This is a genomic window from Parasphingorhabdus sp., assembly GCF_036964565.1.
Classification (GTDB): Bacteria; Pseudomonadota; Alphaproteobacteria; order Sphingomonadales; family Sphingomonadaceae; genus Parasphingorhabdus.
In genome coordinates this window covers 114,928-218,405 of sequence record NZ_JBALTN010000007.1, presented here as the reverse complement: position 1 = coordinate 218,405, position 103,478 = coordinate 114,928, and the positions used below count along the sequence as shown (strand labels likewise).

Sequence of the window (103,478 nt, the reverse complement as noted above, 5' to 3'; positions counted from 1 at the left end):
ATGAAGGATGCCATAGATTCATACTTTCACCGGTTTGGGAATCCCGAAAGTGAGTCAGCCTCAGCGCAGCTTGGTATTAGGCGGCGTTGGATGAGGGTGTTCTGCGCTTCGAAGCGCAGAACACCCTCATCCAGCTACGACTAGGCAGCAAGCTGCCAAGTCTTCGCGTCCTTCTCCCTCACGGGAGAAGGAATGCTGAACGGGGTGTCTCCAGAAAGACGACGGGTGGTCGGTCGCCAACCGGCACCCCTTCCCCGGCTTATTCCGCTTTCGCTTTCGCTTTCGCTTTTGCCGGAGCCTTCTTGGCGGCCGGCTTCTTTGCCGCAGGTTTCTTCTTCGCAGCCGGCTTTTTCTTGGCCGGTGCCTTCTTCTTCGGTGCCGCTTTCTTCGCCCGCTTCTTAGCGGGACCCTTGGCGGCGCGATCGTCGATCAGCTGCGCCGCTTCTTCGAGCGTGAGCTGGTCCTTGTCGACGGTTTTCGGCAGCGAAGCGTTGGTCGTGCCGTCGGTGACATAGGGGCCAAAGCGACCATCCATCAGCTTGATCTCGGCCTCGGTGCGGGGGTGCGCGCCCATGATCTTGAGCGGCTCCATCTTGCCGCGCCCGCGACCGCCACTTTTCGCTGCATCGGCAAGCTTGGCAACGGCGGCGTTCATGCCGATTTCGAAAACTTCCTGGGTGTTTTCGAGGCTGGCCGATTTGCCATTGTGGCTCAGATAGGGGCCATAGCGGCCAATTTGCGCCATTACCGGTTCGCCGGATTCCGGGTGGATTCCCACTTCACGGGGCAGGGACAGGAGCTTGACCGCCCATTCCAGTCCGAAATCTTCCGCCGGAATATCCTTGGGAATCGACGAGCGCTTGGCTTCCTTGCCCTCGCCCTTTTCGACATAAGGTCCGAAACGGCCGACCTTCCTGGTGATTTTTTCGTCGCTGTCCGGATCGACACCGAGTTCCTGCGGGCCTTCGTCCTCGTCGGCATTGGCACCGCCGCCCTGCGCGAAGCGCCGGGTGAACTTGCATTCCGGATAGTTGGAACAGGCGACGAAGGCGCCGAAGCGACCGCCGCGCAGGGCCAGCTTGCCTTCGTTGCAACGCGGGCAAAGCCGGGGATCGCTGCCGTCTTCCTTTTCGGGAAACAGATAGGGCTCGAGAAATATGTCGAGCTCCGCGGTCACTTCAGACGGCAGCTTTTCCATCACTTCCACGGTCTTCGGTTTGAAGTCGTGCCAGAAGGCCTCCAGAATTGCCTGCCATTGCGCGCGTCCACCGCTGACTTCGTCCAGCTCATCCTCGAGCCCGGCTGTATAGTCATAGGCGACATAGCGGTCGAAGAAGCGCTCGAGAAAGCCGGTCAGGAGGCGCCCGCTCTCTTCTGCAAAGAAGCGGTTCTTCTCGATCCGGACATAGGCCCGATCCTTGAGCGTCTTGATGATCGAGGCGTAGGTCGATGGGCGGCCGATGCCCAGTTCTTCCATCTTCTTGACCAGGCTGGCTTCGCTGTAGCGCGGTGGTGGCTGGGTGAAATGCTGGATGGCATCGACGGCCTTCTTGGCCGGGCTGTCGCCCTTGGACATGGCCGGCAGCAAGCCGCCGTCATCGTCCTTGTCGTCATCGCGGCCTTCCTCGTAGAGCGCCAGAAACCCAGCGAACTTCACAACCTGGCCATTGGCACGCAGACCCGTCTTTCCAGTCCCGTCGAGCATCTCCACCGTGGTGCGTTCGAGCCTGGCGGACGCCATCTGGCTGGCCATGGCCCGCTTCAGGATGAGATCGTAGAGCTTGGCATGGTCGCCGCTGCCGACGCTGGTCTTGGTGAAGCTGGTCGGCCGGATCGCTTCATGCGCTTCCTGGGCATTCTTGGCCTTGGTCTTGTAGATGCGCGGGCTGTCCGGAACATAGCTGGCGTCATAGCGGTCAGCGATCGCCTTGCGCGCCGCCGAGATGGCACTGCCGTCCATCTGCACGCCGTCGGTCCGCATATAGGTGATCGCGCCGTCTTCGTAGAGCTGCTGGGCGATGCGCATGGTGTGGCTGGCGGAATAGCCAAGCTTGCGCGCCGCTTCCTGTTGCAGGGTCGAGGTGGTGAAGGGCGGCGGCGGGTTGCGGGTCAGCGGTTTGGTCTCGACCGTCTCGATCGTGAACAGTCCATTCTCGACCGCTGTCTTCGCCAGCATAGCCTGGCTCTCGTCCGCCAGATCCATCTTGCCAAGCTTGTTGCCGTCATGGATGGTCAGCCGCGCCTCGAAGGCCTGACCGGCCTGCTCCATCTGGGCCGTGACCGACCAATATTCCTGCGGCCGGAACGCCTCGATTTCGCGTTCTCGCTCGACGATCAGCCGCAGCGAGACCGATTGCACCCGGCCTGCCGACTTGGCCCCCGGCAGCTTGCGCCAGAGCACGGGCGACAGGGTGAATCCGACCAGATAGTCGAGCGCGCGGCGCGCCCGATAGGCGTCGATCAGATCCTCATCCAGCTCCCGCGGGTGCGCCATCGCGGCCGTCACCGCTTCCTTGGTGATGGCGTTGAACGTGACCCGGTCCACCTTTTCCGGCAGCGCCTTCTTGGCGCGCAGCACTTCCAGCACGTGCCAGCTGATCGCCTCCCCTTCGCGGTCAGGGTCGGTCGCGAGAATCAGGCGCGTGGCCTTCTTGGATTCGTCGGTGATCGCCTTGAGCTGCTTGGTCTTGTCGCCGTAATTCTGCCAGGTCATGGCGAAACCGTCGTCCGGATCTACCGATCCATCCTTTGGCGGCAGGTCGCGAATATGGCCGTAGGAGGCCAGCACCTTGAAATCCGATCCCAGATATTTTTCAATGGTTTTGGCCTTGGCGGGCGACTCGACGATAACTAGCTGCATAAGTTCCGATTTTCATGTTTCTCACGTATGTGCGCGAGGCTGTGACAGGGATTGCCCTCAGGTCAAGGCCCTGAATGAATATTTTTGTCAATGGCGATCGCAAATCGGCGAGGCCCGATCCGCTCATCCGTACAGGCTGACCCGCGCGCCGGCATGACGGTTCAGCCGTCCGGCGAGTTCCAGTTCGAGCAACGCAGATGCACGGCCGAAGGCGTCTGTCCGGACTGCCGGACCAGCTCATCGACCGAAACCGGCGCCATGCCCAGCAAGTCGATGACCGCCGCGCGCTCCGGTTCCTCCCCGTCCCGGATTTCGCCAATCCGGCTATCATCCTCCTCGTCAGCCAGTTCCGAACGCCCTCTTCCCGCTTCCACACGATCATCGAAAGGGCGGATCAATTCCAGAATATCGTCTGCCGACTGGATCAGGTTGGCGCCATCCCGGATCAGCATGTTGCATCCTCTTGATCGCGGATCGAGCGGCGATCCGGGAACGGCCATCACCTGTCGGCCGGCCTCCGCCGCGAGCCGCGCCGTGATCAGCGAGCCCGATCGGGGCGCCGCCTCGACCACGACCGTGCCACAGGCCATGCCGGCAATGATCCGGTTGCGGTAGGGAAAGTGCCGGGCGCGCGGTTCGGTGCCGGGGGGTTGCTCGGCCAGCAGCAAACCGGACGCCGCGATCTCTCGCTGGAGCAGTTCATTTTCCGGCGGATAGAAGATATCCAGGCCGCCTGCAATGACCGCGAGCGTTGCCGTGGGCAGTGCGCCGCGGTGCGCTGCCGTATCGATTCCCCTGGCCAGTCCGGACACAACCGCGACACCAGCGTCGGCCAGCTCACCGGAAAGGCGGTGCGCGAAGCGGCAGGCTGCCGCAGAGGCGTTGCGGGCACCGACCATCGCAACCGCCGGGCGAGCCAGCATATCCAGACGACCGAGCCACAGAAGGACCGGCGGCGGGTTTGAAATTTCGGCCAGCAGCGCGGGATAGGCGGGGTCGCCGAGAAACAGCAGCCCGGCACCGAGTCTTTCGATGGCGCGCAGTTCGGCGCTGATCCGGTCGGCCGCGGCAATCCGGGGCGGGCGACCGCCGCCGCGTGCCGCAAGCTCGGGAATGGCCGCCAGCGCGCGCGCCGCCGTGCCATATCTGCGGATCAGTTGGCGATAGCTAATCGGACCGATATTCTCGGACCGGACGAGCCGGAGCCGATCAAAATCCGCCTGGCTTACCCCATTGCCGTCAGGCCTTTTTCGTCGACCCGACTTTCGGTTCTTCGCCCGCGATCAGCCGTTCGATATTCGAGCGGTGTTTCCACAAGACCAGCAGCGCGAGACCGATGAACATCGGCATCATGGCATATTCCCCCAGAACGAACGCGGCGATCGGTACCGATACGGCAGCGAGCATGCCTCCGACCGAGGAATAGCGCCAAAGGGCCAGCGCACCAAGCCATGTGACCGCAAATATCAATCCTGCCACGGGGATCAGTGCAGCAACAACGCCCATCAGCGTCGCCACGCCCTTGCCGCCCTGGAACCGCAGCCAGACCGGATAGATATGGCCGAGAAACGCCCCCAGACCGGCCAGCACGCCGAGGCCCGGCGATATCTGCAGCGCGATGACGACCGCGGCATAGCCCTTGGCGAAGTCGAGCAGCAAGGTCAGCGCCGCAAGGCCCTTGTTGCCGGTGCGCAGGACATTGGTGGCGCCGATATTGCCCGACCCGATCTGGCGCAGGTCGCCGCCGCCGGACATGCGGGTCAGCAGCAGTCCGAACGGGACCGAACCCAGCAAATAGCCGCACAACAACGCCAGTATCGGTTCAACCCACATAGACTGCACAAAAATTACCCCTTGTTTCGCATGCGCTATATTTCCCGCTGGCAATGAGCAAGCATCTCGTTTCAAAAACCGGCCAAGGGCAAACGCCTGTCAGACGAACCGAAGCGGTTGCCGTTGCCATGCACTTCTCGCTATGGGCAGGACATGAGCGAAACCACGACCGGCGCATGCCCTCCCCTGCTGTTCTTCGATACCGGTGTCGGCGGCCTGTCGGTCCTTGCCGAAACGATCAAGCTGCTGCCGAACGCACCGATCGTCTACGCCGCGGACTATGCCGGCCTGCCCTATGGCATGAAGTCCGAGGCAGAGCTGTCGGCGCGGATACCGGCGCTGCTTGGCCGGCTGGTCGAGCGCTACCGGCCGCAGCTGGCGACGATCGCCTGCAACACCGCCTCGACCATTGCCCTCGACCATGTCCGTTCGGCGCTCGACATCCCGGTGGTCGGCACCGTGCCGGCGATCAAGCCGGCCGGCCAGACGAGCCGGACGGGGGTGATCGGCCTGCTCGGCACACGCGCGACGATCCGGCAGCCCTATGTCGACCGGCTGGCCGCAGACTTTGCCGCCGACAAGATCCTGCTGCGCCATGCGGCGCCGGAACTGGTCTATGCGGCGGAAGCCAAGCTGCGCGGCGAGCCGGTCGATACCGGCACCATCGCGGCGGCGCTGGCGGGTCTGCTCGACCAGCCGGACGGCGACCGGATGGACACGGTCATTCTTGCCTGCACCCATTTCCCGCTGCTACGCGCGGAGCTGGCCGTCGCGGCGCCCCGCCCCATCGACTTCATCGACGGCGCCGAGGGCATCGCCCGCCGGGTGGCCTATCTCACCCGCGACAGCGCCTGGCCGGCGACGAAGCCGGACGGAATCTTCGTGACCACGGGCGACGTGTCGGCCGCCGCCGCCTATCGCCCGGCCTTCAAAAAATTCGGCATTCGGCGGTTCGAAAAGCTATAGCCCCTTGATGTCCCAGCTTATTGCGAGCGGTTCTCGCTGGAAATAGTGGGAAAAGGCCGCTAAGGGGCTTGCCAAGAAGACCGCAAGAACAGATTTGACGCAGGATTTGGTGACATAGTGGACTACGACAAGATTTTTTCTCAGGCGATTGACCGGCTGCATGCAGAAGGCCGTTACCGGGTCTTTATCGATATTTTGCGCAACAAGGGCGCTTTTCCCAATGCCCGCTGCTTCGCGCACCACAACGGCCCGCAACCGGTCACCGTCTGGTGCTCCAACGACTATCTGGCGATGGGCCAGCATCCCGACGTCATTGCCGCGATGGAAGAGGCGCTGCACGACGTTGGCGCCGGTTCCGGCGGCACCCGCAATATCGGCGGCAACACCCATTATCATATCCAGCTCGAACGCGAGCTGGCCGACTGGCACGGCAAGTCCGGCGCGCTGCTGTTCACCTCCGGCTATGTGTCGAACGAGGCGACGCTGTCGACGCTGACCAAGATCCTGCCGGGCTGCATCATCTTTTCCGACGAGCTCAACCACGCTTCGATGATCGCCGGGATCAAGAACAGCGGCTGCGAGAAGCGCGTGTTCCGGCACAATGATCTCGAGCATCTCGAGGAATTACTGGCCGCCGAGGATCCGGAAGTGCCGAAGCTGATCGCGTTCGAAAGCATCTACTCGATGGACGGCGATGTCGCGCAAATCCATGACATCTGCGATCTGGCCGACAAATATAATGCCCTGACCTATTGCGACGAGGTCCACGCGGTCGGCATGTACGGCAAGCGCGGCGGCGGCATTTCGGAACGCGACGACGCGGCCCACCGGCTGACCATCGTCGAAGGCACGCTGGCCAAGGCGGTCGGCGTCATGGGCGGCTATATCGCGGCCGACCAGAAGATCGTCGACGTCATCCGCTCCTATGCGCCCGGTTTCATTTTCACGACCAGCCTGTCGCCCGTCCTGGTCGCCGGCGCGCTGGCCAGCATCCGCCATCTCAAGCAGTCGACCGCCGAGCGGGACGGGCAGCAGGCGGCGGCGCAGACGCTCAAGGACCTGTTTGCCAATGCCGGATTGCCGGTCATGGACTCATCGACCCATATCGTGCCGCTGCAGGTCGGGGATCCGATCAAGGCCAAGAAAATCAGCGACATCCTGCTCGCCGAATATGGCGTCTACGTGCAGCCGATCAACTATCCCACCGTGCCTCGCGGCACCGAGCGGCTGCGCTTCACGCCCGGCCCGGCCCATAGCGAAGAAATGATGGTCGACCTGACCAAGGCGCTGGTCGAAATCTGGAGCCGGATGGACATGGAACTGGCGATCGCGGCCTGATTTCTGGGGTAACTCCAGTCCAGGCCCGTGCGGCTTCCGGCCAATTGCGCTTTTAACCAGAACATTGCCTGACAGGCGTTCGGGTATCTCCGGCGTCTGCAAACGCCATCTGTCGTACCGGGCTTTGGACTCGCGCGAAGGCGCGAAGGCGCAAAGAATTGTTCCTTTTTCCGGCCTTAGCGGCTTCGCGGCTTCGCGTGATTCCAGTTCATGTTGCTTCGCAAGATCGCAGGCGGGTGGTTTGGCTGGCCCGACGGGCCAGTTTTCCGCCAGCGGGTGCAGGCGCAAGGGCGGGAGATGGGCCCCTGCTTTCGCAGGGGGACAAATTCTCAAAGTCGAAGTGGGAAAAGGGCAATCAGTCGCTAGCCGCCTGCGATGATGCTCGCGAACAGCTTATTGTCGACATTGCCCCCGGACAGGGTGATGGCGGTGCGATCGGTCAGGGGCAGCTTGCCGGAGAGGATCGCAGCCAGCGCCACCGCTCCGCCCGGTTCCAGGAGCAGATGCAGTTTCGCGAACGCAACCCGCATCGCGTGGTGCACTTCTTCCCGTGTCACGGACAGGCCGGTGGCATCGCGGGCCTTGAGAATGTCAAAGGTAATCGGGGCGACGCGCATAGTTTGCAACGCGTCGCATTCGGTGGCGGGCGGATTGTCGCCGACCGGGACGATCGACCCGGCCGCGAGCGAGCGGGCCATGTCATCCCAGCCTTCCGGTTCGACCACGACGATCCGGGCATCGGGATTGGCCAGCGCGGAGCCGGAGGCGAGACCGCCACCGCCGCAGCAGATGACCAGCTGGTCGGGCTCGGCACCGGTCAGCGCCTGCATCTGCTGGCGGATTTCCAGGCCGCAGCTGCCCTGCCCCTCGACAATCCACGGATCATCGAAACTCGGGACCACCACGGCGCCCGTCTTTGCCGCGAGATCGGCGGCCAGCTGTTCGCGCGAACCGCCCATCCGGTCGTAGGTGACGACTTCGGCACCCAGCGCGCGCGTGTTGTCGAGCTTGGCCCTGGGAGCGTCCTCCGGCATCACAATGATCGCCGGGATACCCAGACGCCGTGCCGCCCAGGCGACGCCCTGTGCGTGATTGCCGCTGGAAAAAGCGACGACGCCGCGCGGTCGCTGGTCGTCGGTGAGGTCGGTCAGTCGGTGCCAGCCCCCGCGAATCTTGAAGGCGCCAATCGGCTGCAGGCATTCTGCCTTGCACCAGATCGTCCGGCCATCAAACTCCATCGGCAACAGGGGTGTGGGGGGCAGGATGGCTGCTATTTTCTCTGCCGCGCGCTCGACTCCGGCCAAACCGGGTTGACGTTTCGGGTCCATCAGGTGTTGCTCTGTCATGGTGTCTCCCTATATGCGGTATTCTCGTTTCTCCAGCATTTAGAGTGAAAAACATGAGCAAGATATTGGTAATCGGCGCAGGCGGCGTCAGTTCGGTGGCGGTGCACAAGATGGCGCAGCTGATCGCGGCAGGAAATGGCACGTTCGGCGAGATTCTGCTGGCCAGCCGGACGCTGTCGAAATGCGATGCGATCGCCGAATCGGTCAAGCAGCGCACCGGCGTTGCCATCACGACAGCACAGATCGATGCCGATGACGTGCCGGCGCTGACGGCGCTGATCGAGCGGGAGAAGCCCGATCTGGTGGTCAATCTGGCGCTGCCCTATCAGGATCTGCCGATCATGGATGCCTGCCTGGCGACCGGGACCGACTATCTGGACACCGCCAATTACGAACCGCGCGACGAGGCGAAGTTCGAATATAAGTGGCAGTGGGACTATCACGACCGTTTCAAGGATGCGGGAATCATGGCGCTGCTCGGCTCCGGCTTTGACCCCGGCGTGACCAGCGTCTTTACCTGCTGGCTGAAGAAGCATCATTTCGACCGGATCGACACGCTCGACATTCTCGACTGCAACGGCGGCGATCACGGGCAGCATTTTGCGACCAATTTCAATCCCGAGATCAATATCCGGGAAGTGACCGCCAATTCGCGGCACTGGGAAAAGGGCGAGTGGGTCGAAGGCCCGCCGCTGACCCAGAAGCAGGAGTTTGATTTCGAGGCGGTCGGCCCGAAGAACATGTACCTGATGTATCACGAGGAAATCGAATCCCTCAAAACGCATCTGCCGGAAATCCAGCGGATTCGATTCTGGATGACCTTTGGCGATGCCTATCTGACCCATCTGGCGGTGCTGCAGAATGTCGGCATGACCCGGATCGACCCGGTGATGTACGAAGGCCGCGAGATCATTCCGCTGCAGTTCCTGAAAGCGGTGCTGCCTGAACCGGCCAGCCTCGGCGAGACGACCAAGGGCAACACCAATATCGGGGTCATCGCGACCGGCGTGAAGGACGGCGTGGAGAAGACGCTGTACGTCAAGAATATCTGCAGCCACGAAGCGGCCTATGAGGAAACCGGCAACCAAGGGGTCAGCTATACCACCGGCGTGCCGGCGATGATCGGCGCGGCGATGATGCTGTCCGGCCAGTGGCAGGGCAAGGGCGTGTTCAACATGGAGGAATTTGATCCCGACCCGTTCATGGAGATGCTGAACCAGCATGGCCTGCCATGGACGCTGGAAGAACTGGAAGCTCACCTGGCCTTCTGAAATGGAGACCAAGGCTGGCGATCCCGGCGCGTTTGCGCATTTTGACCTGAGCCGGGTGCCATCGCCCGCCTTTGTCGTCGACGAGGTTGCGGTGCGCCGCAATCTCGAAATACTGGCAGACATCAAGACGCGGTCTGGAGCCAAAATATTGCTGGCGCTGAAAGCCTTTTCGATGTGGTCGCTGGCGCCGCTGATCGACAAATATCTGGATGGCTATTGTGCGTCCGGCCTGTGGGAGGCACGGCTAGCCAAGCAATGCTTCACGGGACCGATCAGCAGCTATTCGCCGGCCTACAAGTCTGACGACCTGCGCGAGCTGTCCGCGATTTCGGAACATATCACCTTCAACAATCCGGCGCAGCTGGCGCGGTGGATCGGCGATGCCGACATGAAATCCGCGCTAGCGACCTGCGATCTCGGGCTGCGGATCAACCCGGAAATCGCGCTGGGCGAGACAGCAAAATATGATCCGAGCCAGCCGCACAGCCGTCTCGGCTATCCGGTTAGCCAGTTGCAGCCGGAAGATTTCCGGCATCTGTCGGGCGTCCATTTCCACAACCTCTGCGAACAGGGTTTCGATGCGCTGGCGCAGACCTGGGGCAAGATCGAGCCGGTGCTGGCTCCGCATTTTGAGACATTGAAATGGATCAATCTCGGCGGCGGCCACCACATCACGCGGGATGATTATGACCGCGATGCGCTGGTCGGTTTCCTGAAGGAACTGAAGGCCCGGACCGGCTGTGACATCTATCTGGAACCGGGCGAAGCCGTGGCGCTCGATGCCGGCATCCTAGTGGGCGAGATTCTGGATGTGTTCGACAACGGCATGCCGATTGGCATTACCGATATCTCGGCGACCTGTCATATGCCCGACGTGATCGAGGCGCCCTACCGTCCGGCCATGCTCCACGAAGGCAGCGAAGGTCCGGTGATACGACTGGGCGGCCCGAGCTGCCTGGCGGGGGATATTATCGGCGACTATATCCTGCCCGAGGAGCCTCATGCCGGGCAGCGCATCGCCTTTCTTGACCAGGCGCATTATTCGATGGTCAAGACCAACACGTTCAACGGCGTGCCGCTGCCCGCGATCTGGTTGTGGAACAGCGAAAGCGACACGCTGAGTTGCGTCCGGTCGTTCGACTGGACCGCATTCCGCGACCGGCTCAGCTAAAATTTTTTGGTTTGTTCAGCATTTAACAAGCATCGGGTCTTTACAGACCGGATCAGTGGCAATATAGCCGCGCCTTGCTGCCCCATGGTCGCTTGCGTTTCCGCAAGGCAGCTCAATCGATCTTAGCCTATAAGGGGGTCCCTTGAGTTGCACATCTACCATGAAGCCGAGGAGCTTACCAACGCTCTAAGCCCGGATATTCCAGTCCTGTTGAATCGTCCGCATGCCGCCCGTCGTGCTGCGCGCTATTTCATCGACCAGTTTCCCGGCAAAGCCCTGTATGCGGTAAAGGCGAATCCATCGCCGGCATTGCTGCAGCTGCTTTGGGAAGAAGGCATCACCCATTTTGACGTGGCTTCGATCGACGAAGTCCGCCAGGTGCGCGCGGCCCTGCCCGAGGCGACGCTTTGCTATATGAACCCGGTCAAGCAGCTGGCGTCGATCCGCGAGGCCTATCGCGACCATGGCGTGCGGATTTTCTCGCTCGACAGCATCGAGGAACTGGAAAAGATCGAGCTCGGCACCGAACTGGCCGAGGACCTGACCCTGTGCGTGCGCATCCGGGTGGCATCGGAATTTGCCGAAATCAGCCTGGCCGCGAAATTCGGCATCGATGTCGATGAATCGGCGGAACTGCTGCAGCGCGCCCGGCAGCGGGCCGACAGTCTCGGTATCTGCTTCCATGTCGGCAGCCAAGCGATGACGCCGCTCGCCTATGTGCATGCGCTGGAACGCGTCCGCGCGGCGATTGTCGCCGCATCGGTGACCGTGGACATCGTCAATGTCGGCGGTGGTTTTCCGTCCATCTATCCCGACCTGGAACCGGTGTCGCTCAACCATTATTTCACCGCCATCGACCGTACGTTCGAGGACTTGCCGGTCAGCTATTCCGCCGAACTGTGGTGCGAGCCGGGCCGGGCCCTGTCCGCCGAATATAGCTCGCTGGTGGTCAAGGTCGAACGGCGGCGGGGAACCGAGCTCTATATCAACGACGGCGCCTATGGCACCTTGTTCGATGCCGCCCATATCGGCTGGCGCTTTCCCGTCCGGCTGATCGGTGCCGATCCGGAGGATGCCACGACCAGCGGTTTCAGCTTCTACGGCCCGACCTGCGACGACATGGATTTCATGGCGGGACCGTTCAACCTGCCCGACACGATCAAGGCCGGCGATTATATCGAGATCGGCATGATCGGCGCCTATGGATCGGCGATGCGGACCAAGTTCAACGGCTATGGCAGCAGCGAAGAATATGATGTCACCGACGAACCGATGGCGAGCCTCTATGTCGGCGACAATCTCGACCGTTCGGACCGCGACAATGTGGTGTCCTTTCCGCGCATCTGAGTCGGCAACTAGGTTGCAATTGACAATCGGATTCAACTGACGCAATTTCTTCCCGACTTTGGGGGGATGGAAATCATGGAGATTGCAATTTTGGCGCCGGCGTCCGTGCTGGTGATCTGGTCACTGATCATGCTGTTCTGGATGGCGGGGACACGGCTTCCTGCTGCCAAGAAGCTGGGTATCGATGTGGGCGAGAAGCCCGGCGGTCGTGGTCCCGACATCGATCCGCGGCTGCCCGACAAGGTGGCGTGGAAGTCGCACAATTACACCCATCTGATGGAGCAGCCGACGCTGTTCTACGCGACGGTGATGATCCTGGCGATCGCTGGCGCCGGCCACGGCATGAATCTCTACCTGGCCTGGGGCTATGTGATCATCCGGATCATTCACAGCATCTGGCAGGCGACCGTCAATCTGGTCAATGTCCGCTTCCTGCTGTTCCTCGCCTCGACCATCTGCCTGCTGGTCATGGCGGTCAACGCGCTGTGGGTTACGCTGCTCTAGAAAAATAACATAAGGGAGGGAATATCATGGAAACGAGCCTGTTGCTGCAGCCGATGGTTGCGCTGATAATGTGGACGATGCTGATCTGGCTGTGGATGTATGTCACGCGCATTCCGGCGATGAACAAGGCGAAGATCGACACCGCCAATCTGGTCGGCGGCAAGGGCGGGGACCTGGACGACCTGCTGCCGCCGGAAACCCAGTGGAAGGCGCATAATTACAACCATCTGCTGGCCGAGCCGACCCTGTTCTATGCGGTCTGCGTGGTGCTGATCCTGGCCGGGCAGGACCATGGTCTCAACCTGACCATCGCCTGGGCCTATGTCGGCCTGCGCGTGCTGCACAGCCTGGTCCAGGTCACGATCAACCGGGTGATCATCCGCTTCGCGCTGTTCGCCTTGTCGAGCCTGTGCATCATCGCTCTCGCCATCCACGCGGCGATTGCCGTCTTTCACTAGTCGCGGCTGAAGCTGGAGACGATCTCGACATGGGTTGACCACAGGAACTGGCCGATCGGCCAGACCTGGCGGAGCCTGTAGCCGGCGTCGCACAGCTGCTTGGCATCGCGGGCGAAGCTGGCGGGATTGCAGCTGATATAGCAGATTTTCGCGACTTCGGACTGGGCCAGCTGGAGGATCTGTTCGCGGGCACCGGCGCGCGGCGGGTCGAGGATGACGGCGTCGAAGCGGTTCAGTTCCTCGGCGCTGAGCGGGCGTCGGAACAGGTCGCGATGCTCGCAGAAAATCTGGCGGGTGGAGTGGTTGGCGGCCATTTTGAGCGCGCCAATGGCATCGCGCGCGCCTTCCGCGGCGTAGACTTTCTGGTCATCGGCGAGAGCGAGCGTGAAGGTGCCGAGCCCGGCGAACAGGTCGGCGACGATCCGGGCATCGCCGACCGCGTCGCGCATCGCCGACACCAGCACCTGCTGGCCCTCGCGGGTCGGCTGGAGAAAGCCGCTGTGGGGAAAGGCGACCGCGGCGGCGCCGAGCGTGACGGTAACCGGCTCCGGTTCCCACTGGGTTTCCGGGCCATAGCCGCCGTCGACCGACAGGCGCGCCAGCCCGTGGGTCTTGGCGAAGGCGGACAGGGCCTCGCGCTGTTCGAGGCCTTCGGGCTCGTAATTGCTGATCAGCAGGTCGATGCCCTGGTCGACCAGCGTCATCTCGATATTCATGTCATGCTTGCGCCGGGCGGCGGATTTGAGAAAGGCCCGCAGCGGTGCGAGCAGGGCGAACAGCTCGGGTACCATGATCTCGCATTGCCTGAGATCGACGATCCGGTGGCTGCCGGCGCTGCTGAAGCCGAGCTTGAACTGGTCGCCGAGACGGGCGGCGCGCAGGCTGGCGCGGATCCGCGATTTCGGTTGCGCAACCCAGGGCGCGTGCAGTTGCTCCGCCTCGAGCCCCTGGCCTTCGAGCGCATAGGCCACCCGTTCGGTCAGGAAGCGGGCATAGCTTTCGCCATCGAGATGCTGCAGGCTGCAGCCGCCGCAGGTGCGGAAATGCTGGCACGGCGCGTCGACATGATGCGGGCCGCGGATCAGGCCGCCGTCGTCGCTGAGCCGGTCGAGCGGCGCGGAAAAGGCAACATGGCGGCCGTCGGCGGTGACGCCGTCGCCCTTGGCGGCGACGCGCAGGATCAGGTCGGGGTCGGGGGTCGCGGTCATAGACATTCCTGCAGGGTGGCGGGGAGCTGGTCGACCAGCATTTCCGGCGTGAAGGCGGGGCCGGCCAGCGTCGCTGCACGGCTGTGCAGCCACTGGCCTTCGCAGGCTGCCTTATAGCCACCGGCCCCCGTTGCCAAGCGGCTTGCGATGATTCCGGCGAGCACGTCGCCGGTGCCGGCGGTGGACAGCCAGGGGCAGGATGTCGCGGATATCGAGCATGGGCCGTCGGGGCTGGCGATCACCGTGTCGGGGCCCTTGAGCAGGATCGTGCTGGCGGACCGGACCGCGAGGGCGCGGCTGTCGTCGATCCGGTGCTGCAGGCCTTCGCGGACCAGCCCGGCAAATTCGCCGGCATGGGGCGTGGCGACGGTTGCGGCCGAGCGCTCCCGGACCCGATCGCCATAGCGCGATCCCGCGAGGGTCAGCGCGTCGGCGTCGATCACCAGCGGCGCATCGGCGGCCAGAGCGCCGTCGAGCAGCGCCCTCGACCGGTCATCGCGGCCGAGTCCCGGGCCGATGACGATGGCGGAGATTCGCTTGCCGGACAGCTTGCTTTGCAGTTCGGCCGGGTCGCTGACCGTTTCGACCACGATGCTGGGATGCGGCGCGGCGAAGCCGGGGGCAGCGACGATCTTGACATAGCCCGCACCGGATTTCTGGGCGGCCATGGCGGTGAGCCGGGCGGCGCCGTGCATGGCGCCGGCGACCACCGCGACCAGCCCGCGGCTATATTTGTGGTCCTGAGCGGTCGGACCGGACAGTCGTGGCCGAGGCAGGATCCGCAGGTCGCTGTCCGCGGTGATGCCGATATCGATGCCGACCAGACTGCCCATCTTCGAGCGGGCGGGTTCGATAAAGTGGGACGGCTTGAAGGCACCGAGCGCGATCGTGGCGTCATATTGGCCGATGTCGTTGAGCAGGGTGCCGTGATCGGATTCGACGCCGCTCGGCAGATCGATCGCCACCCGCCGTCTGGCGCCGGCGAACAGGCGGCAGAACGGGCCGAACCAGTCGTCGCCGACGGCGCGGGTGAGGCCGGTGCCGAACAGGCAGTCGATGAATTGTGGAGCCGGTCGGGCGTCTTTCAGAGCGACCGTCGAGCCGGACCACAGGGATCGGGCATGGCGGGCAGCCTCGGTCTGCGGTTCCAGCGGTGCCGCGACCGTGACGTCGACGCCTTTTTCCCGCAGCCATTGCGCGATCACATAGCCGTCGCCGCCGTTGTTGCCGGGACCGCAGACTATCAGGGTCGGCATGTCTGCGGCGATGCGCCAGATCATCTGCGCGGCCCCCTGCCCGGCCCGGCGCATCAGTTCTTCGACCGAGGTTCCGGCGGCGATAACGGACCGTTCCGCCTGCTGCATCTCAGCGGCGGTCAAGATGTTGCCGTGATTGAGCAAGCTCGCCTCTAGTTTCCGCTTTGCGCCGGATCATCGTCCGCAGCGGCGGCCCCGGCGGACTTCGGCGCGCTCTTGACCTGCGCCGGCAGCAGATAACGGTCGGGGCCGACCGTGACCAGGATCTTGCCGTCCTCGACGAGCGCAATATTCGCCTGGTCAAATCCGTCGGCGGCTTCCAGCCCGCGGCCATCGGTGAGCACGTTGAAGCGCCGAAATCCGCCGTCGGGATGCCGGATGATCATGGTCACTCCGCCCTCTCCGCTCAACCGCTCGGTCAAGCAGTCGCGGCCGAAATCGCTGGCACCGTCGATGGCGCATTCGATCTTTCCGTCGTCGCCGGCCTTTTCCGCGGCCCGTTCTTCCGCCTCGGCCAGTACGGCATTGTCGGGCCGGTTTTCGCAGGCAGTCAATGCCAGCGTCAGAGCGACAATGTTAAATATCCGCATAGACATTTTTTTCTGCCTTCGCTCCCGGGTGGGTCACAGCGCCCTGATAGGCGGGACCGACATTCTGGGCATAGCGCCACAGCGCGCCCGATCCATAATCGGTTTCGCGGCGGACGAACTTCTTGCGGCGCTCTGCCAATATGGCCTCGTCGACCTCCAGATCGATGATCCCGGCAACGGCATCGATATTGATCAGGTCGCCGTCCTCTATCAGACCGATCGGGCCACCGTCGGCAGCTTCGGGACCGACATGGCCGATGCAAAATCCGCGGGTACCGCCGGAGAATCGGCCATCGGTGATCAAGGCGACCTTTTCGCCCATGCCCTGGCCGTAAAGCGCAGCCGTGGTGGCCAGCATTTCGCGCATGCCGGGACCGCCCTTTGGCCCCTCGTTGCGAATGACGATCACTGCGCCTTCCTTGATCTGGCGCTGTTGGACAGCGGCATAGGCGTCTTCCTCGCATTCGAAGACCTGGGCCGGGCCGTGGAACTGCAGCCGCGCCATGCCGGCAACCTTGACGATCGCGCCCTCCGGTGCCAGCGAGCCGCGCAGGCCGACCACGCCGCCGGTCGGGGTTATCGCGTTCTGGACATCATAGATCACCTTCTGGTCGGGGTTCCAGGTGATTTCCTCGATATTCTCGCCGAGCGTCTTGCCGGTCACGGTGATGCAGTCGCCCTTGATCAGGCCGTTGTCCATCATCGTCTTCATCAGCATGTAGACGCCGCCCGCCGCGTGCATGTCCTTGGCGACATATTTACCGCCCGGCTTCAGGTCCGCCAGATAGGGCGTGGTCTTGAAGATTTCGGCGACGTCGAACAGGTCGAAGTCGATACCGGCCTCGCTGGCCATCGCCGGCAGGTGCAGCGCGGCATTGGTCGATCCGCCGGTGGCGGCGACGACGCGCGCGGCGTTGATGAAGGCATCCTTCGTGCAGATATCGCGCGGCCGCAAATTGAGCTCGATCAGGTTCATGATCTGGCGGCCCGCCGCCCGCGCCATGTCGTCGCGGGTTTCATAGGGAGCCGGCGCCATGTTGCTGTTCGGCAGCGACAGGCCGATCGCCTCGGCGACGCAGGCCATGGTGTTGGCGGTAAACTGGCCGCCGCAGGCGCCGTGGCCGGGACAGGCGACCTTTTCCAGCTCGATCAGTTCCTGCAACGGACAATTGCCGGCGCTGTGCTGGCCAACCGCTTCGAACACGTCGACCACGGTCACGTCCTGGTCGTGGAACCGGCCGGGAAGGATCGACCCGCCGTAGACGAAGATAGACGGCACGTTGAGCCGCAGCATCGCCATCATCATGCCGGGCAGACTCTTGTCGCAGCCGGCATAGCCGATGACCGCGTCATAGCAGTGGCCGCGAACGCTGAGCTCGACGCTGTCGGCGATGACTTCGCGAGAGACCAGCGAAGCCTTCATGCCCTGGTGGCCCATGGCGATGCCATCGGTGACGGTGATGGTGTTGAAGCGGCGGGGGGTACCTCCGGCCTCGATCACGCCTTCACGGGCGATATCCGCCTGACCGTCGAGCAGGGTGTTGCAGGGCGCGCTGTCGTTGCCGGCAGAAGCAATACCGACGAAGGGCTTCGCGATATCCTCTTCGGTCATTCCCATGGCATAATAATAGCTGCGCTGCGGTGCGCGCTCGGGTCCGACGCTGACGTGGCGGCTTGGCAGACGGGCTTTATCGAATCTGTTGGTCATTCTGGCTTCCAATATGGTATTTTCGGACCGTCCCTTCCAAAACTCCGCCGGTTAAGCAAGGGCCGTTCTTATTTTATCGCAAGTACGCAATAAAATATCAGCGAAACGGCGCTGGCCGTCCGGTTCCATGATCAGGTCCTGGCGCAATTCCGCACCGAAATAGGGCTGCCCGACGGGTTCGCAGTGCTGGTCCATGGTCGCGTTCAGCTGCTTGCCGGAATAGGGCAGCTGGTCGCCGACATTCAGCATCCCTTCCTTGTCGAGAAACTGCAGTGCCAGACGGGAAGCGGTCTCATATTCGTTGTACAAAATGCCCATATCCCACGGCCGGACAAGGCGGGGATTGCTGCGAAGGGCGGGCGTGAAGCTGTGGAGGGAGAGCACCAATGCCGGCTTGAGATCGGCGATCAGCGAGTCGATCCGGTCATGATAGGGCCAGAAGAAGCGGCCCATCCGCGCTTCGCGCTGCTCTTCGGTGAGCCGATTGCCGGGAATCTCCACCCCGTCGCTGCGCTCTGGAATCGCGGACGGTTCATCGGCAAAGCGGTTGAGGTCGACGACCAGCCGCGACGCCGAAGCGAGAATTGCGAGATAGCCGCTGCTCTCGGTCATCAGGCGCGCTATCGGGGCGGTGCCTGGATCAAAGGCAATATGATCATTCAGAAATTGCGGCGATATTCCCAGGTCAATATCATCCGGCACATGATTGGAGGCATGGTCCGCGACGATCAGCACGCCGCCTTCGGAGGGAACGCCGCATATTTCAAAAGCCTCGGTCATCGGAACCGTCCTCTCATCGTCCAGATTTCGCCCATCGCCGAACGGCAATGCTGCTCCGCCCGTTCGGCCGCGTCCATCGAGTCAAACACCGCAAAGCAGGTCGCGCCCGACCCGGACATGCGGCCGATCAACGGCTGACATTCTTCGAGCAGGGCCAGCACATCTGTCAATATCGGAACCAGCGTGACCGCCGGTTGCTGGAGATCGTTCCTGCCGCTTTGCGCCGCCGGCAGGATGTCGCCCTGTGCCAGCGGACCGCGGTCGATGCCATCCCAAGCCGCGAATATTGCTGCGGTCGACACCGGCACCAGCGGGTTGACCAGCAGGACGGTGCAATCGCGCAGGTCATCGCCGGTTATCATCGTCAGATCCTGGCCAATGCCGGTGCCCCGGCAGGTGTGACTGACGAGACAGGCGGGAACATCCGCACCGAGCGGCGCCGCGATTTCGGCGAGCGCGTCGGACGACAGGTCGAGTCCCCAGAACCGGTTCAGCAGTCGCAGGGTTGCCGCAGCGTCGGCCGATCCGCCACCGATGCCCGAGGCCACCGGGAGGCGCTTGTCGAGACGGAGGCGTGCGCCCCGCTTGCCATCCGCCAGCGCGGCGAGCCGGTCGGCTGCCCGCAGGACAAGATTGTCGGTCGCGCTCAGTCCTTCGGCGAAGGGCCCCTCGATCTCGAGACCGATCCCCTCCCCCGGCGCCACCGATAGCCGGTCGCCCTGATCCAGAAAGGCGAAGATCGTCTCGATCTCGTGATAGCCGTCCGGCAGGCGGTTGCGGACGTGAAGCGCCAGATTTACCTTTGCATAGGCGGTTTCGCTGTCCATACCGCCCCTTACCGGATCAGGCATCAGGGCGAGACGAGATCGGGACGCAGGCCCAAGTCTATCTTGCTGGAGAGCCGCTGCTCATCCTCCTCCGGGGCAAACAGCCGGGCGGATTTCCACGCATAGCGGGCTTCATACTGCCGGCCCACGGTCCAGTAGGCATCGCCGAGATGCTCGTTGATCGTCGGATCCTGTGGCTCGCCTTCGCGCGCATCTTCGAGATAGGACACGGCCCGTTCGGGCTGACCGGTGACATAATAGGCCCAACCGAGCGAATCGGTGATCGCCGGAGAGGTCGAGCGCAGCGCGTGCGCCCGCTGGATCGCGGCGACCGCTTCGTCCTGATTTTCGCGCCGTTCGAGCTGCGCATAGCCGAGATAGTTGAGGATGGTCGGCGAATCGGGAAGCAGCTGGTTGGCCTTTTGCAGCGACTGCAAGCCGTCCGGCCAGATGCCTGCCTGTTCCTGCGCCCCGCCGAGGGCCAGCCAGTAATTTGCCATGAGGGCATCCGAGCGGCCGAGACTGTCCGCCAGCGCGATCGCGGATTCGAAGGCGGCTGCGGCTGCCCTGTTGTCGCCCTGTGCCTGCAGGGCCTGGCCCTTCATGACATGAAGTTCGGGCAGATCGGGCGTGGTCGCCAGGGTCCGCTCGATACGGGCGATCGCCTGGTCATGTTCGCCCGCTGCCACGAGACTGGAAATCTGCGAGCTCAAGCCGACCAGGAAATAGGGACTTTCCTGCGGGATCCGTGAGAATTCGGCTTCCGCAAGCCGGTGATTTTCGGCCACCGCGTAGACCCGGCCGAGGGTCAGATGGGCATAGTCGGAGGAACCGGAAACCCGCATGCCGGCCACGGCCATGACCTGTGACAGGAACTCGGCGCGCTGGACCGCCATGTCCGAGGACAGCCGCTGAAAGAGAAACGCCAGTCCGAGGGCGGGCGTGACCTTTTCGGCAACGCCATTTTTCTGCCCCGCCACGATCTTCTGCAACAGGACCTGTTCGGGTCCGGTGGCCCGCATTTTCAGCAGGTCCATCGCCGTTGCCGAGTCGTTCTGCGCCCAGAAATGGCGCACGGCCATCATCCGCACCGGTGCCATGCGGGGCTCGTTTCGCTCGACAATCGCAGCCAGCAGATCCCGAGCCGCGCTTTCACGCCGCGTCGCCAGCCGGTTCAGGACGAGTTGTTCCTCGAGATAATATCGCGCGGTATCGTCAGCCTGTGCCTGCGCCAGCGCGGCTGTCGCATTGCCACCCCGCGCGGTGTCCAGCCAGGCGTCCAGGAAGGGAGCCATGAAGGCGAAATTACCCAGCTTGCGCACCTGGCCGACGGCGAGGTCGGCACCGTTCCAGTCGCGCTGGAGAAAGGCATCGGCGTAGACAATCAGCGGCATTTCGGGGTTGATGCCGCCGTTCGCCTGCATCGCCCGAACCGCCCTCACAGCGAGGTCGAAATCCCCGACCTCGATCGCGTTTGCATAGGCCTTGCCGGCCAGCAGCGCATTGTCAGGCTGCTCCTTCAGGCTTTCGCCATAAAGCGACGCCGCGGCCTGCCGTTCGTTCGACGATTCCGCCAGCCGCGCCTCGACGAACCGGTTCAGCGATGCGCTGCTGTCTCCGCGGCTGGCCAGCGCCGACGCGGTCGGCGAGGCAGCCAGCAGAAGGCCGCAGATTGCGAGGCTACATGTTCGGATAATTGGGACCTCCGCCTCCTTCGGGAACGACCCAGTTGATGTTCTGGGACGGGTCCTTGATATCACAGGTCTTGCAGTGCACGCAATTCTGCGCGTTGATCTGGAATTTCGGCTTGCCGTTCTCGTCCTCGATAAACTCGTAGACGCCGGCTGGACAATAGCGAGCCGAGGGCCCGGCAAAGACGGGCAGATTGACGTCGACAGGGATCGACGGATCCTTGAGCTGCAAGTGAACCGGCTGGTCTTCCTCGTGATTGGTGTTGGACAGGAACACCGAGGACAGGCGGTCGAAGGTAATCACGCCATCCGGCTTGGGATAGACGATCTTCTCGCAATGCTCGGCGCGCTTCAGGCGCGACCAGTCGGGGTGAAGCTTCATCGTGAACGGCAATTTTATCTTGAGATGTTCTGCCCACATGTAGATGCCCGAGAGGATTGTTCCCAGGAAATCGCCATATTTCTCGACCGCCGGCAGGACGTTGCGGACCACCCGCAGTTCCTCGCGGACCCAGCTGTTCTCGTAGGCGGTGCCATAGGCGGCGAGCTCGTCGCTCGAGCGGTCGGCGACGATTGCCTCATAGGCGGCTTCGGCAGCCATCATCCCGGTCTTCATCGCGGTGTGCGTACCCTTGATCCGCGGCACATTGACGAAACCGGCGGAACAGCCGATCAGCGCGCCGCCCGGGAAATAGAGCTTCGGAACGGCCTGGAAGCCGCCATCGTTGATTGCGCGGGCGCCGTAGGAGACGCGCTTGCCGCCCTCCAGAATCTTGCGGATTTCCGGATGCAGCTTCCAGCGCTGCATTTCCTCGAACGGCGAGAGATAGGGATTTTCATAGTTGAGCCAGGTGACGAAGCCGAGCGCGACCTGATTGTCGGCCTGGTGATAGAGAAAGCCGCCGCCGTTGGCACCTTCGCTCAGCGGCCAGCCCTGGGTGTGGATGACCCGGCCCGGCTCGTGCTTGGCCGGTTCGATATCCCACAGTTCCTTGACACCGAGGCCATAGATCTGCGGCTCGCTGTCGGCATCGAGCGCGAACTGGTTTTTCAGGATCTTGGTCAGATTGCCGCGGGCGCCTTCGGCGAAGAACGTATATTTGGCGTGCAGTTCCAGGCCCGGCTGGTAATCCGGCTTGTGGCTGCCGTCGCGGGCGACGCCCATGTCGCCGGTCGCCACGCCCTTGACCGAACCGTCTTCATTGTAGAGGATCTCGGCAGCGGCAAAGCCCGGGAAGATTTCCACGCCCATATTCTCGGCGCGCTCGGCCAGCCAGCGGCACAGGTTGCCGAGCGACCCCGTATAGGTGCCCTTGTTGTGCATGAACGAGGGGGTCATGAAATGGGGAAGGGAGAATTTCTTCTTCTTCGTCAGCACCCAGTGATGGTTTTCGGTCACCGGTGTCTGGGCCAGCGGACAATCCTCGTCGCGCCAGGCCGGGACGAGCTCGTCCAGCGCCCGGGGGTCGATGACCGCGCCGGACAGGATGTGCGCGCCGACTTCGGAGCCCTTTTCCAGGATGCAGACCGAGAGATCCTTGCCGGCTTCGTCGGCCAGCTGCTTGAACCTTATCGCTGCGCTGAGGCCGGCGGGACCACCACCGACTATCACCAGATCATAAGGCATTGACTCTCGTTCACTCATGTCGCTTTTCCTACAATTCTTGCTTTTATCACTCTGTACATTCGGTCTGTCGTAAACCGCAACCCGCTGGGCAGAAACCTGCTTTCCCGCCAATTGACCTATTCGTCAACTCATGACTCTATGCATAAATGAATTTTATCCCCTCACCAACGGCTAATCCTTCCGCGGAATCGATGATCCAGAGCCTGCAGGACTGGTGGTCGCTAGCCGGCGTCGATCGCGACTATTCCGATCTTCCCTCGGCCTTGCTGGCGACGGAAGCAGCCGCGCCAGCGCCAGTGGCCGAAGCCGCCTTGGCCGTTACGGAACGCGCGCCGGAACCGGCGGAACCGGAACAGCGGGCCGAGATCCTGCCCCGTGCCCATGCCGATTTTGTCGCGTGGCTGGCCGGCAGTCCCGACCTCGCCGAGGCCGACTGGTCGCGGCAGCGGGTGTTGCCCGAGGGCGTGCTGGAACCGGAAGTCATGGTCGTTTCGGCGATGCCCGAAAAAACCGGACATGGTGCCGCCGCGCTGTTCAGCCCGCCGCATCGGGCGCTGCTCGACCGGATGCTGGCGGCTATCGGATGCGATTCGCAAAATTCCTACCTGGCGACCATCGCCGTTGCGCCGTCGATCACCGGACGGATCGACGATCATCTCTGGATGCCTCTGAAAACCAGGCTTTTGCATCATGTCGGACTGGTCCGGCCGAAACGAATAATCTGCTTCGGGGACACCATGGCGAAGATATTGTTCGGCGAGGACCTGCTCTCCGCCCGCAAGAATAAACTGTTTGTTAACCATGGCTCGTCCACAACGGAGGCTATCGTAACATTCCATCCGCGGACCCTGCTGGAACGCCCCCTGTTCAAGGCCGAAGCGTGGAAGGATTTGCAAATGCTGACAAGGATTGATGCCCCGTGAAACTGAAATTTGCACTCGCCGTCTCGCTGCTCTCGCTCGCCGGATCGCCGGCATTGGCCGACGACGGAGCGGTGCTCTTCAATAGCGCGTCGATCGCCAAGGATATCCCCTCGCAGCTGAAGCGGCAGCAGTCGGACCATTATCGCGCCCTGTTCTCGGCGATGAGTACCAACCAGTGGGATACCGCGAAAAACCTGCTGGACACCGCTCCCAATGGCCCGTTGCGATCGATCGCCCAGGCGGAATATTTTCTGGCCGCCAACAGCCCGCGGGCCGAACTCGGTCCCTTGCTGACGCTGGTCAACGAAGCCCCCCAGATCCCGCAGGCGGCGCAACTGGGCCGCCTGGCCGAGAAACGCGGCGCCCAGCTGCTGCCATCGCTGCCGCAGCGGCGGAACCTGTCCTGGGTGCCCGGCTCGCCGATCCGTTCCAAGCCCAAGGATGTCGATTCGGACAGCGCCGCCAGCAGCATCCGCGGTCAGGTCATCGATTTCATCAAGAATGACAATCCGCAGGGCGCCGAACAGCTGCTCAATGCGAGCGCGATGCAGATGACCGCCGAGGGCCGGACGGAACTCGAGCAGCGGATCGCATGGTCCTATTATATCGAAAATGATGACGCTTCCGCCCTGCGGCTGGCACAAAAGGCGCAAAATGGCGCTGGTGAATGGGTTGGCCATGCCGACTGGGTCGCAGGGCTGGCTGCCTGGCGGCTGAACGATTGCCGGTCGGCCAGCAGTTCCTTCGGGAAGGTCGGACGATCCGCCTCCAACGTCGACCTGAAGGCCGCCGGCCTCTACTGGAGCGCCCGCTCCGATCTCAAATGCGGCTATCCGGAACATGTCCAGGGCAAATTGCAGGCAGCAGCGCGGCTGGACGACAGCTTCTACGGTATGCTTTCCGCCCAGACTCTCGGCATGGCTTCGGCCACGCCGGAAGCAGCCGGAAGCTTTCAGAAATCGGACTGGCACGCGCTGGAACGGCACGAGAACGTGCGGGCCGCGATCGCGCTCGTTGAAATCGGCGAGGAGCGACTGGCGGACGAGGTGCTTCGGCACCAGGCCACGATTGGCGAGGACAATGATCACCCTGCCCTGATCAAGCTGGCACGCGAACTGGATCTGCCACGCACCCAGCTGTGGCTGGCGCACAATGCGCCGCGGGGCATGAAGCCCGACGCCCAGGCCGGTTTTCCGGCACCCAAATGGACGCCCGATGGCGGATGGCGGGTGGATCCCGCCCTGATCTACGCCCACACGTTGCAGGAATCCGCATTCCGGAGCCAAGTGGTAAGCCCGGCCAATGCGATCGGCCTTATGCAGGTTCGGCCCGGCACTGCCGGCGATATCGCACGCGCCAATGGGCTGACCTTCAACGAAGCCGACCTCTATCGCCCGTCGACCAATCTGGAATATGGCCAGTCCTATCTGGAATATCTTGGAAAATCGTCGATCACCGAAGGCAAGCTGCCCAAGATCGCAGCGGCCTACAACGCCGGCCCTGGCGCGGTACAGCGCTGGAACAGCGAGATACGGGACAATGATGACCCGCTGCTGTTCATGGAGAGCATTCCCTATGTCGAGACCCGCGGCTATGTCTCGATCATCCTGCGTAATTACTGGATGTACGAGAAGCAAGCCGGGATACAGTCCGCAACAGCCCGGGCCCTGTCACAAAACCACTGGCCGAAATTCCCGGGGCATCCTGACAAGCGCAAGACGCAGTTCACAGCCCGCTGAATCGAAGACATCGGACACGAAAAAGCCGGACGGTGCTTGGTGCACCGCCCGGCTTTTCAATGCCTGAATGATTCGAGTCTAGTAGCGATAGTGGTCCGGCTTGAACGGGCCTTCCTTCGGCACGCCGATATAGTCCGCCTGTTCCTGGCTCAGCTTGTCCAGGGTCACGCCCAGTTTCGCCAGATGCAGTTCCGCGACTTTCTCGTCGAGATGCTTTGGCAGGACATAGACGTCGTTTTCATATTGCTCGGGACGCAGCCACAGTTCGATCTGCGCCAGCACCTGGTTGGTGAAGCTGGCCGACATCACGAAGCTCGGATGGCCGGTTGCGCAGCCGAGGTTGACCAGACGGCCCTGGGCCAGGATGATCAGCTTCTTGCCGTCGGGGAATTTCACTTCATCGACCTGCGGCTTGATTTCGGTCCACTGCATGTTCTTGAGACCGCTGATCTGGATCTCGCTGTCGAAGTGGCCGATGTTGCAGACAATCGCCCGGTCCTTCATCGCCCGCATGTGATCGACGGTGATCACGTCCTTGTTGCCGGTCGTGGTCACAAAAATATCGCCCCGCTTGGTGCCTTCGTCCATGGTTACGACTTCAAAGCCTTCCATCGCCGCCTGCAGCGCGCAGATCGGATCGATTTCGGTGACCAGGACGCGAGCGCCGCCGTTGCGCAGCGACTGCGCCGAACCCTTGCCGACATCGCCAAAACCGGCGACGACAGCGACCTTGCCGGCGAGCATCACGTCGGTGGCGCGACGGATGGCGTCGACCAGCGATTCCTTGCAGCCATAGAGGTTGTCGAACTTGGACTTGGTGACGCTGTCGTTGACGTTGATCGCCGGGAAAGGCAGCTTGCCGATCTTGGCCAGTTCATAAAGACGGTGCACGCCGGTGGTGGTTTCTTCGGAAACGCCCTTGATGGCTTTGACCGTCCTGGTCAGATAGCCGGGACGTTCCTTGAGAAAGCGGGTCAGGGTTGCGACGAACACTTCCTCTTCCTCGTTTTCCGGTTTGAACAATTCTTCGCCGGCTTCCACCCGCGCGCCCCAGAGCGCGAACATCGTGGCATCGCCGCCGTCGTCGAGGATCAGGTTGCAGGTTTCATCCGTGCCCCAGTCGAAGATGCGTTCGACATAGGACCAGTATTCTTCCAGGGTTTCGCCCTTGATGGCGAAAACCGGGGTGCCGCCAGCGGCGATCGCGGCTGCGGCATGGTCCTGGGTCGAGAAAATATTGCAGGAAGCCCAGCGGATTTCGGCACCCAGTTCGATCAGGGTTTCGATCAGCACGGCAGTCTGGATGGTCATGTGCAGCGAACCGGTGATGCGGGCACCCTTCAACGGCTGCTCCTTGCCGAATTCTTCCCGGAGCGCCATCAGGCCCGGCATTTCGGTTTCGGCGATTTCAATTTCCCTGCGGCCGTAGTCGGCGAGTGAAATGTCCTTGATTACATAATCCTGGGTTGCGGTGTCCGCTGCGGTTGCCACGTCTGATCTCCTTGAAAAACGAAATGCCGCACGAGCGATCCGGTGCGGCAGCATTGCTTTTCAATAGCGGCTTGCGGCTCGGGAAGCAAATATAAAGATGTCTTTATATTTGATATAATGTGAGCCAGTGGGCCAACAGGCCGAAACAATCATAAGGTCAGGCGCTGCCAAATCCGCTGGACAGCTTGTTCGGGTCGATGCCCTGCGCTTCCCAGGCCATCTGCCATTTGTCGCCCGAACGGGTTTCGTACAGCCATTCCGGATATCCTTCGGCGATCGACCAGCCATTCTGGGTCAGCTCTCCTTCCAGTTGCCCGTTCCCCCAGCCCGCGTAGCCGAGCGCAATGATCCACCGCGCCGGCCCGCGGCCCCTGGCAATCGCCATCAGCATTTCAATCGAGCTGCTCAGGCCCCAGCGGTCGCCGACCTGGAGCGTGTCGAGCATGTTGATGTCGAGGCTGTGCAGGATGAAACCGCGCTGCGTTTCCATCGGGCCGCCGAGGAATATGCCGCAATCGGGCGCTTCGCCGGGCTCGATGTCAAACTGCCGGAGGATGTCATGAAATCCGATCCCATCGACCGTCTCGCCGATATTGATACCGAGCGCACCGTTCTCGTCGTGCGAACAGATCGCCACCACGGATCGTGCAAAGCGGGGATCGGCCATTCCCGGCGTGGCCAGCAGGAACTGGCCGGAGAAGTAGATGCTGTCATTCATCGCGCTCAGCATAGCGGCGCAAAGATTAATAGCCCATGGCAAAATTTGCCAGCATCGCGGTTGCCCATTTTGCCAGCTTGCAATTTCATGCGCCCGTCACCACTATCAGTGACAGAGGCAATTGTTCACCGCCCACTCAAATCCAGGAGCATAACATGATCAACAAAGGCGACAAGATTCCCGAAGTGAAGCTGGTCAAGGCGACCGCGGACGGACCGCAGCAAATCAGTTCCGGCGAGTATTTCGCCGGCAAGAAGGTGGCGCTGTTTTCGGTTCCCGGCGCGTTCACCCCGACCTGTTCCGCGAAGCACCTGCCCGGCTATGTCGAGAAGGCCGCCGAGCTGAAGGCCAAGGGCGTCGACGAGATCGCCTGCACCGCGGTCAATGACGCCTTCGTGATGGGCGCCTGGAACGACGCGGCCGGCTCCAAAGACGTCACCATGCTGGCAGACGGCAACGGCGACTTCGCCGAAGCGGTCGGCCTGACCATGGACGGTTCCGGCTTTGGCCTCGGCAAGCGCGGCCAGCGTTTCTCGATGATCGTCAACGACGGTGTCGTGGAAGAGCTGAATGTCGAAGCGCCGGGCGACTTCAAGGTCAGCGCAGCCGAGTATATGCTCGACCAGCTTTAATTCCATCGGTTTAGCAAAAGCCGGCAGGAACCATCGTTTCTGCCGGCTTTTTCGTGCCTACCACCCGCAGGATTTGCCCTTATTCTCTTCCTTCAGCCAGTCCATCAGCGGGGCGAAATAGGAGATCATGGCGGAGCCGTCCATTTCGCGCTTGCCGGTGAAGGCTTCCAGCGCGTCCGGCCAGGGCTTTGAAGCGCCCAGTTCGAGCATCGCGTTCAGCTTTGCGCCGACCTTCTCGTTGCCGTAGAAGGAGCAGCGGTGCAGCGGGCCCTTCCAGCCGGCGGCGTCGCAGGCGGCCTTGTAGAACTGGAACTGCAGGATGCGGGCGAGGAAATAGCGCGAATAAGGCGTGTTGCCCGGGATATGATATTTGGCGCCCGGATCGAAGGCATCGGCGGGCCGCTCGACCGGCGGGGTGATGCCCTGATATTCCAGCTTCAGGTCATGCCACGCGGAGGTGTAATCGTCCGGCTGGATGGTGCCGGCAAAGACGCCCCAGCGCCACTTGTCGACCAGCAGGCCGAACGGCAGGAACGCAACCTTGTCCATCGCCTGGCGCAGCAGCAGGCCGATATCCTTGTCGGCGCTGGGCACCTTTGCCGGATCGAGCAGGCCGACCTGAACCAGATATTCCGGGGTGATCGACAGCGCCACCGCGTCGCCGATGGCCTCGTGGAAGCCGTCATTGGCACCGTCGAGATGCAGATAGCTCTGCTTGTTATAGGCGCGCTGGTAGTAATTGTGGCCGAGCTCGTGATGGATGGTGGTGAAGTCGTCGCCATTGACCTTGATGCACATCTTGATACGGATGTCGTCCTTGTTGTCGATGTCCCAGGCGCTGGCGTGGCAGACCACTTCGCGGTCCGCCGGCTTGGTGAACAGCGAGCGTTCGTAGAAGGTTTCCGGCAGCGGCTCGAAACCGAGCGAGGAGAAGAAGCCCTCGCCCGCCTTGACCATCTTCATCGCGTCATAATCCTTGGCGACGAGCAGTTCGGTGGTGTCGAAGCCGATATCGCCGGCGCCTTCCGGCGCGACGATCTCGTAGATATTGCCCCATTCCTGGGCCCACATGTTGCCGAGCAGGTCGGCACGGATCGGGCCGGTTTCGGGTTGCACGGCATCGCCATATTTCTCGTTGAGCTTGTCGCGGGTGTAGCAGTGCAGCTGGTCATAGAGCGGCTTGACCTGCGCCCACAGCTTGTCGGTCAGCTTGGCAAAATCGTCGGCCGGCATGTCATAGCCGGACCGCCACATCGCGCCGACATCGGCAAAGCCGAGTTCGCGCGCGCCTTCGTTGGCGATCTCGACCATGCGCGCATAATCATCCTTCATCGGCGCGCCGACATTGGTATGCCAGCTGGCCCACATTTCCTTGAGCTCGTCGGGATTGCGGTTGGTGCCCATTTCGGCCTCGATGTCCGAGCCGTTGATCGGCTTGCCGTTGAGCGTGCCCTTGCCCTTGCCATAGGCAGAATTGAGCTTGGTCGCGATCTCGTTGAGTTCGGTCGCAGCGCCCTCGGTGGTTGGCGCCGGCAACACGATGCCGCCGCGCAGCTTGTCGAGCTTGCGTTTGGTCACCGGATCAAGGCCGGGCACGTCGTTGAACCGGGCCGCCTCGATCGCCGCGTTCACCGCCATGGTCGTGCCTTCCGCGCCGGCCTTGGCCGCCAGAGCGTCGGTATCGTCGGTGATATAGGTGGAGTTGATCCAGTAGATGCGGGACGCATCGACCGAATAGTCGAACATCTTCTTTTCGGTTTCCTCGATGAATTTCTTTGCGTCCGCCGCGGTGGGCGTGGCGGCGCTGGCCTGGCTGTCCCCGGCGGTGTCCTGCGCCTGGGCGGGCATGGCGAGCGACATCGTGGCGATGGCGAGTACGGAAGCGGCAATTTTCATCTGGTGATCCTCAATCCTGTTGTCTTTGGTTGAATTTGAAACTTTCTTGCGCGAGCGTCAAGCACGGCGTTCCGACCGGCGCCAGATCAACGCGACGAGCATGGCAAGCGTTCCCACGATCCAGGCGACGATCTTGACCGGCCGGGCCACGGCCGCAGTCCCGGCCAATATGTCGCTGCCCTGATATTGCAGCAGCTGGACCAGCTGGCTGACGGTTTCGACATAGTCGGTCAGGCCGAACAGGAAATAGCTGAGGACGCAGAGCAGCCCGAGCTTCTTGAGGTTCGGCGATCGGGCCTGCTGCCAGAGCAGGCGGCCGCCGATGATGCCGCCGGACATGTAGAGAGTGATGAAGACGAGATCGATGATCATGGCCCAGCGGGCGGTGCCGAGCAGGCCGGCTTCGGCCCAGCTGTTCTGGATGGCATTGACACGCGCGGCGGTGGCCGCGTCCTGGTGGTCGAGTATCGCATTGGGCGCGACTGCGGTTTCCAGCGCCCCGCCGGACAGCACGAGATAGAGAAACAGCGCCAGTCCGCCACCCCAGAAAATCCAGAAATTCCGCCAATTGTAGAGACTCGGCATATCGGCTCCTATTCCGCCAGGAAGCGTATCATTTCCCGGCCCAGTTCCGGCTTGGTCACGCTGCTCATATGGGTGCCGGGGATCGCGACATGCTGCCCGTTCGGCAGCAGGTCCGCCAGTTCTTCCGGCGAACCATTGTCGCGATCCTCGCTGCCGCACAGGACCAGCGTCTCCGTGGCTATGCGCCCGACGTCGTCCGGAGTCATGTCGGAAAATGTCCCGAGCAGCAGCCGCGCCGCCACCGGATCGATATTCTGGCTCTTCATGAACTGGATCGCCAGCCAGTGGGGATCGCCGCGTTTGGCGCTGTCACGGCTGTCGATCGCCGCGAAGAAGAAGTCGCGGCGGCGGGCCCAGCCCGACAGGCCCTGCAGGCCCATGCCGGCGAGGATCGCCTTGCCCGGCGTGGTGCCGGTTGCCAGCATTTTCGCCGTGGTCCGGGCGCCGAGCGAGAAACCGCCGAGGTCAAAATCGGTCAGTTGCAGCTCTGCGATCAGCGCCTCGATATCCCGCACCAGCACGTCGTGCGGATAGGCGTCCGGCTCATGCGGCGCGTCGCTTTCGCCGTGCGCGCGCAGGTCGGGCATGATCACCCGGAAGCCGGCTTCGGCGAGCGCGGCGGCATGGCCGAATTTTATCCAGTTGGTGTCGGCGTTGGAAAACAGGCCGTGCAGCAGGATCAGCGGCCGGCCCTCCCCGATCTCGTGGATCCGCAGCGATACGCCGTCAAAGGAGGAAAAATTCCAGTTTTTTGTGGTCATCAGCGCTTTCCAAATTGCAGGTTCGTGATCGGCAGGGTCGGACATCAGATACCGCCCACAGCATTTCCGACTGGGCCGGAAGCAGAGGGAGGGCATCCATCAAGGGTCAGGGGCCAGAATTTCAATCCATCCTTCCGGGCTGTCGGGCTGGGTATCCAGGGCGACGACATCGTCGGGAATGACAATCCACGGTTGCTTGCTGGACAGCCAGAAATGCGCCTGCGGTATCATGTCCTTGCTGCCATCCAACGTCCCGGTGCGCAGCACGATGACACCGGGCCGGACATTGTTCGATGCGTAGATCCGGCACTTGCAGGCGGTGCAGCCGATCAGAGTGCTGGTGGCCCCGCTGGGTTGCACGAAAGAGCCCTCGTCAAGGTCGCCGGAGATCGTCAGGTCATCTTCCATGACCGCCATATGGCTGCTGAAGGCGCTGCCGGTACGCCGCTGGCAATCGGTGCAATGGCAGGCATAGGGCTTCATACGAAAACCCGGTCTCAGCGTATAGCGAACCGCGCCGCACAGGCAGCCTCCGGAAAGCGTTTCGGTCATGTAGTGAGGGGGCCGGAGAGCGTTTGAAAGTTGACACAATTGCCAGGAAAAGCCGCGAATATTCCGGTGAAGCGAGCCGTGGCGTCGACCAATGCCATGCTCAATGGAGTTCCTGCCGACCGTTTCATCGCGTGCAGAATAGGCTTTGACATCGATGTAGGAAAGGCTTTTCTGAGGCTCAGCGCTCGGCCAGGCCCTTCTGCTTCATCCGCCAGACCGCGAGGTCAATGCGGTCCTGTCCGAAAAACGGTTCGCCATCGAAGACCAGCGTGGGCACGCCCCAGTGGCCGGAAGCTTCCAGCGCCTTCTGGTTGTCCGCGATCTCGGCGTCGAGATCCGACGCGTCGGACTGCGCCTCTGCCCTGAGCTCAGCGAGATTGAGTCCGGCACGCACGGCGGCGCTGGCGAGATGGTCGCCCTCGTTCCAGCCCGCGGTGCCGCCCCAGATCAGCTGCGAGACCTCGTTGGCGAATTCCAGCCCCCTGCCCCGCCGCGATGCCGCCTGGCCCATGCGGGTCAGCTCGAAAATATGGGGCTGTTCTTCGGCGATCTTGCGGGTGGCGATGTCCTGGACAATCGGATCGGGATTGGGCGGCGCCATCGGTATGCCCATATATTGCGCGACGCGGAACATGTCGCGGAACGTGTAGCCGAGCCAGTTGGGATGGTTTTTCTCAAAGAAATCCGGTTCCCGGATCGCCAGCGGATAGACGAAGCGCTGGTTGATCTGGAGATCATATTTCTCGGTCAGCGCCACATAGCGGCGGGTCGCCAGATAGCTGTAGGGCGAGCGGAAGGACCAGTAGACGTCTGCGTGCAATGTCATCGGGATATCGTAACCGCGATTGCAATCTTCGCAAGCACATAGTGATTGAGATTAGTAAGCATTGCTATTATATCTCGGCTTATGAGTGAAACCATCGGCTTTCTTGTCCACGATACCGCCCGTCTTTTCCGGCGCGAACTCAACGAGCGGATGCGCCACAGCGGCGTGACCGCGCTGCAATGGCGGCTGCTTGCCTATCTCGCCAGAAACGAGGGGACCAACCAGGTCAAGCTTGCGGAATTTCTCGAGGTCGAGCCGATCACGCTTTCCCGGATGATCGACCGGCTCGCCGAATCCGGCATGCTCAGCCGCCGCCGCGATCCCGATGACCGCCGCGCCTGGCGCCTCTATCTGGAAGCAAAGTCCCTACCCCTGATCGACGAGCTGCGCGCCGCAGCGACCCAGCTTGCCGAAACCGCCCAGGAGGGCCTGAGCACGGCGGAGCGAGCGCAACTGGCGGAGCTGGTGGAGCGCATGCGGCAGAATTTGTCGCGCAAGCCATCGGATATTGCACAATCGGAACAGGCGGCCTGATGGATATGCTGAAATCGGACAATATGGCAGAACACCACGACAGCACGCCCGCTGGCGAGGAAGAGGATAGCCCGGTTATCGAGGAGCGCTCCTCACCCCCGCCCAAACGCCGGTGGCTACGCTGGATCGTCATGGCCATCGTGCCTCTCGCGCTGATCGCGACCGGGGGATATTTCTGGCTGACCAGCGGCCAGACCGTTTCCACCGACAACGCCTATCTGCAGCAGGACCGGGTGGCGGTGGCCGCGGAAGTCGGCGGCCGGATCATCGCGGTCAACGTCGGCAGCAACGACATCGTCAAGCAGGGCGATATCCTGTTCCGGATTGATCCCGCGCCGTTCGAAATTGCCCTCGCCCAGGCCAATGCCGCGATTGCCGGCGCGGAAGTGCAGGTCCAGGCGCTGCGCACCACCGCAGCCGGCAGCAGCGTCGATATTTCGGCAGCCCGCGAAGATATCGGTTTTGCCGAAGCCAAGTTCGCTCGCCAGCGGGCGCTGATGCAGCGCGGCTTTACCACCAAGGCCGATTTCGAGGCCGCCGAGCATGCCGTCGTGCAGGCCCGCGAGAAATTGCGGCAGGCACAGGCAGATGCAGCGGAAGCGCAGAGCTTTGCCGCCAACGGCCGCTCGATGCCCGGGGAGAACCCCGCGATTGCCTCGGCAAGGGTCCAGCGGGAACAGGCGCAGCTCAACCTGTCGCGCACGGTCGTCCGGGCCCCGTCGTCGGGACGCGTGGCGCAGGCGGACCGCCTGCAGACGGGCCAGATGATGGTCAGCGGCCTTCCGGCGCTCACCATCGTCAAGGACAGCAAGAGCTGGGTGGAGGCAAATTTCAAGGAAACCGACCTTGCGGAAATGGCCGTCGGCCAGCGCGCCGAAATCACCTTTGACGCCTATCCGGATCTCAGGCTGAAGGGCCATGTCGAAAGCATCGGTGCCGGCACCGGCAGCGAATTTTCGGTGCTGCCGGCGCAAAACGCGACCGGCAACTGGGTCAAGGTAACCCAGCGGGTTCCGGTGCGCATCGCGATCGACGACAAATCGCCGCGGCCGCTGATCGCCGGCCTGTCGACCGAAGTCACCGTCGATATCCGCTCCAAGGGCAGATAGGTGGCGACCGCCGCGGCCGCTGCCGGCGCCACGCCGGAAATCCAGATCACGCCGCTGAACCGGGCGCTGCTGACCGTGGCGGTGATGGGCGCTTCGGTGATCCAGATCCTCGATTCGACCATTGCCAATGTCGCGCTGCCGCACATGCAAACCAGCCTAGGCGCATCGCTGGACAGCGTGACCTGGGTGCTGACCAGCTATATCATCGCCTCGGCGATCGCGATGCCGATCACCGGCTGGCTGGCCGACCGGATCGGCGGACGCCAGCTGTTCCTGATGTCGGTCAGCGGCTTCGTGCTGGCCTCGATGCTCTGCGGATTGGCGACAAGCCTCGAGGAGATGGTCGTCTTTCGGGTATTGCAGGGGATCAGCGGGGCGTTCATCGCGCCGCTGGCGCAAACCGTGATGCTCGACATCAACCCGCCCGAGCGGCATGCCCGGGCCATGGCGATATGGGGCATGGGGATCATGGTCGGGCCGATCATGGGACCGATCATCGGGGGCTGGCTGACCGAAAGCTACAGCTGGCGCTGGTGCTTCTATGTCAATGTGCCGATCGGGATCGCGACGATTTCCGCGCTCTGGGCGTTGCTGCCGCACAAGCCGGTGTTCCGGCGAAAATTCGATCATCTGGGATTCTGGGCGCTGGCCGTCGGCCTCGGCAGCCTGCAGCTGATGCTCGATCGCGGCACCCAGCTGGACTGGTTCGACAGCTGGGAAATCCGGATCGAGGCGGCGATTTCGATTGCCGCCTTCTGGGTGTTCGCGGTCCAGATGGCGACATCGAAGGCAGCGCTGTTTGCCAGAGAGATGCTGACCAACCGGAGTTTTGCGACCAGCCTGTTCTTCATGATCGTGATCGGCATCGTGATGTTCGCCAATATGGCACTGCTGCCGCCGATGATGCAGAATCTCTACGGCTATCCGGTGATCGACACCGGCCTGCTGCTGGCGCCGCGCGGCGTCGGCGTCCTGCTCAGCATGGCGGTTGCGGGACGGCTGGTCGGCAAGGTCGACGCCCGGATCCTGGTCGGGACCGGCTTCCTGATCGCCGCCTATTCGATGTGGCAAATGAGCCAGTGGTCGATGGAGATGAGCTGGCACCCGTTCGTGGTCAGCGGCCTGGTCCAGGGACTCGGCATGGGGCTGGTGTTCATACCTCTCAACACGCTGGCGTTCGCCTCGCTGCCGGCGCATCTGCGGACCGACGGATCGAGCCTGCTCAACCTGTTCCGCAGCATCGGCGCCTCGGTCGGCATCGCCGTCGCCTCCGCGCTGCTCGGCCGGAACATCCAGACAAGCCACAGCGACCTCGCCTCCCACATCACCAACTCGACGATCAACAATATCGACGCCAGCACCGCCGACCGCTTTCAGGGACTGGGCGACCAGGCGCTGATGTTCGCCGATGCGATGATCGACAGGCAGGCGGCGATGATCGCCTATCTTGACGATTTCTGGGCGATGATGTGGATCACGCTGGCGGTGATCCCGCTGGTGGTGCTGTTGCAGAAGCCGAGGCCCGGCGCGCAGGCCGGGCCACTGATGGAATGATCAGCCCTTCTTGAGATGCTTGCGGCCGAGCAATTCGGCAATCTGCACCGCGTTGAGCGCCGCGCCCTTGCGGAGATTGTCGCTGACGCACCAGATGTTCAGGCCGTTTTCCACGGTCGGGTCCTCGCGGACGCGGCTGATGAAGGTGGCACCGTCGCCGACGCATTCGACCGGGGTGACGTAGCCCTCGTCCTCGCGCTTGTCGACCAGCATGATGCCGGGGGCGTCGCGCAGGATCTTCTGGGCATCCTCGGCGGACAGTTCGTTCTCGAACTCGATATTGATCGATTCGCTGTGGCCGACGAACACCGGCACGCGGACGCAGGTCGCGGTGACCTTGATCTTGGGGTCGAGGATCTTCTTGGTTTCGACGACCATTTTCCATTCTTCCTTGGTCGAGCCGTCGTCGAGGAACACGTCGATATGCGGGATCACGTTGAACGCGATCTGCTTGGTGAAGACGTGGTTTTCCTTGGGGTCGCCGACGAAGATGGCGCGCGACTGCTCGAACAGTTCGTCCATGCCGCCCTTGCCGGCGCCGGAGACCGACTGGTAGGTCGAGACGACGACGCGCTTGATCGTCGCGGCATCGTGCAGCGGCTTGAGCGCAACGACCATCTGCGCGGTCGAGCAATTCGGGTTGGCGATGATATTGCGCTTCTTGTAGCCGTCGATCGCTTCCGGGTTCACTTCCGGCACGATCAGGGGCACATCGGGGTCCATGCGGTAGAGCGAGCTATTGTCGATGACGACGCAGCCGGCAGCAGCGGCCTTGGGGGCATATTCCCTGGTGGCGGCAGAACCGGCGGCAAACAGCGCGATGTCCCAGCCGGAAAAGTCGAAATGCTCGATATTCTGCACCTTGAGCATCTTGCCGGTATCGCCAATCTCGACTTCGCTGCCCTGCGAGCGGGACGAGGCTACGGCGGCGAGCTCGTCATAGGGAAATTCGCGCTCGACCAAGACATTGAGCATTTCGCGCCCGACATTGCCGGTGGCGCCGACTACTGCAACTTTGTAACCCATGTAACTTTTCCTGTGGCTGATAGTAAAACAGCCGGTTTTCCTGTGGGGAGAACCGGCTGCGTGAAACTGTTATGAAGCGTTTTTTACTTTGCTTCGGTGCCCTTCGCTGGCTGGTTCAAGCGGCGTTCCGCAATACGGGCCCGTTTACCGGTGCGGCCGCGCAGATAGTAGAGCTTCGCACGACGCACGATACCGCGGCGAACCACGGTAATGCTTTCGATATTCGGGGAGTAGAGCGGGAATACGCGCTCAACGCCTTCGCCGAACGACATTTTGCGGACGGTGAAATTGGAGCCCATGCCGCGATTGGTGCGCGCGATGCACACGCCTTCGAAATTCTGGGTACGGACGCGTTCGCCTTCAACGACGCGAACGCCGACGCGCAGCGTGTCGCCAGCGCGAAATGCGGGTATTTCCTTGGAAGCGATGAATGCGTCGACCGCTTCTTTTTCGAGTGTCTGAATCAGGTTCATGACCTATTCCTTATCTTTATCTTTTTCCTGCGCACCAGAGGGCGACTGATCCGGAGCATCCCTGTGACGCTCCCATAAATCCGGCCGCCTTAGCCGTGTATCTTCCTCTGCCCTTTGTTTCCGCCAAGCAGCTATTTTCGCATGATCCCCCGATCGCAAGACTTCAGGGATGATGCGCCCTTCCCATATCTGAGGTCGGGTATATTGCGGATATTCCAGAATTACGTTCTCGAAACTCTCGTCATCTCCGCTAGAAGACGCGCCCATTACCCCGGGCAGCAGCCGAATGCAAGCGTCTAAAAGCACCAGAGCGCCCATTTCTCCGCCGGACAGGATATAGTCGCCGATCGACACTTCTTCTATGGCGCGGGCATCGAACAGGCGCTCGTCAAATCCCTCGAACCGGCCACAGATTATGGTGACACCGGGACCGGATGCGATTTGGCGGACGCGCGCCTGGGTGAGCGGTTTGCCACGCGGGGTCATGGCGAGAATCGGTGTGACTGACGCGCCGGCAGCCGTTCGTGCTGAGCTTGTCGAAGCACCGGTGGCGTGCGCAAGCTGCCCTTCGACAGGCTCAGGGCGAACGGTGCTAGAGGCCGCTAGCCCTGAGCTTGTCGAAGGGCGCTTCTCGTCGGAGAAGCGTGGTTCGACAGGCTCACCACCAACGGCAAGCCGCTCCGCCATCCGCTCCACCGCATGGTCCACCGCTGCCGCCATGACATCGGCGCGCAGCACCATGCCGGCGCCGCCGCCAGCCGGCGTGTCGTCGACGCTGCGATGCTTGTCGGTGGTGAAATCGCGCGGGTTGATGGTGTCGCAGGACCATTTCCCCTCGGCCAGCGCCCTGCCCGCCAGCGATGTGCCGAGCGGTCCGGGGAACATTTCCGGGTAGAGGGTGAGAATTTGAGCGGTGAAGGTCATTTTTTCCAGTTCGTATATTTGAGAACGAGCAAGCTTGTCGGAATGCCAAACAAGGCACCTGTAAAAGGCCCCAGGATAGCGAGCACAACAATCGGGATGATCGTTTCCGGGTAAAAGCCTCCGCCAGATATGGCCTCGAAGCCCAATACAAAGGTCACCAGTAACCAGAGCCCCAGCGGGGCAACCATGCTGGACCAGAGAATATGCTTTCGCCGGTCCCAGTCGGGTCTCAACGTCTGGAACAAGAAATTTGCACCCAATGTTCCGAAGAGCATCAATATTCCAACGCCAATAATCGATTCGAGCAGGCCCATCATTCCGGCATTTCCCGTTCACAAAGGAATTTCAACAATACTCTTGTTCAAGCGCAAAGACAGTGACAAGTCCCAATATCAAGCTGGAAAAAGAATAGGATCGCAGCGATCAAATAGTTGCTTGCACGAGCCGCGGTTGCAACTTCTCGAGTAAATCCGACGAGATTCGAGCGGCGAAGGTCATTTCTTCCTGCGCCAGTTGATCCACAAGATCGCTGTGGTCATGCCGACAAAGAAGCTGCCGAACAGACCGACGGCCGCGCCGACCGACATCAGCATGATCGCGTCCCGGCCACAGGCCTGAACATCCGGGCAGTTGGCGGATTGCAGCCACCAGAGATTGAACAGCCAGTAGAGAAGGAAGAGCCCGGGCACCGGCAGGCTGGCCCAGAAGGGCAGCCAGGCCAGATTTACCTCGGGTTTGAGCCGCTTTGCGATTTCCAGGATCGCTATGGTGACACCGGCGATCAAGCAAATGGCGACGATCAGGATCATTGCGGCTCTACAAAATCGGCCAGCACGATCGCCGGATCATTCCGCATGTCGATCGCCTTGACCGGGACCATGAATTTCTTGCCATTGGCGCGCTCGATCTCGATCACGTCGCCGGCGCCGAATTCGTAGATGGCGAAGATTGTGCCCAGTTCCTCACCGGCGTCCGAGACACAGCGCAGGCCGATGATGTCGATATGGTAGAATTCGTCCTCTTCCAGCTCCGGCAGGGCGGAGCGCGGGACGGTCAGTTCGGTGCCGCGGGCGGCTTCGGCGCCGTTGCGGTCGGTGATTTCTGCGATGCGGGCGATCGCGCCCATCTTGTGGGGCTTGACCGATTTCAGGGTCAGCTTGCCCCCGCTGAAACTCTTGTGCTGCGCCAGGCTGTCGAGACTGTCGCAGAACAGCTTGAGCCGGACTTCCCCGGTCACCCCGTGCGCGCCAATGATGACGGCAAGGGGGACGGGTTTGTCCGGATCAATCGTGTCCAAGGATTAGCCCTCGGCCTTTTCTTCGGCTGGAGCGTCTTCGGCCTTGGCTTCTTCAGCAGCCGGTGCTTCTTCGGCAGCGGCTTCAGGGGCGGCTTCCTCGGCAGCAGGCGTTTCTTCTGCAGGCGTTTCTGCAGCAGCTTCTTCAGCTGGCGCTTCTTCGGCCGGAGCGGCTGCGGCTTCCTTGGCGGCTTCTTCAGCAGCCGCGGCCTTTTCGGCTTTCTCTTCCAGACGTTCGGTGGCCTTTTCGCCAGGCTTGCCCTTGTTCGGGTTGTTGCGCGCTTCGCGCTTCAGCAGGCCGGCGGCGTCCAGGAAACGGGCAACGCGGTCGGATGGCTTGGCACCATTTTCGAGCCAGTGCTTGGCACGCTCGGCATCGAGGACAACGCGCTTTTCGTCATCCTTGGCGAGCAGCGGGTTGTAGCTGCCGATGCGCTCAATGAACTTGCCGTCGCGCGGGGCGCGGACGTCGGCCACGACGATCTTGTAATAAGGGCGTTTCTTGGAACCGCCGCGGGACATTCTGATTGCTACTGCCATTGTAATAAACCTTTCTAAAAAATACGAAAATTCAAATTGTTGCTATTTCTTCTTGTTCAATAAATTTGCCAGGTCGGGCGGCAGGCCGCCGGGAGACATGTCGGGGAGGCCGGGCATGCCGGCCATGCCGCCGCCCTGCCCGCCCATGCCGGCACCGGCGGCTCCGCCACCGCCGCCAAACATCGACATCAATCCCTTGATTCCGCCCATCTTCCGGATGCGCTTCATCGCCTTGGCCATTTCCTGGTGCATCTTGAGCAGCTTGTTGACGTCCTGCACCGTCGTGCCGGAGCCGATTGCCACCCGCCGCTTGCGCTTGGCGTTCAGCAGACCGGGCCGCACCCGCTCTTCCTTGGTCATCGAACCGATGATCGCATCCATGCGTCCGAGAATCTTTTCGTCCATCGCGCCGCCGGCCATCGCCGCCTTGGCCTTCTTCATGCCCGGCATCATCGACGCCAGCGCGCCGAGGCCGCCCATCTGGGTCATCTGCCGCAGCTGGGCGCGCAGATCGTTGAGATCGAACTGGCCCTTGAGCATTTTTTCGGCGAGCGCTTCGGATTCTTCCTTGTCGACGACCTGCGCGGCCTTTTCGACCAGGCTGACGACATCGCCCATGCCGAGGATCCGGCCAGCAACGCGTTCCGGGTGAAATTCTTCCAGCGCGTCAATCTTCTCGCCGACGCCGACAAACTTGATCGGCTTGCCGGTGACCGCGCGCATCGACAAAGCCGCACCGCCGCGGGCATCGCCATCCATCCGGGTCAGGACGACGCCGGTAAGGTCAACCTGGTCGGAGAAATTCTGCGCGACATTGACTGCGTCCTGGCCGGTGAGCGCATCGACCACCAGCAGGATTTCCTGTGGTTTCGAGATCTCGGCAACCGCCTTCATCTCGTCCATCAGCTGCTGGTCGACGTGGAGCCGGCCAGCCGTATCGAGCATCAGGACATCGAAGCCCTGGAGCCTGGCCGCCTGCAAAGCGCGGCGGGCGATTTCGGCCGGCTGCTGGCCTGCCACAATCGGCAGGGTAGCGGCGCTGATCTGCTCGCCGAGCACCGCGAGCTGTTCCTGAGCGGCCGGTCGATTGACATCGAGCGAGGCCATCATGACCTTCTTGTTGTCCTTGTCCTTCAGCCGCTTGGCAATTTTCGCCGTCGTGGTGGTTTTACCAGAACCCTGAAGACCGACCATCATGATGATGGCGGGCGGGGCGACGGACAGTTCCAGCGCACTGACGTCCGAACCGAGCATCTCGGCGAGACCGTCGTTGACGATCTTGACCACCTGCTGGCCGGGTGTGACCGATTTCAGGACCGACTGGCCAACGGCCTTCTCGGTGACCTTTTCGACGAAATCCTTGACCACCGGCAGCGCGACATCGGCTTCGAGCAGGGCGATCCGCACTTCGCGCATGGCGCCGCGCACATCTTCTTCCCGCAGCGCGCCACGGCCGCGCAGCTTGTCGAAAACTCCGCCCAGGCGGTCGCTCAACTTATCAAACATGATCCCGCCTTTCCTTCTCAACCGCCATTTTCATGGCCAAACGCAAAAAGCGCCGGTGGGCGAAACCTCGCTGACCGGCGTGTGAGTTTTTCAAACTCTAAACTGATGGGGCAATGATCGCATCGCCTTCGTAGCCGCGCTATTAGTGCAGATTGCAGCAGACCGCAAGCAGGGAATTATTTGCGACATGAACGGTTGTTAACCTGAAATTGAGAAGTCTTCGCCAAAAGCCGCACCATAACAGTGGGAAAATGACTATGGCCCTTCCAATGGCCGACCAACAGCTCCGATCGAGGAAGCAGGGGTATAAAATCTCTGTGGGTCGGGACGTCCTGACCGGTGCCATCGTCATTCTTGCGATAATCCTGTTTGCCGGTACCGGCGGGACCATATTGTCCGACGCGATCAATTCGCTTACCGGCCAGGCAAGGGCCGGCGACAATATGCTGGTGTCGGCGTTCCTGCTCAACATCGCCCTGATCCTGTTTGGCTGGCGCCGCTACAAGGACCTGACCAAGGAAGTCGAAGAACGGGCGGCGGCAGAAGAACGTGCCCATTCTCTGGCCGTGACCGATCCGCTGACCGGACTGCTCAATCGCCGGACCATCGGCGAGCGCACGGCCGAGATGATCAGCATCGCCCAGCGCAAGCACAAGAGCATCACCTTCCTGATGCTGGATCTCGACAATTTTAAGAATATCAACGACGCCCACGGGCACAGCGCCGGCGATGCCGTGCTGCAGCAGGTGGCCTCCAGAATCGCCAATGTCCTTCCGCCGCAGAACCTGCTGGCGCGGCTCGGCGGCGACGAGTTTGCCTGCGCGTTCATCTTTGATCCGGAACATCCCAAGATGGTCGAACGGATTGCCGACGACCTGATCCAGGCGATTTCTGCCCCGATTGTCGAGGATGGCCTCCACCTGGTGGTGACCACGTCGATCGGCATGTCGCGCTACGACACGGAATCGGAGGGCGTCGACATTTTGATGCGCCGCGCCGACATTGCCATGTACTGCTCGAAAAAGCAGGGGCGGAACCGCCATTGCTGGTTCGACACCAACATGGAGCAGGAGCTGCAGACCCGGACGGTGATGGAAACGGGCATGCGAACGGGCATACCAAATGGCGAGTTCGTCCCCTATTTCGAGCAGCAGATTGATCTGGCGACCGGCAAGCTGACCGGCTTTGAGATGCTGGCGCGATGGGAATCCCCGTCGCAGGGACTGATCTCGCCGGAAATATTCATCCCGATCGCCGAAGATACCGGCATGATCGGCGACTTGTCGATGAGCATCATGCGACAGGCTCTGCACGCTGCCAAGCACTGGGATCCGTCCCTGACCATTTCGGTCAACATCTCGCCGGTCCAGCTGCTCGATCCGTGGCTGGCGCAGAAGATCGTGAAGCTGCTCGTCGAGAGCGGATTTCCCCCGAACCGGCTGGAAATCGAAATAACCGAAAGCTCGCTGTTCGAGAATCTCAGCCTCGCGCAGTCGATCGTCGGCAGCCTGAAAAACCAGGGCATCAAGATCGCGCTGGATGATTTCGGCACCGGCTACGGTTCCCTTGCCCATCTGCGCGCCCTGCCCTTCGACCGGATCAAGATCGACCGCAGCTTCGTATCGTCCCTGATCCGCAATCCGGAGAGCAAGGCGATCGTCAAGGCGATTCACGGCCTGGGCAGCAGCCTCGGCATGCCGATCACGGCAGAGGGGATCGAGGACAGGGAAACCGAGAGCGAACTGCGCGCGATCGGATGCGCCAAGGGCCAGGGCTGGTATTACGGCCGGCCTCTGACCATAGACGAGACGCGCAAGGCCCTCGCCGAACGGAACCTGCTTGCAGCCGGGCCGGCTGAAAAGGAAGTGGTGGCCCATCCTGCGCCGCCTTTCGAGGACGAAAACCCGCTACAGCAAACCGCCTGAAGCCGGTTGCCGGTGGTGAACAACGCCGAATTGCTGGACTCGCGGGGATGGCATCCCTAAATCGCCTGTCATGACGACAGGACGCTTTCACAAAATGCACGGATTGGGCAATGATTTTGTCATCATTGACGCGCGCGAGCAGCCGATCGAGCTGTCCACGGCGGGGGCAGCGGCGATTGCCGACCGGCACGCGGGCATCGGCTGCGACCAGCTGATCATCCTCCGGTCGTCGAGCGAGGCCGACGTGAGAATGCAGATATTCAACGCCGATGGCGGCGAAGTCGAAGCCTGCGGCAATGCGGCGCGGTGCGTGGCCAGACTGCTTGGCGACGAAACCCGGATCGAGACGGCGGGCGGCATCATCACCGGCCAGGCCACCGAAGAAGGTGCGATTGTCGACATGGGCGTGCCCCGCTTCGACTGGCAATCCATCCCCCTCGCCTATGCCATGGACAGCATGAACATGCCGGTCGGGTGGGAAGACCTGCAGAACCCGGCCGCGGTCAATGTCGGCAATCCGCACGTGATTTTCTTCGTCGGGGACAGCACCAGCGTCGAACTGGATCGCCTCGGCCCGATGATCGAGGTCGATCCGCTGTTTCCCGAAAAGGTGAACGTCAATGTCGCCGACATCGCCGAGGGCGCGATCAACCTCAGGGTGTGGGAACGGGGCGTGGGGCTGACCCGGGCCTGCGGCACCGGCGCCTGCGCCACCGCCGTCGCCGCGATCAGGCGCGGGCTGGTGAGCAGTCCGGTCCAGGTAAACCTGCCCGGCGGAACGCTCGTCATCCGCTGGAAGGAAGGCGGCACGATCCACATGCAGGGCCCGACGACCTATGTGTTTGCGGGCGAAGCGGACTGGGCCCAGTTTCCATGAGCGCACCGGAAATGATCAGCATGGGCTGCCGGCTCAATATCGCGGAAAGCGAGAATCTACGCCAGAATCTGGCCGCGAACCAGATCGATGGCGCCAATCTGATCATCGTCAACAGCTGCGCGGTGACCAACGAGGCGGTGCGCCAGACCCGGCAGGCGATCCGGCGGGCCAAGAAAGCCCATCCGGACAAGAATATCATCGTCACCGGCTGCGCCGCGCAGGTCGATCCCGCGATGTTTGCAGACATGCCGGAGACCAGCGCGGTGGTGGGCAATTTCGACAAATATGAAGCGGCGAACTTCAAGCTGGGCGCGCAGAGCAACCGCCCGGATATCCGGGTGTCCGACATCATGCGGGTGACCGAAACCGCTCCGCATATGGTCAGCGCCTTTGCCGAACGGGCGCGCGCCTTTGTCGAGATCCAGAATGGCTGCGACCATCGCTGCACCTTCTGCATCATCCCCTATGGCCGCGGCAACAGCCGCTCGGTCCCGGCGGGCGTGGTCGTTGACCAAGTGCGGGCGCTGGTCGACAAGGGCTTTCAGGAAGTCGTGCTGACCGGCGTCGACGTCACCAGCTACGGCCCCGACCTGCCCGGAGAACCGACGCTGGGCCTGCTGATCGAGCGGATCCTGCACCATGTTCCCGGCCTGCGGAGGCTGCGGCTGTCGTCGCTCGACGGAATCGAGATTGACGAGCGGATGGCCGAGCTGCTGACCGGCGAACAGCGGGTCATGCCACATGTGCATCTGTCGCTGCAGTCGGGCGACAACATGATCCTCAAGCGGATGAAGCGGCGGCACAACCGCGAGCAGGCGATTGCGCTGGTCGAACGGCTGAAATCCCGCCGCCCGGACATCGCGATCGGCGCCGACATTATCGCCGGCTTTCCGACCGAGGACGAGGCGATGTTTGCCAACAGCCTGGCGGTTATCGAGCAATGCGACATCGTCCATGGCCATATTTTCCCCTATTCGCCGAAACGCGGCACGCCGGCGGCAAACATGCCTCAGGTCGACGGGCAAGTGATCCGGGAAAGGGCGAGAATATTGCGAACCGCCATCGAGCGTCGCGCGGCAAGCTGGCGGAAATCGCTGATCGGGTCGAAGCAGAATATGCTGGTGGAACTGTCGGGAAATGGCGGCTATTCGGAAAATTTTGCCCGCATAAGGCTGGATCGGTCCAGCGCGGCGGGCCAGATCGTGCCGGTTGAAATCACCGGTGTCGACGACCAGCAACTGACGGGCAAGGTGGCAGCGTGACGGAAAAGAACAGTTGGAAGGATCGCCTTTTTGGCGGCTTCAGCAAGACATCATCGCGGCTGACCGAGAATCTTGCCGGCCTGGTCACCAAGGCCAGGCTGGACGAGGCAACGCTCGACGATATCGAGGATGCGCTGATCATGTCGGACCTCGGTCCGGCGACGGCGGCGGCGATACGCGAAAAGCTGGCGGTCGAGCGGTTTGAAAAAGGGCTCGACGAGCAGGCGCTCAAGGAGATCATCCGGCGGGAAATTGCCGCGATCCTGGAACCGGTGGCGATACCGCTGGAGATCGATGCCTTTCCCCGTCCGCAGGTGATCCTGGTGATCGGCGTCAACGGCTCGGGCAAGACCACCACCATTGCCAAGCTGGCGCATCTGTTCCTCGAACAGGATTATGGCGTCATGCTGGCCGCCGGCGACACGTTCCGCGCCGCCGCCATCGGCCAGCTCAAGATCTGGGCCGAGCGGCTTGGCGTGCCGATCATCAGCGGTCCACAGGGCGGCGACAGCGCCAGCATCGTCTACGAAGGCGTCAAGCAGGCGACGGCGACCGGCATCGACGTGTTAATCGTCGATACAGCCGGGCGGCTGCAGAACCGGTCCGAACTGATGGACGAACTGGACAAGATCCGGCGGGTGCTGGGCCGGCTCAATCCGGCGGCGCCGCATAATGTGGTGCTGGTGCTGGATGCGACGACCGGGCAAAATGCGCTGTCCCAGATCGAAGTGTTCCGCGATGTGGCCAAGGTCACGGGCCTGATCATGACCAAGCTCGATGGCACCGCACGCGGCGGCGTGCTGGTCGCAGCAGCAAAGCAGTTTGGATTGCCGATCCACGCCATCGGCATCGGCGAAACCGTCGAAGACCTGAAACCGTTCGAGGCCGAAGATCTGGCCGCAGCCATAGCCGGGATAGAAAAATGACCGAAGCAACCGCCATCGAAGAAATACCAAAGGACCATCGCGGGCTGAGCTTCGCGCTCGACTTCGGTCCACTGCTGATCTTCTTTCTCGTGTATAAGTTCGGCGCGCCAGAGGGCAGCCCGATAACGGCCGCCATCTATGGCACGATCGCCTTCATGATCGCGATCGTCGTCGCGATGATCGTTTCGAAGTGGAAGCTGGGCAAGATTTCACCGATGATGTGGATGTCGGCGGTGCTGATCCTGGGCTTTGGCGCGCTGACCATCTATTTCAACGATCCGCGCTTCATCCAGCACAAGCCGACGATCATCTATGCCGGCTTCGCGGTGATATTGTTTGGCGGCCTGATCATGGGCAAGGCGATGCTGAAAAGCCTGCTGCAGGCGGCCTTCGAGGGACTGAACGACACGGGTTGGCTGAAACTGTCGCGCAACTGGGGGATATTTTTTGCCGCCATGGCCGCGCTCAACGAGCTGATGGTGGCGACGCTGAGTTTCGACTGGTGGCTGACGATCAAGGTCTGGGGCGTGCCCGCGGTCTCATTCCTGTTCGCGATGGCCAATATCCCGATGCTGATGAAGCACGGCTTTTCGGTCGAAGAAAAGCCGCGCCCTGAAGGTCAGGACGCGGCCTAAACGCTTTAGCTGATTTCGATTCAGCCCTGGTCGGCGCGGCTGACACCGTCGCCGTCAAGGTTCAGCGCGACAAAGTCCCAGTCGATCGCATTGTCGAGCAGCGCGGAAACATAGTCCGGGCGCGCGTTCTGATAATCCAGATAATAGGCATGTTCCCAGACATCGAGGGTGAACAAGGGCTTCACATTGTCGGCCACGGGCGTGTCCGCATCATGATAGGAGGTGATCTTCAGCTTGTCGCCGTCCAGCACCAGCCAGGCCCAGCCACTCGCAAAATGGCCCACGGCCTCGTCCTTGAACTTCGACTTGAATTCGTCGATCGAACCGAAGCTGCTTTCCAGACGGTCCTTGAGTTCGCCGGAAATTTCCTTTTTCTCGGGAGACAGGCAGAGCCAGTAGAAGCTGTGATTCCAGACCTGTGCTGCATTGTTGAACAGGCCGCCATCGGCTGCCTCGATGATTTCCGAAAGCTTCTTGCCCTCGTGCTCGGTGCCCTTGATCGCGTCATTGGTCTTGGTCACATAGGCGTTGTGATGCTTGCCATGGTGATAGTTGAAGGTTTCCTCGGAGATCAGGTCGCCGAAAGCGGTTTTTTCATAGGGGAGCGGGGGAAGTTCGAAAGCCATGTGAAATTTTCTCCATTGATTTGAGATATGTAGCGTCAACGCACCAGAGCGCAAAAAGATGCAAAAAGCATCGCCGCACGGGCAGGATAGCAGAGCCGCATCCATTTTTCCGTGACATCTTGCGGCTGCAGGCATAACGATATGGTTTTGTTATACAATAATTCTCTGGGGGGGAAATAAAATGGCGAAATTTTTCGGAAATCTGAATGCCGTGATGCTGGTCAGCCTGGTGCTGGCCATCGCGTTGATGCTCGGGCTGCACCCGGGCGAGGTGACCGCCAATTCGGTGATGCGCTGGGCGCATCTGTTCTTCGGGGTGCTGTGGATCGGCCTGCTCTATTATCTGAACTTCGTTCAGGTGCCGCTGATGCCGACCATTCCGGACGAGCTGAAACCGGCGGTGGGCAAGCATATTGCACCCAAGGTATTGTTCTATTTCCGCTGGGCGGCGCTGTTCACGGTGATCACCGGACTGCTGGTCGCCTATCTATCCGGCTATGTCCACCAGGCGATGGTGCTGCAGGGCCCATACCGGATGATCGGTGTCGGCATGTGGATCGCGATCGTCATGGCGGCGAACGTCTGGTTCATCATCTGGCCGAACCAGAAAAAGGTCCTCGGCATTGTTGAAGCCACCGCGGACCAGAAGGCCGCGGCGGGCAAGACGGCGATGATGGCATCGCGCACCAATGTGCTGCTGTCGCTGCCGATGTTCTACACCATGGTCAGCTTCAACGGCGGATAAGATTGGAAGCATTGGACGCTTGAAGGGGGGCCTCGCGGGGCCCCCTTTTTCATGATCCCAGCAGGTCGTGCCGCTTCAGCGAATGGCGCAGCTGGTCATAGGTCAGGTTCAGCGCCTTGGCGGTTTGCCGCTGGTTGTAGCGCGACCGGGCGAGCGCGGCTTCCAGTATTTTTTTCTCGAAGGCCTCGACCGCCGACTTCATGTCATCGCAGTCGAACATCGCATCGTTCGCCGCCGGCTCGGCAGCGCGGGGTGCAGCCTGGTCGGCGGATCGTTCGTCCGGCTCCGCTTCCACCCTGCCCGGCTTCTCGCGCGGCTTCCAGGGCGACTCAAACGGGTCGAACACGACATGGTCGACGGACCGGCTGTGATCATTCCACTGGTAGACGGCGCGTTCGATCACGTTCCGCAGCTCCCGGACATTGCCCGGCCAGTCGTGGCGAGCGAGCGCCTCGGATGCCAGACGTCCGAAACCGGGCCATGACGGCCACTCCAGCTCGGCGGCCATCCGGCGACCGAAATAGTCGGCCAACACCGGGATATCGCCTTCCCGCACGCGAAGTGGCGGCAGGGTGACGACTTCAAACGACAAACGATCGAGCAGGTCGGCACGAAACCTGTTCTCAGCCGCCATTTTCGGGAGATCGGCATTGGTCGCGGCGACGATCCTTACATCCACCCGCTGCGGCCGCGAGGAGCCGATCCGTGTGATCTCGCCATATTCCACGGCCCTGAGAAGCCGTTCCTGGGCGCCGACGGACAGCGTACCCAGTTCATCGAGAAACAGCGTCCCGCCGTCCGCTTCCTCGAAGCGCCCGACCCGCGCCTTGGTGGCACCGGTAAAGGCGCCGGCTTCGTGCCCGAACAGCTCCGCCTCGATCAGCGTTTCCGGCATCGCCGCACAATTGAGGGTGATGAAGGGTCCGTCCCACCGCAGGCTCAGCCGGTGCAGGCGCTCCGCGATCAGTTCCTTGCCGGTGCCGCGCTCGCCGACGACCAGCACCGGCCGGTCCAGCGGCGCCGCCCGGCTGGCCTTTTCCACCGCGTCGAGAAAGGCCCCCGATTCGCCGACAAATTGCGTTTCCCGTTCCATGGCCAAGATATAGTGTCAATTCCCATTAAATGGCAATTAATACCATATTCATCGGCCCGAAAAACTTTAAATATCGTTTTATGTCAATGTGTTACGAGAGTTGGCACGGGTTCTGCAATATTGACTTCATACACGATTTAGACGCACTTCTGGAGGAAACCATGCCCGCACTGAATAAAATGAGCCGCACCGACATATCCGCCATCATCTCGGTCATGCTGTTCAGCGTTACCATCCTGATCAGCGCTGTCGGTCCCGCCCATGCGGAAGGCCCGATGGCCAGCAACCAGAACGATTCCCCCGCTGTCAGCTTCGTTAACGCAGGTTATCGGGCATGACAGACAAAATGGCCGGGACCCCTTCTTTTCCCCTTGCCGAAGTCAGGTCCCGGCCACCTTTTGAAATTCAACAGGTTGATGTAGAAGGAAACTGGAGCGACGGCTCGAACAAGTTCCGACACAACCGCAGACGCAACCGGAGTATGTACATGGCAGGTATTTTTTCAAGAACGCGCGACATCATCGCCGCCAACGTTACCGACATGCTGGACAAGGCCGAAGACCCGTCCAAGATGATCCGGATGATCATCCTCGAGATGGAGGAAACCCTGGTCGAAGTCCGCGCCTCTGCCGCCCGCACGATTGCGGACCAGAAGGAAATGCGCCGGCATATCGACAAGCTCGATCATCTGACCGAGGACTGGGGCGAAAAGGCCCAGCTCGCGCTGTCAAAGGATCGCGAAGATCTTGCCAAGGCGGCGCTGGTCGAAAAGCGCAAGGCCGCCGACATGGCGGACCAGCTGAAGGCGGAAATCCAGGTGCTCGACGATGCGCTTCGCTCGTCGGAGGGTGATATCGCCAAGTTGCAGAAAAAGCTGCAGGAAGCCCGCTCGCGCCAGAGCAGTCTGGTGAACCGGCTGGAAAGCGCCGAGAACCGGGTCAAGCTGCGCGAGATGTACAATGGCGACAAGGTCCAGGATGCGTTCTCGCGGTTCGAATATCTCGAACGCCAGGTCGATTTTGCCGAGGGCCGTGCCGATGCACTGAGCATGGGCAGCGAACCGCAGAGCCTGGAACACCAGATCGCGGCGCTGGAATCCAGCGACAAGGTCGACGAGGAACTGGAAGCCATGAAGGCGGCCATGAAAAAAGGTGACGCATAATGCAGGAAGAACTCATCATCATCCCCATCGTCATGGGCACCCTGTTCATCGGGCTGCCGTGGCTGATCTTCCACTATGTCACGAAATGGAAGACCGCTGCCACGATCACCAATGAAGACGAGAATCTGCTCGAGGAATTGCACCATATGGCGCGCCGCCTGGATGACCGGATGGAAACCATCGAACGGATCATGGCTGCCGACAATCCCGACTGGCGGCAATCCGCGCTGCCGCGGCAATCGACCGATCCTGTCCCCACGCTCGACAATTTCGACGAGCTGCTGAAGAAAGAAAGGCATCCATCATGAGCTCCTCACGCACCAAATTCTATCTCGACAAGAAGCGGGCCAAATGGAGCGGCGTGTGCGCCGGGATCGCCGACTATACCGGGATCAATGTTGCCTGGGTCAGACTCGCAGCGATCATCGCGACCGTCACTTTCGCCTTCCCCTGGACACTGATCGCCTACTGGATCGCAGCCAAGATTTCCGAACCGAAACCGATGGGCATGTATCTGAGCGATCCGGAAGACACGAAATTCTGGCAGGGCGTCAGACAGTCGCCGCGCCGCACCACCCGCGACATCAAGTCGCGGTTCCGGGAAATCGACCGCAAGCTGGCCGACATGGAACTATATTACACGAGCAAGAACACCGCGCTGTCGAACGAGATCGAGAATCTGCGCTAAGCGCCTGAACAGGGAGAATAGACATGGACTGGGGAAGCCCGCAATTTGTCCTGGCAATCATCGCCATCAGTTACGGAGCGTGGATCGTCAACAACTGGATCCGAGCCAAGCATGGCTACGAGCTCGAAGACGAATGGGGCGGAAAGTCGGGAAAATCCGGCAAGAACAGCCCGGACGAGCAGCGCAAGATCGAACTGCTGTCGAACGAGAATGCCCAGCTGGTCGGAAAGATCGACCGGTTGCAGGAGCGGCTCCAGGTGCTGGAGCGGATCGCCACCGACCCGGCCAAGCGCACCGCCGATGAAATCGAAGCGCTGAGGGAGCAGAACTGATGGACGCGATCCTAGCCAACCCTGGCATCCTTTGGCCACTCGGATTCGCCTGCGCTGCCATCACCGTCGGATGGGTCGCAACGACCTGGATGCGGATCAAGCATGGCTATCCCCTGGAAAACCAGTGGGGCAAGGCAGTCTACCCGAAAAATGACCGTGAAGCCGTGGAGCGGGTCAAATTGCTGACCAATGAAAATGCCGAGCTGCGCGCCGAGCTGGGCTCGGTGAAAGACCGGCTCGCCAATGTCGAACGGATCGTCACCGATGACAGCCACCGGTTGACCCAGGAAATCGAGCAGCTGCGCGACAAGCGAGCCAACTGAGGGAGACGACCGTGCCCATTGAATATATTGCCCTGATGATCCCCTTCGCCGGAATCGGCATTGCCTTCTTCGCGATCTGGACCAGCCATCAGCAGAAGATGATGGACAAGCAGGCCGCGATATCCGCGGAAAAGGCCGCACAATATGCGGTCGGCAACAGCGAGCTGGAACAGCGGGTACGGGTGCTGGAGCGGATCGTCACCGACAAGGGCTTTGATGTTTCGAGACAGATTGAAGAGCTGCGGAACGAGCCAAATATAAAGGAACTGAACTGATGGATATGAGCTGGCTTGCCCTGGTAATTCCCCTTGCCCCCTTCGCGATTGGCGGCCTCTGGATCTGGACCCGCCACCAATCGCGGATGATCGACAAGCAAAGAGAATTGATGCTGCTTGGCGACCGGGGCCCGGAAGGCAGCGATAGCCGCCAGATGCGCGAAGAGATGAAATATCTGAAAGAGCGGGTCGCGATACTGGAACAGATCACCACGGATGGTCACAGCACGCGCCAACTCGAGAGCGAAATCGAACAATTGCGGAACCGCTGACCGGGTTCAGCACAGACTGCAGGGAGTATTTGAGATGAATCCTTTTGAAATGGTTGTTGCGATCATCATCGTGGTGACAATCGGAAAAGTTCTGAGCACCCGATACCGCGCGCAACACGGAATTCTCGAAGACAAGCATGGCAATGAGATCGGTGCACAGCATCCCGAGGCAAGCCGTCTTCAGGAAGAGGTCAAATATCTCAAGGAGCGCGTGGCGGTGCTCGAGAAAATCGCCACCGACGATCGCGGATCCCGCGAGTTGCAAAACGAGATCGAGAAATTGCGCGACCGCTAGCCCGGTCCGGAACATAGAAGGACAAGCATGATGCAAGAACCTGCCTTTTATCTGATCACTGCGGCCTTTTCCCTTATTGGCCTGACGGTTGTGGCGCTGGTTGGCCTGCGCGGATGGCGCGACTGGCTGGCGCTGAAGGCGCGCGAACTGGACCAGCGGCGCGAGGACAACCCGCCGACCGCGACATCGCGGATCGAGGTCGCCGACCTCAAGGAGCGGATCCGCAAGCTGGAAGCGATCGCGGCGGGAGTGGAGCTTTAGCGGGCTGGCACAGGCGCCGTTCGTGCTGAGCTTGTCGAAGCCCCGGGCTGAACGCGCGCCGCCTGCCCTTCGACAGGCTCAGGGCGAACGGGTTGAAAGAGCGCGTGCCTCCTGCCGTTGACCTGCGGTCGCCTTCGGCTCGACAAGCTCAGGGCGAACGGATAACAGGACGCGTCCCGCCTGCGGTCTCCCTCGGCTCAAAGGTTCAGGGCGAACGGGTGGCTTAAAAATGGGTGACGTTGCCGATCTCCCCTGCTAACCGCCCTGCCCATGAGCAAAATTGACGATCTGATCGAAGAATATGAATTTCTGGAAGCCGACGACCGCTACCGGCTGCTGATTGATCTGGGCAAGGAACTGGATCCGATGCCGGACGCGCTGAAGACCGATGCGACGCTGGTCCGGGGCTGTTCGGCCTCGGTCTGGGTCTATCCGACCCAGCTGGACGACGGGCGGCTGCATTTCCTGGCCGACAGCAATGCCGCGATCACCAAGGGCATTATCGCGCTGGTGCTGGAAACGGTGCAGGACCAGGCGGCGGAGCAGATCAGGAAAACCGATATTGCCGCCGTACTGGAACCGTTTGATCTGAAAAACCAGCTGAGTTCAAACCGGACACAGGGTATCCCGAACATGATTGCGCTGATCCAGCACACAGCGGAACGCCTGCAGTAATCGCAGTGCCCCTGCGCAAGCAGGGGCCCATCTCCTGATATCCGGGCGCGAAGCATTGTGGAGATTGGAAGCAGACCGTCGGTCGGCGCGCTTTTCGAAATAAGGTGATCGTCGCTATGGCGGGAAATGGGTTCCTGCCTGCGCAGGAACACAGGGTCAGACCGGCTTCCAGACCCGCCGTTCTTCGGCGATGCGCAGGACATCGAAGGCCGCCTGCGCGGTCTGGAATTTCTTCGCGGCCTCGGCGTCGCCGGGATTGACGTCGGGGTGATATTCCTTGGCCATGGAGCGCCAGGCCTTTTTCACCGCTTCGAACTCGACATCGGGCGTCAGGTCGAAGACATCCAGCGCCGTCATCTCGTCGCGCGAGCGGCTGCCGTCGCCGGAGCCCATCCAGCTGTAGTGCGCCGCTTCCTGATAGGCATTGGCATCGCGCTGCTCGTCGGCTTCGCGCTTTTTGCGCTCTTCCTTGTCGAGGCCCTCGAAATAGTCCCAGCCGCGGTTATATTCGGCGGCGTGGGTCTGGCAGAAATACCAGCGCTCGGGGCTGTTCGGGGATTTCGGTGCGGGGCAGTTGCCCGCTTCGTCGCAGCCGTGGCGGTCGCATATCTTGACCTGCTGCGTTTCGCGCGAACTTTCATAGCTTCCCCAGCGGGGAAAGCCCCAGTTGTCGGATCGTTTGGCTTTGGGCATGCGAGGGACTCTATCAAAAAGCGGAACGAACTACCAGCCTCTTCGGATTGCTAGTTGCGGGACAATATGCTGGCGGTCTCACGGACAAGGTCGGGACGCAGGTCCAGCTCGGGCTGGCTGCTGGCGAGCGTGGCCCAGTAGCGCGCCTCGCTCGGCGATTTCGGAATGCCCTGCCCGCGATCATGCAGCTGCGCCCATATTGCCCGGGCACCGGCATAGCCGCCCCTCGCCGCGAGCGAGCAATCCTTGGCCACCTTGTCCGCCTGACCGAGCTGATATTGCAGCTCGCAGATCCAGTTATTGCCCTCGACATTGCCGCCATCCGCCAGCTCCCGCAGCTTCCGCATCGATTGCTCGATCTGGTCGCCGTAGATGCCGAGTGCGTAGGTGGCATAGGGATGGCTGCGGTCCGATGCAGCCGCAAAAAGCTCCAGCGCCCGCCGCTTGTCGGTGAGACCGAATTTCCCCTCCCACAGCGCGAATCCCAGATGGGACTGCGCCTTGGCATATCCCTGTGCGGCGGCGAGCAGATAGAGTTCCAGCGTGCGGCTGGCCGCACCGGGCTCGTTTTCCTGGAGATACCAGGCCAGTTCGGTCTGGCCCGCCGGATGCCCCTGTGCCGCCGACTTTTCCAGCCATTGCCGGGCCTGCCTGGGGTCCTTGCGAACCCCGACACCGAGATGATACATATAGCCGAGGAAGGATTGGGCGAGCGGGTCCCCTGCCGACGCCAGCCGGTTCAGGCCAGCGACGCCGAGATCGCCAAGAACTTCGCCGACCAATATGGTTTCATCCTCGATCGCGAGCCGGTCCATGGGAATATCGATCGGCGGAAGTGCTGCCGGGTTCGAACCGGCAGGTGACGGGTCGGACCCGGAGGGCGCATCCACTGGCGGGTTGAGATAGAAATCCTCGAACCAGCTGCCGTAGTGGAAAGGCTGCTGCGGCCCCAGATTCAGTTCCCGGGTGTTGCTGTACACGTCGCGCGAGACGACCTTGAAATAATCGGACAGCTCGAGGCCGGGAATGGCGAGCTTTTCCGCGATTGCCTGGGCAAAGGGGCTGGTCTTGGAATCCTCCGGGGCGGCGTCGAGCGCGGGCTTGCCCTTGGCGGTGGAATAGAAGACCGCGCCTTGCGTCATTTCCAGCAATCCCATCGGAGAAACCCCACCTTCCGGATCGTCGCTGCTGAAGTCCTTCAGCCGCACGATCGGGTCGGGTGTGCGGCAGGCATCCATGAAGAACAGGTTGAACTTCTTCGCCCTGGAAGCTGCTTCGAGCATTTTCTCCAGCGGCAGGAACACCGAGTCGAGCTCGTCCCTGGACGCAAAAGCCGGTGCATTGACCGGCACCATGAAATTGCGGCCGTTATATTCGAAGCCGTGCCCGGCATAATAGACAACCGCGCTGTCCGCCTTGGCGGCCTTGGCGGCGAACAGCGCCATGGCGCTGTTCAGTTCGGCGATGTCGGCATCGCGCACGTCGAGAATTTCGAAGCCCGCGTTTGCGAAGGCCTGGCAGACATGGTCGATGTCATTGACCGCGTTGGCCAGGGCCGGCCAATCGAGATTGTCATAGGCGCCGATGCCGATCAGCAGCGCCACGCCGCGGTCTCCCTGCGGCGCCACGCAGCTTGCCCTGGCGGGATGATCAACGCCGAACAGGCAGAGGAGCGCGAGGCAGCCTAGCAGAAATTTTTTCATGCCGCCGTTTTACCACCGATAGCGGGTGGTTCACGGGCCAAATCCAGAATGCCAGAGGGTCTGTAAGCCGGGTTCTGTCCACCCGCCTGCGCATGAAGCTTCGGCGGGATAGCCAGCCATTCATCTGGGCCATGCATTGCTGCGTGGCTCTAGCAACCAACCCGGGCTGCAGGCCGAAAAAGCCATGTGCCGCCCCTATTTGGTTTTGCTCCAGGTGGGGTTTACCGTGCCAGGCCTGTTGCCAGCCCCGCGGTGCGCTCTTACCGCACCCTTTCAATGTCACGTGGCCGAAGCCGTCGCGACCTGCTTTCTGTTGCACTTTCCCTAGGGTTGCCCCCGCCGGCCATTAACCGGCACCTTTTAATCGTGGAGCCCGGACTTTCCTCGACATAAATGCCGCGGCTGGCCGACCCTCTGGTCCGCCCTATTTAGTGATTCCACGCTCCCTGTCCAACATTAAAGACAGCAACAGCGAGCGGCACTCGCCATCGATCACGCCATCGATCACTTTCGGGCGGAAGCGCCGCTGAAAGGCGACGACGGCAGCGGTCTGGTCGGAGATGTCATAGCCGAAGCGTTCCAGCGCCAGCATGAAGCCGCCGTCGGTCCACGGCGGGTCGCCGAGCTTCAGCGGCGGCTTCTTCAGCGCGATGCCGTGCCGCGCGAGCCGTTCCCAGTCGAACAGCTCGCCCGGGTCCTGCTTGCGGGCCGGTGCCAGGTCGCTGTGTCCGATGACATTGGAGGGCGGGATATTGTGCCGCTGGACGATATCGTGGGCGAGCCGGGTGACCGCGTCCATCTGCTCCTCCGGAAAGGGCACATAGCCCCATTCATGGCCGGGATTGACGATCTCGATGCCGATGCTGGCGCTGTTGACGTCGGTGATCCCGCGCCAGTAGCCGCGACCGGCGTGCCAGGCGCGCTTGTCCTCCTCGACCATCTGGACGACCTGCCCGTCCTCGGTGACGACATAATGGGCGGAGACCTTGGCCTCGGGATTGGCCAGCCAGTTGATCGCCGAGGCCGCATCCTTCATTCCGGTATAATGCATCACCAGAATGCTGACCGGAAGGCTGCGTTCGTCAAAATTGGGGGACGGGGTCCAGATCGCATCCATGAAAGTCACCCTTTTCGAATTCAGGCAGTGGCAATAGCACCCAAAAGCAATTCTGTCCCCGATGCTGGCGAAATCCTGAGATCTCCGCCGTCGCGCAGCGCCAGTTCGCGGGTCATCCAGGCCGCCGCCGTGCGGGCACTGAGGTCCGACTGGGCGATGGTGCCGTCGAGCGCGGCGCGAATGCCGTCATCCAGAGCGATTTTGGCGCCTTCCGCGCGGATGACGACTTCGATCCCGAGCTCGCCCTGCTCCGCACCGACGTCCAGCCTGCCGCCCCGGACCAGCGCTTCCTTTGCAATCAAGGCTAGGTTGAGCAGAATCTTGATGGCCTTTTTTGGCAAGGCCTCTGCCTGCACCGCCCAGCCCAGGGTGATCTTGCCCGAATCGCCGATCAGCGCCTCGATCAGCTGGCGGGCTTCTGCCGGATCGACATTGTCGCCAAAGCCGCCAGCGGCACCAAAGGCGAGGCGGAAATATTTCAGCTTGTCCGCAGACACCCGGGCGCTGTCGGCCAGCAGGTCCATGCAGCGGTCGCGCATGACCGGGTCGGTTTCGCCTTCGAGCAGTTCGAGTCCGTTATTGAGCGCGCCCACCGGGCTGAGCAGATCGTGGCATATTTTCGAGCACAGCAGGGATGCCAGGTCAACTTCACTATTCGCCATAAATCGCGCCTCAAACATTGGTTCCTATTGCGCGGCTGTTTGGCCGTTTGCGCCAAAGCAATCAAGCGGGATCGCGTCAAAACGGCCATAAATTTCGCCATCGGGAACCGCCTGCCAGGCGGCGGCGTCCTGTCCGTTGATGATCAGCCAGAGCCGGCCATCGGGTGCCGCGCTTTCGGCATCGGTGATCGAGGGGCGCACCGTTCCGGATGGATGCGAGTGATAATAGCCGAGCACGGCATCGCCGCCATTGCGCTCCCCTCGCTCCGCATCGATCAGCGCCCGGGGGTCAATCTCGAAATGCCGGCCTGGGTCAGCGGCAACATTCCGGGTCGGGCGGCGGGCGCTGACCCGGCCGTCGCGACCGAAGAGAATGCCGCATATTTCCTGCTGTGCGGCGACCCGCGCCAGCTGCTGCAGGTCCGCCAACATCGCGCTTGATATAACAAGTTGCATGGCCCACACCTACGCGATGAACGCAGGGCAATCCACCATATCCGGCATATTACCGGGATCCGAAAAGAAACAGCGCCTCGATGCCGCCTTGACGGAGGCGGTCGACGGGCTGTCGCGCGAGCGGGTCAAATCCCTGATATCCGGGGGGAATCTGTTAATCGAGGGAATGGTCTTCACCGACGCATCGGCCAAGAAAATGGCCGGCAAGGCGTTTACGCTGACCGTCCCGGAACCGGTCACCGGACCCGCGGTGGCGCAGGATATTCCGCTCGACGTCGTGTTCGAAGACACCCACCTGATCGTAATCAACAAGCCGGCCGGGCTGGTGGTCCACCCGGCGGCCGGCCACCCGGACGGCACGCTGGTCAACGCACTGCTGCATCATTGCCGCGGCGAATTGTCGGGTATTGGCGGGGTGACCCGCCCGGGCATCGTGCACCGGATCGATAAGGACACGTCCGGACTGATGGTGGCAGCCAAGACCGATGCCGCGCACCAGGGCTTGAGCGCGCTGTTTGCCAAGCATGATATCGAGCGGCGCTACATGGCGATCGTCAACGGCAGGCCCAATCCGGCTTCGGCGACGATCGAGGGCAGCATCGGACGGAGCAATGTCGACCGCAAGAAGATGGCGGTCGTCGGCGACGACCGGGGCAAGGCGGCGATGACCCATTATACGGTCAAGGAAATGCTCGACGGTGCCGCGCTGGTAGAATGTACGCTGGAAACCGGGCGCACCCACCAGGTGCGCGTCCACATGACCCATATCGGCCACAGCCTGATCGGCGACCCGCTCTATGGCACTCGTCGAAAATCATTGCTTTCCCGGCGAAAAGATATTCGATTTGGACGCCAGGCGCTGCATGCTGCTAGTCTTGGATTTGTTCACCCCATAACCGACGAAAAATTGACGTTTTCTATCGATTTTCCCGACGATATGCAGGAACTATTCATGCAGTTGCGGATATAAGTAACACACCTTATATTCGCTTTTGACCAAAGGGTGCTTGATGAGGCCCGGCGGCACAACATTAGAAGGAACGAAAATGGCTAATGGTAGCAATGTTCCGGCAAAAATCCCTGCCCTAGGGGGGGACGCGAGCCTGAACCGGTATCTCTCGGAAGTTCGTAAATTTCCGCTTCTGACTCCCGAACAAGAATATATGCTGGCGAAACGCTATTCCGAACACAAGGATCAGGAAGCGGCGGCCCAGCTGGTCACGTCACACCTGCGTCTCGTCGCCAAAATCGCGATGGGCTTCCGCGGCTATGGCCTCCCCGTTTCCGACCTGATTTCCGAAGGCAATGTCGGACTGATGCAGGGCGTGAAGAAATTTGAACCCGATCGCGGTTTCCGCCTGGCCACTTATGCAATGTGGTGGATTCGCGCATCGATCCAGGAATATGTCCTGCGCAGCTGGAGCCTCGTCAAGATGGGGACGACCGCCGCGCAGAAGAAACTGTTCTTCAACCTGCGCCGGATGAAGAACAATCTCGACGCCTTCGAGGATGGCGATCTGTCGCCCGAAGACGTGCAGAAAATTTCCACCGACCTCGGCGTGGCCGAGCACGAAGTCGTCAACATGAACCGCCGGATGTCGATGGGCGGCGATGCTTCGCTGAACGTCTCGCTCTCCTCGGAAGACGGCGACAGCGGCCAGTGGCAGGATATTTTGGAAGACGACGGTCCGCTGCATGACGAAGCCATTGCCAGCGCCCAGGAAGCCGATGTCCGCCACGAGATGCTGGCGGAGGCGATGGGCTCGCTGAACGAACGCGAGCAGCATATTCTCGCGGAGCGGCGACTGTCGGAAGATCCCAAGACGCTCGAGGACCTGAGCAAGGTCTATGACGTCAGCCGCGAGCGCATTCGCCAGATCGAGGTCCGGGCGTTCGAGAAGCTGCAAAAGGCGATGCTGCGGATCGCCGGCGAAAAGCACCTGCTTGCAGCCGGCTAGGCCTATATGATCCCGGCGACCGCCGGGCTGACACATCGATCAAAACGCCCCGAAACAGGATTTGTCTTCGGGGCGTTTTGCATTTAGGCTGCTGCAATGCGGGCAATCAGGTTCCTCTTCAAACTGCTGGTCTATTTCGTTCTGGTCACGGTCGCGTGGGTCGGACTCTACGCACTGGTGCCGCCGCCGGTGACCGCGACGATGCTGCTGGACGAGAACGGCATCACCAAGGAATGGACCAGCTTCAGCGACATTTCCCCCAATATGGTGCGCGCGGTGATCGCCGCCGAGGACGGGAAATTCTGCAGCCACAACGGTTTCGATACCGAAGCGATCCAGAAGGCGATGGAGCGCAACGCGCAGGGCGGCCGGATCCGCGGCGGATCGACGATTTCCCAGCAAGTCGCGAAAAATGCCTTTCTGTGGCAGGATGGCGGCTTTTTCCGCAAGGGGCTGGAAGCCTATTTCACCTTCCTGATCGAGACGATCTGGAGCAAGAAGCGGATCATGGAGGTCTATCTCAATATCGCCGAGACCGGCATCGGCACCTATGGCGTACAGGCGGGGGCGCAGCGCTATTATAACAAGGATGCCAGGGACCTCGCCGGCATCGAGGCGGCGCGCATTGCTGCTGCCCTGCCCCTGCCCAAAAAACGCGCGGTCAATGGCGCCAGCGGATTCACGAGGCGCTATGGCAACACGATTGCGGCGCGGATCAACGTGGTGCGCAACGAGAAGCTGGACGGGTGTATTTACAAATGAAATGTTTGTACTCTGAAACCGGTGCAAATGGTTTCGCTGCGTTCGACGCAAACTGTCGCCAATACCGCTTAGTGTCAAAATAAGGACATCGCCGAAGCAATGGCAATCGAAGGAGCAATACTTCTAGCAACGGCTTTTGGCTTCATCGTGGCTATTTTGATATCGAATGCCAAACTTGGCTGTGCATCTTTGCTCATAGTTCCAGTGGCCATGATCTTCCAAATCTCCCGATGGCAGGACCAGAACCCGGAAGCCATTCGGTCTACTAGCGGATTGGATTTTCTGTTCGTACCATTCTGGCCGATAATCGCCGCGTTATGTGGTTTCGCGGTTGGCCTGATTTTGCGGAAACAAAATGATGAAAGTTAAGCAGAACACTCGTGACGGCAGGAGCCTCTCTCGTGAAAGTCCTTTAGGACGGCAATATCAGAAAGCATACGGACAAGCCAAAAGAACCAATTTGGCCTTATCTCGGTGAATTGATATGAGGAGATGGGCCCCGGCCTTCGCCGGGGCACAAGCAGCTAGGCTGCGTCTTCCTTTTTCGGCTTGCTGCTCTTGGCGATCACCTTGACCGGATCCTTGGTGCCGGCGACGACATCCTTGTCGATCACGATTTCATCGACGCCTTCGAGATCGGGCAGGTCGAACATGGTATCGAGCAGGATATTCTCGACGATGGAACGAAGGCCGCGGGCGCCGGTTTTCCGCTCGATCGCCTTTTTGGCGACCGCGACCAGCGCGTCATCGGTGAAGGTCAGGCCCACGTCTTCCAGTTCGAACAGCTTGCGATATTGCTTGATCAGGGCGTTTTTCGGTTCCTGGAGAATCGTCACCAGCGCGTCGATGTCGAGATCCTCGAGCGTCGCGATGACCGGCAGACGGCCGACAAATTCCGGGATCAGACCGAATTTCAGCAGATCCTCTGGCTCGCCCTGGGCCAGCAGTTCGCCGACCCGGCGTTCTTCGGGCGCTGCGACATGGGCACCGAAGCCGATCGACTTGCCTTCGAGGCGGTCGCCGATGATCTTTTCCAGGCCAGCAAAGGCACCGCCGCAGATGAAGAGAATGTTGGTGGTGTCGACCTGCAGGAATTCCTGCTGCGGATGCTTGCGGCCGCCTTGCGGAGGAACACTCGCGGTGGTGCCTTCCATCAGCTTCAGCAGGGCCTGCTGTACGCCCTCGCCCGACACGTCGCGGGTGATCGAGGGATTTTCGGCCTTGCGGCTGATCTTGTCGATTTCGTCGATATAGACGATGCCGCGCTGCGCCTTCTCGACATTATAGTCGGAAGACTGGAGCAGCTTCAGGATGATATTCTCGACGTCCTCGCCGACATAGCCGGCTTCGGTCAACGTGGTCGCGTCGGCCATGGTGAACGGCACGTCGAAGGTCTTGGCCAGCGTCTGGGCGAGCAGCGTCTTGCCGCAACCGGTCGGGCCGACCAGCAGGATGTTGGATTTGGCGAGCTCGATATCGCCGGACTTGGCGGCGTGGTTGAGGCGCTTGTAGTGATTGTGGACGGCCACCGACAGAACGCGTTTCGCCCGTTTCTGGCCGATGACATAGTCGTTCAGGACATCGCAGATTTCCTGCGGCGTCGGCACTTCGCCATCCTTGCGGCCGGTCGCGGCGCCCTTGGTTTCCTCGCGGATGATGTCGTTGCACAGCTCGACGCATTCATCGCAGATGAAAACGGTGGGCCCGGCAATCAGCTTGCGGACTTCATGTTGGGATTTTCCGCAGAAGGAGCAGTACAGGGTGCTCTTCGAATCAGATCCCGTCAATTTCGTCATAAAAAGTCCTTTAAACCGGCCAGAATTGTAATCTAACCGTCAAATTCCAAAATGCCACCGCTTTTTTCCCGGCCGTGGCACCTGATAATCAAGCCTATCAAATATAGCTTAAATTTCATTTAGGGCAGCGCTAACCGCTTATTTAGGGTCTTCCACCGGCACCGGGCGCTTGTTGTAGACTTCATCCACAATGCCGAAGGCCTTGGCCTCGTCGGCGACCAGGAAGGTGTCGCGATCCATCGCCTTTTCGATCTCTTCGACCGATTTGCCGGTATATTTGGCGTAGAGCTCGTTCATGCTGGCCCGGATCCGCAGGATTTCCTTGGCCTGGATCTCGATATCGGACGCCATGCCCTGCGCACCGCCCGATGGCTGGTGCACCATGATGCGGGCATTGGTCGTCGCCATGCGCATGCCAGGTTCACCGGCGGCGAGCAGGAAGCTGCCCATCGACGCCGCCTGCCCGACGCAAACCGTACCGACGCGGGGACGGATATATTGCATCGTGTCGTGGATCGCCATGCCGGCGGTCACCACGCCACCCGGCGAGTTGATATAGAGATAGATGTCCTTCTTCGGATTTTCCGATTCCAGAAACAGCAGCTGTGCCGTGATGATCGATGCCATGCCGTCTTCGATCGGGCCGGTGACGAACACGATGCGCTCGCGGAGCAAACGGGAAAAAATGTCGAAACTGCGTTCGCCGCGGTTGGATTGTTCGATGACAACCGGGACTAGAGCGTCAGTGATAGGATCATGCATCTTGTAAATCGTCCTGTTTTTAGCGTCTTTTTGGCTTCGGCACTACATCGGGATTATCTCGGAATTGTTCAAGGGCTTTAACACTCTTGCACGATAATGATTGCCGTCCGGAAAAAATACCCGTCCCATGCGACGATCATTGCGCAGCATCCCTGCTGTCCCTACATGTTCTGCAAGGCAACGCCGATTGTTTCGTAATCGGCGCTCCTCAAAATTCCATTAGCGGAGTCAAGAATGATCAACACCAACAGCCCCATCACTCCCATCCATAATGACGAGGACGACGAAGGGAACAAGTCCGGAGGCCTGCCCGGCGCCATGATGACGAAATTCCTGGAAGCCCGCACGATCATGATCTTCGGCGGGATTGACCAGAAGCTGGCCGAGCGTGTTTCCACGCAGCTGCTCTATCTCGACCACGTCAACAACGACCCGATCCGCATCTTTCTGAATTCACCCGGCGGTCACGTCGAATCGGGCGACACGATCCATGATCTGGTCCGCTATATCAGTTCCCCGGTCGCGATGATCGGCACCGGCTGGGTCGCCAGCGCCGGCACGCATATCTTCCTGGGCGTGCCCAAGGAACAGAGATTCTGCCTGCCCAACACAAGATTCCTGATCCATCAGCCATCCGGCGGTGCCGGCGGCAAGGCATCGGATATCGCGATCCAGGCGCAGGAAATCGTCAAGATGCGCGAACGGCTGGCACGGATTATCGCGGAAGAAACCGGTCAGGACGTCGAACGGGTCCGCAAGGATATCGATCGCGATTACTGGATGAGCACGGAAGAAGCCAAGGAATATGGCATTCTCGGCACCGTGATCAACAAGGCCAGCGAAGTCAAAATCTGAAGATTGCAGCCGGGCGGCCGAAAGCCGCCCGGCTGAATATCCCGACTATTTCTTGGCCGGCGCCTTCTTGGCAGCCGGCTTTTTAGCAGCCGTCTTGGCAGCAGGCTTCTTGGCCGGAGCCTTTTCAGCAGCAGCCTTTGCCGGTGCCTTCTTGGCAGCAGCCTTCTTCGCCGGCGCCTTTTCTTCCTTGTCTTCAGCCGGAGCCTTTTTGGCGGCCGGCTTTTTCGCGGCGGCTTTCTTTGCCGGCGCCTTTTTCTTGGCCGCAGGCTTGGTATCCGCGTCATCTTCCGCTTCGATCGCGGCTTCCAGTTCGTCACGGGTGACCGTGCGATCGGTTATTTCCGCCTTGTCGAACAGGAAGTCGACAACCTTGTCTTCGTACATCGGCGCGCGAAGCTGGGCAGCGGCCATCTGGTCCTGCTGGATATACTGGAAGAAGCGTTCACGGTCTTCCGGACGATATTGCTGGGCAGCCTGCTGCATCAGCATCGACATTTCCTGCTGGCTGACTTCTACGCCATTGGCCTGGCCGATTTCGGAAAGGAGCAGGCCGAGGCGAACGCGGCGGACCGCGATGTCGCGATACTCGTCCTTCTCGTCTTCCATTTCCTTGCGGGCGGCTTCGGCATCTTCTTCCTGCGCGGCTTCCTGCTCGAGCTGCTGCCAGATCTGGCTGAACTCGGCTTCGACCATCGATGGCGGGACTTCAAAATCATGGCTGGCGGCGAGCTGGTCAAGCAGCTTGCGCTTCATGTGGGTGCGGGTCAGGCCGTTGAGTTCCTGCTCGATCTGCCCCTTGAGCAGTTCGGTAAGCTGGTCAATGCCTTCCAGGCCAAGCGACTTGGCCATTTCGTCATCGGCCTTGGCTGCCTTTGGCTTCTGCACTTCGCCGATCACGACATCGAACGTGGCATCCTTGCCCTTGAGGTCCTCGACATTATAGTCGTCCGGGAAGGTGACCTTGACGAGCACTTCGTCATTGGCCTTCTTGCCGATCAACTGGTCCTCGAAGCCCGGGATCAGGCGGCCGGAACCGAGCTCGATCGCCATGCCCTCGCCCTTGCCGCCTTCGAACGGCACGCCGTCGACCTTGCCCTCGAAATCGATCAGGCACTGGTCGCCGGTCTGGGCCTTGTAGGACTTGGGCGCGGTTTCAAACTGCTTCTGGCTCTCGGCAAATTTCTGCAAGGCTTCATCGACAGTCTTCTTGTCCGCCTCGACCTGCAGCCGTTCCAGCTTCAGTCCGTCGACATCCGGTGTCGGGACTTCCGGCAGGATTTCCAGCTCCATCTTCAGCTCGACGTCCTTGCCCGACTTGGGGTCAATTTCCTTGCCGTCCTTCGGTTCGACCGAAGGCTGCATGGCTGGCCGGAGCTTGTTGTCCTCGATCGCCTTCTGCACGCTTTCCTGGATGCTGGCATTGACCGCATCCTGAAGGATCGCCTCGCCATGGATCTTGCGGACCAGATTTGCCGGGACCTTGCCCTTGCGGAAACCGGGCATGTTCACCTGAGGGGCAATTTTCTTGACCTCGGCGTCCACGCGGGATTCGATATCCTTGGCGGTAATCTTGATTTCATAGGCCCGTTTCAGACCTTCGTTCAGCGTTTCAACAATCTGCATGACTATCCTTTGGTGCCTTCATATTCGGTGTTTTTCGACAGATATTACGACCAACTTGGTGCGGGCGAAGGGACTCGAACCCCCACACCCGAAGATACCAGAACCTAAATCTGGCGCGTCTACCAATTCCGCCACGCCCGCCCAGCTCAGTCGTCAAAAATTCCATCGAACCACGATTGACCCGCGCGCCTAGCCGAAAGGCGCGTTGAGGGCAAGTGGGCTTTGCGCGTGTTTATCCCAGTATCTTTTTCAGCAGCTCGTTCACCACCTGCGGATTCGCCTTGCCCTGCATCGCCTTCATTGTCTGGCCGACGAAGAAGCCGAACAGCTTGTCCTTGCCGTCGCGGTACTGCGCGACCTTGTCCTCGTTGGCGGCCATGACCTCGGCGATCACCTTCTCGATCGCGCCGGTGTCCGATTCCTGGACGAGGCCCTGCTCCTCCACGATCTTCTTCGCGCCGTCGCCGGTTTCGAGCATGATCTCGAAGACCTGCTTGGCGATCTTGCCGGAAATCGTGCCGTCGGCGACCAGGCCGAGCAGTTCGGCGGCCTGTGCCGGGGAGACCGGGCTGTTCTCGATGCCGACGCCAAGCCGGTTGAGCGCGCCGAACAGTTCCGAGGTCACCCAGTTGGCGGCGCTGCTGGCGATTGCTTCCGGCTCGTCGCTGGTGTCGAGCAACTGTTCGAACCACAGCGCGGTTTCATGCTCCGCGGTCAGAACCGCGGCATTATAGGCGCTGAGGCCGAGGACATTCTTGTAGCGGGCACGTTTCTCGTCCGGCAGTTCCGGCAGGCTGGCCTTGCAGTCGAAGATGAAATCATCTTCCAGTTCCAGCGGCAAAAGGTCGGGATCGGGGAAATAGCGATAGTCGTGCGCATCTTCCTTGGAACGCATCGAGCGGGTTTCGTTGCGATCGGGATCGAACAGGCGGGTTTCCTGTACGACCGTGCCGCCATCCTCGATCAGGTCGACCTGGCGCTGCGCCTCATATTCGATCACCGCCTGGATGAAGCGCATCGAATTGACATTCTTCGTCTCGGTACGGGTGCCAAGTTCGCCGCCGGGCTTGCGGACGCTGACGTTGACGTCGGCGCGCATCGAGCCCTGCTCCATATTGCCGTCGCAGCTGCCAACATAGCGCAGGATCGAGCGAAGCTTGCGGACATAGGCAGCGGCTTCCTTGGGCGAGGTCATGTCCGGCTTGGAAACGATCTCCATCAGCGCGACGCCGCAGCGGTTGAGATCGACATAGGACATGGTCGGATGCTGGTCGTGCATCAGCTTGCCGGCGTCCTGCTCGATATGGATGCGCTCGACACCGATCGCCTTGCCGTGGGCATCGGGGTCCTTCTCGTCGAGCGAGATCTGGATCACGCCCTCGCCGACGATCGGATGATAGAGCTGGGAAATCTGGTAGCCCTGCGGCAGATCGGCGTAGAAATAATTCTTGCGGTCAAAGCGCGAATATTTGTTGATCTGGGCGTTGATCGCGAGGCCGGTGCGCACCGCCTGGCGGACGCATTCGGCGTTGAGCGTCGGCAGCATGCCGGGCATGGCGGCGTCGACGAGGCTGACCTGCGTATTCGGTTCGGCGCCAAATTCGGTCGAGGCGCCGGAAAAGAGCTTCGATTCGGAGGTGATCTGGGCGTGGACCTCGAGGCCGATCACAACCTCCCATTCGCCGGTTCCGCCCTGGATACGATATGTTGATTCGGTCATAATTCCTGAACCCATTTTTTAACTGCAAAGCACGATACTTGAGCACGGTCATCTGCGATTCTGGTTGCAGACGTGGTTTTTGAAAACCCGTGAATAATCGCGACTTGCTTATGGAGTCCTTCTTTTCTGGAAACCACGAAAGCTAACTCGTCTTCCAGAACGGGTTTTCCATTGTCATTGATCTCACGGATTGGCGTAACAGTAAAATTGGGGGTCGAGAAGGTTTGTAGGCCACCGGGAAATGGCAGATTGCTCGATAGCTCCTCTTCCAGTTCTTTTTTCGCCATTCGCCAGTTCAATTCGTGAAATACTTCCACTTTCCCATGTTCTTTACATTTTTCTATAAATGAATCTTCACTTGAGCATCCTGAAACAATCAGTGCACCGGCCAGTGTGATCGAAAGGCTTTCAGCTGAAATCACCACCACTGCTCCGGTTTCGCGACAAATCCAGCGCGTTTTTCCAGCGCCAGTCCTGCGTTGAACACGCTCTGTTCATCCAGTGCCTTGCCGATGATCTGCAGACCGAGGGGCAATCCTTTCCCGTCGAGGCCAGCAGGCACCGACATTGCCGGCAGACCGGCCAGCGAGCTGGGCACGGTGAACACGTCGTTGAGATACATGGCCAGCGGATCGTCATTCTTCTCGCCAAGGCCGAAGGCGGCGCTTGGCGCGGTCGGGGTCAAGAGCAGATCACAGCTGTTCCAGGCCTTGTCGAAATCCTGCGATATCAGGGTCCGGATCTTCTGCGCCTGGGTATAATAAGCGTCATAATAGCCGGCGGAGAGGACATAGGTGCCGATCATGATCCGGCGCTTCACTTCCGCGCCGAAGCCGGCTTCGCGGGTCGCGGCATACATGTCCTGCAGCCCTGCCCCGTCCGGCAGATCGCGCAGCCCGTAGCGCACGCCATCATAGCGCGAGAGGTTGGAGGATGCTTCGGCGGGGGCGATGATATAATATGCCGGCAGCGCATATTTGGTGTGCGGCAGCGAGACATCGACGATGGTCGCCCCGGCATCCTTGAGCATGTCGATGCCCTGCTGCCACAGCGCGTCGATCGCGGCCGGCATGCTTTCGACGCGATATTCCTTCGGAATGCCGATCTTCTTGCCGGCCAAATTGCTGCTCAGCGCCGCTTCCCAGTCGGGAACCGGAAGATCGAGCGAGGTCGAATCCTTTGGATCGAACCCGGCCATCGCCTCGAGCATGATCGCGCAATCGCGGACATCCTGTGCCATCGGGCCGGCCTGATCGAGCGAGCTGGCGAAGGCAATCGTGCCCCAGCGGGAGCAGCGACCGTAGGTCGGCTTGAAGCCGGTGATGCCGGTGAAGGCGGCCGGCTGGCGGATCGAACCGCCGGTGTCGGTGCCGGTGGCGGCGGGGGCGATGCGGCCGGAGACGACCGTGGCGCTGCCGCCGGAAGACCCGCCCGGAGTAAGGTCGGAGTTGCCGCCATCGTTGCGCCGCCAGGGCGAGATCACGTTGCCAAAGGCGCTGGTCTCGTTCGACGAGCCCATGGCGAACTGGTCGAGATTGAGCTTGCCGAGCATGCCGGCACCGGCCTGGAACAATTTTGCCGACACCGTCGATTCATATTGCGGAACAAAGCCCTTCAATATTCCGCTCGCCGCGGTGGTTTCCACCCCCTGCGTGCAGAAGAGGTCCTTCATGCCGATCGGCACGCCGGCCATCTTGCCCAGCGTTTCGCCGGCAGCCTTTGCCTTGTCGGTGGCGTCTGCCGCTGCCAGCGCATGCTCGGGCGTCTCCACCAGAAAGGCGTTCAGCGGCTTGGCGGCGCTGACGCGGGCGTTGAAGGTTTCCGCCACTTCCCTGGCGGTGAAGTCGCCGCCGTCGATGCCGCTGCGGATGCCGGCGATGCCCAGTTCAAAAATCTCGGTCATAGCGATAGCTCCGTTGGTGCTGCGCCTGCGGAAGCGTTGGTCTTTGCCACAAGGCCCTTCGACAGGTTCAGGGCGAACGGGGTTTCTAACTGTAGAGTCATTATTCGATCACCTTCGGAACCGCGAAGAAGCCATGTTCGGCGATCGGTGCGTTGGCCAGTATCTTGTCGCGGATCTCGCCGTCGGTGACGACATCATCGCGAAGCCGCAGCTTGTTCGGGATCACCGCCGTCATCGGCTCGACCTTGGAGCAGTCGACTTCGCCCAGTTGCTCGACCCAGCCCAGGATCTGGTTGAGCTCGGGCACAAAGGCGTCGGCCTCGGCATCGGTGATCGCGATGCGCGAGAGGCTGGCGATCTTTTTGACGGTTTCCTTATCGATTGACATGACTCATTCTTTTCAGGTTCATCTTTTTTCGGGTATTTCGGAATTTATTTGTGTACCGAGCGCCGCTAGCACCGGCGCGAAGCGGCTTCAAGCGGATTGAAGCGGCAAACAACAGGTTGGAGTATCATTTGGCCCGCAAGTTTCTCTATTTTGTCGCCGGCATCGTTGTCCTGGTGATCGCCGGCGCGTTTGTGTTCCGCGTCTATGGCGATGAGCTGATGGAAGTCGCGTTTGTCCCGGATACCGAATTTGCCGCACAGGAAGTGCTGGAAACCAGCGTCTATGCGGATCCCGACATGTGGCTGGCAAGGCCGGAGCTGGTCAAGGGAAACCCGGCACTCTGGCTGCCCGAAGGCTTCGAGGAGCCCGAAAACGCGCTGGCGCTGAAGACAAAGGCAGCCGTTTTCTTCATTCATCCGACCTCATTTCTGAAGAAGGACCTCTGGAACGCACCGCTGGATGACACGGAATCGCAGGCCCGCGCCAAGATATTCCTGCGCGGCCAGGCAAGCGCGTTCAATGCCGTCGGCGAGGTCTGGGCACCGCGCTATCGCCAGGCGACGCTGGGCGCCTTTCTGACGGAGAAACCGGAGGGCCAGCAGGCGCTCGACGCCGCCTATCAGGACGTCCTCGCGGCGTTCGACTATTTTGTGTCCGAAGTGCCGACGGATCAGCCGATCATCCTGGCGGGCCACAGCCAGGGCAGCCTGCATCTGACCAATCTGCTCAAGGACCGGGTAGCGGGCACGGCGCTCGCCAACCGGGTCGTTGCCGCCTATGTGGTGGGCTGGCCGGTTTCGGTGGACACCGATGTCCCCGAAATGGGCCTGCCCGTCTGCGAATCTGCCGACCAGACGCGCTGCATATTGAGCTGGGAAAGCTATGCGGAGCCGGCGGATTATGGCCGGATCATCGAGGTCTATGACCGCACCATCGGTTTTAACGGGCAGCCGCGCAAGGATACGCCGCTGCTGTGCACCAATCCGATCAACGGCGACGTCAATTCATCCGCGAATGCTGCGGCCAATCTCGGGACGCTGGTGCCCAATGACGACCTGAGCGATGCCACGCTGGTGGTCGGCGCTGTTCCTGCCAAATGCGATGAACGCGGCTTTCTGCTGATTGGCGACCCCCCGGAAATGGGTCCCTATGCCCTGCCCGGCAACAATTACCATGTCTATGACTATAGCCTGTTCTGGAGCAACATCCGGGCCGACGTGTACAGGAGGATGGAAGCATTTCTGGCGCGCTGATCAGCGACGACGTCCAGGCCTTCCGACAGGCACTGCCGGACGGCGGGCGGCTGCTGGGCCTCGATGTCGGGACCAAGACGGTCGGCATGGCGCTGTGCGATTCCCACTGGACCTTTGCGACCGCAGCGGAAACCATCGAACGGCGGAAGTTTTCCAGGGACCTCGAACGGATCAAGACGGTGATAGCCGAACAGCATATCGTCGGGATCGTTGCCGGCCTGCCGCTCAATCTCGATGGCAGCCAGAGCCAGCAGACGCAGGCAGCGCGCTCGTTCGCGCAAAATCTCAAGCCGCTTGGCCTGCCGATATTATTGTGGGACGAACGGTGGAGCACCCAGGCCGTTACCCGCGACCTGATCGCTTCCGATGTCAGCCGGAAAAAACGGGCCAAGGTGGTCGACAAGATGGCCGCCGCCTATATTTTGCAGGGCGCCATCGACAGGCTTGCCGCACTGGCATGATGCCTCTATAGCACCCGCTTTAATGACATTGCAGCAAACAGGTTCACCGCATCACTTTCCCACCGGATCGGATGCATTCCCTCATCGTCACCTATTGGGTATCGCCGGGCTGCAGCCCTGGGAGATATTGTTCCTGCTCGAAGAGGCCAAGCAATGGGTCGATCTCAACAAGAAATCGAGCAAGCATACCGACCGGCTGGACGGTTTGACGGTGATCAACGCCTTTTTCGAGAACAGCACGCGCACCCTGCTCTCCTTTGAAATTGCCGGAAAAAGAATGGGCGCCGATGTCGTCAACATGCACGCGGCGCAATCCAGTATCAAGAAGGGCGAAACGCTGATCGACACGGCGGTGACGCTGAACGCGATGAAGGCCGACGCGATCGTGATCCGGCACGGCAGTTCCGGCGCGGTGCAGCTGATCGCCGACAAGGTCGACTGCCCCGTACTCAACGCCGGCGACGGCCGGCACGAACATCCGACCCAGGCCTTGCTCGACGCCCTGACCATCCAGCACCGCAAGGGCGATATCAGCGGCCTGACAGTGACCATTTGCGGGGATGTGATGCACAGCCGGGTTGCGCGGTCCAATATCTACTGCCTGACCACGCTGGGGGCCAAGGTCCGGGTGTGCGGACCACCCTCGCTGCTGCCTGCGGCGCTCGACCGGTTCAATGTCGAGCAATTCACCAATTTCGACGACGCCCTCGCCGGCAGCGATGTCGTCATGATGCTGCGGTTGCAGAACGAAAGGATGAACGGCGACTTCATCCCCAGCCCGCGCGAATATCATTATCTTTACGGCCTGACCCGCGACAGGCTGGAGCTGGCGAAGGACAATGCCCTGGTGATGCATCCGGGCCCGATGAACCGCGGCGTCGAGATCGACAGCGACGTGGCCGACGATCTGACCCGTTCGGCGATAACCGAACAGGTGGAAATGGGCGTGGCGGTCAGAATGGCCTGCCTTGATGTGCTGACCCGAAAATCGCGCGGCGTGGAGGGCTGGGCATGACAAAGATTTTCACCAACGCGCGCATGTTGCTCCCCGGTGCGACGGACCTTCAGGACGGCTCTCTGACCGTGGACGGCGATGATATTGTTTCGGGTGCCCCGAATGGACAGCCAAGCGAGGAAATCGACTGCAAGGGCCAGATCCTGGCGCCGGGTATTGTGGATCTGGGCGTGTTTGCCATCGACAAACCGGCCTTTCGATTCGGTGGGATCACCCGCGCAGCGCTGATGCCGGACCAGTTTCCCGTTCTGGATTTGCCGGCAATGATCAAGCAGAGCGCCGCTGAAGGCAAGCCGGACCTCTGGTCTCACCCGATCGCCGCAGCGACAACGGGCCTTCGGGGAGAGCAGCTGGCCGAGATCGGGCTGATGAAAAGGTCGGGCGCGAAAGCCGTTGCCACCGGCCGGCAGTGGATTGCAGACAGCGGCCTGATGCTGAAGCTGCTGCAATATTGCAAATCCCTCGATTTGGCGGTGATCGTACACAGCGAGGATGCCGGCCTCACCGGTGATGCGGTCGCGACGAACAGCGAAACCGCCACCCGCCTGGGTCTGGCCAGCGCCACCGCTGCAGCGGAGGCGATTGCCATCGCCCGGGATATTGCCCTGGTTCGCGAAACCGGTGCCCATGTCCATTTTCGCCAGGTTACCACGAAGGCCGGTCTCGACCTTGTCAGGGCAGCCAAGCGCGAAAAACTGCCGATTACTTGCGGGATCACGCCTGCCCATTTCCTGCTTTCCGATATTGCGATCAGCGATTTCCGCACCTTTGCCAGGCTGTCTCCGCCGCTGCGCAGCGAAGACGATCGTCTGGCGTGCATCGAGGCGATCAAGGACGGAACCATCGACGTCATCGCGTCGGGACATGATCCCCGCGGACCCGAGGACAAGCGCCTGCCCTATGCGGAAGCCGCACCGGGGATGGCGGGAGCGGAAACGCTGCTGGCGCTGTCGCTCATTCTGGTTAGGGATGGCAGCATTTCCATCGGCCGGCTGTTCGAGCTGTTGTCGACCAACCCCGCGCGCATCCTGAAGGTCGAGGCCGGTCGGCTGGAACCTGGCTGTGCGGCCGATTTCATCCTGATCGACGAGGACAGTCCGTGGCAGGTGGACGCCCGCAAGATGGCTGCCACCGCGGGCAACACCCCTTTCGACCGTCTTCCGGTCCAGGGACGGGTCACCGCCATATATAAGGGCGGCCGAGCCTATTAGCGCGCCGCCCTTACCGAAATTTGTCTAGCTAGCGCGATGCCAGCTTTTTTGTTTCCTGGCTTGCCATTCGCGGCGGCGCTGCCCGCTTGACGCCGGACGCCTGACGGACGATGCAATTGCCGCCCTTGGCCTTGATGCCGGCGCACATTGCCTCGGCGGTCCGGGCGTTGCCGAAGCCGACGGCTGCCAGCCTGTAGAGCGTGCGGCCTTTCACGGTGACCCGAGAGCTGGCATATTCAAAGCCTTTCAGGTCGCTGTTCCGCGAGGACAGGATTCCCCAGGCGCGGGTGGCATTTTCCGCAGAGGAAAACGCACCGAGCTGAACAAGATGGGTGCCGGCGGAAGACGCAGGAGCCGGAGCTTTCGGCTGATAGGCAATTTTCTGCAGGACAGGCCTGGTCACCGGCGCCACACGAGCCGGCTCGGCCTGTGCCTTGATCAATGGAGCAGAGACCGGCGATTTCACGGAGGCGCTGCTGGCTGGCACCGTCACCGATGCCACCTTGAGGTTGTTTTCCGCCGCAAGAAATTCCGCTTCGCTACCCGCGCCGGGCGCTGGTCCGACAGCAGGCAACGGGCTGTTGCGATCAAAACTGGCCACTTCCTGACCGTAATCGTCTTCAGAACTTGCCGCGACATTTGCCGGTGCATAGGTCGAGCGAAGCGCCAGCTGGACCGGTTGACCCGGATCATTGGCCACCGGCGTGACCTTCAGCATGGTCGCGACCCGCGTCTGATAGGCTCCGGGTCTCGCCATCTGGGCCCATTCCATGACCCGGTCGTTGACAGATGCCGGCGTCACGTCCTGCACGGCCATCAGCTTCGCTTCCTTCCAGCGGCCATCGAGCGCATAGGCCAGGCCGAGATTTTGCCTTGTACGAGCGGTCACGTTGGAACCGCGGATAGCTTGTTCCAGCACCTCGATCGCGGTCTTGCTGTCACCGGTGAGGGCCATCGCGAGACCGTAATCAGCGGCGGGAATGAACTGGCGGTTGTCGACGATCAGCGATCTCGCCTGATCCGCCTTGCCCTGGCCGAGTTGCGCCAGGCAGAGGCTCAAGATTGTTCGCGCATCGGATTTGCCCAGTTCCATGGCGTCCTGAAAGCTGCGCTCCGCAGAGGCCATGCGCCCGGCCGCAAGATAGGCCTGGCCGAGCAGTGCCCGGGTCTCCGGATCGCTGCCGACGCCGGCAACCGACCGTTCGGCATAGACAATAGCTGAGGCATGATCGCCCTTGGCGAGAGCCTTTTCCGCTTTCCTGGCGTATTTCGCGCCGTCTTTTGCGGTCGCCGGCTTGCTGGACGTGGATGCCACCGAGCCGCCGCCGAACGGGCCGCAGCCCGTCAGCATGGTGGCAAACACCATGGACGAAGCCGCCAGTTTCAAAATTACATCGCGTTTCATTTCTATGCCCTCGCAATAAAAGTCGTTATCCGTCCAGTTTTTCGCAAACCCCGTTTCAGGCTGCCCCGCGGGACGGAACGCGTTCGGCCAAGTCATCCAGTTCGGGGATACACTTCAAATATTCGTCGACAGCTTTGGTTACCAGTTGCTGCGCAGAGACATTCTGGACGGCTGTCGCCAGACGCAGTTTCAAATGTCTCTCGGGATCGAGCCGCAACGTGAAGGCGGTTTTCGCCTTCCGCGTCCGGGACCTGATCGCCGCTCGCGGCTTTTCCATCCTGCGCGCGTCAGTCCCGTTCTCACCGGCTGATGTCGAGCGCGGCGCGAGCGGCGGCGATTCGGCCGAAACCGGCGTCGGCACCGAGGTTTTTTCCACTTCTTTCGCCGGGGCTTCCGGTGCAACCTTTGCCGCTGGCTGTGCGCTCAACTTGGCAGCGATTTCTTCCTGCTGCTGACGCACGGCGGCCCCGGGATTCGGGATCGCTCCGGCCAGCGGATTATGGTGAAGATGCTCGATCGGATGCTGATCATGATCCGGATCAACGTCGTAACCCATGTCATTCCAGCCGAGATCTTCGTGCGTATCGCCGAATGGATCGGTTGAATGGTCCGGAAAGCTCGAGAAGCCCTGTCGGCGCATGGCCGGCTTGGCGCCGCCTTTGCGGGCGAGCAAGCTGGATGACAAAGAGGCCAGTGGTTTCGGTTCGCTCATTTTTTCAGCCTTCCCCATCACGAACCGACGACCCGGCGACCAAAGTTGCCGCCCGGCCGGTGGATGCCCGGATTGACATTCTGCGCCATGGCGGGTGCACTGAAAATTGTCCGGCGAAAATTCTTTTCAAGCCGATCGGAAATATAGGACCAGAGCTGGACAACCTCCTGCGCCGACCGGCTTTTTGGATCGACTTCCATGACCGTGCGGCCATCGATCATCGAGCCTGCGAAATCCGTGCGATGGTGGATGGTGATGGGAGCGACCGTGCCGTGCTGCGACAGGGCTACAGCGGCTTCTGACGTGATCTTTGCCTTTGGCGTTGCTCCGTTGACCACGAACAGCAACGGCTTGCCGGCCCGTTCACAAAGGTCGACAGTCGCACCGACCGCCCTGAGATCGTGCGGGCTCGGCCGGGTCGGGATGACGATGAGTTCGGCGACGGAGATGACGCTCTGGATGGCCATCGTGATGGCTGGCGGTGTATCGATAACCGCGAGCTTGAAACCCTGTTGCCGCAAAATGGCCAGATCCGAGGCGAGACGCGAAACCGTGGTTTGCGCGAAGGCCGGCAATTCGGCCTCCCGTTCGTTCCACCAGTCGGCAAGGGAGCCCTGCGGATCGATGTCAATCAATACCACTGGACCGGCCCCGGCCAGTTGCGCCTGTACAGCCAGATGACCCGACAATGTCGTCTTGCCGGAGCCGCCCTTTTGCGAAGCCATCGCTAGAACTCGCACGCTCTTCCCCTTGTTCAATCACGGCAGAATTTGCCCGAAATTTTCTAATCGGGGGCTTTAGTGACAGAACAGCTCTAAAATAGGGTTAACGGCATGGGCACGAAATTGGGTGTGCTGACAGTTTTTTTACGTTTTGCTGGCAGAGCGCTGCTGATCAGCATCGCCAATTTTTGCTAGACTTCGGGAGTCACGACCGTTTAGCAGTGATCTATCGGCTGTTGTTACTGCAATTTTTACCGTTAATGACCAAGGAATTGTCCATGAAAAAGGCCCGCAAATCCATCCTGGTGCTGTTTTGCTCCGCACTTCTCGTAGCGCCGGCTCCGGCCCTGGCGGATGTGAAAGCCGGCGTCGATGCATGGGGCCGTGGCGACTTTCAGACAGCCATACGCGAGTGGCGGGGTCCGGCGGACAAAGGCGATGCCGATGCCCAGTTCAATCTCGGACAGGCCTATAAACTGGGCCGCGGCGTGCCCATGGATCTGGCGCAGGCCGAACAATGGTACAAGAAGGCCGCGGATCAGGGGCATCTTCAGGCCAATGACAATTATGGGCTGATTCTCTTTCAGGGTAACCGGCGGACCGAAGCCCTGCCCTATTTGCAGGCCTCAGCCGAACGGGGCGAGCCGCGAGCGCAATATGTTCTGGGAACCGGCCATTTCAACGGCGATTTTGTCGAAAAGGACTGGATCAAGGCCTATGCGCTTATGACCCGCGCCTCGGCCCAGCAACTGCCGCAGGCAACGAGCAATCTCGCCCAGATGGACCGGTTCATCCCGCTCGAAGATCGTCGTCGCGCCATCGAACTGGCGAGTCAGATGGAGCAGAAGGAAAAGCAAGTCCGGACCGCGCAGATCGGTGGTCTGCGGCCGGTCGAATCTGCCGGTCCCGTGCAAACCGCCCAACTGCCCCCATCCCGCCCGGCCACTCCCGATCCGGCGCCGGTGACGCCTGGCGTTACCTATGCGCCGGGCCCTGCTCCCGCACCGGCACCAGCGGCCCCCGCGGCGACGACCGCGCCCGTGCAGGCGGCAGCGAGTGGTGACTGGCGGGTGCAGCTCGGCGCATTCAGCGACGAAAACAAGGCGAAGGCGCTGTGGGACAGGCTGGAAGGCCGCGTTTCCGCCTTGTCGGGGCTGCAACCCTATCTGGTCAAGGCAGGCGGCATTACACGATTGCAGGCCGGGCCCTTCGCCACCCAGTCGCAGGCCGAGACGATTTGCGGCAGCGTCAAGGCGTCGGGCAATGACTGTATCGTAAAACGGCGCTAGTCGTGGCCAGGCCGGTCTATTCGGTAACCCACTGATCCGCGGCGATACCCTGGATATATAGCAGCGCCGTCAGATCATTGTGGCGGATTGCGACATCGGCCGCCTGCGCGGCCTTTGGCTTGGCGTGATAAGCAACGCCCAGTCCGGCCCGCTCGAGCATCGGTATGTCGTTGGCGCCGTCTCCCACCGCCATGCAGAGATCGAGGGGCAAGCCGAGGGACTTTGCGTTTGACCGTAGCAATTCGTCCTTGCGGACCGAGTCCACAATGGCGCCATCCAGTTCACCGGTCAGCAACCCGTCTTGCTCGCCAAGAATATTCGCGTGAAAGGATTCGAACCCGATGCCCTGCGCGACCGGCTGGGCAAATTTGATGAATCCGCCCGAAACCAATATGGTCGCGGCCCCGCCGTGCGCCATGGTCCTGACCAGGGTTTGCGCGCCTGGCATGGTCCTGACGCGCTCGTCCAGGCACTGCTGGATGGCAGCGGTTTCCAGCCCCTTGAGCAGCCCCACCCGGCCACGCAACGCTTCCTCGAAGTCCAGTTCACCCTGCATGGCGCGTTCGGTAATCTCGGCAATCTGCGGCTTGATCCCGGCATAATCGGCCAGCTCGTCGATACATTCGACCGTGATCATGGTGCTGTCCATGTCGGAAATCAGCAGTTTCTTGACGCGACTGGCTTCCGGTTGCACGGCGATGTCGATCTCGCCTTCAAGGGCCTCGAGATGCTGACGCGCCGATACCGCGTCGCCGTCGAAGAAAAAATCCATCACCCGTCCGTCGATCAGTTCGGACTGCCGGCTGATCCTTGCACCCGCTGCGGCGAGGCTGGACAGGGCCGCGCTAATATCTCTCTCATTCAGGGATTCTTTTGCTATGAGCGTCGCGATGAACATGATTTCTCCGAAACAGGACAGGAATGTGGCGCTGGTTGTCGGACCGACGGCCAGCGGCAAGTCTGCCTTGGCATTGGAAATTGCCAAAAAGCAACCCTCGGTGATCATCAATGCCGACAGTGCGCAGGTCTACCGCGACCTTGCCATATTGAGCGCCCGCCCGACCGACGGGGAGATGGCGGGCATAGAGCACCAGCTCTTCGGCTATATCGACGGCAGCGAGGCCTGTTCCGCCGCCCGCTGGGCGGATGACGCCAAGACGGCCATTGCCGATGCCCATGCCCGCAATCTCGTGCCGATCCTGGTTGGCGGCACCGGCCTCTATGTGCGGGTGCTGCTGGACGGCATTGCGCCGATTCCGGAGATCGACCCGGCGACGCGTCGGGAAACCAGAAACATGGAAGCATTGGAGGCTTACGAAGCCCTCCAGAAATCAGACCCGGCCTCGGCGGAACGGCTGAACCCTGCGGACATCACGCGGATCCAGCGGGCGCTGGAAGTGGTGCGGTCGACGGGCAAGCCGCTGGGCCACTGGCAGCAGCACAAGGCGGGCGGCATTGGCGGGGACATCCGGTTGCATCCGCTGGTGATGCTGCCGCCGCGGGACTGGCTGTACCGGCGCTGCGACCTGCGCCTCGAGACAATGATCGAGCGCGGCGCGAAGGAGGAAGTGGCGCGGCTGCTCGCCCGCGACCTGCCACGAAATCTGCCGGTCATGCGAGCGATCGGCGTTGCGGAAATCGCCGACTGGCTGGCCGGCGCGTGCAGCGGCGCAGCCGCGATCGAACGGGCGCAGATCGCGACCCGGCAATATGCAAAGCGGCAGTATACCTGGTTCCGCAACCAGAGCCCAGCGGACTGGCCGAGGATGGAAGGCATATTAAATAACGATTTTAATAGTATATTTGATATTATATTACACGATTAGCCCTTGACACAATATATTCATCTATGTAGCCAGCCCCCGGATTAACAAGGCTTGCGTATCCTGCTGCTGTGCAGCATGGCGGGCGGGCAGCGCGAAACAGACAGTTATTGGAGCATGATGTGGCCGAAAAGAGCGGCGCCGACATATTGGTCGAAACCCTGCTGGACCTCGGAGTAGATACCGTTTTCGGCTATCCGGGCGGCGCTGTGCTGCCCATTTATGACGCGCTCTACGAACATCCCAAGATGAAGCATATCCTGGTCCGGCACGAGCAGGCCGCGACCCATGCCGCGGAAGGCTATGCGCGCTCGACCGGCAAGCCCGGGGTTGTGCTGGTTACATCCGGCCCGGGCGCGACCAACGCGGTGACCGGCATTACCGATGCGCTGATGGACAGCATCCCGATGGTCGTGATCACGGGCCAAGTGGCGACCAACCTGATCGGCACCGACGCCTTCCAGGAAGCCGACACGATCGGCATCACCCGCCATTGCACCAAGCATAATTATCTGGTGAAGCAGCCTTCCGACCTGGCCGCTGTCGTTCAGGAAGCCTTTCATATCGCGACGCAGGGGCGCCCCGGTCCGGTGGTCATCGACATTCCGAAGAATGTCCAGGTGGCCGCGGCCGAATTTGCCCGCCACACCGGCAAGGGCAACAGCCGCTACCAGCCGCAGACCGAGGGCGATTTCAAGGATATCAACAGCGCCGCCGAAATGATCATGAGCGCCAAGGCGCCGATTTTCTATACCGGCGGCGGCATCATCAACAGCGGTCCAAAGGCCAGCAAGGCCCTGCGCGAACTGGCTGAAATGACCGGCTTCCCGGTCACGTCGACGCTGATGGGCCTCGGTGCCTTTCCGGCTTCTTCCGACCAGTGGCTGGGCATGCTCGGCATGCACGGCACGTTCGAGGCCAATATGGCGATGAACAAGGCGGATCTGGTTGTCTGCCTCGGTGCGCGCTTTGACGACCGGATCACCGGTCGGCTCGATGCGTTCTCGCCGAACAGCAAGAAAATTCACGTCGATATCGACCGGTCCTCAATCAACAAGACGGTCAGAGTTGACCTGCCGGTGATCGGCGACGTCGGCCGGGTGATGGAACAGCTGATCGCGGTGCTCAAGGGCCGCCGCTTCGCGAAGCCGAAGCATGAGGAATGGTGGTCGCGGATCAAGGGCTGGCGGGCAACCAATTGCCTGGAATATCCCGAAAACAAGACGGAGATCATGCCGCAGGAGGCGATTCGCCAGCTCTGGAAGGCGACCCACGAACGCGAGCCGATCATCACCACGGAAGTGGGCCAGCACCAGATGTGGGCCGCCCAGCATTTCGATTTCGAAAGCCCGAACAAGTGGCTGACCAGCGGCGGTCTCGGCACCATGGGCTACGGCCTGCCCGCCGCGATCGGCGCGCAGCTCGGCAATCCCGACGCGCTGGTGATCGATATTGCCGGGGAAGCTTCGATCCAGATGAATATCCAGGAACTCGGCACCGCCACCCAATATCGCCTGCCGGTCAAGATCTTCATCTTGAACAACCAGTATATGGGCATGGTCCGCCAATGGCAGGAACTGACCTACGAGAGCCGTTATTCAAACAGTTACAGCGACAGCTTACCAGATTTTGTGAAGTTGGCGGAAAGCTATGACTGGACCGGAATCCGCATCGAGGACCCGGCGGATCTGGAGGCCGGCATCCAGAAGATGATCCAAACCGATGGCCCGGTGATGGTGGATTGCCGGGTTGCACAGCTTGCAAATTGTTTCCCGATGATCCCCTCCGGCGCGTCGCACACCGAAATGCTGCTGACCGAAGCGGACGTGAAGGGCACAATGGACGACCAGGCAAAGGCTTTAGTGTGATGCATATTCATGAAGAGGCCGTCGAACGGCACGTACTGGCCGTTCTGGTCGACAACGAAGCCGGAATCCTGGCGCGCATCGCCGGCATGTTCACGGCGCGCGGCTATAATATCGAAAGCCTGACCGTCGCCGACATCAGCGAGGATCACGCGATCAGCCGGATCACTATAGCGACCAACGGGCCGCCGCACGTGATCGAGCAGATCATTTCGCAGCTCGACCGGCTGGTGCCGGTGCACAGCGTGCGCGACCTGACCGAATCCGGTCCCCATGTGCAGCGGGAGCTGGCGCTGGTCAAGGTGGCCGGCAAGGGCGACAACCGGATCGAGGCGATGCGGCTGGCCGACGCCTATCGCGCGCGGATCGTCGATGCCTCCACCGAGAGCTTCATTTTCGAGATCACCGGCGCGCCGGACAAGATCGAGACGTTCGTTGCGCTGATGCGCGAGGTCGGGCTGGTCGAAGTCGGGCGGACCGGTGTGGTTGCGGTGTCCCGGGGGCCCAATCCTGCATGAACAGCGCCCTGCTCTATCTGGGCGGCATCATGCTGGTCGGCGTTGCCCTGTTTCACGGCGTCGCCGGGCAGAGGATCCTGATTTCCCCGCTGTTGCGGCAGCGTGCGGGGATGATGGACGACGCCATGCCCCGCACGATGATCCAGTTTGGCTGGCAAGTGGGGACGGTGCTCACATTGCTGCCGGCGCTCTATCTGTTTCTGGTCGCATCGGGTGAAACCGGGGGCAGCACGGCCATGGTTCTGGCCATCGGTCTGTCCTTTGTCGCCATGGGGCTGGCCAACGCGGCGATGACCCGTCTGAAACATCCCGGCGGCTTCGTGCTAACGACCACCGGACTCGTTGTTCTAACTTCACTATATATCTGAAATTAAGGAAGAAAAATGAAAGTCTATTATGACGCCGATGCTGATCTCGGCCTGATCACCGGAAAGAAAATCGCGATTGTCGGTTACGGCAGCCAGGGCCATGCCCATGCCCAGAACCTGCGCGACAGCGGCGTCAAGGATGTCGCCATCGCGCTCCGCGCCGGCTCGGCCACCGCCAAGAAGGCGGAAGCGGCCGGTTTTCAGGTGATGACCAACCAGGAAGCCGCAGCCTGGGCCGACATTGTCATGATCCTCGCTCCCGACGAGCATCAGGCGGCGATCTATGCCGATGACCTGCACGACCATATGAAGGATGGCGCCGCCCTCGCCTTCGCCCATGGCCTCAATATCCATTTCGGCCTGATCGAGGCGCGCAAGGATCTCGACGTCATCATGATCGCGCCCAAGGGCCCCGGCCACACGGTGCGCAGCGAATATCAGCGCGGCGGCGGCGTCCCCTGCCTGATCGCGATCGATCGCGATGTGTCCGGCAACGCCCATGATGTGGCGCTGGCCTATGCCTCCGGCGTCGGTGGCGGCCGTTCGGGCATCATCGAGACCAATTTCCGCGAGGAATGCGAAACCGACCTGTTCGGCGAGCAGGCCGTGCTGTGCGGCGGCATCACCCATCTGATCCAGGCGGGTTTCGAAACGCTTACCGAGGCCGGCTATGCGCCGGAAATGGCCTATTTCGAATGTCTGCACGAAACCAAGCTGATCGTCGACCTGCTCTATGAAGGCGGCATCGCCAACATGCGCTATTCGATCTCCAACACCGCCGAATATGGCGACATCACCACCGGACCGCGGATCATCACCGCCGAAACCAAGGCGGAAATGAAGCGGGTATTGGCGGACATCCAGTCGGGCCGCTTCGTGAAGAATTTTGTGCTCGACAACCGCGCCGGCCAGCCAGAGCTGAAGGCTGCGCGCAAGGCGGCCGAAGCGCATCCGATCGAGGAAACCGGTGCCCAGCTGCGCGCGATGATGCCGTGGATTGGTGCCAACAAGCTGGTCGACAAAGACAAGAACTAGCTATTGCGCTGGTGACCGGGCGGCCTCAGCCGAGGCTGCCTGGTCGCGAGCCGCCGCAAATTTCAGCAGATTGTCGGCGACATCGCGGTCGCAATTCTGGACCAATGGCTCGACGGCCGCCTTCAGGCTGCCGCCGGCTTTGGACATCTGGCACACCATCGCCCAGCCCGGAAACTGGCGGCGGCTTATTGTCAGGCCATGCAGTCGAATGATCGCCCGATGTCTCGGGTCAACCGAAATACGGGCGAAGGTTTCTTCCACCTTGGCTTCATCCCCTTCGAGATATTGCAGATAGCGCCGTCGGTCGTGGATCAATATGCCGGTGATATCGTTGGATTCATTATTGTGCTGGGCCCGCCGCAGGAGGTCCTGGACTTCATCCTCGCCCATCTCGCTGGTGGGGCTGCTCATGTAGACCAGACAGTACAATCCGGTGTTTCCTTTGATCGTTCCCGAGTTTTCTAATCGGAAAATCTTAAAAATTTACAACCAGATAGACGACAGTCTGTAGCGTGGGGCTGGCGCGGGCCGCAAAAAATCGATCGTCAGAGTTGATTTATCCGGAACTTTGGATAAAAAGCAGCGCATGACGAGGTTAAAAGCTCTCTCGCTGCTACGACTTACACGCCCTTAGGCGTACCAATACTGCTGCCCGATGCGCGCAGTGCCCCGCCTAAGGGACGATTTTCCAGAATATTCCAGAAAACCGGCGAATTTGCGTCTTGCGCGCAATTTCCAGCAGCATAAGAGTGAAGCCATGCACCCGAATCCGTCACAAAAATATCGCCCTTTCCCGCAGATCGACCTGCCCAACCGGCAATGGCCTTCGCGCACCATCGACCGGGCGCCGCGCTGGCTGTCCACCGACCTGCGCGACGGCAACCAGGCGCTGATCGACCCGATGAACGCCGAAAAGAAGCAGCGCTTCTTCGACCTGCTGGTCAAGATCGGGGTCAAGGAGATCGAGGTCGGCTTCCCGTCGGCCGGCGCGACCGATTTCGATTTCATCAGCGGGCTGGTCCAGTCCGGCAAGATTCCCGACGATGTCATGGTCCAGGTGCTGACCCAGTCGCGCCGCGACCTGATCGAGACCAGCTTTGCCAGCCTGGAAGGCGCGCGCGCCGCCATCGTCCATCTCTACAATGCGGTGTCCCCGGCCTGGCGCGATGTCGTGTTCCGGCTGGACAAGCAGGGAGTCAAGGATATCGCCCGCGAAGGCGCGACTATCCTGCGCGAACAGGCGGAAAAATATCCGGACACCGACTGGCATTTCGAATATTCGCCCGAGACATTCTCCACCGCCGAGCTGGATTTCAGCCTCGAGGTGGTCGAGGCGGTGATGGAGATTCTCGAGCCGACGGCGGAAAAACCGCTGATCCTCAATCTCCCGGCGACGGTCGAGGCCGCCACTCCCAATATCTACGCCGACCAGGTCGAGTGGATGTGCACCCATATCAGCAAGCGCGATCATGTCGTGGTCAGCCTGCACACGCACAACGACCGGGGTTCGGGGATCGCCGCCTCGGAACTGGGCCTGATCGCCGGCGCCGACCGGGTCGAGGGCTGCCTGTTCGGCAATGGCGAACGGACCGGCAACGTCGATCTTGTGACACTTGGTCTCAACATGTATACCCAAGGCATTGATCCCAAGATCGATTTTTCCAACATGGACGAAATCGTCAAGACCGTCGAATATTGCAACCAGCTGCCGGTGCCGGCGCGCCATCCCTATGCCGGGGAACTGGTATTCACCGCCTTTTCCGGATCGCACCAGGACGCCATCAAGAAGGGTTTTGCGGCGCAGGAACAGCGCAACGACGAATATTGGAACGTGCCCTATCTGCCGATCGATCCGCGCGACCTCGGCCGCGATTACGAAGCCGTCATCCGGGTCAACAGCCAGTCCGGCAAGGGCGGCATCGCCTGGATCCTGGAGCAGGACCATGGGCTCAAGCTGCCGAAGCGGCTGCAGGCCAATTTCAGCCGGACGGTGCAGGAGCTGGCCGATGAAACCAGCCGCGAACTGTCTTCCGAAGATATCTGGGATGCTTTCCGGACGCGCTATCATCTCGACGGCAGCGGCCGGTACAGCCTAGTCGACTATGACGAGCGGGCAACCGGCGGCGAACGCATATTCGTCGGCAAGATCCGCGGGCCCGACGGCGAAATATCGGTCAGCGGCCGCGGCAACGGCCTGATTTCCAGCGTGGTCGACGCGGTATCGTCGGCGCTCGGCATCTCGCTCGAGATCATCGACTATAGCGAGCATGCGATCGGCGCCGGCAAGGATGCGCAAGCGGCCGCCTATATCGAGTGCAAGACCGGCGACGGCAAGGAATTTTACGGCGTCGGCATCAACAGCGATGTCGCCACCGCCTCGGTCGAAGCGCTGCTCAGCGCGGTCAACCGGATTTAAGCAGTCAGTTAAAATAACAGTAGAATATGCCGCCGCATCGGGTAATGCGGTGGCACTGCTTTTCACATCGGGGGTTCCATGACTTTACCAGCCATTTTCGACAATCTTCGCCTGCCGCTTATCGGCTCGCCTTTGTTCATCGTGTCCGGACCGGAACTGGTCATCGCCCAGTGCAAGGCCGGCATCGTCGGCAGCTTCCCGGCCCTCAACGCCCGCCCGCAGAGCATGCTCGACGAATGGCTGCACCAGATCACCGAGGAACTGGCGACCTGGAACCGGGAAAATCCCGACAAGCCGGCGGCGCCGTTCGCGGTCAACCAGATCGTCCACAAGTCCAACGACCGGCTCGACCAGGACATGGCGACCTGCGCCAAATGGAAGGTGCCGATCGTGATCACCTCGCTCGGCGCGATCGAGGACCTGAATACCGCGGTCAAGGGCTGGGGCGGCATCGTGCTGCACGACATCATCAACAACCGCTTTGCCCACAAGGCGATCGAAAAGGGTGCGACCGGCCTGATTCCGGTGGCGGCGGGTGCCGGGGGCCATGCCGGCACGCTGTCGCCGTTCGCGCTGATGCAGGAAATTCGCGAATGGTTTGACGGGCCGGTGGCGCTCTCCGGCTCGATCGGCAACGGCGCGTCGATCCTGGCGGCGCAGGCCATGGGCGCCGATCTCGGCTATGCCGGGTCTGCCTTCATCGCCACCAAGGAAGCCAATGCGGACCAGGGCTACAAGGAGGGCATCGTCGAGGGCAAGGCCTCCGACATCGTCTATTCCGACCTGTTTACCGGCGTGAAGGGCAACTACCTGCGCCAGTCGATCGAGAATGCCGGCCTCGACCCGGACAACCTGCCGCAGGGCGACTACAAGACGATGAACTTCGGTTCGGGCGGCAATACCGAGAAAAAGGCCTGGAAGGATATCTGGGGCTGCGGCCAGGGCATCGGCCTGATCAACGAGGTGATGAGCGTGCAGGACATGGTCGACCAGTTCACCCGCGAATATCGCGAGGCGCGGGAAAGCCTGAAACAGCGGTTCAACTATTAGGGCGAGAAGGTCCGGAGATGCTGTCCTCCTGGTCCGCCAATCGCTTCACCGGTGCATTTTCCCTGTCCACCCCGATCGCGCTCGCCCCGATGGCGCTGGCAACCGGCGGCGCGTTGTCGGCGGCCTGTGCCCGGGCGGGAGCCCTTGGCCTGGTCGGCGGCGGCTATGGCGATCTCGACTGGACCCGGCGGGAATATGAGGCAGCGGTGACGCTGCTCGAGGGCGATGATCACGCGCTTTCCCGCCTTGGCTGCGGCTTCATAACCTGGAAACTCGCGGAAGACCGCAACGCCCTTGACTGGCTGCTCGATCAGCCGCAGAAACCTGCGGCGGTCATGCTGTCCTTCGGCGACCCCGGGCCGTTCGCCCGCGACCTGCGCCGGCAATCCATTCCGCTGATCTGCCAGATCCAGACAATCGCGCAATTGCCCCAGGCGCTGGACGCCGGTGCCGCCGTCATCGTCGCGCAGGGCACGGAGGCCGGCGGCCACGGGATGAACGACCTGGACGGGCGCAGCACCTTCACGCTCGTACCGGAAATAGCCGACGCGCTCGCCCGGCGGGCGCCGCAGGTCCTGTTGCTGGCAGCGGGCGGAATCGCCGATGGCCGGGGCCTTGCCGCCGCGCTGATGCTGGGTGCCGACGGCGCACTGATCGGGTCGCGATTATGGGCGAGCACGGAGTCGCTCGCGGCAGAAAAAGCCAAGCAGGTCGCCCTGTTGGCCACCGGCGACGATACCGCGCGAAGCGGCATTTTCGATATCCTGCGCGGCAAGAACTGGCCTGAATGCTTCGATTTCCGTGCGATCAGAAACGGGCTCCACAGGCAATGGGAGGGTCGCGTTGCGGCGCTTCGGGCTGATCCGGGCAGAGCCGTTCAGGACTATCTGGAGGGTGTCCGGCAGGAAGACTATGACCGGTCGCATATCACGGTCGGCCAGGGCATCGGCCTGATCCACGAACTGCTTCCCGCGGCGCAGGTGATCGTCCAAATCGACGAGGACGCGCGGGCCTTGTTGCCGGATCGACATCGGGATTAATAGTTCCCAAGCAACAGGCCGGGAGGCGGGCGCCCTGCTACATCTCCCCGCGCGCGCGGCGCAGGGCGAACCATTTTTCCACGTTGCGGTTGTGCTGTTCCAGCGTCTCGGCAAAGACATGGCCGCCCTTGCCGTCGGCAACAAAATAGAGCGCCTTGGTATCGGCGGGGTTGAGCACCGCCTCGATCGAGGCGCGGCCCGGATTGGCGATCGGCCCCTTGGGCAGGCCGACCATGGCATAGGTGTTATAATCGTTGACCTGGGCGATTTCCGATTGCCGGATGCGGCGGCCGAGCGGCTTGCCGCGGGTGATCGGGTAGATGATGGTCGGGTCTGCCTGCAGCATCATGTTCTTGCGGATGCGGTTGCTGTAGACGCCGGCCACGGTGCGCCGCTCCCGCGCGAGCGCCGTCTCCTTCTCGACGATCGCCGCGAGGGTGATGGCCTCCTCCGGCGAATCGACCACCGTACTGGATGAACGCTGCGGCCATAGCTCGGCGATCGTGTCCTTCATCGCCCGCTGCATGCGCAACAACACGGCGGCGCGCTGTTCGCCGCGCTCGAAACTGTAGCTGTCGGGCAGGATCGATCCTTCCGCCGGGACCGGGATATCGCCCTTCAGCAGCTCTTCCGCCATCAGCGTCTCGTAGACGAGGATCGACGGCGTGCCTTCGGGTACGGTGATCAGGCGCTGGACGGTCTTGCCGCCCTGCAGGATGGCGAGGATCGCGGCGTTGCTGGCACCGGCCGGGATTTCGAATTCGCCGGCCTTGATCGGTTCCGACCCGCCGAGGATCTTGGCGCGGGTCAGGAAGGCATCGGCGGACTTGATCACGCCTTCGGATTCCATGGTCGCCGCGGCGGTGGCCAGGCTCGAGCCGGACCGGATCACGAGCGTCCGCTGTTCTTCCAGCGGCCCACTGGCGTTCCAGCCATAGAGGAAATTCCCCGCCAGCAGGACCGCGATGACCACCCCTGCCGCCAAGATCAGGCAACCGAGACGGCGCATGAGTCTAGATCGCCTTCATGATGATGCTGGCGTTGGTGCCGCCAAAGCCGAAGCTGTTGCTCAGCACGGCCTTCACTTCGCGCTTCTTGGCGAAATGCGGCACCAGATCGACGCCTTCGCAGCCTTCGTCCGGATTGTCGAGATTGAGCGTCGGCGGCACGATCTGGTCGCGCAGGGCAAGGATGCAGAAAATGCCCTCGACCGCGCCGGCACCGCCGAGCAGATGGCCGATCGCCGACTTGGTCGAGCTCATCGACATGGTCTTGAGATCATCGCCGAACAGCCGCTTGACCGCAGCCAGCTCGATGGTGTCGGCCATCGTCGAGGTGCCGTGGGCGTTGACATAGTCGATATCGGCGGTGGTCAGGCCCGAGCGCTTGAGCGCCATTTCCATCGAGCGGTAGGCGCCGGTGCCGTCGGGATGCGGGGCGGTGACATGATAGGCATCGCCGGACATGCCGTAGCCGATCACTTCGCAATAGATTTTCGCGCCGCGCGCCTTGGCATGTTCATATTCTTCCAGAACGACGACGCCAGCGCCCTCGCCCATCACGAAGCCGTCGCGGTCCTTGTCATAGGGCCGCGAGGCTGCGGTCGGATCGTCGTTGCGCTTGGTGGAGAGCGCCTTTGCCTGGGCAAAACCGGCGATGCCGATCGGGCAGATGGTCGCTTCCGCGCCGCCGGCCAGCATCACGTCGGCGTCATCCAGCGCGATCATGCGGGCCGCGTCGCCGATGCTGTGCGCACCGGTCGAGCAGGCGGTCACCACGGCATGATTGGGGCCCATCAGGCCATATTTGATCGACACCTGACCGGAAATGAGGTTGATCAGCCGGCCGTGGACGAAATGCGGGCTGACCCGGCTGGGACCCCGCTCGTGCAACACGATCGATTCCTTCTCGATTCCGGGCAATCCGCCAATGCCGGAGCCGATCGAGCAGCCGGCGCGCAATTTGGCTTCGTCGGACATGTCGGTGAGGCCGGCGTCCTCGAGCGCCTGACCGGCGGCATCGATGCCGTAGATGATGAATGGGTCAACCTGGCGCTGGACCTTGTGGTCGACGCGCAGATTGGGATCGAAGCCATATTCGTGATCGGCCGGCTTGACCTCGCAGGCGATATGGCATTTCTGGTCGGAGGCATCAAAGCGCGTGATCTTGCCCGCGCCGGACTTGGAAGCCAGGATATTGGCCCAGGTCGTTTCCACATCCCCGCCCAATGGCGTTACCAGGCCCATTCCGGTTACAACTACACGGCGCATATCAAGCTTCTCCTTGCGGACTTCCCCTGCCCGAAATCAAAAACGGCCACCGGTTCAGGACTTTCCTCCCGGGCCGGTGAGCCGCTTTGCTATTTTTCAGCGATCATTGGCCCCGAGGCGCGCCCATATTGCTGGCGACACCTCAAAATCAATTAACCCTTGTTTTTGTCGATGAAATCGATGGCGTCTTTAACGGTGGCGATTTTTTCGGCTGCATCGTCAGGAATTTCGACGCTGAATTCTTCTTCAAACGCCATAACCAGCTCAACGATATCGAGGCTGTCAGCGCCCAGATCATCGATGAAGGCAGCTTCTTCGGTCACTTTGTCGGCTTCAACACCCAGATGCTCAACAACGATCTTCTTTACGCGGTCTGCAGTCTCACTCATGAGAGGTCCTTTTTGTTATAGATGAATTTCCATTTCGTCCTAGTGCGGTGGCGCGCGCCTTGCAAGTGTCCGTGAAGTCGAAATCGCACCGGAGACGATGTTTTTGGCGCAAGCCCTATGAAATCATCGCCATACCGCCATTCACGTGCAGGGTCTGCCCCGTCACATATGCGGCTTCCCGGCTGGCCAGATAGACCACAGCGGCCCCGATATCCTCGCCACTGCCCATTTTGCCGGCCGGAATCTTGCGATTGATTTCGTCTTTCTGCGCATCGGTCAGCGCATCGGTCATCGGGGACTGGATGAAACCGGGCGCGACGCAGTTCACGGTGATGCCGCGGGACGCAAGTTCCTGCGCAAGCGCCTTGGACATGCCGACCAGGCCGGCTTTCGAGGCAACATAATTGGCCTGGCCCGGATTGCCGGTGGCGCCGACCACGGAACTGATCGAGATGATCCGCCCGTGGCGGGCCTTCATCATCGGCCGGGACGCCGCGCGGATCAGACGGAAGGCCGACTCGAGATTGACCCGGATCACGTCGGAGAAATCTTCGTCGGACATGCGCATCGAAAGGCCGTCACGCGTGATACCGGCGTTGTTGACCAAAATGTCGAGCTTGCCCATTTTTGCGACCGTATCGGGCACCAGGGCATCGACCTCGTCCGGCTTTGACAGGTCGCACGGCATGACGACATGCCCCCCGCCGGCCATTTGCGGGATCATTTCCATCAGAACCATCTTGCGCGTGCCGGAGAGCGCAACGGTAGCACCCTGCTCGGCCAGCGCCCTGGCGATGGAAGAGCCGATACCGCCCGAAGCACCCGTCACCAGCGCTGTCATTCCCGTCAAGTCGAACATTTCAATTTCCTTCAAATTTGCCAGTGCCGGCTGCGCCGTGCCCTTGTTGTCAGACGGTCTTCAGAAAAGACTCGATATCGTCCAGCGAAACAAGGCTGACGGTTTCCGCGGACGGCGAAATCCGACCGACCATGCCGGTCAGAACCTTGCCGCCAAATTCGACAAATTGCTCGACCCCGGCTTCGGTCATATTGCCGACCGATTCCCGCCACCGCACGGTTCCGGTAACCTGCTCGACCAGCAGCTGCCGGATATCGTCAACGTCCGAAACCGAAGCGGCGCTGACATTGGCAAATAACGGGACAACCGGCGGAAATATGCTCGCCTCTGCCAGCGCTTCTTCCATTGCTTCTGCCGCCGGTGCCATCAGCGAGCAGTGGAAGGGCGCGGAGACCGGCAGCAGCATCGCACGCTTGATCCCGTGGTCCTTGGCGGTCGCGATCGCGCGCTCGATCGCGCCGATGTGGCCGGAAATCACGACCTGGGTCGGATCATTATCATTGGCCACGGTGCAAATTTCGCCCTCCGCCGATGCATGGGCCAGCGCCGAAGCCTTCTTGATATCGGCACCCAGCAGGACCGCCATACTGCCTTCGCCGACGGGAACGGCTTTCTGCATCGACTGCCCCCGCAGCTTCAGCAATTCGGCGGTTGTCGTCAGGTTGAGGGCTCCGGCAGCGCACAGCGCGCTATATTCGCCGAGGCTGTGGCCGGCAACATAGCTGCACAGTTCCTCGAGCGACCGGCCGCCGTCCTTTTCCATGACCCGCAGCGTGGCGACCGCGTTGGCCATGATCGCGGGCTGCGCATTTTCGGTCAGCGTCAACTCTTCGGACGGCCCCTCGCACATCAGCTTGAACAGATTCTGCTCGAGCGCGTGATCAACCTCTTCAAATACCTCGCGAGCCGTGCTGCTGGCTTCGGCAAGCGCCTTGCCCATGCCAATCGCCTGGCTACCCTGTCCCGGAAAAATAAACGCGCGCATGATGACCCCTAATTTTGAATATGGTCGGAATTAGGGAGGATTGGCTGTTCATGCAAGCGTCGCCGTTGCCAAGCAAAAGCATTGCGTAATTTTAATCGCCTGATTAAACCATCGGCATGAGCGACGAAAATTTCGAGAGCAAGCTGTCAGCCTATTGCGCGAAAAGCTTCGGTGCGGATGGCGAGCTTGCCGATGTGCACCGGCTGTCGGGCGGCGCCAGCATGGAAAGCTGGTCCTTTTCCCATGGTGGCGAAGATTATGTGCTGCGGCGGCTTCCTTCGGGACTGTCGCCGGACGATGACGGCTTGCGCGGGGTCCCGCTGTCGACCCAGGCGGATGTCATTGAAGTGGCGCGGAGCGCAGGAGTCACGGCACCCGAGGTCCGGGGGCGGCTGACGCCCGAGGATGGCCTGGGCGAAGGCTTCATCATGACCAAGGCCGAAGGAGAGACCCTGCCGCACAAGATTCTCGGCAATCCGGAATTCGCGGCCGCAGAAGCCCGCCTGACGGTGGAATGCGCGCGGGAGCTGGCCGCGATCCACCGGATCCCGATGAGCCCCCTGCTTCAGTCCCTTGACTATTTCTCCCCGGCGGAGCTGATCGGGATGCAGAAGGACAAATATCACGAGATCGGCGGCCAGGTCCCGATTTACGAACATGCCTTTCACTGGCTGGAGCAACATGCGCCGGATGCCAGCGACAAATATCTCGTCCACGGCGATTTCCGCATGGGCAATCTGATGATCGACCATCAGGGCCTCACCGCGGTGCTGGACTGGGAGCTGGTCCGGCTGGGCGACCCGGTGCAGGATCTCGCCTATCTGTGCACGCCGAGCTGGCGCTTCGGCCATTATGAAAAGGCAGCCGGGGGCTTCGACAGCGCCGAGTCCTTCCTGGCCGCCTATGCCGAAGCCAGCGGCGCCGAAGTCGATCCCGACCGGTTCCGGTTCTGGCTGATCTATTCGACGCTCTGGTGGGGCGTCGCCTGCATGGTCATGGGACAGATCTGGCGCAGCCATGGCGACAGATCGCTGGAGCGCACGGTGATCGGCCGGCGCGTATCCGAGGTGGAAATTGATCTCGCCTTGCTGTTCGAAGAGATTCTGCCCGACACGATTGCCACGCCGCTCGACTGGTCGGCGCCCGGTCCACAGGACGCAACCGGCGAGACCGGATATGACGAACTGCTGACCGCGCTGGAAGAATGGAATGGCAAGCATGTGCTGCCGGGGCTGGCGGGCCATGACAAATTCCAGTCGCGCGTGGCCGGCAATGCTCTTGGCATTGCGCGGCGGCAGGCAGACTGGGGACCCGGGTTCCGGGATGCCGCCGCGGCGCGGCTCGCCGCTATCGGTTGTGATCATCGACAGCTGTGCGAGGGCCTTTCAAAAGGCGATATCGCGATAACCACGCCTGCCGTGTGGGACCATCTGCGATTGTCCGCGCTGGAACGCCTGTCGATCGACCAACCCAAATATGCCGGCCTGAAGGTCGCGCTCAACAAATGGAGACACACATGACCAGTTTCGAGATTCCGCAGGAGATTGAAGATTATCTGGATGTGCTGGATGCTTTCATCGAAGCCGAAATCAAGCCGATCGAGCAGCGCGACGACAATATCCGCTTCTTTGATCACCGGCGGGAAGACGCACGGACCAACTGGGACGACCAGGGCCTGCCGACCGAGGACTGGGAAGCGCTGCTGGTCGAGATGCGGCAGGTGGCCGATGCCGCCGGTCACTATCGCTATGCCCTGCCCAAGGAATTCGGCGGCCAGGACGGCAGCAACCTGGGCATGGCGCGTATCCGCGAGCATCTCGCGCACAAGGGTCTCGGCCTGCACAACGACCTTCAGAATGAAACCTCGATCGTCGGCAATCTGGTTCAGCCGCTGATGCTCCGCGATTTCGGCACCGAGCAGCAGAAGCGCGACTATATTCCCGAGATGCTGGCCGGACGGATGGGCTGGTGCTTTGGCCTGACCGAAGAGCATCACGGCTCGGACGCGACCTGGATGGACACGACCGCGGTGCGCGAGACCCGCGACGGCGTCGACGGCTGGCTGATCAACGGCAACAAGATGTGGACCACCGGCCTGCACAAGGCCTCGCACGTGATGACCTTTGCCCGGCACAGCGGCAAGGATGGCGACGCCCGCGGCATCGGCTGCTTCATCGTGCCGGTCGATGCCGAAGGATTCAAGGTCGGCGAATATATGTGGACGTTCAACATGCCCACCGACCATCCGAAATGTTCGTACACCAATGTCTGGGTCCCGGCCGATGCGGTGCTCGGTGATCTCGACATGGGTCTCGCCTGCGCGCAGCATTTTGTCCACGAGAACCGGATCCGCCAGGCCGCTTCGTCGCTGGGCGCGGCGCAATATTGCATCGACGAATCGGTGAAATATGCCGGCGAGCGCAAGCCCTTCGGCAAGCCGCTGTCGGTCAACCAGGGCATCCAGTTCCCGTTGGTCGAACTGCACACCGAGGCGGCGATGCTGCGGCAGCTGATCTACGCGACGGCGGCCAAGATGGACACGATGCCGAAGCCCGACGTCGCCAAATATCTCTCTGCCCAGGTGTCGATGTGCAACTATCGCGCGAACCGTCTGTGCTGCGATGCCGCCGACCGGGCGATGCAGGTGCACGGCGGCATGGGCTATTCCCGCCACAAGCCGTTCGAGCATATCTACCGGCACCACCGCCGCTATCGGATCACCGAGGGCGCGGAAGAAATCCAGATGCGCAAAATCGGCGGCGACATATTTGGCTTCCTGCACCGGAAAAAATAGCCTTCGGGCGCTTTGCGGCTATTTCGGCCTGGCCTTGGTCGGGGTCCAGTCCGCAACGGTGCTGAACGCCGGCAGGGAGAGCGAGTCCCTTTCGATCTTCGTGGTCGGAACATATCCGGCCGGCAGATTGGGCACGTCCAGTCCGGCTTCGGCGATCAGATAGGGTGACACGCGGCGGCTGGTGCACAGTCCGCCATTGCCATCGCTGACCAGCCGCGTCTCGAACTGGATTCCCTGCAGACTGCCGTTCGACCGGGTGACGGTCGCGAGCGCCAGCTGGCCCTCGCCAAAATCGATGACGAATTTCGTGCCGACCGGAACGTCATATAATCCGTCGATCAGCGCACCGGTCACCGACAAGTTGCGAATGACGATGGAATAGACGTGATTTTCATGGATCATCCGCACTTTTCTGTACATCGACAACCGGTCGTTGCGGTGATGGGCCGGACCGGACGGTTCGATCTTCCACTGTCCGTCCTCGAGATTTTCGAGCAGAACCTGCTGGCTGACGGCCTTGCTGTAGACAAACCCCTGCACGTGGCTGACCTGCAAATTTCTGATCAGCTCGAATTCGTCCAGGGTTTCGATGCCTTCGGCGGTGGTGTCCATGCCCAGCGCTTCCGCGAGAGCGACGATCGCGGTTATGATCGCGCCGTTGCGCGACCCCGGTTCGGTGGCGCCGCGGACGAAGCTCTGATCGATCTTGATCTTGTCGAAGGGCGCGGTCTGCAAATAGCTGAGCGAAGAATAGCCGGTCCCGAAATCATCGAGAGCCAATCGCACGTTCCTGCCTTTCAGCGCCTGGAACATGGCGTTGGTTTCATTGGTTTCGGCCATGAACACGCCTTCGGTGATCTCCAGCTCCAGTCGCTCCGAGGCGAGACCCGACGCACCGAGCGCGGCATCGATGACTCCCGGAAACAGGTCGTTGGCAAACTGGATGGGCGAAACATTGACCGCCACTCTTGCCTTGCCCGGCCATTTTGCGGCGTCGGCACAGGCTTGCCGGATGGCCCATTCCCCCAGCTCCCAGATAAGATTGGCGTCTTCGGCGATGGGGATGAACAGGCCGGGCGAAATATGGCCCCGTTCCGGATGATTCCAGCGTACAAGCGCTTCGAAACCCTCCACGATGTTCGACTTGGCATTGACGATGGGTTGATAGGCAAGCTCCAGCGCGCCCTGCGCAATGGCGTCCCGCAAATCTTCTTCGAGCAGCCGCCGGTCTTCGGCTGACTGCTGCATGTCCTTGGAATAGAAGCGGAACCTGCCGCGGCCATTGCCCTTTGCCTCGTAGAGTGCCAGGTCGGCGCTTTTCACCAGGTCCTCGCTGGTCAATCCGTCGAAGGGGCTGATCGCCATTCCCACCGATGCGCCGATGATGCAGCGGTTGCCTTCCACCGAATAGGGCTGGGACAGGCTGCCGATGATCTTGCTCGCCAGATCCCCCAGAATGCCCCGGTCATCGCAATCCGGCAGCATTATCTGGAATTCGTCGCCGCCAAGCCGGCACACTTCGCCGCCCTGCCCGACCACCTTCAGGAGCCGCTCCGCCACCTGCTTCAGCAGCGCGTCGCCGGCCGGATGGCCGAGGGTGTCGTTGATCTGCTTGAACCGGTCGAGGTCAACCAGCATCACCGCGCAGGTCCGCTTCTGCTGGCGGTAGGCGGTGAGCGTCGTTTCCAGCTTCTTCGCCATGCTCGCGCGGTTCGCCAGGCCCGTGAGGGAATCGAACATCGCCAGCCGGGCGGTGTCCAGCGACAATCGCCGCTGCGCCGTCACGTCGATACCGCTGCCGCGAAAGCCCAGAAAATTGCCCGACCGGTCGTGATGGGGCCTGCCGGAAATGGATAGCCAGCACTCATCCTGCGACGCAGCGGCCTTAACTTCAAGGCTGTTGAACTTCATTTTCTTGGTCAGAATGAACGGCAGGGTTCGGGAGCCGGCGTCGCCTTCCGCGGTCTTGTGAAACAGGGAGACCATCGACTTGCCCAGCAAAGCCCGGGATCCTCCACCCAGAACACTGGCAATGGCTTCGGTGATGTAGGTGAGATTGCCTGCGGCGTCGGTCGACCAAAACCAGCCCTGCTCACTCTCCTCGTAGTTTTGCAGCAACAGGAGGGCGTCGGTGGGATTGATGTGATGCGCGACAGCCGGCGCCTGCGACCCGATGCGGGAACCGATCTTGTCGAAAAATCCCCGGGTATCGTGAAACGGCTCTGCGTTTTCCACAGCGTCGCTCCCGATGGATGAAAGGCCTTCCATTGGTCATTTCTTTTCTTGTGACTGTTCCACGTATGATGATAGGCGGAAGTGGTTGCATATTGGTAAACGGCGACCGATCGGGCCGGATGAACCGCAACACCCCCTTGCATTCGCCGGACACTTCAGCCATAGGCGCCGCTTCCCGGTGATTGGGGCCATCCGAATCACGGGAAAACGAAGAAAGCCGGAGGGGCGTGTCTGCATGGTGCGGCGTCAGCGATCGGCGGTAAACAAAGGAATGACTGCATGCCAATGTATGAGCATGTCTTCCTTGCGCGGCAGGATCTGAGCCAGTCTCAGGTCGATGCCCTTGCGCAGGAAGCCACCAAGATTGTAGAATCGAATGAAGGCAAGGTCGTGCTGACCGAGACCTGGGGCCTGCGTACGCTGGCCTACAAGATCCAGAAGAACCGCAAGGCCCATTATGTGATGCTGCGTCTCGACGCACCCGGCAGCGTGGTCCTCGAACTGGAACGCCAGACCCGGATCAACGAAGATGTCATCCGTTTCCTGACCATCCGCGTCGACGAGCATGAAGAAGGCCCGTCCGTGATGATGCGCAAACCCGAACGCGAGCGCGAACGCAAACCGCGCCGCGACGACAATTAAGCCAGAAGAGGAGTTAAAACATGGGACGTCCATTTTTCCGTCGCCGCAAAAGCTGCCCCTTTTCCGGCAAGAACGCAAAGCCCATCGACTATAAAGACGTGAAGACGCTGCAGGGATTCATTTCCGAACGCGGCAAGATCGTGCCAAGTCGTATCACCGCAGTATCCGCCAAGAAGCAGCGCGAGCTCTCCAAAGCCATCAAGCGCGCCCGCCATCTCGGCCTGCTGCCTTATCTCGTGAAGTAGGAGCGAAACAATGGATATTATTTTGCTCGAACGAGTAGAGAATCTCGGCAGCATCGGCGACATCGTCACTGTCAAGAACGGCTATGCCCGCAATTTCCTGCTGCCGAACAAGAAGGCACTGCGCGCCAACGAAGCCAACAAGAAGGTCTTCGAAGCCAATCGCAAGCAGATTGAAGCGGACAATGAAACGAAGCGCAAGGAAGCCGAAGCGGCATCCGGCGGCATCGATGGCAAGCAGATCGTCCTGATCCGCGCGTCTTCGGCCAGCGGCCAGCTGTACGGTTCGGTGTCGGTTCGCGACATCGTCGAAGCCCTGAACGCCGATGGCAAGAGCGCCGTCGTCGAAAAGAGCATGGTCATCATGGAGAAGCCGATCAAGACGCTCGGCGTGTTCGATGTCCGCATTCGCCTGCACCCGGAAGTCAGCGTCACCATTCAGGCGAATGTCGCCCGTTCGGATGACGAAGCCGACCTGCAGAAGGACGGCGTCGACGTGATCCAGCAGATGTTCGAAGAAGACCAGGCCGAACTGGCTGCCGCTGCGCTGTCTCCTGACAGCGAAGACGATGGCGAAGAATCGGCTCGGGACAAAGGCGATGCCGCTGCGGAAGCGGCGCCGGAAGCCGCTGAATCAGACGAACAGGACGATACCGAAGACAAGGAATAGTCCTGATCTGAATATGGTACAAAAGCCCGGGTCGGGACCGTTGCAAGACGGTGCTCCAGATCCGGGCTTTTTCGTTGGAGGATGGCTTGGACCACGACTGGCAATCGGAATTTGCAAAGAACGCATCGCTCTTTCCGCACCTGGCTGACCTGCAAAAGCAGCAGGTACTGCTGTCCACGATGAGCGAAGCCGCCTTTCGGCAGGCCAGTTTCCTTGACCAGAGGATTTTCTCGCCGGACCTGCGACGGCAGGTCGTTTCATGGACGGATGTTGCATCGATACCATTGCCGCCTCGCTCCAAGCCCCAGTATATCTTCCACATCGGCCATGTCGGCTCGACCCTGATTTCGCGCCTTCTGGGCGAGATCGACAGCGTGCTGGCGCTCCGGGAACCAGCCATCCTGCGGCAGCTTGCGGACCTTCGGGTGACCAACCCTGCGGAGATCGGCTGGACCGAAGAAGAACAGGCACAGCGGCTGGATCAGGTGGAAGGCTGGCTGTCCCGCGTGTTTCGCCCCGAACAACGGGTGTTGATCAAGGCCAGCAGCTTTGTCAGCCCGCTAGCGCTGCCGCTGCTCGCCAAGCAAGGCACCGCCCTGTTCCTGTTCACCTCCCTCGAACGCTATCTGCAGACCATATTGGCCGGAGACTCTTCGAAGCAGGAAGCCGCTGCGCTGGCTGAAATCCGGATGCGGCGGCTAGCCAAGCACTGTGGCGCGCCCCTTGGGGACAAGGATAAATTCTCCCTCGCGCAAACCGCCGCGCTCGGGTGGTTGTGCGAGATGGTGACGCTATGCGATGCTGAGCACCATTGCACCGAGGCACGCATTGCCTGGCTGGATTTCGACGATTTCCTCGACCAGCCTGCCGACCATCTGCAACGCGCCGCCGGACATTTCGAACGCAACCTCTCCCTCGAAGAAGCCCATGATCTGGTTTCCGGCCCGATCATGAGCCGCTATTCCAAGGCTCCCGAATATGACTACAGCGCATCGCTGCGCGCGGAGCTTCTCGCCGAGGCCGGGCAAATTCATGCTGACGATATCCGGCTGACGCTGCTATGGGTCGATCAACTGGCGCGGCGCTTTCCCGAAGTGGCCGCGGCGATAGCAAAGGCGGGATAAAGACGATCATGTTCAAGCAACTCAGCTTACTCGACCAGGGTCAGGTCAACGAACTGAAGCAGATTGCCGCCAAGGCGCAATTTGTCGATGGCAAGATCAGCAACCCGCACAGCAAGGTGAAGAACAATCTGCAACTGCATGATGTCGAGGGGTACAAGCGGTCCTCGAAAATTCTGCACGATGCCCTGATGGCCAATCGCGAATTTGTCGACTTCGCTTTCCCCGAACGCGTCGCGCCGCCGCTGATTACCCGCTACCAGCCCGGCATGAACTATGGACTGCATGCTGACAGTGCGATCATACCGCTGCCCGACGGTCCACTTCGCTCGGATCTCAGCTGCACGATATTCCTGAGTGACGTTAACGACTGCAAGGGCGGCGCCCTGCATGTGACCCAGGGAGAAGCCGGAATGCGTTTCAAGGGCATCCCCGGAACCGCGATCGTCTATCCATCCTACACGTTGCACGAGGTAGAACCGGTGACCGAAGGCGAGCGCATGGTCGCGATCACCTTCATCCAGAGTAAGATTCCAGACGTGACCGAACGCAATCTCCTCTACGAACTGAACGAGGTCGCGGCATTGGAAGGGCTCAACATGGCCCATGAAAATTACACGCGCCTGCAGGCGGTCCAGTATAATCTCATGCGCAAATGGATGCGCTGACCCGCAAGCGGATCAATAGCCCATCAGGCTCATGACTTCCTTGCGGCTGCGGGCATCGTCGAGGAAGCAGCCGCGCAGGCGGCTGGTGACCATGCCAACGCCGGGGGTGCGCACGCCGCGCGCGGTCATGCAGCTGTGGCTCGCCTCTATCACCACGGCGACGCCGTGCGGCTTGAGATTGTCCCAGATACATTCGGCGACCTCGGCGGTCAGCCGTTCCTGCACCTGCAGCCGGCGGGCAAAGCCGTGCAGGACGCGGGCCAGCTTGGAAATGCCGACGACCTTGTCGGTCGGCATGTAGGCGATGCTGGCCTTGCCGATGATCGGCGCCATATGATGTTCGCAATGCGAGTGGAACGGAATGTCCTTGAGCAGCACCAGTTCGTCATATCCGCCGACTTCCTCGAAGGTACGGGCCAGATGCATGGCCGGATTTTCGCCATAGCCCTCGCAATATTCCTTCCACGCCCGCGCCACTCTCTTGGGTGTATCGATCAGGCCCTCGCGCTCGGGGTCGTCACCGGCCCAGCGGAGCAGCGTCCGCACCGCTTCCTGAACCTCTTCCGGTACCGGAACTTTCGAGGCCTCGCGCTCGGCGAGCGCATCGGCGATGGAGTTTGAATAATCGGCCAAGTCGGGTCCTTCGGTTCAGCAGGTGCAATGCCGACAAGTTAGGACAGCCGGCGCGCGCGCGCAAGTGCCCCTTGGGGCATATCCGGGAAAGAAGGAAGGTGGTGCGCCCAGAGAGATTCGAACTCCCGACCCCTTGATTCGTAGTCAAGTACTCTATCCAGCTGAGCTATGGGCGCTAACCAGACGGTGCAGATAGGGGGTGATTACCGTGCTGGCAACCCATAATTGCCCTGCCGGCGCAACATTCTGAACAAACCTGCCGCATCGGTGCTCGGCACCTGATGCGGAGCCCTGCGCCGGGCAGATACCACTTGCCCCCGAGGCTCCGCATCAGGTGCGGTGCACAATTGCTATCAGGGCTCCGCATCAAGTGCGGAGCACATAGGCTATTTCTGCGACAAGGCGGCCTGCGCCGCCGCCAGCCTTGCAATCGGCACGCGATAGGGCGATGCGCTGACATAGTCGAGGCCGGTTTTCTCGCAGAAGGCGATCGAGGCGGGATCGCCGCCATGCTCGCCACAGATGCCCAGCTTGATGCCGGGACGCGCTGCCCTGCCCCGTTCCGCGGCCAGTTCGATCAACTGGCCGACGCCCTCGATGTCGAGGCTGACGAACGGATCGCGCGGGAATATGCCCTTGTCGACATATTGGGTCAGGAAGCGGCCGGCGTCGTCGCGCGAGACGCCCAAGGTGGTCTGGGTGAGGTCATTGGTGCCGAAACTGAAAAACTCGCCATGTTGGGCAATCTCGCCGGCCATCAGCGCGGCGCGCGGCAGCTCGATCATCGTGCCGACGAGATATTCGATCTCGCGACCCTTTTCGGCGAAGACTTCCTTCGCCATCCGGTCGACGACATCCTTCATCAGCTGCAGTTCGCGCGCGGTGGCGACGAGCGGGATCATGACTTCGGGAATCGGCGCTTCGCCGCTCTTTTCCGCCACTTCGCAGGCGGCCTCGAAGATCGCGCGCGCCTGCATCTCGTAGATTTCCGGATAGGTGACGCCAAGACGGCAGCCGCGATGGCCGAGCATCGGGTTGAATTCGTGCAGCTCGTTCGCCCGCTGCTTCAGCGTCTCGACGCCGACATCGGCGGCTCTGGCCACTTCCTCGAACTCCGACTGGTGGTGCGGCAGGAATTCGTGCAGCGGCGGAT

General features: G+C 61.3%; 108 protein-coding genes, 2 tRNA genes, 1 other RNA gene and 1 pseudogene (1 of these 112 running past the window's edge). 55 read left to right on the top strand and 57 right to left on the bottom strand.

Annotation, left to right across the window (positions count from 1 at the left end; translation table 11 throughout):
• Positions 1-259 precede the first annotated feature (259 nt).
• The 3 genes and pseudogenes from topA to plsY form a co-directional block, all read right to left on the bottom strand.
• Complete coding sequence (gene topA / locus V7650_RS12105) at positions 260-2,860, bottom strand: type I DNA topoisomerase (protein WP_335656493.1); 2,601 nt, start codon at positions 2,858-2,860, stop codon at positions 260-262.
• A gap of 123 nt (positions 2,861-2,983) precedes the next feature.
• Positions 2,984-4,041 (bottom strand): annotated as a pseudogene (dprA, locus tag V7650_RS12100) (DNA-processing protein DprA).
• Between the two features lie 58 nt (positions 4,042-4,099).
• A complete protein-coding gene (gene plsY, locus V7650_RS12095) occupies positions 4,100-4,693 on the bottom strand; it encodes a glycerol-3-phosphate 1-O-acyltransferase PlsY (RefSeq protein WP_335656505.1) in 594 nt (197 codons plus the stop codon).
• 153 nt (positions 4,694-4,846) lie between these two features.
• Here plsY and murI point away from each other — a divergent pair, with 153 nt between their 5' ends.
• Both murI and hemA read left to right on the top strand, forming a co-directional pair.
• Positions 4,847-5,659: a glutamate racemase gene (gene murI, locus V7650_RS12090; protein ID WP_335656492.1), complete on the top strand. Its 813-nt coding sequence runs from the start codon at positions 4,847-4,849 to the stop codon at positions 5,657-5,659.
• 117 nt (positions 5,660-5,776) lie between these two features.
• The gene (gene hemA / locus V7650_RS12085) at positions 5,777-6,997 is read left to right on the top strand and encodes a 5-aminolevulinate synthase (RefSeq protein ID WP_335656491.1); all 1,221 of its coding nucleotides are present in this window, start codon (positions 5,777-5,779) and stop codon (positions 6,995-6,997) included.
• 362 nt (positions 6,998-7,359) lie between these two features.
• Here the strand turns inward: hemA and V7650_RS12080 are convergent, their stop codons facing one another.
• Positions 7,360-8,343: a threonine ammonia-lyase gene (locus V7650_RS12080; RefSeq protein ID WP_335656490.1), complete on the bottom strand. Its 984-nt coding sequence runs from the start codon at positions 8,341-8,343 to the stop codon at positions 7,360-7,362.
• A gap of 53 nt (positions 8,344-8,396) precedes the next feature.
• Between V7650_RS12080 and V7650_RS12075 the strand changes: the two genes are divergently transcribed.
• From V7650_RS12075 to V7650_RS12055, 5 genes are all read left to right on the top strand, one after another.
• On the top strand, positions 8,397-9,614 hold the full coding sequence (locus tag V7650_RS12075; RefSeq protein WP_335656489.1) for a saccharopine dehydrogenase family protein: 1,218 nt from the start codon (positions 8,397-8,399) through the stop codon (positions 9,612-9,614).
• A 1-nt stretch (position 9,615) separates the two neighbouring features.
• Positions 9,616-10,785 carry a carboxynorspermidine decarboxylase gene (locus V7650_RS12070; RefSeq protein WP_335656504.1) on the top strand — a complete coding sequence of 390 codons (1,170 nt, stop codon included), beginning with the start codon at positions 9,616-9,618 and terminating at the stop codon, positions 10,783-10,785.
• A gap of 147 nt (positions 10,786-10,932) precedes the next feature.
• Positions 10,933-12,132 carry a type III PLP-dependent enzyme gene (locus V7650_RS12065; RefSeq protein WP_335656488.1) on the top strand — a complete coding sequence of 400 codons (1,200 nt, stop codon included), beginning with the start codon at positions 10,933-10,935 and terminating at the stop codon, positions 12,130-12,132.
• A 75-nt stretch (positions 12,133-12,207) separates the two neighbouring features.
• Positions 12,208-12,636 carry an MAPEG family protein gene (locus tag V7650_RS12060; protein WP_335656487.1) on the top strand — a complete coding sequence of 143 codons (429 nt, stop codon included), beginning with the start codon at positions 12,208-12,210 and terminating at the stop codon, positions 12,634-12,636.
• A 26-nt stretch (positions 12,637-12,662) separates the two neighbouring features.
• Positions 12,663-13,094, top strand: a complete 432-nt coding sequence (locus tag V7650_RS12055) for an MAPEG family protein (protein ID WP_335656486.1) — start codon at positions 12,663-12,665, stop codon at positions 13,092-13,094.
• On the opposite strand, the gene V7650_RS12050 is transcribed toward V7650_RS12055, so the two are convergent.
• Genes V7650_RS12050 through V7650_RS12015 form a run of 8 tightly spaced genes read right to left on the bottom strand, consistent with a single transcriptional unit; the run spans position 13,091 to position 22,799 of the window.
• A complete protein-coding gene (locus V7650_RS12050) occupies positions 13,091-14,302 on the bottom strand; it encodes a class I SAM-dependent RNA methyltransferase (RefSeq protein WP_335656485.1) in 1,212 nt (403 codons plus the stop codon). The genes V7650_RS12055 and V7650_RS12050 overlap by 4 nt on opposite strands.
• Positions 14,299-15,681, bottom strand: a complete 1,383-nt coding sequence (locus V7650_RS12045) for an NAD(P)H-hydrate dehydratase (protein WP_335656484.1) — start codon at positions 15,679-15,681, stop codon at positions 14,299-14,301. The genes V7650_RS12050 and V7650_RS12045 overlap by 4 nt, the downstream gene beginning before the upstream one ends.
• Before the next feature lie 29 nt (positions 15,682-15,710).
• Positions 15,711-16,154: a hypothetical protein gene (locus V7650_RS12040; RefSeq protein ID WP_335656483.1), complete on the bottom strand. Its 444-nt coding sequence runs from the start codon at positions 16,152-16,154 to the stop codon at positions 15,711-15,713.
• A complete protein-coding gene (gene ilvD, locus V7650_RS12035; protein ID WP_335656482.1) occupies positions 16,135-17,856 on the bottom strand; it encodes a dihydroxy-acid dehydratase in 1,722 nt (573 codons plus the stop codon). The genes V7650_RS12040 and ilvD overlap by 20 nt, the downstream gene beginning before the upstream one ends.
• Positions 17,857-17,907: 51 nt before the next feature.
• Entirely contained in the window at positions 17,908-18,636 is a 729-nt protein-coding gene (locus tag V7650_RS12030; protein WP_335656481.1) for an N-formylglutamate amidohydrolase, read from the bottom strand.
• A complete protein-coding gene (locus tag V7650_RS12025; RefSeq protein WP_335656480.1) occupies positions 18,633-19,463 on the bottom strand; it encodes a 4-(cytidine 5'-diphospho)-2-C-methyl-D-erythritol kinase in 831 nt (276 codons plus the stop codon). Before V7650_RS12025 ends, V7650_RS12030 begins: the two co-directional genes overlap by 4 nt.
• 23 nt (positions 19,464-19,486) lie before the next feature.
• Complete coding sequence (locus V7650_RS12020; RefSeq protein ID WP_335656479.1) at positions 19,487-21,223, bottom strand: tetratricopeptide repeat protein; 1,737 nt, start codon at positions 21,221-21,223, stop codon at positions 19,487-19,489.
• Positions 21,144-22,799, bottom strand: coding sequence for an electron transfer flavoprotein-ubiquinone oxidoreductase (locus tag V7650_RS12015; RefSeq protein ID WP_335656478.1), 1,656 nt, complete (start codon positions 22,797-22,799; stop codon positions 21,144-21,146). Before V7650_RS12015 ends, V7650_RS12020 begins: the two co-directional genes overlap by 80 nt.
• 173 nt (positions 22,800-22,972) lie before the next feature.
• Between V7650_RS12015 and V7650_RS12010 the strand changes: the two genes are divergently transcribed.
• On the top strand, positions 22,973-23,704 hold the full coding sequence (locus V7650_RS12010) for a uracil-DNA glycosylase family protein (protein ID WP_335656477.1): 732 nt from the start codon (positions 22,973-22,975) through the stop codon (positions 23,702-23,704).
• On the top strand, positions 23,701-25,443 hold the full coding sequence (locus tag V7650_RS12005) for a lytic transglycosylase domain-containing protein (protein ID WP_335656476.1): 1,743 nt from the start codon (positions 23,701-23,703) through the stop codon (positions 25,441-25,443). The genes V7650_RS12010 and V7650_RS12005 overlap by 4 nt, the downstream gene beginning before the upstream one ends.
• 78 nt (positions 25,444-25,521) lie before the next feature.
• On the opposite strand, the gene ahcY is transcribed toward V7650_RS12005, so the two are convergent.
• Both ahcY and V7650_RS11995 read right to left on the bottom strand, forming a co-directional pair.
• Positions 25,522-26,934 (bottom strand): adenosylhomocysteinase, encoded by a 1,413-nt coding sequence (gene ahcY, locus V7650_RS12000; RefSeq protein WP_335656475.1) that lies wholly within the window; start codon positions 26,932-26,934, stop codon positions 25,522-25,524.
• Between the two features lie 157 nt (positions 26,935-27,091).
• Positions 27,092-27,664, bottom strand: coding sequence for a YqgE/AlgH family protein (locus tag V7650_RS11995; protein WP_335656474.1), 573 nt, complete (start codon positions 27,662-27,664; stop codon positions 27,092-27,094).
• A 143-nt stretch (positions 27,665-27,807) separates the two neighbouring features.
• Between V7650_RS11995 and V7650_RS11990 the strand changes: the two genes are divergently transcribed.
• On the top strand, positions 27,808-28,284 hold the full coding sequence (locus V7650_RS11990) for a peroxiredoxin (RefSeq protein WP_335656473.1): 477 nt from the start codon (positions 27,808-27,810) through the stop codon (positions 28,282-28,284).
• A 57-nt stretch (positions 28,285-28,341) separates the two neighbouring features.
• Here V7650_RS11990 and V7650_RS11985 read toward each other — a convergent pair whose 3' ends face one another.
• The 5 genes from V7650_RS11985 to V7650_RS11965 all read right to left on the bottom strand — a co-directional run bounded on the left by V7650_RS11985 (position 28,342) and on the right by V7650_RS11965 (position 32,904).
• Positions 28,342-30,180 (bottom strand): M2 family metallopeptidase, encoded by a 1,839-nt coding sequence (locus tag V7650_RS11985; protein WP_335656472.1) that lies wholly within the window; start codon positions 30,178-30,180, stop codon positions 28,342-28,344.
• A 57-nt stretch (positions 30,181-30,237) separates the two neighbouring features.
• Positions 30,238-30,765: a hypothetical protein gene (locus tag V7650_RS11980; RefSeq protein WP_335656471.1), complete on the bottom strand. Its 528-nt coding sequence runs from the start codon at positions 30,763-30,765 to the stop codon at positions 30,238-30,240.
• A gap of 8 nt (positions 30,766-30,773) precedes the next feature.
• Positions 30,774-31,526, bottom strand: a complete 753-nt coding sequence (locus V7650_RS11975) for an alpha/beta fold hydrolase (protein ID WP_335656470.1) — start codon at positions 31,524-31,526, stop codon at positions 30,774-30,776.
• A gap of 99 nt (positions 31,527-31,625) precedes the next feature.
• On the bottom strand, positions 31,626-32,078 hold the full coding sequence (locus V7650_RS11970; RefSeq protein WP_335656469.1) for a GFA family protein: 453 nt from the start codon (positions 32,076-32,078) through the stop codon (positions 31,626-31,628).
• A 178-nt stretch (positions 32,079-32,256) separates the two neighbouring features.
• Entirely contained in the window at positions 32,257-32,904 is a 648-nt protein-coding gene (locus tag V7650_RS11965) for a 2-hydroxychromene-2-carboxylate isomerase (protein WP_335656468.1), read from the bottom strand.
• 81 nt (positions 32,905-32,985) lie between these two features.
• On the opposite strand from V7650_RS11965, the gene V7650_RS11960 reads away from it, so the two are divergent.
• Genes V7650_RS11960 through V7650_RS11950 form a run of 3 tightly spaced genes read left to right on the top strand, consistent with a single transcriptional unit; the run spans position 32,986 to position 36,101 of the window.
• A complete protein-coding gene (locus V7650_RS11960; RefSeq protein WP_335656467.1) occupies positions 32,986-33,438 on the top strand; it encodes a MarR family winged helix-turn-helix transcriptional regulator in 453 nt (150 codons plus the stop codon).
• A complete protein-coding gene (locus tag V7650_RS11955; RefSeq protein ID WP_335656466.1) occupies positions 33,438-34,547 on the top strand; it encodes an HlyD family secretion protein in 1,110 nt (369 codons plus the stop codon). Before V7650_RS11960 ends, V7650_RS11955 begins: the two co-directional genes overlap by 1 nt.
• Entirely contained in the window at positions 34,548-36,101 is a 1,554-nt protein-coding gene (locus V7650_RS11950; RefSeq protein ID WP_335656465.1) for a DHA2 family efflux MFS transporter permease subunit, read from the top strand. It abuts the gene before it with no gap.
• Here V7650_RS11950 and V7650_RS11945 read toward each other — a convergent pair whose 3' ends face one another.
• The 8 genes from V7650_RS11945 to ffh form a co-directional block, all read right to left on the bottom strand.
• A complete protein-coding gene (locus V7650_RS11945) occupies positions 36,102-37,127 on the bottom strand; it encodes an aspartate-semialdehyde dehydrogenase (protein WP_335656464.1) in 1,026 nt (341 codons plus the stop codon).
• A gap of 83 nt (positions 37,128-37,210) precedes the next feature.
• Positions 37,211-37,600, bottom strand: a complete 390-nt coding sequence (gene rplS, locus V7650_RS11940) for a 50S ribosomal protein L19 (RefSeq protein ID WP_335656463.1) — start codon at positions 37,598-37,600, stop codon at positions 37,211-37,213.
• Positions 37,601-37,603: 3 nt separating this feature from the next.
• Complete coding sequence (gene trmD, locus V7650_RS11935; protein WP_335656462.1) at positions 37,604-38,524, bottom strand: tRNA (guanosine(37)-N1)-methyltransferase TrmD; 921 nt, start codon at positions 38,522-38,524, stop codon at positions 37,604-37,606.
• The gene (locus tag V7650_RS11930) at positions 38,521-38,841 is read right to left on the bottom strand and encodes a hypothetical protein (RefSeq protein WP_335656461.1); all 321 of its coding nucleotides are present in this window, start codon (positions 38,839-38,841) and stop codon (positions 38,521-38,523) included. The genes trmD and V7650_RS11930 overlap by 4 nt, the downstream gene beginning before the upstream one ends.
• A gap of 177 nt (positions 38,842-39,018) precedes the next feature.
• Positions 39,019-39,333, bottom strand: coding sequence for a hypothetical protein (locus V7650_RS11925; RefSeq protein ID WP_335656460.1), 315 nt, complete (start codon positions 39,331-39,333; stop codon positions 39,019-39,021).
• Entirely contained in the window at positions 39,330-39,812 is a 483-nt protein-coding gene (gene rimM / locus V7650_RS11920) for a ribosome maturation factor RimM (protein WP_335656503.1), read from the bottom strand. Before rimM ends, V7650_RS11925 begins: the two co-directional genes overlap by 4 nt.
• A 12-nt stretch (positions 39,813-39,824) precedes the next feature.
• Positions 39,825-40,358 (bottom strand): 30S ribosomal protein S16, encoded by a 534-nt coding sequence (gene rpsP, locus V7650_RS11915; protein WP_335656459.1) that lies wholly within the window; start codon positions 40,356-40,358, stop codon positions 39,825-39,827.
• Positions 40,359-40,400: 42 nt separating this feature from the next.
• Positions 40,401-41,864 (bottom strand): signal recognition particle protein, encoded by a 1,464-nt coding sequence (gene ffh, locus V7650_RS11910; RefSeq protein ID WP_335656458.1) that lies wholly within the window; start codon positions 41,862-41,864, stop codon positions 40,401-40,403.
• A 269-nt stretch (positions 41,865-42,133) separates the two neighbouring features.
• Between ffh and V7650_RS11905 the strand changes: the two genes are divergently transcribed.
• From V7650_RS11905 to V7650_RS11885, 5 genes are all read left to right on the top strand, one after another.
• Positions 42,134-43,789, top strand: a complete 1,656-nt coding sequence (locus tag V7650_RS11905; RefSeq protein ID WP_442955291.1) for a putative bifunctional diguanylate cyclase/phosphodiesterase — start codon at positions 42,134-42,136, stop codon at positions 43,787-43,789.
• Between the two features lie 70 nt (positions 43,790-43,859).
• Positions 43,860-44,666: a diaminopimelate epimerase gene (dapF, locus tag V7650_RS11900; RefSeq protein WP_335656456.1), complete on the top strand. Its 807-nt coding sequence runs from the start codon at positions 43,860-43,862 to the stop codon at positions 44,664-44,666.
• Positions 44,663-45,928 carry a tRNA (N(6)-L-threonylcarbamoyladenosine(37)-C(2))-methylthiotransferase MtaB gene (mtaB, locus tag V7650_RS11895; protein WP_335656455.1) on the top strand — a complete coding sequence of 422 codons (1,266 nt, stop codon included), beginning with the start codon at positions 44,663-44,665 and terminating at the stop codon, positions 45,926-45,928. The genes dapF and mtaB overlap by 4 nt, the downstream gene beginning before the upstream one ends.
• A complete protein-coding gene (ftsY, locus tag V7650_RS11890; RefSeq protein ID WP_335656454.1) occupies positions 45,925-46,854 on the top strand; it encodes a signal recognition particle-docking protein FtsY in 930 nt (309 codons plus the stop codon). Before mtaB ends, ftsY begins: the two co-directional genes overlap by 4 nt.
• Positions 46,851-47,489, top strand: coding sequence for an inner membrane-spanning protein YciB (locus V7650_RS11885; protein WP_335656453.1), 639 nt, complete (start codon positions 46,851-46,853; stop codon positions 47,487-47,489). Before ftsY ends, V7650_RS11885 begins: the two co-directional genes overlap by 4 nt.
• A gap of 20 nt (positions 47,490-47,509) precedes the next feature.
• Here V7650_RS11885 and V7650_RS11880 read toward each other — a convergent pair whose 3' ends face one another.
• Positions 47,510-48,115: a superoxide dismutase gene (locus tag V7650_RS11880; protein ID WP_335656452.1), complete on the bottom strand. Its 606-nt coding sequence runs from the start codon at positions 48,113-48,115 to the stop codon at positions 47,510-47,512.
• A gap of 181 nt (positions 48,116-48,296) precedes the next feature.
• Here V7650_RS11880 and V7650_RS11875 point away from each other — a divergent pair, with 181 nt between their 5' ends.
• Positions 48,297-48,860 (top strand): urate hydroxylase PuuD, encoded by a 564-nt coding sequence (locus tag V7650_RS11875; protein WP_335656451.1) that lies wholly within the window; start codon positions 48,297-48,299, stop codon positions 48,858-48,860.
• Between the two features lie 49 nt (positions 48,861-48,909).
• On the opposite strand, the gene pspF is transcribed toward V7650_RS11875, so the two are convergent.
• Positions 48,910-49,953 (bottom strand): phage shock protein operon transcriptional activator, encoded by a 1,044-nt coding sequence (pspF, locus tag V7650_RS11870; RefSeq protein ID WP_335656502.1) that lies wholly within the window; start codon positions 49,951-49,953, stop codon positions 48,910-48,912.
• Positions 49,954-50,114: 161 nt separating this feature from the next.
• On the opposite strand from pspF, the gene V7650_RS11865 reads away from it, so the two are divergent.
• From V7650_RS11865 to V7650_RS11815, 11 genes are all read left to right on the top strand, one after another.
• Positions 50,115-50,291 carry a hypothetical protein gene (locus V7650_RS11865; RefSeq protein WP_335656450.1) on the top strand — a complete coding sequence of 59 codons (177 nt, stop codon included), beginning with the start codon at positions 50,115-50,117 and terminating at the stop codon, positions 50,289-50,291.
• 149 nt (positions 50,292-50,440) lie between these two features.
• On the top strand, positions 50,441-51,115 hold the full coding sequence (gene pspA, locus V7650_RS11860; RefSeq protein WP_335656449.1) for a phage shock protein PspA: 675 nt from the start codon (positions 50,441-50,443) through the stop codon (positions 51,113-51,115).
• Positions 51,115-51,423 carry an envelope stress response membrane protein PspB gene (pspB, locus tag V7650_RS11855; protein ID WP_335656448.1) on the top strand — a complete coding sequence of 103 codons (309 nt, stop codon included), beginning with the start codon at positions 51,115-51,117 and terminating at the stop codon, positions 51,421-51,423. The genes pspA and pspB overlap by 1 nt, the downstream gene beginning before the upstream one ends.
• A complete protein-coding gene (gene pspC, locus V7650_RS11850) occupies positions 51,420-51,803 on the top strand; it encodes an envelope stress response membrane protein PspC (RefSeq protein ID WP_335656447.1) in 384 nt (127 codons plus the stop codon). The genes pspB and pspC overlap by 4 nt, the downstream gene beginning before the upstream one ends.
• A 23-nt stretch (positions 51,804-51,826) precedes the next feature.
• On the top strand, positions 51,827-52,135 hold the full coding sequence (locus V7650_RS11845; RefSeq protein ID WP_335656446.1) for a hypothetical protein: 309 nt from the start codon (positions 51,827-51,829) through the stop codon (positions 52,133-52,135).
• Complete coding sequence (locus V7650_RS11840) at positions 52,135-52,458, top strand: hypothetical protein (RefSeq protein ID WP_335656445.1); 324 nt, start codon at positions 52,135-52,137, stop codon at positions 52,456-52,458. The genes V7650_RS11845 and V7650_RS11840 overlap by 1 nt, the downstream gene beginning before the upstream one ends.
• Before the next feature lie 11 nt (positions 52,459-52,469).
• Complete coding sequence (locus tag V7650_RS11835) at positions 52,470-52,733, top strand: hypothetical protein (protein ID WP_335656444.1); 264 nt, start codon at positions 52,470-52,472, stop codon at positions 52,731-52,733.
• Positions 52,733-53,005 (top strand): hypothetical protein, encoded by a 273-nt coding sequence (locus V7650_RS11830; protein WP_335656443.1) that lies wholly within the window; start codon positions 52,733-52,735, stop codon positions 53,003-53,005. Before V7650_RS11835 ends, V7650_RS11830 begins: the two co-directional genes overlap by 1 nt.
• 34 nt (positions 53,006-53,039) lie before the next feature.
• Positions 53,040-53,300, top strand: a complete 261-nt coding sequence (locus tag V7650_RS11825; protein WP_335656442.1) for a hypothetical protein — start codon at positions 53,040-53,042, stop codon at positions 53,298-53,300.
• A 30-nt stretch (positions 53,301-53,330) separates the two neighbouring features.
• Positions 53,331-53,561: a hypothetical protein gene (locus V7650_RS11820; RefSeq protein WP_335656501.1), complete on the top strand. Its 231-nt coding sequence runs from the start codon at positions 53,331-53,333 to the stop codon at positions 53,559-53,561.
• Positions 53,562-53,831: 270 nt separating this feature from the next.
• Positions 53,832-54,236 carry a SufE family protein gene (locus V7650_RS11815; RefSeq protein ID WP_335656441.1) on the top strand — a complete coding sequence of 135 codons (405 nt, stop codon included), beginning with the start codon at positions 53,832-53,834 and terminating at the stop codon, positions 54,234-54,236.
• A gap of 156 nt (positions 54,237-54,392) precedes the next feature.
• Here the strand turns inward: V7650_RS11815 and V7650_RS11810 are convergent, their stop codons facing one another.
• The 6 genes from V7650_RS11810 to V7650_RS11785 form a co-directional block, all read right to left on the bottom strand.
• On the bottom strand, positions 54,393-54,929 hold the full coding sequence (locus V7650_RS11810; RefSeq protein ID WP_335656440.1) for a J domain-containing protein: 537 nt from the start codon (positions 54,927-54,929) through the stop codon (positions 54,393-54,395).
• A 50-nt stretch (positions 54,930-54,979) separates the two neighbouring features.
• A complete protein-coding gene (locus V7650_RS11805; protein ID WP_335656439.1) occupies positions 54,980-56,632 on the bottom strand; it encodes a caspase family protein in 1,653 nt (550 codons plus the stop codon).
• Positions 56,633-56,679: 47 nt separating this feature from the next.
• An RNA gene (gene rnpB, locus V7650_RS11800) (RNase P RNA component class A) lies at positions 56,680-57,050 on the bottom strand.
• Between the two features lie 6 nt (positions 57,051-57,056).
• Positions 57,057-57,749: an N-acetylmuramoyl-L-alanine amidase gene (locus tag V7650_RS11795; RefSeq protein WP_335656438.1), complete on the bottom strand. Its 693-nt coding sequence runs from the start codon at positions 57,747-57,749 to the stop codon at positions 57,057-57,059.
• Between the two features lie 20 nt (positions 57,750-57,769).
• Positions 57,770-58,411, bottom strand: coding sequence for a histidine phosphotransferase family protein (locus V7650_RS11790; protein ID WP_335656437.1), 642 nt, complete (start codon positions 58,409-58,411; stop codon positions 57,770-57,772).
• 24 nt (positions 58,412-58,435) lie between these two features.
• Positions 58,436-58,867 carry a M67 family metallopeptidase gene (locus tag V7650_RS11785; RefSeq protein WP_335656436.1) on the bottom strand — a complete coding sequence of 144 codons (432 nt, stop codon included), beginning with the start codon at positions 58,865-58,867 and terminating at the stop codon, positions 58,436-58,438.
• A 16-nt stretch (positions 58,868-58,883) separates the two neighbouring features.
• Between V7650_RS11785 and V7650_RS11780 the strand changes: the two genes are divergently transcribed.
• From V7650_RS11780 to V7650_RS11765, 4 genes are all read left to right on the top strand, one after another.
• Positions 58,884-59,837 (top strand): RluA family pseudouridine synthase, encoded by a 954-nt coding sequence (locus tag V7650_RS11780; protein ID WP_335656500.1) that lies wholly within the window; start codon positions 58,884-58,886, stop codon positions 59,835-59,837.
• Between the two features lie 76 nt (positions 59,838-59,913).
• On the top strand, positions 59,914-60,825 hold the full coding sequence (gene rpoH, locus V7650_RS11775; protein ID WP_335656435.1) for an RNA polymerase sigma factor RpoH: 912 nt from the start codon (positions 59,914-59,916) through the stop codon (positions 60,823-60,825).
• Between the two features lie 96 nt (positions 60,826-60,921).
• Positions 60,922-61,587: a monofunctional biosynthetic peptidoglycan transglycosylase gene (gene mtgA, locus V7650_RS11770; RefSeq protein ID WP_335656434.1), complete on the top strand. Its 666-nt coding sequence runs from the start codon at positions 60,922-60,924 to the stop codon at positions 61,585-61,587.
• 99 nt (positions 61,588-61,686) lie between these two features.
• Entirely contained in the window at positions 61,687-61,956 is a 270-nt protein-coding gene (locus tag V7650_RS11765) for a hypothetical protein (protein WP_335656433.1), read from the top strand.
• 155 nt (positions 61,957-62,111) lie between these two features.
• On the opposite strand, the gene clpX is transcribed toward V7650_RS11765, so the two are convergent.
• Together clpX and V7650_RS11755 are read right to left on the bottom strand one after the other, a co-directional pair.
• Positions 62,112-63,383: an ATP-dependent Clp protease ATP-binding subunit ClpX gene (gene clpX / locus V7650_RS11760; protein WP_335656432.1), complete on the bottom strand. Its 1,272-nt coding sequence runs from the start codon at positions 63,381-63,383 to the stop codon at positions 62,112-62,114.
• A 138-nt stretch (positions 63,384-63,521) separates the two neighbouring features.
• On the bottom strand, positions 63,522-64,145 hold the full coding sequence (locus tag V7650_RS11755; RefSeq protein WP_335656431.1) for an ATP-dependent Clp protease proteolytic subunit: 624 nt from the start codon (positions 64,143-64,145) through the stop codon (positions 63,522-63,524).
• A 234-nt stretch (positions 64,146-64,379) separates the two neighbouring features.
• On the opposite strand from V7650_RS11755, the gene V7650_RS11750 reads away from it, so the two are divergent.
• Entirely contained in the window at positions 64,380-65,000 is a 621-nt protein-coding gene (locus V7650_RS11750; protein ID WP_335656430.1) for an ATP-dependent Clp protease proteolytic subunit, read from the top strand.
• A gap of 45 nt (positions 65,001-65,045) precedes the next feature.
• On the opposite strand, the gene tig is transcribed toward V7650_RS11750, so the two are convergent.
• From tig to gatC, 6 genes are all read right to left on the bottom strand, one after another.
• The gene (gene tig, locus V7650_RS11745) at positions 65,046-66,623 is read right to left on the bottom strand and encodes a trigger factor (protein WP_335656429.1); all 1,578 of its coding nucleotides are present in this window, start codon (positions 66,621-66,623) and stop codon (positions 65,046-65,048) included.
• Between the two features lie 56 nt (positions 66,624-66,679).
• Positions 66,680-66,764, bottom strand: a tRNA-Leu gene (locus tag V7650_RS11740).
• Between the two features lie 91 nt (positions 66,765-66,855).
• Complete coding sequence (gene gatB / locus V7650_RS11735; RefSeq protein ID WP_335656428.1) at positions 66,856-68,343, bottom strand: Asp-tRNA(Asn)/Glu-tRNA(Gln) amidotransferase subunit GatB; 1,488 nt, start codon at positions 68,341-68,343, stop codon at positions 66,856-66,858.
• Positions 68,340-68,768 carry a hypothetical protein gene (locus V7650_RS11730; protein WP_335656427.1) on the bottom strand — a complete coding sequence of 143 codons (429 nt, stop codon included), beginning with the start codon at positions 68,766-68,768 and terminating at the stop codon, positions 68,340-68,342. Before V7650_RS11730 ends, gatB begins: the two co-directional genes overlap by 4 nt.
• Positions 68,762-70,246: an Asp-tRNA(Asn)/Glu-tRNA(Gln) amidotransferase subunit GatA gene (gatA, locus tag V7650_RS11725; protein ID WP_335656426.1), complete on the bottom strand. Its 1,485-nt coding sequence runs from the start codon at positions 70,244-70,246 to the stop codon at positions 68,762-68,764. Before gatA ends, V7650_RS11730 begins: the two co-directional genes overlap by 7 nt.
• A 100-nt stretch (positions 70,247-70,346) precedes the next feature.
• Positions 70,347-70,634, bottom strand: a complete 288-nt coding sequence (gatC, locus tag V7650_RS11720; protein ID WP_335656425.1) for an Asp-tRNA(Asn)/Glu-tRNA(Gln) amidotransferase subunit GatC — start codon at positions 70,632-70,634, stop codon at positions 70,347-70,349.
• Positions 70,635-70,762: 128 nt separating this feature from the next.
• On the opposite strand from gatC, the gene V7650_RS11715 reads away from it, so the two are divergent.
• Genes V7650_RS11715 through V7650_RS11700 form a run of 4 tightly spaced genes read left to right on the top strand, consistent with a single transcriptional unit; the run spans position 70,763 to position 74,574 of the window.
• Positions 70,763-71,887, top strand: a complete 1,125-nt coding sequence (locus tag V7650_RS11715) for a DUF3089 domain-containing protein (RefSeq protein WP_335656424.1) — start codon at positions 70,763-70,765, stop codon at positions 71,885-71,887.
• On the top strand, positions 71,884-72,348 hold the full coding sequence (gene ruvX / locus V7650_RS11710) for a Holliday junction resolvase RuvX (protein WP_335656499.1): 465 nt from the start codon (positions 71,884-71,886) through the stop codon (positions 72,346-72,348). Before V7650_RS11715 ends, ruvX begins: the two co-directional genes overlap by 4 nt.
• Before the next feature lie 22 nt (positions 72,349-72,370).
• Positions 72,371-73,363, top strand: a complete 993-nt coding sequence (locus V7650_RS11705) for an aspartate carbamoyltransferase catalytic subunit (RefSeq protein ID WP_335656423.1) — start codon at positions 72,371-72,373, stop codon at positions 73,361-73,363.
• A complete protein-coding gene (locus V7650_RS11700; RefSeq protein ID WP_335656422.1) occupies positions 73,360-74,574 on the top strand; it encodes a dihydroorotase in 1,215 nt (404 codons plus the stop codon). Before V7650_RS11705 ends, V7650_RS11700 begins: the two co-directional genes overlap by 4 nt.
• Before the next feature lie 28 nt (positions 74,575-74,602).
• On the opposite strand, the gene V7650_RS11695 is transcribed toward V7650_RS11700, so the two are convergent.
• The 3 genes from V7650_RS11695 to V7650_RS11685 are packed head-to-tail and all read right to left on the bottom strand — an operon-like array spanning position 74,603 to position 77,431.
• Positions 74,603-75,979 carry an SPOR domain-containing protein gene (locus V7650_RS11695; protein WP_335656421.1) on the bottom strand — a complete coding sequence of 459 codons (1,377 nt, stop codon included), beginning with the start codon at positions 75,977-75,979 and terminating at the stop codon, positions 74,603-74,605.
• A gap of 55 nt (positions 75,980-76,034) precedes the next feature.
• On the bottom strand, positions 76,035-76,691 hold the full coding sequence (locus tag V7650_RS11690; protein ID WP_335656420.1) for a hypothetical protein: 657 nt from the start codon (positions 76,689-76,691) through the stop codon (positions 76,035-76,037).
• Positions 76,692-76,708: 17 nt separating this feature from the next.
• Positions 76,709-77,431 (bottom strand): ParA family protein, encoded by a 723-nt coding sequence (locus V7650_RS11685; protein WP_335656419.1) that lies wholly within the window; start codon positions 77,429-77,431, stop codon positions 76,709-76,711.
• A gap of 260 nt (positions 77,432-77,691) precedes the next feature.
• Here V7650_RS11685 and V7650_RS11680 point away from each other — a divergent pair, with 260 nt between their 5' ends.
• Complete coding sequence (locus tag V7650_RS11680) at positions 77,692-78,702, top strand: SPOR domain-containing protein (protein WP_335656418.1); 1,011 nt, start codon at positions 77,692-77,694, stop codon at positions 78,700-78,702.
• 16 nt (positions 78,703-78,718) lie between these two features.
• On the opposite strand, the gene serB is transcribed toward V7650_RS11680, so the two are convergent.
• On the bottom strand, positions 78,719-79,600 hold the full coding sequence (gene serB / locus V7650_RS11675; protein ID WP_335656417.1) for a phosphoserine phosphatase SerB: 882 nt from the start codon (positions 79,598-79,600) through the stop codon (positions 78,719-78,721).
• On the opposite strand from serB, the gene miaA reads away from it, so the two are divergent.
• From miaA to ilvC, 5 genes are all read left to right on the top strand, one after another.
• Positions 79,593-80,528, top strand: coding sequence for a tRNA (adenosine(37)-N6)-dimethylallyltransferase MiaA (gene miaA / locus V7650_RS11670; RefSeq protein ID WP_442955286.1), 936 nt, complete (start codon positions 79,593-79,595; stop codon positions 80,526-80,528). The two genes, serB and miaA, sit on opposite strands and share 8 nt — an antisense overlap.
• Positions 80,529-80,647: 119 nt before the next feature.
• Positions 80,648-82,393, top strand: a complete 1,746-nt coding sequence (locus tag V7650_RS11665) for an acetolactate synthase 3 large subunit (RefSeq protein ID WP_335656416.1) — start codon at positions 80,648-80,650, stop codon at positions 82,391-82,393.
• Positions 82,393-82,908, top strand: a complete 516-nt coding sequence (gene ilvN, locus V7650_RS11660; RefSeq protein ID WP_335656415.1) for an acetolactate synthase small subunit — start codon at positions 82,393-82,395, stop codon at positions 82,906-82,908. The genes V7650_RS11665 and ilvN overlap by 1 nt, the downstream gene beginning before the upstream one ends.
• Positions 82,905-83,276 (top strand): hypothetical protein, encoded by a 372-nt coding sequence (locus tag V7650_RS11655; protein WP_335656414.1) that lies wholly within the window; start codon positions 82,905-82,907, stop codon positions 83,274-83,276. The genes ilvN and V7650_RS11655 overlap by 4 nt, the downstream gene beginning before the upstream one ends.
• 15 nt (positions 83,277-83,291) lie before the next feature.
• Entirely contained in the window at positions 83,292-84,311 is a 1,020-nt protein-coding gene (gene ilvC / locus V7650_RS11650) for a ketol-acid reductoisomerase (protein ID WP_335656413.1), read from the top strand.
• Here ilvC and V7650_RS11645 read toward each other — a convergent pair whose 3' ends face one another.
• Positions 84,312-84,740 carry a BLUF domain-containing protein gene (locus V7650_RS11645; RefSeq protein ID WP_335656412.1) on the bottom strand — a complete coding sequence of 143 codons (429 nt, stop codon included), beginning with the start codon at positions 84,738-84,740 and terminating at the stop codon, positions 84,312-84,314. It abuts the gene before it with no gap.
• A 328-nt stretch (positions 84,741-85,068) separates the two neighbouring features.
• Between V7650_RS11645 and leuA the strand changes: the two genes are divergently transcribed.
• From leuA to V7650_RS11630, 3 genes are all read left to right on the top strand, one after another.
• Positions 85,069-86,727, top strand: a complete 1,659-nt coding sequence (leuA, locus tag V7650_RS11640) for a 2-isopropylmalate synthase (protein WP_335656411.1) — start codon at positions 85,069-85,071, stop codon at positions 86,725-86,727.
• A gap of 78 nt (positions 86,728-86,805) precedes the next feature.
• The gene (locus tag V7650_RS11635; protein ID WP_335656410.1) at positions 86,806-87,777 is read left to right on the top strand and encodes an NAD(P)H-dependent flavin oxidoreductase; all 972 of its coding nucleotides are present in this window, start codon (positions 86,806-86,808) and stop codon (positions 87,775-87,777) included.
• A 17-nt stretch (positions 87,778-87,794) separates the two neighbouring features.
• Entirely contained in the window at positions 87,795-88,817 is a 1,023-nt protein-coding gene (locus V7650_RS11630) for an NAD(P)H-dependent flavin oxidoreductase (protein WP_335656409.1), read from the top strand.
• 37 nt (positions 88,818-88,854) lie between these two features.
• Here the strand turns inward: V7650_RS11630 and mltG are convergent, their stop codons facing one another.
• From mltG to fabD, 5 genes are all read right to left on the bottom strand, one after another.
• On the bottom strand, positions 88,855-89,826 hold the full coding sequence (gene mltG, locus V7650_RS11625; protein WP_335656408.1) for an endolytic transglycosylase MltG: 972 nt from the start codon (positions 89,824-89,826) through the stop codon (positions 88,855-88,857).
• A gap of 4 nt (positions 89,827-89,830) precedes the next feature.
• On the bottom strand, positions 89,831-91,087 hold the full coding sequence (fabF, locus tag V7650_RS11620) for a beta-ketoacyl-ACP synthase II (RefSeq protein WP_335656407.1): 1,257 nt from the start codon (positions 91,085-91,087) through the stop codon (positions 89,831-89,833).
• Between the two features lie 152 nt (positions 91,088-91,239).
• The gene (locus V7650_RS11615) at positions 91,240-91,476 is read right to left on the bottom strand and encodes an acyl carrier protein (protein WP_207988207.1); all 237 of its coding nucleotides are present in this window, start codon (positions 91,474-91,476) and stop codon (positions 91,240-91,242) included.
• Between the two features lie 115 nt (positions 91,477-91,591).
• Positions 91,592-92,335, bottom strand: a complete 744-nt coding sequence (gene fabG / locus V7650_RS11610) for a 3-oxoacyl-[acyl-carrier-protein] reductase (RefSeq protein WP_335656406.1) — start codon at positions 92,333-92,335, stop codon at positions 91,592-91,594.
• 49 nt (positions 92,336-92,384) lie between these two features.
• Positions 92,385-93,320 carry an ACP S-malonyltransferase gene (fabD, locus tag V7650_RS11605; protein WP_335656405.1) on the bottom strand — a complete coding sequence of 312 codons (936 nt, stop codon included), beginning with the start codon at positions 93,318-93,320 and terminating at the stop codon, positions 92,385-92,387.
• 116 nt (positions 93,321-93,436) lie between these two features.
• Here fabD and V7650_RS11600 point away from each other — a divergent pair, with 116 nt between their 5' ends.
• Together V7650_RS11600 and V7650_RS11595 are read left to right on the top strand one after the other, a co-directional pair.
• Positions 93,437-94,840 (top strand): phosphotransferase family protein, encoded by a 1,404-nt coding sequence (locus V7650_RS11600; RefSeq protein ID WP_335656404.1) that lies wholly within the window; start codon positions 93,437-93,439, stop codon positions 94,838-94,840.
• The gene (locus V7650_RS11595; protein ID WP_335656403.1) at positions 94,837-96,114 is read left to right on the top strand and encodes an acyl-CoA dehydrogenase family protein; all 1,278 of its coding nucleotides are present in this window, start codon (positions 94,837-94,839) and stop codon (positions 96,112-96,114) included. Before V7650_RS11600 ends, V7650_RS11595 begins: the two co-directional genes overlap by 4 nt.
• A gap of 18 nt (positions 96,115-96,132) precedes the next feature.
• Here V7650_RS11595 and V7650_RS11590 read toward each other — a convergent pair whose 3' ends face one another.
• Positions 96,133-98,349: a sensor domain-containing protein gene (locus tag V7650_RS11590; RefSeq protein ID WP_335656402.1), complete on the bottom strand. Its 2,217-nt coding sequence runs from the start codon at positions 98,347-98,349 to the stop codon at positions 96,133-96,135.
• A gap of 279 nt (positions 98,350-98,628) precedes the next feature.
• Here V7650_RS11590 and rpsF point away from each other — a divergent pair, with 279 nt between their 5' ends.
• The 5 genes from rpsF to V7650_RS11565 all read left to right on the top strand — a co-directional run bounded on the left by rpsF (position 98,629) and on the right by V7650_RS11565 (position 101,692).
• Complete coding sequence (gene rpsF / locus V7650_RS11585; RefSeq protein WP_335656401.1) at positions 98,629-98,991, top strand: 30S ribosomal protein S6; 363 nt, start codon at positions 98,629-98,631, stop codon at positions 98,989-98,991.
• 20 nt (positions 98,992-99,011) lie between these two features.
• The gene (gene rpsR / locus V7650_RS11580) at positions 99,012-99,236 is read left to right on the top strand and encodes a 30S ribosomal protein S18 (RefSeq protein WP_089132498.1); all 225 of its coding nucleotides are present in this window, start codon (positions 99,012-99,014) and stop codon (positions 99,234-99,236) included.
• 10 nt (positions 99,237-99,246) lie between these two features.
• Positions 99,247-99,903 (top strand): 50S ribosomal protein L9, encoded by a 657-nt coding sequence (rplI, locus tag V7650_RS11575; RefSeq protein ID WP_335656400.1) that lies wholly within the window; start codon positions 99,247-99,249, stop codon positions 99,901-99,903.
• 86 nt (positions 99,904-99,989) lie between these two features.
• Entirely contained in the window at positions 99,990-101,027 is a 1,038-nt protein-coding gene (locus tag V7650_RS11570; protein WP_335656399.1) for a hypothetical protein, read from the top strand.
• A gap of 8 nt (positions 101,028-101,035) precedes the next feature.
• A complete protein-coding gene (locus V7650_RS11565; protein ID WP_335656398.1) occupies positions 101,036-101,692 on the top strand; it encodes a Fe2+-dependent dioxygenase in 657 nt (218 codons plus the stop codon).
• A 12-nt stretch (positions 101,693-101,704) separates the two neighbouring features.
• Here the strand turns inward: V7650_RS11565 and folE are convergent, their stop codons facing one another.
• The 3 genes from folE to ppdK form a co-directional block, all read right to left on the bottom strand.
• On the bottom strand, positions 101,705-102,325 hold the full coding sequence (gene folE / locus V7650_RS11560; RefSeq protein WP_335656397.1) for a GTP cyclohydrolase I FolE: 621 nt from the start codon (positions 102,323-102,325) through the stop codon (positions 101,705-101,707).
• A 99-nt stretch (positions 102,326-102,424) separates the two neighbouring features.
• Positions 102,425-102,501 (bottom strand) — tRNA-Arg (locus V7650_RS11555).
• Between the two features lie 210 nt (positions 102,502-102,711).
• A protein-coding gene (gene ppdK, locus V7650_RS11550; RefSeq protein ID WP_335656396.1) for a pyruvate, phosphate dikinase crosses the window boundary here: on the bottom strand, positions 102,712-103,478 show its 3' portion. It continues 1,912 nt past the right edge of the window; the window shows 767 of its 2,679 coding nt (coding positions 1,913-2,679); its start codon lies off the right edge, out of view — the gene reads right to left on this strand; its stop codon occupies positions 102,712-102,714.

Coding starts and splice junctions, on each gene's coding strand:
- topA (WP_335656493.1), bottom strand. CDS start 2,860: ATGCAGCTAGTTATCGTCGAGTCGCCCGCCAAGGCCAAAACCATTGAA.
- plsY (WP_335656505.1), bottom strand. CDS start 4,693: ATGTGGGTTGAACCGATACTGGCGTTGTTGTGCGGCTATTTGCTGGGT.
- murI (WP_335656492.1), top strand. CDS start 4,847: ATGAGCGAAACCACGACCGGCGCATGCCCTCCCCTGCTGTTCTTCGAT.
- V7650_RS12080 (WP_335656490.1), bottom strand. CDS start 8,343: ATGACAGAGCAACACCTGATGGACCCGAAACGTCAACCCGGTTTGGCC.
- V7650_RS12075 (WP_335656489.1), top strand. CDS start 8,397: ATGAGCAAGATATTGGTAATCGGCGCAGGCGGCGTCAGTTCGGTGGCG.
- V7650_RS12070 (WP_335656504.1), top strand. CDS start 9,616: ATGGAGACCAAGGCTGGCGATCCCGGCGCGTTTGCGCATTTTGACCTG.
- V7650_RS12060 (WP_335656487.1), top strand. CDS start 12,208: ATGGAGATTGCAATTTTGGCGCCGGCGTCCGTGCTGGTGATCTGGTCA.
- V7650_RS12055 (WP_335656486.1), top strand. CDS start 12,663: ATGGAAACGAGCCTGTTGCTGCAGCCGATGGTTGCGCTGATAATGTGG.
- V7650_RS12050 (WP_335656485.1), bottom strand. CDS start 14,302: ATGACCGCGACCCCCGACCCCGACCTGATCCTGCGCGTCGCCGCCAAG.
- V7650_RS12040 (WP_335656483.1), bottom strand. CDS start 16,154: ATGTCTATGCGGATATTTAACATTGTCGCTCTGACGCTGGCATTGACT.
- ilvD (WP_335656482.1), bottom strand. CDS start 17,856: ATGACCAACAGATTCGATAAAGCCCGTCTGCCAAGCCGCCACGTCAGC.
- V7650_RS12030 (WP_335656481.1), bottom strand. CDS start 18,636: ATGACCGAGGCTTTTGAAATATGCGGCGTTCCCTCCGAAGGCGGCGTG.
- V7650_RS12025 (WP_335656480.1), bottom strand. CDS start 19,463: ATGGACAGCGAAACCGCCTATGCAAAGGTAAATCTGGCGCTTCACGTC.
- V7650_RS12015 (WP_335656478.1), bottom strand. CDS start 22,799: ATGAGTGAACGAGAGTCAATGCCTTATGATCTGGTGATAGTCGGTGGT.
- V7650_RS12010 (WP_335656477.1), top strand. CDS start 22,973: ATGATCCAGAGCCTGCAGGACTGGTGGTCGCTAGCCGGCGTCGATCGC.
- V7650_RS11995 (WP_335656474.1), bottom strand. CDS start 27,664: ATGCTGAGCGCGATGAATGACAGCATCTACTTCTCCGGCCAGTTCCTG.
- V7650_RS11990 (WP_335656473.1), top strand. CDS start 27,808: ATGATCAACAAAGGCGACAAGATTCCCGAAGTGAAGCTGGTCAAGGCG.
- V7650_RS11985 (WP_335656472.1), bottom strand. CDS start 30,180: ATGAAAATTGCCGCTTCCGTACTCGCCATCGCCACGATGTCGCTCGCC.
- V7650_RS11980 (WP_335656471.1), bottom strand. CDS start 30,765: ATGCCGAGTCTCTACAATTGGCGGAATTTCTGGATTTTCTGGGGTGGC.
- V7650_RS11975 (WP_335656470.1), bottom strand. CDS start 31,526: ATGACCACAAAAAACTGGAATTTTTCCTCCTTTGACGGCGTATCGCTG.
- V7650_RS11970 (WP_335656469.1), bottom strand. CDS start 32,078: ATGACCGAAACGCTTTCCGGAGGCTGCCTGTGCGGCGCGGTTCGCTAT.
- V7650_RS11965 (WP_335656468.1), bottom strand. CDS start 32,904: ATGACATTGCACGCAGACGTCTACTGGTCCTTCCGCTCGCCCTACAGC.
- V7650_RS11960 (WP_335656467.1), top strand. CDS start 32,986: ATGAGTGAAACCATCGGCTTTCTTGTCCACGATACCGCCCGTCTTTTC.
- V7650_RS11955 (WP_335656466.1), top strand. CDS start 33,438: ATGGATATGCTGAAATCGGACAATATGGCAGAACACCACGACAGCACG.
- V7650_RS11945 (WP_335656464.1), bottom strand. CDS start 37,127: ATGGGTTACAAAGTTGCAGTAGTCGGCGCCACCGGCAATGTCGGGCGC.
- rplS (WP_335656463.1), bottom strand. CDS start 37,600: ATGAACCTGATTCAGACACTCGAAAAAGAAGCGGTCGACGCATTCATC.
- trmD (WP_335656462.1), bottom strand. CDS start 38,524: ATGACCTTCACCGCTCAAATTCTCACCCTCTACCCGGAAATGTTCCCC.
- V7650_RS11930 (WP_335656461.1), bottom strand. CDS start 38,841: ATGATGGGCCTGCTCGAATCGATTATTGGCGTTGGAATATTGATGCTC.
- V7650_RS11925 (WP_335656460.1), bottom strand. CDS start 39,333: ATGATCCTGATCGTCGCCATTTGCTTGATCGCCGGTGTCACCATAGCG.
- rpsP (WP_335656459.1), bottom strand. CDS start 40,358: ATGGCAGTAGCAATCAGAATGTCCCGCGGCGGTTCCAAGAAACGCCCT.
- ffh (WP_335656458.1), bottom strand. CDS start 41,864: ATGTTTGATAAGTTGAGCGACCGCCTGGGCGGAGTTTTCGACAAGCTG.
- V7650_RS11905 (WP_442955291.1), top strand. CDS start 42,134: ATGGCCGACCAACAGCTCCGATCGAGGAAGCAGGGGTATAAAATCTCT.
- dapF (WP_335656456.1), top strand. CDS start 43,860: ATGACGACAGGACGCTTTCACAAAATGCACGGATTGGGCAATGATTTT.
- mtaB (WP_335656455.1), top strand. CDS start 44,663: ATGAGCGCACCGGAAATGATCAGCATGGGCTGCCGGCTCAATATCGCG.
- V7650_RS11885 (WP_335656453.1), top strand. CDS start 46,851: ATGACCGAAGCAACCGCCATCGAAGAAATACCAAAGGACCATCGCGGG.
- V7650_RS11880 (WP_335656452.1), bottom strand. CDS start 48,115: ATGGCTTTCGAACTTCCCCCGCTCCCCTATGAAAAAACCGCTTTCGGC.
- V7650_RS11875 (WP_335656451.1), top strand. CDS start 48,297: ATGGCGAAATTTTTCGGAAATCTGAATGCCGTGATGCTGGTCAGCCTG.
- pspF (WP_335656502.1), bottom strand. CDS start 49,953: ATGGAACGGGAAACGCAATTTGTCGGCGAATCGGGGGCCTTTCTCGAC.
- V7650_RS11865 (WP_335656450.1), top strand. CDS start 50,115: ATGCCCGCACTGAATAAAATGAGCCGCACCGACATATCCGCCATCATC.
- pspA (WP_335656449.1), top strand. CDS start 50,441: ATGGCAGGTATTTTTTCAAGAACGCGCGACATCATCGCCGCCAACGTT.
- pspB (WP_335656448.1), top strand. CDS start 51,115: ATGCAGGAAGAACTCATCATCATCCCCATCGTCATGGGCACCCTGTTC.
- pspC (WP_335656447.1), top strand. CDS start 51,420: ATGAGCTCCTCACGCACCAAATTCTATCTCGACAAGAAGCGGGCCAAA.
- V7650_RS11845 (WP_335656446.1), top strand. CDS start 51,827: ATGGACTGGGGAAGCCCGCAATTTGTCCTGGCAATCATCGCCATCAGT.
- V7650_RS11840 (WP_335656445.1), top strand. CDS start 52,135: ATGGACGCGATCCTAGCCAACCCTGGCATCCTTTGGCCACTCGGATTC.
- V7650_RS11830 (WP_335656443.1), top strand. CDS start 52,733: ATGGATATGAGCTGGCTTGCCCTGGTAATTCCCCTTGCCCCCTTCGCG.
- V7650_RS11825 (WP_335656442.1), top strand. CDS start 53,040: ATGAATCCTTTTGAAATGGTTGTTGCGATCATCATCGTGGTGACAATC.
- V7650_RS11820 (WP_335656501.1), top strand. CDS start 53,331: ATGCAAGAACCTGCCTTTTATCTGATCACTGCGGCCTTTTCCCTTATT.
- V7650_RS11815 (WP_335656441.1), top strand. CDS start 53,832: ATGAGCAAAATTGACGATCTGATCGAAGAATATGAATTTCTGGAAGCC.
- V7650_RS11810 (WP_335656440.1), bottom strand. CDS start 54,929: ATGCCCAAAGCCAAACGATCCGACAACTGGGGCTTTCCCCGCTGGGGA.
- V7650_RS11805 (WP_335656439.1), bottom strand. CDS start 56,632: ATGAAAAAATTTCTGCTAGGCTGCCTCGCGCTCCTCTGCCTGTTCGGC.
- V7650_RS11795 (WP_335656438.1), bottom strand. CDS start 57,749: ATGGATGCGATCTGGACCCCGTCCCCCAATTTTGACGAACGCAGCCTT.
- V7650_RS11790 (WP_335656437.1), bottom strand. CDS start 58,411: ATGGCGAATAGTGAAGTTGACCTGGCATCCCTGCTGTGCTCGAAAATA.
- V7650_RS11785 (WP_335656436.1), bottom strand. CDS start 58,867: ATGCAACTTGTTATATCAAGCGCGATGTTGGCGGACCTGCAGCAGCTG.
- V7650_RS11780 (WP_335656500.1), top strand. CDS start 58,884: ATGAACGCAGGGCAATCCACCATATCCGGCATATTACCGGGATCCGAA.
- rpoH (WP_335656435.1), top strand. CDS start 59,914: ATGGCTAATGGTAGCAATGTTCCGGCAAAAATCCCTGCCCTAGGGGGG.
- mtgA (WP_335656434.1), top strand. CDS start 60,922: ATGCGGGCAATCAGGTTCCTCTTCAAACTGCTGGTCTATTTCGTTCTG.
- V7650_RS11765 (WP_335656433.1), top strand. CDS start 61,687: ATGGCAATCGAAGGAGCAATACTTCTAGCAACGGCTTTTGGCTTCATC.
- clpX (WP_335656432.1), bottom strand. CDS start 63,383: ATGACGAAATTGACGGGATCTGATTCGAAGAGCACCCTGTACTGCTCC.
- V7650_RS11755 (WP_335656431.1), bottom strand. CDS start 64,145: ATGCATGATCCTATCACTGACGCTCTAGTCCCGGTTGTCATCGAACAA.
- V7650_RS11750 (WP_335656430.1), top strand. CDS start 64,380: ATGATCAACACCAACAGCCCCATCACTCCCATCCATAATGACGAGGAC.
- tig (WP_335656429.1), bottom strand. CDS start 66,623: ATGCAGATTGTTGAAACGCTGAACGAAGGTCTGAAACGGGCCTATGAA.
- gatB (WP_335656428.1), bottom strand. CDS start 68,343: ATGACCGAATCAACATATCGTATCCAGGGCGGAACCGGCGAATGGGAG.
- gatA (WP_335656426.1), bottom strand. CDS start 70,246: ATGACCGAGATTTTTGAACTGGGCATCGCCGGCATCCGCAGCGGCATC.
- gatC (WP_335656425.1), bottom strand. CDS start 70,634: ATGTCAATCGATAAGGAAACCGTCAAAAAGATCGCCAGCCTCTCGCGC.
- V7650_RS11705 (WP_335656423.1), top strand. CDS start 72,371: ATGACATTGCAGCAAACAGGTTCACCGCATCACTTTCCCACCGGATCG.
- V7650_RS11700 (WP_335656422.1), top strand. CDS start 73,360: ATGACAAAGATTTTCACCAACGCGCGCATGTTGCTCCCCGGTGCGACG.
- V7650_RS11695 (WP_335656421.1), bottom strand. CDS start 75,979: ATGAAACGCGATGTAATTTTGAAACTGGCGGCTTCGTCCATGGTGTTT.
- V7650_RS11690 (WP_335656420.1), bottom strand. CDS start 76,691: ATGAGCGAACCGAAACCACTGGCCTCTTTGTCATCCAGCTTGCTCGCC.
- V7650_RS11680 (WP_335656418.1), top strand. CDS start 77,692: ATGAAAAAGGCCCGCAAATCCATCCTGGTGCTGTTTTGCTCCGCACTT.
- miaA (WP_442955286.1), top strand. CDS start 79,593: ATGAACATGATTTCTCCGAAACAGGACAGGAATGTGGCGCTGGTTGTC.
- serB (WP_335656417.1), bottom strand. CDS start 79,600: ATGTTCATCGCGACGCTCATAGCAAAAGAATCCCTGAATGAGAGAGAT.
- ilvN (WP_335656415.1), top strand. CDS start 82,393: ATGCATATTCATGAAGAGGCCGTCGAACGGCACGTACTGGCCGTTCTG.
- V7650_RS11655 (WP_335656414.1), top strand. CDS start 82,905: ATGAACAGCGCCCTGCTCTATCTGGGCGGCATCATGCTGGTCGGCGTT.
- ilvC (WP_335656413.1), top strand. CDS start 83,292: ATGAAAGTCTATTATGACGCCGATGCTGATCTCGGCCTGATCACCGGA.
- leuA (WP_335656411.1), top strand. CDS start 85,069: ATGCACCCGAATCCGTCACAAAAATATCGCCCTTTCCCGCAGATCGAC.
- V7650_RS11635 (WP_335656410.1), top strand. CDS start 86,806: ATGACTTTACCAGCCATTTTCGACAATCTTCGCCTGCCGCTTATCGGC.
- V7650_RS11630 (WP_335656409.1), top strand. CDS start 87,795: ATGCTGTCCTCCTGGTCCGCCAATCGCTTCACCGGTGCATTTTCCCTG.
- mltG (WP_335656408.1), bottom strand. CDS start 89,826: ATGCGCCGTCTCGGTTGCCTGATCTTGGCGGCAGGGGTGGTCATCGCG.
- fabF (WP_335656407.1), bottom strand. CDS start 91,087: ATGCGCCGTGTAGTTGTAACCGGAATGGGCCTGGTAACGCCATTGGGC.
- V7650_RS11615 (WP_207988207.1), bottom strand. CDS start 91,476: ATGAGTGAGACTGCAGACCGCGTAAAGAAGATCGTTGTTGAGCATCTG.
- fabG (WP_335656406.1), bottom strand. CDS start 92,335: ATGTTCGACTTGACGGGAATGACAGCGCTGGTGACGGGTGCTTCGGGC.
- fabD (WP_335656405.1), bottom strand. CDS start 93,320: ATGCGCGCGTTTATTTTTCCGGGACAGGGTAGCCAGGCGATTGGCATG.
- V7650_RS11600 (WP_335656404.1), top strand. CDS start 93,437: ATGAGCGACGAAAATTTCGAGAGCAAGCTGTCAGCCTATTGCGCGAAA.
- V7650_RS11595 (WP_335656403.1), top strand. CDS start 94,837: ATGACCAGTTTCGAGATTCCGCAGGAGATTGAAGATTATCTGGATGTG.
- rpsF (WP_335656401.1), top strand. CDS start 98,629: ATGCCAATGTATGAGCATGTCTTCCTTGCGCGGCAGGATCTGAGCCAG.
- rpsR (WP_089132498.1), top strand. CDS start 99,012: ATGGGACGTCCATTTTTCCGTCGCCGCAAAAGCTGCCCCTTTTCCGGC.
- rplI (WP_335656400.1), top strand. CDS start 99,247: ATGGATATTATTTTGCTCGAACGAGTAGAGAATCTCGGCAGCATCGGC.
- V7650_RS11565 (WP_335656398.1), top strand. CDS start 101,036: ATGTTCAAGCAACTCAGCTTACTCGACCAGGGTCAGGTCAACGAACTG.